At 75.1% G+C, this 113,909-nt stretch carries 103 protein-coding genes, 6 tRNA genes and 1 other RNA gene (1 of these 110 running past the window's edge); 55 read left to right on the top strand and 55 right to left on the bottom strand.

All coding sequences use genetic code 11. The features are described 5' to 3' along the window. Both cobA and DQ238_RS12745 read left to right on the top strand, forming a co-directional pair. Positions 1-874: the 3' portion of a uroporphyrinogen-III C-methyltransferase gene (cobA, locus tag DQ238_RS12750; protein WP_113781636.1), read on the top strand. The gene continues 386 nt to the left of window position 1, outside the view; 874 of the gene's 1,260 nt are visible here — the last part of the coding sequence; the start codon falls outside the window, past its left edge; the stop codon is at positions 872-874. Between the two features lie 217 nt (positions 875-1,091). After that, positions 1,092-1,436 (top strand): hypothetical protein, encoded by a 345-nt coding sequence (locus DQ238_RS12745; protein ID WP_199506322.1) that lies wholly within the window; start codon positions 1,092-1,094, stop codon positions 1,434-1,436. 45 nt (positions 1,437-1,481) lie between these two features. Here DQ238_RS12745 and DQ238_RS12740 read toward each other — a convergent pair whose 3' ends face one another. Together DQ238_RS12740 and DQ238_RS12735 are read right to left on the bottom strand one after the other, a co-directional pair. Next, complete coding sequence (locus DQ238_RS12740) at positions 1,482-3,053, bottom strand: HNH endonuclease signature motif containing protein (RefSeq protein WP_199506321.1); 1,572 nt, start codon at positions 3,051-3,053, stop codon at positions 1,482-1,484. A gap of 117 nt (positions 3,054-3,170) precedes the next feature. Next, positions 3,171-4,004, bottom strand: a complete 834-nt coding sequence (locus tag DQ238_RS12735) for a hypothetical protein (protein WP_147263065.1) — start codon at positions 4,002-4,004, stop codon at positions 3,171-3,173. Positions 4,005-4,119: 115 nt separating this feature from the next. Here DQ238_RS12735 and DQ238_RS23770 point away from each other — a divergent pair, with 115 nt between their 5' ends. Next, complete coding sequence (locus DQ238_RS23770; protein ID WP_233495926.1) at positions 4,120-5,607, top strand: ABC transporter ATP-binding protein/permease; 1,488 nt, start codon at positions 4,120-4,122, stop codon at positions 5,605-5,607. After that, positions 5,604-5,855 carry a helix-turn-helix transcriptional regulator gene (locus tag DQ238_RS12720; protein WP_113781685.1) on the top strand — a complete coding sequence of 84 codons (252 nt, stop codon included), beginning with the start codon at positions 5,604-5,606 and terminating at the stop codon, positions 5,853-5,855. Before DQ238_RS23770 ends, DQ238_RS12720 begins: the two co-directional genes overlap by 4 nt. A 2-nt stretch (positions 5,856-5,857) precedes the next feature. Here the strand turns inward: DQ238_RS12720 and ygiD are convergent, their stop codons facing one another. Together ygiD and soxR are read right to left on the bottom strand one after the other, a co-directional pair. Beyond that, positions 5,858-6,709 (bottom strand): 4,5-DOPA dioxygenase extradiol, encoded by an 852-nt coding sequence (ygiD, locus tag DQ238_RS12715; protein WP_199506320.1) that lies wholly within the window; start codon positions 6,707-6,709, stop codon positions 5,858-5,860. Between the two features lie 84 nt (positions 6,710-6,793). Next, entirely contained in the window at positions 6,794-7,264 is a 471-nt protein-coding gene (soxR, locus tag DQ238_RS12710; protein WP_113781634.1) for a redox-sensitive transcriptional activator SoxR, read from the bottom strand. Positions 7,265-7,333: 69 nt separating this feature from the next. Between soxR and DQ238_RS12705 the strand changes: the two genes are divergently transcribed. Then, on the top strand, positions 7,334-8,032 hold the full coding sequence (locus tag DQ238_RS12705) for an SDR family oxidoreductase (protein ID WP_113781633.1): 699 nt from the start codon (positions 7,334-7,336) through the stop codon (positions 8,030-8,032). Continuing rightward, positions 8,029-9,048 (top strand): S-adenosylmethionine:tRNA ribosyltransferase-isomerase, encoded by a 1,020-nt coding sequence (locus DQ238_RS12700; RefSeq protein WP_113781632.1) that lies wholly within the window; start codon positions 8,029-8,031, stop codon positions 9,046-9,048. Before DQ238_RS12705 ends, DQ238_RS12700 begins: the two co-directional genes overlap by 4 nt. A 58-nt stretch (positions 9,049-9,106) precedes the next feature. Here the strand turns inward: DQ238_RS12700 and DQ238_RS12695 are convergent, their stop codons facing one another. After that, positions 9,107-9,844 carry a (2Fe-2S)-binding protein gene (locus DQ238_RS12695; protein ID WP_233495925.1) on the bottom strand — a complete coding sequence of 246 codons (738 nt, stop codon included), beginning with the start codon at positions 9,842-9,844 and terminating at the stop codon, positions 9,107-9,109. Between the two features lie 176 nt (positions 9,845-10,020). Between DQ238_RS12695 and acs the strand changes: the two genes are divergently transcribed. From acs to DQ238_RS12680, 3 genes are all read left to right on the top strand, one after another. Beyond that, a complete protein-coding gene (gene acs / locus DQ238_RS12690) occupies positions 10,021-11,988 on the top strand; it encodes an acetate--CoA ligase (protein ID WP_113781630.1) in 1,968 nt (655 codons plus the stop codon). 232 nt (positions 11,989-12,220) lie between these two features. After that, positions 12,221-12,724: a phage holin family protein gene (locus DQ238_RS12685; RefSeq protein WP_113781629.1), complete on the top strand. Its 504-nt coding sequence runs from the start codon at positions 12,221-12,223 to the stop codon at positions 12,722-12,724. A 37-nt stretch (positions 12,725-12,761) separates the two neighbouring features. After that, the gene (locus DQ238_RS12680) at positions 12,762-13,691 is read left to right on the top strand and encodes an alpha/beta fold hydrolase (protein ID WP_113781628.1); all 930 of its coding nucleotides are present in this window, start codon (positions 12,762-12,764) and stop codon (positions 13,689-13,691) included. 79 nt (positions 13,692-13,770) lie between these two features. Here the strand turns inward: DQ238_RS12680 and DQ238_RS12675 are convergent, their stop codons facing one another. The 5 genes from DQ238_RS12675 to nth all read right to left on the bottom strand — a co-directional run bounded on the left by DQ238_RS12675 (position 13,771) and on the right by nth (position 17,742). Then, complete coding sequence (locus DQ238_RS12675) at positions 13,771-14,952, bottom strand: MarP family serine protease (RefSeq protein ID WP_113781627.1); 1,182 nt, start codon at positions 14,950-14,952, stop codon at positions 13,771-13,773. 6 nt (positions 14,953-14,958) lie between these two features. After that, positions 14,959-15,375, bottom strand: a complete 417-nt coding sequence (locus DQ238_RS23765) for a plastocyanin/azurin family copper-binding protein (protein ID WP_233495924.1) — start codon at positions 15,373-15,375, stop codon at positions 14,959-14,961. Between the two features lie 233 nt (positions 15,376-15,608). Next, complete coding sequence (locus tag DQ238_RS12665; protein ID WP_113781625.1) at positions 15,609-16,370, bottom strand: CoA pyrophosphatase; 762 nt, start codon at positions 16,368-16,370, stop codon at positions 15,609-15,611. After that, entirely contained in the window at positions 16,367-16,960 is a 594-nt protein-coding gene (locus tag DQ238_RS12660; protein ID WP_113781624.1) for a TlpA disulfide reductase family protein, read from the bottom strand. The genes DQ238_RS12665 and DQ238_RS12660 overlap by 4 nt, the downstream gene beginning before the upstream one ends. Next, a complete protein-coding gene (nth, locus tag DQ238_RS12655; protein WP_113781623.1) occupies positions 16,957-17,742 on the bottom strand; it encodes an endonuclease III in 786 nt (261 codons plus the stop codon). The genes DQ238_RS12660 and nth overlap by 4 nt, the downstream gene beginning before the upstream one ends. A gap of 164 nt (positions 17,743-17,906) precedes the next feature. Here nth and DQ238_RS12650 point away from each other — a divergent pair, with 164 nt between their 5' ends. After that, complete coding sequence (locus DQ238_RS12650; protein ID WP_113781622.1) at positions 17,907-18,149, top strand: hypothetical protein; 243 nt, start codon at positions 17,907-17,909, stop codon at positions 18,147-18,149. A 219-nt stretch (positions 18,150-18,368) separates the two neighbouring features. Then, positions 18,369-19,043: a Crp/Fnr family transcriptional regulator gene (locus DQ238_RS12645; RefSeq protein WP_113781621.1), complete on the top strand. Its 675-nt coding sequence runs from the start codon at positions 18,369-18,371 to the stop codon at positions 19,041-19,043. A 204-nt stretch (positions 19,044-19,247) separates the two neighbouring features. On the opposite strand, the gene DQ238_RS12640 is transcribed toward DQ238_RS12645, so the two are convergent. Genes DQ238_RS12640 through DQ238_RS23280 form a run of 3 tightly spaced genes read right to left on the bottom strand, consistent with a single transcriptional unit; the run spans position 19,248 to position 20,702 of the window. Beyond that, entirely contained in the window at positions 19,248-20,051 is an 804-nt protein-coding gene (locus DQ238_RS12640) for an NUDIX domain-containing protein (RefSeq protein WP_113781620.1), read from the bottom strand. Further along, positions 20,048-20,521, bottom strand: coding sequence for a RidA family protein (locus DQ238_RS12635; RefSeq protein ID WP_113781619.1), 474 nt, complete (start codon positions 20,519-20,521; stop codon positions 20,048-20,050). Before DQ238_RS12635 ends, DQ238_RS12640 begins: the two co-directional genes overlap by 4 nt. A 7-nt stretch (positions 20,522-20,528) precedes the next feature. Next, positions 20,529-20,702, bottom strand: coding sequence for a hypothetical protein (locus tag DQ238_RS23280; protein ID WP_199506319.1), 174 nt, complete (start codon positions 20,700-20,702; stop codon positions 20,529-20,531). Between the two features lie 217 nt (positions 20,703-20,919). Here DQ238_RS23280 and DQ238_RS12630 point away from each other — a divergent pair, with 217 nt between their 5' ends. From DQ238_RS12630 to DQ238_RS12620, 3 genes are read left to right on the top strand one after another with little or no spacing between them, the layout of a single operon-like run. Beyond that, positions 20,920-21,912, top strand: a complete 993-nt coding sequence (locus DQ238_RS12630; RefSeq protein WP_113781618.1) for an ArsA-related P-loop ATPase — start codon at positions 20,920-20,922, stop codon at positions 21,910-21,912. Then, a complete protein-coding gene (locus tag DQ238_RS12625) occupies positions 21,909-23,216 on the top strand; it encodes an ArsA family ATPase (RefSeq protein WP_233495923.1) in 1,308 nt (435 codons plus the stop codon). The genes DQ238_RS12630 and DQ238_RS12625 overlap by 4 nt, the downstream gene beginning before the upstream one ends. A gap of 43 nt (positions 23,217-23,259) precedes the next feature. Beyond that, positions 23,260-25,512: a transglycosylase domain-containing protein gene (locus tag DQ238_RS12620; protein ID WP_113781617.1), complete on the top strand. Its 2,253-nt coding sequence runs from the start codon at positions 23,260-23,262 to the stop codon at positions 25,510-25,512. Positions 25,513-25,518: 6 nt separating this feature from the next. On the opposite strand, the gene DQ238_RS12615 is transcribed toward DQ238_RS12620, so the two are convergent. After that, on the bottom strand, positions 25,519-25,971 hold the full coding sequence (locus DQ238_RS12615) for a GatB/YqeY domain-containing protein (RefSeq protein WP_113781616.1): 453 nt from the start codon (positions 25,969-25,971) through the stop codon (positions 25,519-25,521). A 54-nt stretch (positions 25,972-26,025) separates the two neighbouring features. Here DQ238_RS12615 and DQ238_RS12610 point away from each other — a divergent pair, with 54 nt between their 5' ends. The 3 genes from DQ238_RS12610 (at position 26,026) to DQ238_RS12600 (ending at position 29,134) form a co-directional block, all read left to right on the top strand. After that, on the top strand, positions 26,026-26,937 hold the full coding sequence (locus DQ238_RS12610; RefSeq protein WP_113781615.1) for a metallophosphoesterase: 912 nt from the start codon (positions 26,026-26,028) through the stop codon (positions 26,935-26,937). Between the two features lie 97 nt (positions 26,938-27,034). Next, positions 27,035-27,108: transfer RNA gene (locus tag DQ238_RS12605), tRNA-Pro, on the top strand. 166 nt (positions 27,109-27,274) lie between these two features. Then, on the top strand, positions 27,275-29,134 hold the full coding sequence (locus tag DQ238_RS12600; RefSeq protein ID WP_113781614.1) for a prolyl oligopeptidase family serine peptidase: 1,860 nt from the start codon (positions 27,275-27,277) through the stop codon (positions 29,132-29,134). 179 nt (positions 29,135-29,313) lie between these two features. On the opposite strand, the gene DQ238_RS12595 is transcribed toward DQ238_RS12600, so the two are convergent. The 3 genes from DQ238_RS12595 to DQ238_RS12585 form a co-directional block, all read right to left on the bottom strand. After that, positions 29,314-30,591 (bottom strand): glycosyltransferase 87 family protein, encoded by a 1,278-nt coding sequence (locus DQ238_RS12595; protein ID WP_113781613.1) that lies wholly within the window; start codon positions 30,589-30,591, stop codon positions 29,314-29,316. A 124-nt stretch (positions 30,592-30,715) separates the two neighbouring features. Further along, on the bottom strand, positions 30,716-31,768 hold the full coding sequence (locus tag DQ238_RS12590; protein WP_113781612.1) for an aspartate-semialdehyde dehydrogenase: 1,053 nt from the start codon (positions 31,766-31,768) through the stop codon (positions 30,716-30,718). Then, positions 31,765-33,033: an aspartate kinase gene (locus tag DQ238_RS12585; RefSeq protein ID WP_113781611.1), complete on the bottom strand. Its 1,269-nt coding sequence runs from the start codon at positions 33,031-33,033 to the stop codon at positions 31,765-31,767. Before DQ238_RS12585 ends, DQ238_RS12590 begins: the two co-directional genes overlap by 4 nt. 73 nt (positions 33,034-33,106) lie before the next feature. Here DQ238_RS12585 and DQ238_RS12580 point away from each other — a divergent pair, with 73 nt between their 5' ends. The 3 genes from DQ238_RS12580 to leuA all read left to right on the top strand — a co-directional run bounded on the left by DQ238_RS12580 (position 33,107) and on the right by leuA (position 37,519). Then, positions 33,107-34,699, top strand: coding sequence for a phospholipase D-like domain-containing protein (locus DQ238_RS12580; protein WP_113781610.1), 1,593 nt, complete (start codon positions 33,107-33,109; stop codon positions 34,697-34,699). Between the two features lie 263 nt (positions 34,700-34,962). After that, positions 34,963-35,595, top strand: a complete 633-nt coding sequence (locus tag DQ238_RS22815; RefSeq protein WP_158550775.1) for a helix-turn-helix domain-containing protein — start codon at positions 34,963-34,965, stop codon at positions 35,593-35,595. 178 nt (positions 35,596-35,773) lie between these two features. After that, positions 35,774-37,519, top strand: a complete 1,746-nt coding sequence (gene leuA / locus DQ238_RS12570) for a 2-isopropylmalate synthase (protein WP_233495922.1) — start codon at positions 35,774-35,776, stop codon at positions 37,517-37,519. 66 nt (positions 37,520-37,585) lie between these two features. Here the strand turns inward: leuA and mnhG are convergent, their stop codons facing one another. From mnhG to DQ238_RS12535, 7 genes are all read right to left on the bottom strand, one after another. Beyond that, a complete protein-coding gene (gene mnhG / locus DQ238_RS12565; RefSeq protein ID WP_113781608.1) occupies positions 37,586-38,008 on the bottom strand; it encodes a monovalent cation/H(+) antiporter subunit G in 423 nt (140 codons plus the stop codon). Beyond that, positions 38,005-38,331 carry a monovalent cation/H+ antiporter complex subunit F gene (locus DQ238_RS12560; RefSeq protein WP_113781607.1) on the bottom strand — a complete coding sequence of 109 codons (327 nt, stop codon included), beginning with the start codon at positions 38,329-38,331 and terminating at the stop codon, positions 38,005-38,007. Before DQ238_RS12560 ends, mnhG begins: the two co-directional genes overlap by 4 nt. Beyond that, a complete protein-coding gene (locus tag DQ238_RS12555; protein WP_113781606.1) occupies positions 38,328-38,894 on the bottom strand; it encodes a Na+/H+ antiporter subunit E in 567 nt (188 codons plus the stop codon). Before DQ238_RS12555 ends, DQ238_RS12560 begins: the two co-directional genes overlap by 4 nt. After that, positions 38,891-40,534 (bottom strand): Na+/H+ antiporter subunit D, encoded by a 1,644-nt coding sequence (locus tag DQ238_RS12550; RefSeq protein ID WP_199506318.1) that lies wholly within the window; start codon positions 40,532-40,534, stop codon positions 38,891-38,893. The genes DQ238_RS12555 and DQ238_RS12550 overlap by 4 nt, the downstream gene beginning before the upstream one ends. Beyond that, positions 40,531-41,049 carry a Na(+)/H(+) antiporter subunit C gene (locus tag DQ238_RS12545; protein WP_113781605.1) on the bottom strand — a complete coding sequence of 173 codons (519 nt, stop codon included), beginning with the start codon at positions 41,047-41,049 and terminating at the stop codon, positions 40,531-40,533. The genes DQ238_RS12550 and DQ238_RS12545 overlap by 4 nt, the downstream gene beginning before the upstream one ends. Further along, complete coding sequence (locus tag DQ238_RS12540) at positions 41,046-43,970, bottom strand: Na+/H+ antiporter subunit A (protein WP_113781604.1); 2,925 nt, start codon at positions 43,968-43,970, stop codon at positions 41,046-41,048. Before DQ238_RS12540 ends, DQ238_RS12545 begins: the two co-directional genes overlap by 4 nt. A 122-nt stretch (positions 43,971-44,092) precedes the next feature. After that, the gene (locus DQ238_RS12535) at positions 44,093-45,898 is read right to left on the bottom strand and encodes an ABC-F family ATP-binding cassette domain-containing protein (RefSeq protein ID WP_113781603.1); all 1,806 of its coding nucleotides are present in this window, start codon (positions 45,896-45,898) and stop codon (positions 44,093-44,095) included. 204 nt (positions 45,899-46,102) lie between these two features. On the opposite strand from DQ238_RS12535, the gene DQ238_RS12530 reads away from it, so the two are divergent. The 3 genes from DQ238_RS12530 (at position 46,103) to DQ238_RS12520 (ending at position 48,760) form a co-directional block, all read left to right on the top strand. Then, positions 46,103-47,617 (top strand): Mur ligase family protein, encoded by a 1,515-nt coding sequence (locus DQ238_RS12530; RefSeq protein WP_233495921.1) that lies wholly within the window; start codon positions 46,103-46,105, stop codon positions 47,615-47,617. Positions 47,618-47,750: 133 nt separating this feature from the next. Continuing rightward, positions 47,751-48,212, top strand: coding sequence for an SRPBCC family protein (locus DQ238_RS12525; RefSeq protein ID WP_113781601.1), 462 nt, complete (start codon positions 47,751-47,753; stop codon positions 48,210-48,212). Positions 48,213-48,325: 113 nt separating this feature from the next. Continuing rightward, positions 48,326-48,760: a PPOX class F420-dependent oxidoreductase gene (locus DQ238_RS12520; RefSeq protein WP_113781600.1), complete on the top strand. Its 435-nt coding sequence runs from the start codon at positions 48,326-48,328 to the stop codon at positions 48,758-48,760. Between the two features lie 43 nt (positions 48,761-48,803). Here DQ238_RS12520 and DQ238_RS12515 read toward each other — a convergent pair whose 3' ends face one another. Beyond that, positions 48,804-49,565 carry a VOC family protein gene (locus tag DQ238_RS12515; RefSeq protein ID WP_113781599.1) on the bottom strand — a complete coding sequence of 254 codons (762 nt, stop codon included), beginning with the start codon at positions 49,563-49,565 and terminating at the stop codon, positions 48,804-48,806. A gap of 67 nt (positions 49,566-49,632) precedes the next feature. After that, positions 49,633-51,708, bottom strand: coding sequence for a TPM domain-containing protein (locus DQ238_RS12510; RefSeq protein ID WP_158550774.1), 2,076 nt, complete (start codon positions 51,706-51,708; stop codon positions 49,633-49,635). A gap of 145 nt (positions 51,709-51,853) precedes the next feature. Here DQ238_RS12510 and DQ238_RS12505 point away from each other — a divergent pair, with 145 nt between their 5' ends. After that, the gene (locus DQ238_RS12505) at positions 51,854-52,210 is read left to right on the top strand and encodes a Rieske 2Fe-2S domain-containing protein (protein ID WP_113781597.1); all 357 of its coding nucleotides are present in this window, start codon (positions 51,854-51,856) and stop codon (positions 52,208-52,210) included. A gap of 80 nt (positions 52,211-52,290) precedes the next feature. On the opposite strand, the gene DQ238_RS12500 is transcribed toward DQ238_RS12505, so the two are convergent. From DQ238_RS12500 to DQ238_RS12475, 6 genes are all read right to left on the bottom strand, one after another. Then, on the bottom strand, positions 52,291-54,048 hold the full coding sequence (locus tag DQ238_RS12500; RefSeq protein WP_233495920.1) for an ABC transporter ATP-binding protein: 1,758 nt from the start codon (positions 54,046-54,048) through the stop codon (positions 52,291-52,293). Further along, positions 54,045-55,100, bottom strand: coding sequence for an ABC transporter permease (locus tag DQ238_RS12495; protein WP_113781596.1), 1,056 nt, complete (start codon positions 55,098-55,100; stop codon positions 54,045-54,047). The genes DQ238_RS12500 and DQ238_RS12495 overlap by 4 nt, the downstream gene beginning before the upstream one ends. Continuing rightward, complete coding sequence (locus DQ238_RS12490) at positions 55,100-56,197, bottom strand: ABC transporter permease (RefSeq protein ID WP_113781595.1); 1,098 nt, start codon at positions 56,195-56,197, stop codon at positions 55,100-55,102. The genes DQ238_RS12495 and DQ238_RS12490 overlap by 1 nt, the downstream gene beginning before the upstream one ends. Positions 56,198-56,306: 109 nt before the next feature. Beyond that, positions 56,307-57,944: an ABC transporter substrate-binding protein gene (locus DQ238_RS12485; protein ID WP_113781594.1), complete on the bottom strand. Its 1,638-nt coding sequence runs from the start codon at positions 57,942-57,944 to the stop codon at positions 56,307-56,309. A 201-nt stretch (positions 57,945-58,145) separates the two neighbouring features. After that, on the bottom strand, positions 58,146-58,745 hold the full coding sequence (gene recR, locus DQ238_RS12480) for a recombination mediator RecR (protein ID WP_113781593.1): 600 nt from the start codon (positions 58,743-58,745) through the stop codon (positions 58,146-58,148). Positions 58,746-58,776: 31 nt separating this feature from the next. Further along, entirely contained in the window at positions 58,777-59,112 is a 336-nt protein-coding gene (locus tag DQ238_RS12475; RefSeq protein WP_113781592.1) for a YbaB/EbfC family nucleoid-associated protein, read from the bottom strand. A 138-nt stretch (positions 59,113-59,250) separates the two neighbouring features. Between DQ238_RS12475 and DQ238_RS12470 the strand changes: the two genes are divergently transcribed. Together DQ238_RS12470 and DQ238_RS12465 are read left to right on the top strand one after the other, a co-directional pair. Continuing rightward, a complete protein-coding gene (locus tag DQ238_RS12470) occupies positions 59,251-59,640 on the top strand; it encodes a helix-turn-helix transcriptional regulator (protein ID WP_113781591.1) in 390 nt (129 codons plus the stop codon). Further along, positions 59,637-60,116, top strand: a complete 480-nt coding sequence (locus DQ238_RS12465) for an SRPBCC family protein (RefSeq protein WP_113781590.1) — start codon at positions 59,637-59,639, stop codon at positions 60,114-60,116. Before DQ238_RS12470 ends, DQ238_RS12465 begins: the two co-directional genes overlap by 4 nt. Before the next feature lie 35 nt (positions 60,117-60,151). Here DQ238_RS12465 and DQ238_RS12460 read toward each other — a convergent pair whose 3' ends face one another. Both DQ238_RS12460 and ffs read right to left on the bottom strand, forming a co-directional pair. Next, positions 60,152-62,350: a DNA polymerase III subunit gamma and tau gene (locus tag DQ238_RS12460; protein WP_113781589.1), complete on the bottom strand. Its 2,199-nt coding sequence runs from the start codon at positions 62,348-62,350 to the stop codon at positions 60,152-60,154. 330 nt (positions 62,351-62,680) lie between these two features. Then, positions 62,681-62,776: signal recognition particle sRNA small type (gene ffs / locus DQ238_RS12455), an RNA gene on the bottom strand. Positions 62,777-62,945: 169 nt separating this feature from the next. Here ffs and DQ238_RS12450 point away from each other — a divergent pair. Then, positions 62,946-63,323 (top strand): hypothetical protein, encoded by a 378-nt coding sequence (locus DQ238_RS12450; RefSeq protein ID WP_233495919.1) that lies wholly within the window; start codon positions 62,946-62,948, stop codon positions 63,321-63,323. Positions 63,324-63,386: 63 nt separating this feature from the next. On the opposite strand, the gene DQ238_RS12445 is transcribed toward DQ238_RS12450, so the two are convergent. Continuing rightward, positions 63,387-63,471 (bottom strand) — tRNA-Ser (locus DQ238_RS12445). A 167-nt stretch (positions 63,472-63,638) separates the two neighbouring features. Here DQ238_RS12445 and DQ238_RS12440 point away from each other — a divergent pair. Next, complete coding sequence (locus tag DQ238_RS12440; RefSeq protein ID WP_113781588.1) at positions 63,639-63,986, top strand: hypothetical protein; 348 nt, start codon at positions 63,639-63,641, stop codon at positions 63,984-63,986. A 38-nt stretch (positions 63,987-64,024) separates the two neighbouring features. Beyond that, positions 64,025-65,788, top strand: coding sequence for a serine/threonine-protein kinase (locus tag DQ238_RS23275; protein ID WP_199506317.1), 1,764 nt, complete (start codon positions 64,025-64,027; stop codon positions 65,786-65,788). 69 nt (positions 65,789-65,857) lie between these two features. On the opposite strand, the gene DQ238_RS12430 is transcribed toward DQ238_RS23275, so the two are convergent. The 5 genes from DQ238_RS12430 to DQ238_RS12410 all read right to left on the bottom strand — a co-directional run bounded on the left by DQ238_RS12430 (position 65,858) and on the right by DQ238_RS12410 (position 68,543). Continuing rightward, positions 65,858-65,945 (bottom strand) — tRNA-Ser (locus tag DQ238_RS12430). A gap of 10 nt (positions 65,946-65,955) precedes the next feature. Beyond that, positions 65,956-66,429, bottom strand: a complete 474-nt coding sequence (locus tag DQ238_RS12425; RefSeq protein ID WP_233495918.1) for a nucleoside deaminase — start codon at positions 66,427-66,429, stop codon at positions 65,956-65,958. A gap of 169 nt (positions 66,430-66,598) precedes the next feature. Further along, on the bottom strand, positions 66,599-67,255 hold the full coding sequence (locus DQ238_RS12420) for an HAD-IA family hydrolase (RefSeq protein WP_113781587.1): 657 nt from the start codon (positions 67,253-67,255) through the stop codon (positions 66,599-66,601). Next, positions 67,252-67,803, bottom strand: a complete 552-nt coding sequence (locus DQ238_RS12415; RefSeq protein WP_113781586.1) for a tRNA adenosine deaminase-associated protein — start codon at positions 67,801-67,803, stop codon at positions 67,252-67,254. Before DQ238_RS12415 ends, DQ238_RS12420 begins: the two co-directional genes overlap by 4 nt. After that, a complete protein-coding gene (locus tag DQ238_RS12410; protein WP_233495917.1) occupies positions 67,800-68,543 on the bottom strand; it encodes an O-methyltransferase in 744 nt (247 codons plus the stop codon). Before DQ238_RS12410 ends, DQ238_RS12415 begins: the two co-directional genes overlap by 4 nt. Here DQ238_RS12410 and DQ238_RS12405 point away from each other — a divergent pair. From DQ238_RS12405 to DQ238_RS12385, 5 genes are all read left to right on the top strand, one after another. Further along, the gene (locus DQ238_RS12405) at positions 68,542-68,982 is read left to right on the top strand and encodes a PaaI family thioesterase (protein ID WP_113781585.1); all 441 of its coding nucleotides are present in this window, start codon (positions 68,542-68,544) and stop codon (positions 68,980-68,982) included. The two genes, DQ238_RS12410 and DQ238_RS12405, sit on opposite strands and share 2 nt — an antisense overlap. Then, the gene (locus tag DQ238_RS12400; RefSeq protein ID WP_113781678.1) at positions 68,979-69,899 is read left to right on the top strand and encodes a prephenate dehydrogenase/arogenate dehydrogenase family protein; all 921 of its coding nucleotides are present in this window, start codon (positions 68,979-68,981) and stop codon (positions 69,897-69,899) included. Before DQ238_RS12405 ends, DQ238_RS12400 begins: the two co-directional genes overlap by 4 nt. Before the next feature lie 36 nt (positions 69,900-69,935). After that, complete coding sequence (locus tag DQ238_RS12395; protein ID WP_113781584.1) at positions 69,936-70,169, top strand: DUF2630 family protein; 234 nt, start codon at positions 69,936-69,938, stop codon at positions 70,167-70,169. A gap of 279 nt (positions 70,170-70,448) precedes the next feature. Next, positions 70,449-71,426, top strand: coding sequence for a UDP-glucuronic acid decarboxylase family protein (locus DQ238_RS12390; RefSeq protein WP_113781583.1), 978 nt, complete (start codon positions 70,449-70,451; stop codon positions 71,424-71,426). A 94-nt stretch (positions 71,427-71,520) separates the two neighbouring features. Further along, entirely contained in the window at positions 71,521-73,170 is a 1,650-nt protein-coding gene (locus tag DQ238_RS12385) for a VWA domain-containing protein (protein ID WP_113781582.1), read from the top strand. Here DQ238_RS12385 and DQ238_RS12380 read toward each other — a convergent pair. The 9 genes from DQ238_RS12380 to DQ238_RS12340 form a co-directional block, all read right to left on the bottom strand. Further along, entirely contained in the window at positions 73,104-74,126 is a 1,023-nt protein-coding gene (locus tag DQ238_RS12380) for a glycosyltransferase family 9 protein (protein WP_233495916.1), read from the bottom strand. The genes DQ238_RS12385 and DQ238_RS12380 overlap by 67 nt on opposite strands. Positions 74,127-74,169: 43 nt before the next feature. Then, positions 74,170-75,564 (bottom strand): D-glycero-beta-D-manno-heptose 1-phosphate adenylyltransferase, encoded by a 1,395-nt coding sequence (gene rfaE2 / locus DQ238_RS12375; RefSeq protein WP_113781581.1) that lies wholly within the window; start codon positions 75,562-75,564, stop codon positions 74,170-74,172. Beyond that, a complete protein-coding gene (locus DQ238_RS12370) occupies positions 75,561-76,241 on the bottom strand; it encodes an SIS domain-containing protein (protein WP_113781580.1) in 681 nt (226 codons plus the stop codon). Before DQ238_RS12370 ends, rfaE2 begins: the two co-directional genes overlap by 4 nt. Continuing rightward, a complete protein-coding gene (locus DQ238_RS12365) occupies positions 76,238-77,506 on the bottom strand; it encodes a glycosyltransferase (protein ID WP_113781579.1) in 1,269 nt (422 codons plus the stop codon). The genes DQ238_RS12370 and DQ238_RS12365 overlap by 4 nt, the downstream gene beginning before the upstream one ends. Continuing rightward, positions 77,503-78,468, bottom strand: a complete 966-nt coding sequence (locus DQ238_RS12360) for a glycosyltransferase (protein WP_113781578.1) — start codon at positions 78,466-78,468, stop codon at positions 77,503-77,505. Before DQ238_RS12360 ends, DQ238_RS12365 begins: the two co-directional genes overlap by 4 nt. Beyond that, a complete protein-coding gene (locus tag DQ238_RS12355) occupies positions 78,465-79,544 on the bottom strand; it encodes a glycosyltransferase family 9 protein (protein WP_113781677.1) in 1,080 nt (359 codons plus the stop codon). Before DQ238_RS12355 ends, DQ238_RS12360 begins: the two co-directional genes overlap by 4 nt. Then, positions 79,541-81,034 (bottom strand): HAD-IIIA family hydrolase, encoded by a 1,494-nt coding sequence (locus tag DQ238_RS12350; RefSeq protein WP_113781577.1) that lies wholly within the window; start codon positions 81,032-81,034, stop codon positions 79,541-79,543. The genes DQ238_RS12355 and DQ238_RS12350 overlap by 4 nt, the downstream gene beginning before the upstream one ends. Before the next feature lie 138 nt (positions 81,035-81,172). Continuing rightward, positions 81,173-81,688: a MarR family winged helix-turn-helix transcriptional regulator gene (locus DQ238_RS12345; protein ID WP_113781576.1), complete on the bottom strand. Its 516-nt coding sequence runs from the start codon at positions 81,686-81,688 to the stop codon at positions 81,173-81,175. 25 nt (positions 81,689-81,713) lie between these two features. Beyond that, on the bottom strand, positions 81,714-82,493 hold the full coding sequence (locus DQ238_RS12340) for a hypothetical protein (protein ID WP_113781575.1): 780 nt from the start codon (positions 82,491-82,493) through the stop codon (positions 81,714-81,716). A gap of 129 nt (positions 82,494-82,622) precedes the next feature. Between DQ238_RS12340 and DQ238_RS12335 the strand changes: the two genes are divergently transcribed. The 5 genes from DQ238_RS12335 (at position 82,623) to DQ238_RS12315 (ending at position 89,775) form a co-directional block, all read left to right on the top strand. Next, positions 82,623-83,930, top strand: a complete 1,308-nt coding sequence (locus DQ238_RS12335) for an alpha-hydroxy-acid oxidizing protein (protein ID WP_113781574.1) — start codon at positions 82,623-82,625, stop codon at positions 83,928-83,930. Positions 83,931-84,361: 431 nt separating this feature from the next. Continuing rightward, positions 84,362-84,550, top strand: a complete 189-nt coding sequence (locus DQ238_RS23270; RefSeq protein WP_199506315.1) for an NAD-dependent epimerase/dehydratase family protein — start codon at positions 84,362-84,364, stop codon at positions 84,548-84,550. A gap of 112 nt (positions 84,551-84,662) precedes the next feature. Then, the gene (locus DQ238_RS12325; protein WP_147263064.1) at positions 84,663-87,050 is read left to right on the top strand and encodes a glycosyltransferase; all 2,388 of its coding nucleotides are present in this window, start codon (positions 84,663-84,665) and stop codon (positions 87,048-87,050) included. Next, positions 87,050-88,819, top strand: a complete 1,770-nt coding sequence (locus DQ238_RS12320; protein WP_113781572.1) for an ABC transporter ATP-binding protein — start codon at positions 87,050-87,052, stop codon at positions 88,817-88,819. Before DQ238_RS12325 ends, DQ238_RS12320 begins: the two co-directional genes overlap by 1 nt. A gap of 32 nt (positions 88,820-88,851) precedes the next feature. Further along, positions 88,852-89,775: a GNAT family N-acetyltransferase gene (locus tag DQ238_RS12315; RefSeq protein ID WP_113781571.1), complete on the top strand. Its 924-nt coding sequence runs from the start codon at positions 88,852-88,854 to the stop codon at positions 89,773-89,775. 73 nt (positions 89,776-89,848) lie between these two features. Here the strand turns inward: DQ238_RS12315 and DQ238_RS12310 are convergent. After that, positions 89,849-89,921: transfer RNA gene (locus DQ238_RS12310), tRNA-Arg, on the bottom strand. A 1-nt stretch (position 89,922) separates the two neighbouring features. On the opposite strand from DQ238_RS12310, the gene DQ238_RS22810 reads away from it, so the two are divergent. Then, positions 89,923-90,059 (top strand) — tRNA-Gln (locus tag DQ238_RS22810). Continuing rightward, positions 89,943-90,031: transfer RNA gene (locus DQ238_RS12305), tRNA-Ser, on the bottom strand. The genes DQ238_RS22810 and DQ238_RS12305 overlap by 89 nt on opposite strands. A gap of 142 nt (positions 90,060-90,201) precedes the next feature. Beyond that, positions 90,202-91,407 (bottom strand): MFS transporter, encoded by a 1,206-nt coding sequence (locus tag DQ238_RS12300; protein WP_113781570.1) that lies wholly within the window; start codon positions 91,405-91,407, stop codon positions 90,202-90,204. A 146-nt stretch (positions 91,408-91,553) separates the two neighbouring features. Between DQ238_RS12300 and DQ238_RS12295 the strand changes: the two genes are divergently transcribed. After that, positions 91,554-92,087: a CGNR zinc finger domain-containing protein gene (locus DQ238_RS12295; RefSeq protein WP_113781569.1), complete on the top strand. Its 534-nt coding sequence runs from the start codon at positions 91,554-91,556 to the stop codon at positions 92,085-92,087. A 162-nt stretch (positions 92,088-92,249) separates the two neighbouring features. On the opposite strand, the gene DQ238_RS12290 is transcribed toward DQ238_RS12295, so the two are convergent. Then, positions 92,250-93,611: an IS110 family transposase gene (locus tag DQ238_RS12290; RefSeq protein WP_233495915.1), complete on the bottom strand. Its 1,362-nt coding sequence runs from the start codon at positions 93,609-93,611 to the stop codon at positions 92,250-92,252. Between the two features lie 293 nt (positions 93,612-93,904). On the opposite strand from DQ238_RS12290, the gene DQ238_RS12285 reads away from it, so the two are divergent. From DQ238_RS12285 to DQ238_RS12275, 3 genes are all read left to right on the top strand, one after another. Next, positions 93,905-95,341: a bifunctional phosphatase PAP2/diacylglycerol kinase family protein gene (locus DQ238_RS12285; RefSeq protein ID WP_113781568.1), complete on the top strand. Its 1,437-nt coding sequence runs from the start codon at positions 93,905-93,907 to the stop codon at positions 95,339-95,341. 104 nt (positions 95,342-95,445) lie between these two features. Continuing rightward, positions 95,446-95,994, top strand: a complete 549-nt coding sequence (locus DQ238_RS12280; protein ID WP_113781675.1) for a DoxX family protein — start codon at positions 95,446-95,448, stop codon at positions 95,992-95,994. Continuing rightward, the gene (locus DQ238_RS12275; RefSeq protein WP_113781674.1) at positions 95,991-97,043 is read left to right on the top strand and encodes a PHP domain-containing protein; all 1,053 of its coding nucleotides are present in this window, start codon (positions 95,991-95,993) and stop codon (positions 97,041-97,043) included. The genes DQ238_RS12280 and DQ238_RS12275 overlap by 4 nt, the downstream gene beginning before the upstream one ends. Before the next feature lie 1,423 nt (positions 97,044-98,466). On the opposite strand, the gene DQ238_RS12270 is transcribed toward DQ238_RS12275, so the two are convergent. Further along, positions 98,467-99,087 (bottom strand): hypothetical protein, encoded by a 621-nt coding sequence (locus tag DQ238_RS12270; protein WP_147263063.1) that lies wholly within the window; start codon positions 99,085-99,087, stop codon positions 98,467-98,469. A gap of 775 nt (positions 99,088-99,862) precedes the next feature. Here DQ238_RS12270 and DQ238_RS12265 point away from each other — a divergent pair. The 11 genes from DQ238_RS12265 (at position 99,863) to DQ238_RS12215 (ending at position 112,790) form a co-directional block, all read left to right on the top strand. Further along, positions 99,863-100,606: a glycosyltransferase gene (locus tag DQ238_RS12265; protein ID WP_113781673.1), complete on the top strand. Its 744-nt coding sequence runs from the start codon at positions 99,863-99,865 to the stop codon at positions 100,604-100,606. After that, complete coding sequence (locus tag DQ238_RS12260; protein ID WP_233495914.1) at positions 100,603-102,057, top strand: glycosyltransferase family 4 protein; 1,455 nt, start codon at positions 100,603-100,605, stop codon at positions 102,055-102,057. The genes DQ238_RS12265 and DQ238_RS12260 overlap by 4 nt, the downstream gene beginning before the upstream one ends. Next, positions 102,054-103,700 carry a glycosyltransferase family 39 protein gene (locus DQ238_RS12255; protein ID WP_113781565.1) on the top strand — a complete coding sequence of 549 codons (1,647 nt, stop codon included), beginning with the start codon at positions 102,054-102,056 and terminating at the stop codon, positions 103,698-103,700. Before DQ238_RS12260 ends, DQ238_RS12255 begins: the two co-directional genes overlap by 4 nt. Before the next feature lie 43 nt (positions 103,701-103,743). Then, the gene (locus DQ238_RS12250) at positions 103,744-105,144 is read left to right on the top strand and encodes a hypothetical protein (protein ID WP_113781564.1); all 1,401 of its coding nucleotides are present in this window, start codon (positions 103,744-103,746) and stop codon (positions 105,142-105,144) included. Continuing rightward, positions 105,141-106,355, top strand: coding sequence for a glycosyltransferase family 4 protein (locus DQ238_RS12245; protein ID WP_199506314.1), 1,215 nt, complete (start codon positions 105,141-105,143; stop codon positions 106,353-106,355). The genes DQ238_RS12250 and DQ238_RS12245 overlap by 4 nt, the downstream gene beginning before the upstream one ends. Further along, complete coding sequence (locus DQ238_RS12240; RefSeq protein ID WP_113781563.1) at positions 106,352-107,449, top strand: GNAT family N-acetyltransferase; 1,098 nt, start codon at positions 106,352-106,354, stop codon at positions 107,447-107,449. The genes DQ238_RS12245 and DQ238_RS12240 overlap by 4 nt, the downstream gene beginning before the upstream one ends. Then, positions 107,446-108,561: a GNAT family N-acetyltransferase gene (locus DQ238_RS12235; RefSeq protein ID WP_113781562.1), complete on the top strand. Its 1,116-nt coding sequence runs from the start codon at positions 107,446-107,448 to the stop codon at positions 108,559-108,561. Before DQ238_RS12240 ends, DQ238_RS12235 begins: the two co-directional genes overlap by 4 nt. Next, positions 108,558-110,006 carry a lipopolysaccharide biosynthesis protein gene (locus DQ238_RS12230; RefSeq protein WP_113781561.1) on the top strand — a complete coding sequence of 483 codons (1,449 nt, stop codon included), beginning with the start codon at positions 108,558-108,560 and terminating at the stop codon, positions 110,004-110,006. The genes DQ238_RS12235 and DQ238_RS12230 overlap by 4 nt, the downstream gene beginning before the upstream one ends. Then, entirely contained in the window at positions 110,003-110,794 is a 792-nt protein-coding gene (locus tag DQ238_RS12225; protein WP_113781560.1) for a PIG-L deacetylase family protein, read from the top strand. The genes DQ238_RS12230 and DQ238_RS12225 overlap by 4 nt, the downstream gene beginning before the upstream one ends. 152 nt (positions 110,795-110,946) lie before the next feature. After that, a complete protein-coding gene (locus tag DQ238_RS12220) occupies positions 110,947-112,023 on the top strand; it encodes an ATP-grasp domain-containing protein (RefSeq protein ID WP_147263062.1) in 1,077 nt (358 codons plus the stop codon). Continuing rightward, the gene (locus DQ238_RS12215; RefSeq protein WP_113781558.1) at positions 112,023-112,790 is read left to right on the top strand and encodes a metallophosphoesterase; all 768 of its coding nucleotides are present in this window, start codon (positions 112,023-112,025) and stop codon (positions 112,788-112,790) included. The genes DQ238_RS12220 and DQ238_RS12215 overlap by 1 nt, the downstream gene beginning before the upstream one ends. An 87-nt stretch (positions 112,791-112,877) precedes the next feature. Here DQ238_RS12215 and DQ238_RS12210 read toward each other — a convergent pair whose 3' ends face one another. Next, positions 112,878-113,726: an IS5 family transposase gene (locus tag DQ238_RS12210; protein WP_113781557.1), complete on the bottom strand. Its 849-nt coding sequence runs from the start codon at positions 113,724-113,726 to the stop codon at positions 112,878-112,880. Positions 113,727-113,909: the final 183 nt, after the last annotated feature.

The raw sequence follows: 113,909 nt of genomic DNA, 5'->3' as shown, positions 1-113,909 counted from the left end.
GGGCGACCTCGTCGTCGGCGTGCACGGCGGCGGGGACCCGCAGCGGGCGGTCGGCGTCCGGGACGCCGTCGTCGCCGGGCTCACCGACGGCACCATCCGCGACCGCGCGGCGCGGGAGGTCCCGGGTGGGCGGCCGGGCAGCGTCGTCCTGGTCGGCGGCGGGCCGGGCGACCCGGGGCTGATCACGGTGCGCGGGCAGCAGGCGGTGGCGCAGGCCGACGTCGTGGTCGCCGACCACCTCGCGCCGCAGTCGCTGCTGGCCTCGCTGCCGGCCGACGTCGAGGTCATCGACGCCGCCAAGCTGCCGCGCGGCCGGTACATGGCGCAGGAGCAGATCAACGCGCTGCTGGTCGAGCACGCCCAGGCCGGTCGGCGGGTGGTGCGGCTCAAGGGCGGCGACCCGTTCGTCTTCGGCCGCGGCATGGAGGAGCTGGAGGCGTGCGCGGCCGCCGGTGTCCCGGTCGAGGTGGTGCCCGGGGTGACCAGCGCGATCGGCGTCCCGGCGCTGGCCGGCATCCCGGTCACCCACCGGGGGCTGACCCACGAGTTCGTCGTCGTCTCCGGGCACGTGCCACCGGGGCACCCGCAGTCGCTGGTCGACTGGGCCGCGCTCGGGCGGCTGCGGGGCACCGTGGTCGTCCTCATGGGCGTGGACACCGCGCCGGCCATCGCCGCGGCGCTCGTCGAGCACGGCCGCGCGCCGGAGACGCCGGTGGCCGTCGTCGCCGACGGGTCGACGCCGACCCAGCGCACCGTGCGCACCACCCTGGCCGGGCTGGAGCAGACGCTGGCCGACGAGGGGATCCGCCCGCCGGCGGTCTGGGTGGTCGGCGAGGTCGTGCGGCTGGCCGCCGAGGTCGGCCTGCCGCGCTGACGGACCGGCGTCCGCGTTCCCGCAGGAACGTCAGCGGTCAGGCCACGGCAGCCGGCCTCAGCCTGGATCCACCGTCAGAATGGCGGCCGAGGACGGGTCGTAACGCACGGATGCCCCTCTGAGCAGGAAGGATGTGGCTTGTCGAAGGTCACAACGGTCCACACAGAAGGGCATCCGCTGGATGCGACTGTCTCACGGTTCGTCGACGTTGTCGGCGATGTTCGATGACCCGAATCTCGTGTCGGCAGGCGGCCTGGCCCCGGTGGTGGCGCTGGCGCAGTCCTGCGGGCTGGGCGATTTCGGCCACGTCCGCCAGCTCGACAGCGTCGCCGCCGCGTTCCTGACCGCGCTGGCCAACAGCACTCCGCTGCTGCCCGGCGCGGACCAGGTCACCTACCTGGATCTGGACGACACGATGCGGGAAGCCCATGGCTACGCCAAGCAGGGCGCTGGCTACGGCTACAACAAGATCAAGGGCCTCAACGCGCTGCTGGCCATGATCTCGTTGGAGCTGCGCTGGCGACGGATGAAGGTGGCGACGCCGGTCGGCCCGCTGCACTGATCAATCGTGCGTCGGCGTTCCCGCGGGAACGCCGACGGCTTCCAGTCATGCCACGGCGGTCAGCCGGACGGCGTTCTCGGCGGCGAGGCGGCGTTCCAGGTCGCGGTTGGCCAGCAGGACACCGACGACGTAGGCCAGGTCCATCGGTTCGCCGCCCGCGTGCATCGCGTCGGGCAGGTCGGGTGCCCGGTCGGGGAACAGCAGCCGGGTGAGCGACGACACGGGTGTCGACGCCTCCGCGCCTCCAGCTGCCGTCATGCCTGCGGTCGGCGATGCCATCGGCCTCGACGCTGCCTCCGGGCGGCGTGCGACGGTGGTGTCGAGCGGTTGGACACCGGTGCCCCGCCCGTTGTCGACTCCGGCGGCCAGCCCGGCCACCCCGTCGTGGAAGACCACGTCGGCCGCTCCCCACACCCGCCGGTCATCGGGGGTGGTGATGACCAGGACCCCGTCCCGGCGGGTCATGTTCAGGTCCAGGTCGTGGGCCAGGCCGTGGTCGACGTCGCACAGCAGCACCGTGTTCGCCACATCGGTGCCCCCGCCGGCCAGCCAGGGCCGCAAGTGGTGGGCGTGCAGCCGCTCGATGCGGGTCTCCGCACAGCCCGGACGGGCACAACCCCCGTCGCGGCGGTGCAGCGCCCGGCGCTGGGCGCGGGTGGCCAGGCGGCGGGCGCGACCGACGGCCAGTGGTTCGCGGCCGCGTTCGAGCATGGTCACCACGGTGGCCTCGCACAGCATGCGCCGCACGTCCGAGGGGTGCAGCGCCGGCCCGCCCGCCAGGTGGGCGCGGCCGGCGGCGGCGTCCTCGGCAACCACCGCGGCGTCGACGTGCACCACCACCTCCCGCCGCGGCGGGTCCCCGGCGCGGCGGTCGGCCTCGGCCGCGGCGGCGGCCAGCGCCGCGACCGCGGCGCAGCGGCGCTCGGTCGTCCGTTCCCGGGTCAGAGCCACCTCGTCGTCCTCGGCCAGCTCGGCGCCGTCCGGATCGGCACCATCCCGCGTGGTCGCGTCCCGCTCCCGCCGGGCGTCCTCCCGCTTGGCGGCGGCCCGCTCCCGGCGGGCGGTGCGCTCGGCCAGGGACTCCACCCCGGCCAGGAACGTCGTCCCCTGCTCGGCGTCCAGGCACAGCCGCACGTGCAGCATCCCGTCGTCGTCCCAGTAGTGCTCGAAGCGCCGCTTGACGGCGACGGTCGCGTCATCGACCCGGTCGGATCGGCGCCACTCGCGGACCACCCGCTCCAGCTGCGAGGCGGTCAGCTGGTGCGCCAGCTCCAGCAGGGTGGCCTCGGTGGCCGGCTCGGCCACCCGGGTCAGTGCCCGTACCTTGGCGTAGGACAGTCGCCCAGCGGCGAACGCCCCGGCGACCGCAGGCAGGACGGTCAGCGCCCGGGCGACGCGGACGTGCTCGCGGGCCGCGCCGGGGGACAGCCCGCACTGCCAGGCCAGCCAGTGCGCACACGAGCGAATCCCGACCGCGCCCCAGCCCTCGCGGCGGTCGAACTCCGCGACCAGCGCCAGCCAGGCCGCGGTGGCCGCGGCCAGCCGCACCGCCCCGCTGGTGATCCGGGCCGCAAGCTCACCCAGCGACAGCTGCCCGCTCTCGGGCTCCTCGGCCATCACACCCTCCTCGTCCTCGAACACATGTTCGAAGGCTGAGCCGAGAGAGTGACAGAACCGCAGGTCGACAACCTGCACATGGAGGTGGCTCAAGAGGCCGACGTTCCCGCGGGGACGTCAGTGGTCGACCGGGACGGTGCGGTCGTGGAGCAGCCGGGCGACGGCCTGCGGATCGTCGACCCAGAACGCGACACGGGCCACCGGCCCCTCCCGGCCGGCCACCCGCACCGGCGGATCGAGGCGCAGTTCGACGTTGGGGTCGCCCATGACCGACACGACCAGCCGTTCGCCGTCGTGGACGACGGTGCGCCGGTGGTCGCTCACGACACTGCGCCGGGCCGCGACCAGGCCGGACAGCGGGACGGCGAAGGCGTGCAGGTGCCCGGAGCGCAGCACCAACTCCCCGTCGCGCAGCAGGTGCGGGTGTTGCCGCGGCGAGGACGCGAAGCCGACGCTCCACACGAGCGCGTAGACCGACACCACGACGAGCCCCCAGCGCACGGTCTCCCACAGGACGAGCACGTGCAGCACGCCGGTCTCGAGCACGCCGAGGACGGTCAGGACGACGAGCACCACACCGAATCGGCCGGCGTAACCGAGCGCGGTGTCGCCCGGGCCGACGTCCTCCCGCCGGCGCACGGCCCACCACAGCAAGCGCAGGATCCCGACCTCCGCCCGCGCCAGGCGGACCACCACCGGCGGCCAGACCGCCTCGGCCCCGACGACGGCGGCCGCGAGCCGTCCGGCCCCGGTCCGGCGCGCGACGCGGTACGCCCGCCGGAACGGCACGGCCTCGACCAGCAGGAGGACGGCGAGAGCGGCCTCGAGCGCCAGGGCGACCAGCAGGCCGGCACGGAGGTCGAGGACGCCGGTGGTCACCAGCGCGGCGCTGGTCAGCGGCACCAGCGCTGTCAGCCAGCGGACCCCCGCCATCGCGCGGCCTCCCGTCACCCGCGGAACTCCCCGGTCACGCTAGTCGGGGCGGGATGCAGACAAGACTTCTGCTATCGATGTAGCAGAACTACTATCACGGGTTCCGAGGGCCCTCAGTGAGGAGCGGTGTCCGATGGCGCTCGAGCACCCGGTGGGACCACTCAGGCAGGAGCCCGTCGTCCGGGTCCGCGGCCTGCGGATGAGCTACGGCCCGAAGGAGGTGCTCACCGGCGTCGACCTCGACGTCCACCCCGGTGAGGTCGTCTGCCTGCTCGGCCCCAACGGCGCGGGAAAGACGACGACCATCGAGGTCCTCGAGGGCTTCCGGCTGCCGTCGGCCGGCGAGGTGCGGGTGCTCGGCACCGACCCGGCCCGGGCCGCCGACGCCTGGCGGGCGCGGGTCGGCGTGGTCCTGCAGTCGTGGCGCGACCACGCCCGCTGGACGCCGCGCCGGCTGCTCACCCAGCTGGGCGGCTACTACCGGCCCTACTCGACGCCGGAGCGGCCCCGCCCCCACGACGTCGACCGGCTACTGGAGACCGTCGGCCTCACCGACGACGCCGACCGCAAGATCGCCACCCTCTCCGGCGGACGGCGCCGGCGGCTGGACGTCGCGGTCGGGATCGTCGGCCGCCCCGACCTGCTCTTCCTCGACGAGCCCACCGCCGGGTTCGACCCGCGCCAGCCTGGAGGACACCTACATCGCGATGGTCGCCCGGCAGGAGTCCGGCGTCCGGCCCGAGCTGGAGGAGGTGGCCCGGTGAGCGGTCCCGGTGCGTCGTACGCGGTCCGGCTCGGCCTGCAGCGGGGCTGGACGGAGTTCACGCAGAGCCAGCGCAGCCCGCAGGACCAGGCCTTCTACCTGGTCGTGGGGCTGGGCACGCTGACCTACCTGTGGTTCAACCGCGACGACCCGGTCGAGGGGACGTCGCTGCTCTACCCGACGGTCGCCCTGCCCGGCATCCTCGCCGCCCTGGTCGCGTTCAACGTGGTGATCGGCCCGGCCTTCGCGCTGGCCATGGAGCGCGAGGACGGCACGCTGCTGCGGCACAAGGCCCTCCCGCACGGGATGCAGGGCTACGTCACCGGGCAGCTGGTGTACCACTCGCTCGGCACGGTCCCGCTGCTGCTGATCGTCCTGGTGCCCAGCGCCCTGCTCTTCGACGACGTCGTGCCGGCTGGCGGCGGCGGGTGGCTCACCGTCGTCTGGGTGCTGGTCCTGGGGCTGCTGGCCACCCTGCCGCTGGGGATGATCCTGGGTGCGGTGATACCGGACACGCAGAAGGTCGGCACCTGGGGGATGCTGCCGGTCGTCGTGGTGACGGCGATCTCGGGCATCTTCTTCCCCGTCCAGGCGCTGTGGGGCTGGGTGCAGGCGGTGGCGCAGGTGTTCCCCACGTACTGGATCGGGCTGGGCATGCGCTCGGCGTTCCTGCCCGACGCCGCGGCCTCCCTCGAGCTCGGCGGGTCGTGGCGGTCCGGCCAGGTCGCCCTCGTGCTCGCCGCCTGGGCGGTCGCCGACCTGCTCGTGGCCCCGGTGGTGCTGCGGCGGATGGCACGACGGCAGTCCGGCTCCCAGGTCGCGGCCGCCCGGGACGCCGCGCTGCAGTGGGTGCGGTGACCGGCGACCGGACCGGGGACGCCGTCTACAACCGGATCGCGCTGCTGCGTGCCGAGCAGGGCGTCACCCGGCGCCAGCTCGCCGACGCCCTGGGGGTGCACTACCAGACGGTCGGCTACCTCGAGCGCGGCGAGTACAACCCCAGCCTGCACCTGGCGCTGCGCATCGCGGAGTTCTTCGGCCTGCCGGTCGAGGTGGTCTTCTCCACGCGGCCGTTCCCGCGGATCAGCGACGCCGCCACCGGCTGACTTCAGATGTTGGCGCCGTCGGCGGGCGGTTCCTCGGGCAGCGGCGCGGCCGACCCGCTGCCCTCGGCGCGCGGGGGCGTCATGCCGACGGTGTAGGCGGTCATCGACAGCGACCCGTAGGCGTAGCCGTCGACCAGCACGTCGGCGGTCGTGCTGGTCGCGCCGGCCACCCCGGCCACGTAGAGCAGCGGCAGGAAGTGGTCGGGGGTGGGGACGGCGAGGTCGTAGTCGCGGTGCCCGTCGAGGCGGGCCACCTCGGTCGGCTCGTCGAGCATCAGCTCCCGCGCCTGCTCGTCGAACCGGCGCGCCCAGTCGAACCCGGCGTCCGGCATCTCCCGACTGACCCCGCCGAGGTTGTGGACGACGTTGCCGCTGCCGACGACCAGCACGCCGTCCTCCCGCAGCGGGGCGAGCGCGGCGCCGAGCTGCAGGTGGTAGTCGGCCGGCTTGAGCGCGTTGATCGACAGCTGCACGACCGGCACGTCGGCGTCCGGGAAGGCGTGCCGCAGCACCGACCAGGTGCCGTGGTCGATGCCCCAGCTGTCGACGTCGGCGCCCACCCACGTCGGGTGCACGACGTCGGCGACCTCCTCGTACAGCTCGGGCAGGCCCGGCGCGTCGTAGCGGACGTCGAACAGCTCGCGGGGGAAGCCGAAGAAGTCGTGGATGGTGCGCGGCCGCGGCATCGCCGTCACCGCGGTCGCGTGCACGTACCAGTGCGCCGAGACCACGAGGATCGCCCGGGGCTGCGGCACCGCCTCGCCGAACGCGCGCCAGGCCCCGGTGTAGCGGTTCTCCTCGAGGGCGTTCATCGGGTTGCCGTGGCCGAAGAACGCGGCGGGCATGACCGTCATGGCGACCCTCCCTGTCGACGCCGACCGGCCGATCATCACCCGGCGACGGCCGGAGGACACCTCGGCCCGCGTCGGTCGCAGGGGTCATCCGGCGTTCGAGACCGGCGGCACCCGGCGCAGCGCCGGGGACAGCCAGCGCGCCCCCGGCCCGTCGGAGCCGGCGACGTCGCCGGGGTTGGACAGCGCGCACCGGTCCAGCGACAGGCAACCGCAGCCGATGCAGGACGACAGCCCGTTCCGCAGCTGGACCAACGCCGCGATCTGCTGGTCCAGCCGGTCCCGCCACCCCGCCGACAGCCGCGCCCAGTCGCGCGCCGACGGCGTCCGCCCCTCCGGCAGCGTGGCCAGCGCGGCGCGGACCTCCGGCAGCGACAGGCCCACGTTCTGCGCCGCCCGGACGAACGCCAGCCGCCGCAGCACGCTGCGCGGGAAGCGGCGGGCGCCCCCGGCCGTGCGGGACGCCGCGATGAGCCCCTGGGCCTCGTAGTAGCGCAGCGCCGACGCGGCCACGCCGGACCGCTCGGCCACCTGCCCGATCGTCAGCAGCTCGGCCACGGCACCCTCCCATCTCGAGTTCACTCCAACTCTTGACCTCAAGTGCACGTGAAGCAAGACCGTGGCGGCATGACACCTCCGACCGCACTCGTCACCGGCGCGTCCCGCGGCCTGGGCGCCGCGCTCGCCGAGGCTCTCGGCCGCCGCGGCTGGCGGCTCGTCCTCGACGGCCGCGACCCCGACCGCCTCGCCGCCACCGTCGCCGCCCTCCCCCGCCCCGACCTGGTCACCGCGATCCCCGGCGACGTCACCGACCCCGCCCACCGGGCCGCCCTCGCCGCCGCCGTGGGCGAGCGCCTCGACCTGCTGGTGAACAACGCCAGCGACCTCGGCCCGACGCCGCTGCCCCGCCTCGCCGACCTGCCGGTGGCGGCCTTCGAGCGGGTGCTCGCGGTCAACACCGTCGCCCCGCTGGCCCTGCTGCAGGCGGTGCTGCCCGCGCTGGAGCGGGCCGGCGGGCGCGTCGTCGACGTCAGCAGCGACGCCGCGGTCGAGGCGTACCCCGGCTGGGGCGGGTACGGCGCGAGCAAGGCCGCGCTCGACCAGCTGACCGCCGTCCTCGCCGTCGAACACCCGGCGCTGCGGGTCTACGCCGTCGACCCCGGCGACATGGACACCGAGATGCACCGTGCGGCCGACCCCGACGCGACCGGCCTGCCCGACCCGCGGACCGTCGTCCCCGCGCTGCTGCGGCTGGTCGACGGCGGGCTGCCCAGCGGCCGCCACCGGGCAACCGACCTGGCCGCGACCGCGGAGGCCGGCCGGTGAGCGCGCCCGTCATGGGCGCCGAGGCTCCCGCCCCGCCCGAGCGCCGCGGCCTGGCCCGCGACGGCGTCCGGCTGATGGTCGTGCGGCCCGGGGACGTCCGCGACGCCGTCTTCCGCGACCTCCCCGACGTCCTCGACCCCGGCGACCTGGTCGTGGTCAACACCTCCGCGACGCTGCCCGCCCGCCTCGACGTCCGGCGCGCCGACGGAGTGCTCACCCCGCTGCACGTCTCCACCACGCTCGACGACAGCGACTGGGTGGTGGAGGTGCGCCGTCCCGGCAACGACGGCCCCGACCGCGGAGTGGAGCCCGGCACCGCGCTCGAGCTGCCCGGCGGCGTCCGACTGCGGCTGGTCGAGGGCTTCCCCGACCCGGCGCGGCCGTCGCGGCTGTGGCGGGCCCGGACCGAGCCGGACGTGTCCGCGGTCGAGCACCTGGCGCGGCACGGGCAGCCGATCCGCTACGGGTACCTCGACGGCGCCGTCCCGCTGGCCGACGCGCAGAACGTCTACGCCACCGAGCCGGGCAGCGCGGAGAACCCCAGCGCCGGCCGGCCGTTCACCGACCGCCTGCTGGTGCGGCTGATGGCCCGCGGCGTCCCCGTCGTCCCGCTGGTGCTGCACGCCGGCGTCTCCAGCCCCGAGCTGCACGAGCCGCCGGCGCCGGAGCGGTTCCGGGTGCCCGAGGTCACCGCCCGGCTCGTGAACGGCACGCGGGCGGCCGGGCGCCGGGTCGTCGCCGTGGGCACCACGGTCACCCGGGCGCTGGAGACGGCGACCGGCGAGGACGGCGTCACCCGGCCGGCCGAGGGCTGGACCGACCTGGTGCTGGACCCCGACCGCCCCGTATGGGCCGTCACCGGCCTGCTCACCGGGCTGCACGCCCCCGACGCCAGCCACCTGCTGCTCCTGCAGGCCGTGGCGGGGCGGGCGCTGGTGGCCGACGCCTACGCGCGGGCCGTCGCCGGCGGCTACCTGTGGCACGAGTACGGCGACACGATGCTGTTCCTGCCCTGACCGGAGCGCCCCGACGCAGGTCTCCTGCGTCCGCACTCCACCGGGCACCCGGTCGGCGTCAGCGCATCCGCTCCGCGGTGTCCTCGAGCAGCACCCGCCGTTCGGCCGGGGGACGGCGCGGGCAGGAGGTGCACAGCGGCTCGGGCGGCAGCCGGTACAGCAGGCAGCACGACACCCGCCGGGTGAACCGGACGCCGGCGACGTCGACGTAGCGGGGCACCGGCAGCGGCGCACCGACGGCGACGGCCAGCGGCCCGGCCAGCGCGGTCACCCGCGGCACCTCCCCCAGGGCGCGGCCGATCGCCAGCAGCCGGTTGGCCAGCGAGTCGGCCGCGATCGCCCACAGCGGCCGCGGGCGCACCTCGCCGGCCGCGGCCACCGCGCCCACCACGGTGGAGAGGGTCTCCCGCAGCTGACCGGCGAGGTCCCCGCCGGAAGCCGACGACACGGCGGCCACCGGCGTCCCGCCGGCCAGCACGGCCAGTGACGTGTCGGCCAGCCGCGCGGACAGCGGCAGTCCCGTCGCCAGCCCGGCCAGCGCGGGGGTGAGCAGCACCGACGACGCCGAGTACCACCACACGGTCGCCAGCACCCGCCGGTCGCCGACGGCCCGGTCGTCGACGGCCCGGTCGTCGACGGCGTAGCGCACCCCGAGTCCGGCCAGCCGCTCGGCGGTCCAGTCCGGGTCGGTGAGCACGGTGGCCGGCAGCAGCCGCGCCGACGGGGGCGGCAGCAGACCGAGCGCCGCCGCGCCGGGCACCCGGGCGGCCACCTGCGCCTGCGCTCCCGCCGTCACGGGGCCAGTCTCGCCGCCCCGCTCCGCCGGGCCCAGCCGGCCCGCGCGGCGTGACGCCGCCCGAGGCGGACGCGGGACGGCCGGGGCCATACGGTGTGGCGGAGAGCACGTCGCGCCGCCCGCGGCGCCGGGTCGGGCCGGCGTGGCCGTCGACGCGGAGAACGGGAGGAAGTCGGATGAGCGAGTCGACCGAGCTGGAGAGCCGCCGGTTCCCGGTGCCGGAGCAGCTGGCCGCCCGGGCCAACGTGGGTCCGGAGGTCTACGAGGAGGCCTCGCGCGACCGGCTGGCCTTCTGGGCACGGCAGGCCGAGCGGCTGACCTGGGAGCAGACCTGGGACCAGGTCCTCGACTGGACCAACCCGCCGTTCGCCAAGTGGTTCGTCGGGGGCAGGCTCAACGTCGCCTACAACTGCGTCGACCGGCACGTCGAGGCCGGCCACGGCGAGCAGGTCGCCTACCACTGGGAGGGTGAGCCCGGCGACCGGCGCACCATCACCTACGCCCAGCTGAAGGACGAGGTGTGCAAGGCCGCCAACGCCCTGCTCGAGCTGGGCGTGCAGGCCGGCGACCGGGTCGCCGTCTACATGCCGATGATCCCGGAGACGGTGATCGCGATGCTGGCCTGCGCCCGCATCGGCGCCGTCCACATGGTCGTCTTCGGCGGCTTCTCCGCCGACGCCCTGGCCAGCCGGCTCGACGACTCCGGCGCGGTCCTCGTCATCACCGCCGACGGCGGCTACCGCCGCGGCGCGGCGAGCGCGCTCAAGCCCGCGGTCGACGACGCGGTGAGCCGCAGCGGCGCCGTCCGCAACGTCGTCGTCGTGAAGCGGACCGAGCAGGACGTCGACTGGACCGAGGGCCGCGACCTGTGGTGGCACGACGTCGTCGATCGGCAGTCGACCGAGCACACGCCCGAGGCGTTCGACGCCGAGCACCCGCTCTACATCATGTACACGTCCGGGACGACGGCGAAGCCCAAGGGCATCATGCACACCAGCGGCGGCTACCTGACCCAGGTCGCGTGGACCCACTGGGCGGTCTTCGACCTCCAGCCCGACACCGACGTCTTCTGGACCGCCGCCGACGTCGGCTGGGTCACCGGTCACAGCTACATCGTCTACGGGCCGCTGGCCAACCGGGCCACCAGCGTCATGTACGAGGGGACGCCGGAGACCCCGCACCGGGGCCGCTGGTTCGAGATCATCGACCGCTACGAGGTGTCGATCCTCTACACCGCGCCCACGGTGATCCGCACGTTCATGAAGTGGGGCGAGGACATCCCCGCCGAGTTCGACCTCTCCAGCCTGCGCGTCCTCGGCTCGGTCGGTGAGCCGATCAACCCCGAGGCCTGGCTGTGGTACCACGAGCACATCGGTGGCGGCCGCTGCCCGGTCATGGACACCTGGTGGCAGACCGAGACCGGGGCGCACATGATCACCCCGCTGCCCGGCGTCACGACCCTCAAGCCCGGTTCGGCGCAGACGCCGCTCCCCGGCATCAGCGCCAAGGTCGTCGACGACGAGGGCAACGAGCTCGGCGACGACACCACCGGCCTGCTGGTGCTCACCGAGCCGTGGCCGGCGATGCTGCGCACCATCTGGGGCGACGACGACCGCTACGTCGACACCTACTGGTCGCGCTTCGGCAGGGAGGTCTACTTCGCCGGGGACGGCGCGAAGAAGGACGCCGACGGCGACATCTGGCTGCTCGGCCGGGTGGACGACGTCATGAACGTCTCCGGACACCGGATCTCCACGACCGAGGTGGAGTCCTCGCTGGTCGCCCACCCGACGGTGGCCGAGGCGGCGGTCGTCGGCGCCAGCGACCCGACGACCGGGCAGGGCATCGTCGCCTTCGTCATCCTGCGCGGGGACGCCGAGCAGCTGGGGCGGGAGGACTCCGGCGACGACCTGGTCCAGCAGCTGCGCCAGCACGTGGCCAAGGACATCGGCCCCATCGCCAAGCCCCGCCAGATCATGGTCGTGCAGGAGCTGCCGAAGACCCGCTCGGGCAAGATCATGCGGCGGCTGCTGCGCGACGTCGCGGAGGACCGGGAGCTGGGCGACGTCACCACGCTCACCGACTCCTCGGTCATGAGCCTGATCAAGGACAAGCTGCCGGCCACCTCGTCGTCCGACGACTGAGAGGACCCCCGCCTCCACCCCTCGGAGAAGGACCCCGTCCTCCCCACCCCTCGCACGCTCGGGGCGGTGCCCTGGAGGGGGCCGACCGAGGCATGGGAGGCAATACACGCGTGTGGCGGCCGAAACCGCCGGTATCGCTTCCCATGCCTCGGGTCAGAGGATGCCGGGACGCGGAGTCAGTGATCATGGGGCACCATTCCCCTGACCAGCCGAAGACCCCAGGAGGTGCCCCGTGGCCCACAGCGTTCCGTCGAGCCCGTCCCAGCATCGGGCCACCGGTGCGGAGGAACCCTCCATCGGCGCGCTGGTGCAGAGCGCGATGGCCGACGTCTCGACGTTGATCCGCAGCGAGATCGAGCTGGCCAAGGCCGAGGTCGGCAAGTCGGCGAAGAGGGCCGGCATCGGGGCCGCCTCGTTCGCCGCCGCCGGGGTTCTGCTGGCCTTCGCCGGCATCTTCCTGTTCGTCACCATCGCCGAGTTCCTCACCTGGCTCGGGCTGGCGCGCTGGATCTCCTACCTCATCGTCTTCGTCCTGCTCGCGGTCGTCGCCGGCATCGCCGCCCTGATCGGCCGCCAGCAGCTGAAGAAGATCGAGAAGCCCGAGCGGACGATCGAGACGCTGCGCGACCTGCCGGAGGTCGTCCACCGGGAGACTCCCGGCGAGCGCCGCCGCGACGTGCCGACCGTGAGCAACGGGCGGGTGCAGCTGCGCGGCAGCGAGAACTACACCGTCTGAACGGGGCCGTGCCGCCCCGGCGCCCCTCGCCGTCCCGGTGACCCTCGCCGACGAGGAGCCGCCGGACGCCACCAGCGTCCTGCTGCCCGGCCCCTGGACCCACCGGGATCTCTCCGCCAACGGGGTCCGGCTGCACGTCGCCGAGGCCGGCGAGGGCCCGCTGGTGCTGCTGCTGCACGGCTTCCCGCAGTTCTGGTGGACCTGGCGGGCGCAGCTGCCCGCGCTGGCCGCGGCCGGTTTCCGCGCCGTCGCCCCGGACCTGCGCGGGTACGGCGGCAGCGACAAGCCGCCGCGCGGCTACGACCTGCCGACGGCGGCCTCCGACGTCGCCGCCCTGGTGCGCGCCCTCGGTGAGCAGGACGCCGTCGTCGTGGGGCACGACTGGGGCGGGCTGGTGGCCTGGACGATGGCCGCCCTGCACCCCCGCAGCGTGCGCAGGCTGGTGGTCCTGTCGATGGCCCACCCGCGGCAGCTGCGCGCGGCGCTCCGGGACGGCGCCCAGCGGCGGGCGCTGCGGCACGTCCTGGGCTTCCAGCTGCCCCGGCTGCCCGAGCGGCGGCTGACCCGCGCCGACGACGACCCGGTGGCCGAGTTCATGCGCCGCTGGGCCGGCCCGGCCTGGACCTCCACCGCCGACTTCGCGCAGGCCGTGGCCCGCTACCGCTCGGCCGCCCGGATCCCGCAGGCCGCCTACGGCTCGATGGAGTACTTCCGCTGGGCCGGGCGCTCCCAGCTGCGCCCCGACGGGCTGCGCTACGCCCGCCGGATGGCCGCCCCGGTGACGGCCCCGACGCTGCAGCTGCACGGCGCCCTGGACCCCTGCGTGCTGCCGTCGTCGGCCCGCGGGTCGGGCCGCTACGTCGCCGGCGCCTACGAGTGGCGCGAGCTGCCCGGCGTCGGCCACTTCCCGCACGAGGAGGACCCGGACGAGGTGAGCCGGGCCCTGGTCCGGTGGGCCGCCGCGTGACGTCGGCCCCCTCCAGGTGTGGCCCCGTCCCGGGCCCCGCCCTGAGCCCGCGAAGGGTGGGGAGGACGGGGTCCTCCTACTACTCGCAGGCGCCGGTGGCGACCTCGGCGGTCGCGGCCTGACCGGCCTGGGCGGCGCCGGCGACCTCGGCGTTGGTGAGGGCGTAACCGGTCAGCGGGTCGTCGATCGCCGAGGCGAAGACCACGCCGAGCACGTGGCCGGTGCGATCGAACAGCGGGCCGCCGGAGTTGCCGGCCCGCACCTCGCCGTAGAGGGCGTAGACGTCGCGCACCACGGTCTGCGTGTCGCGGAAGTCCGGCCCGCTGATCTCGCCGCGGTCGCGCACCCGCGCCGGCCCGACGAACAGGTCACCGCCGCCGGGGTAGCCCATGATGATCGCGTCGGCGCCGGAGCCCACCGGCGCGGCGGCGAAGGTGAGCGGCACCTGCGGCAGACCCGGGACGGCGAGCACCGCGATGTCGGTCTCCTCGTCGAGGTACACCGGGGTGGCGTCGAACTCCTCGCCCTCCGCGCTGACCACCGGGTCGGTGACGCCGGCGAGCACGTGCGCGTTGGTCATCACCCGCTGGGGCGCGTAGACGAAGCCGGAGCCGTCGATCTGCCGGGAGCAGGACGGGGCCACGCCGCTGATCTGCACCACCGAGCCCTGCACCGAGTCCACGACCGGGTCGGCCAGCAGCGCCTGGTCCGGCGCCGGGACGTCGGGGACCTGCGTGGGGGTCAGCGGGTCGAGGACGTCGGGCAGCCCCCGCCGGTCGATGGCCTCGCGCAGCGAGTCGTACACCGCCCGGACCCCGTCGGGGACGGTGCGGTCGACCGCCTGCACCAGCGTCGACTGCCGGACCTGGCCGGCCACCTGTGGGAACGGCGCGGTGGCCAGCGGGGTGGCCACCATCCAGGCGACGAGCAGGACCGCGGCCGCCGAGAGCACCGCGCCGGCCACCGAGTCGACCACCGTGGCCGGCTGCCAGGTGACCCGCCGGCGCACCGCGCGGCCGACCGCCCCGGCCAGCACCTGGCCCAGCAGCGCCCCGGCCAGAACGACGACCAACGCGGCGAACACCCGGGTGACCGGCGAGCCGTCGAGCCGGTCGGCCACCGGTCCGGACAACTGGGCTCCGAGCACCGCGCCGCCGAAGAAGCCGAAGAACGACGCGGCCGAGACGATCAGCCCCTGCCGGAAACCGGAGAACGCGAAGGCCAGGGCGAGGAGGATGAGGACGACGTCGACGACCGACACCGGTGCTCAGCCGCTCACGGTCATCGTGCCGACCTGGCCCAGTTGGATGTGGAAGCTGCACTCGAAGCCGTACTCGCCGGGCGCGGTCACGGTGAACTCGATGGTGCGGCTGTCCCCCGGCGCCAGCAGCGGGATCTCCGGCTGGATCGGCTCGGGTCCCCCGCCGGGCGAGAAGCGGAAGTTGTGGGTCAGCTGCTCCGCGACGTTGGTCACGGTCAACCGGACCCGCCCCGGCGCCACGGTGAACCGGTCGGGGGAGAACACGTAGTCGTCCTGCGTGTGCAGGGTGACCTCCTGGACGCCGTCCGGCGCCGTCGTCACCGTGCCGACGGCCGGCCCGGACGACGGCGCCGAAGCCTCGCCGGACCCACCGCCGCAGCCGGCCAGCACGCCGACCACCAGGACCACCCCGGCGACGACCACGGCGGCCTTCGTGCAGGGGCCCGCCGCGAGCCTCGACCGGCCCCCCTGCAGCCGAAGGACCCCATCCTCCCCTTGAAGGACCCCCTTGCCCCCCGCCACTCGCGGGCTCGTGGCGGGACCCTGCAAGGGGGCCGTCGGAGGCTCAGGGCGGGACCCGGGACGGGGCCACCGAGCCTGCGAGTGGTGGGGGGGAGGGGGGTCCTTCACGGGGGGCAAGGAGGTCCTTCTGCCGTTCATCGGGGGGGAACCGTACGCGTCGGCAGCCCGTCGGGTGCGGGGTCGGCCACCGTCGGCGCGGCGGCGTGCTCGTCCTCGGTGGGGTCGAGCGTGCCGGGCAGCTGCGGCCGGCGCGCACCGAGGGTGAGCAGTGGTCGCACGTCGGAGGTGTCCCACGGTCGGGCCAGCCCGGCCGCCTCGAGGATCGCGTCGAGCAGCCCCGCGGTGAACCCCCAGACGACCATGCCGGCCACCCCGAACGCCGGGCCGACGTAGCCGGAGGCGGGATGGCGGACCCGGAACCGGTTGGCCGGGTCGGCGAGGTCGGCCAGCGGCACCCGGGCGACCCGGGCCACCTCGCGGGGGTCGCCGACGCCGACCTCGCGCGGGTCGTCCCACCATGCCACCACCGGGACGACCAGGTTGTCCGAGGGGCCGAGGAACAGCTCCGGCAGCGTGGCCAGCACCTGCACGCCGTCCGGGTCGATGCCGGCCTCCTCCTCGGCCTCGCGCAGCGCGGTGCCCACCGGGTAGTCGTCGCCGGGGTCGGCGCCGCCGCCGGGGAAGGCCGGCTGGCCGGCGTGGGTGCGCAGGTGCGCGGACTTCTCGATGAGCAGGACGTCGGCACCGCGCGGGCCCTCGCCGAACAGGATCAGCACCGCCGAGCGGCGGGCGGTCGCGGTGGGCCGGGGCATGCGGTGCCGCAGCGGCAGGTCGTCGCCCGCGGCGAGCAGCCGGCGCAGGTAGTCCGGCAGGTCGTCGTGCCGGCCGGGTGTCACAGCGTCACCCCCAGGTGCTCGGCGACGAGGCCCTCCAGCTCCGCCAGCGAGGTGACCGGGCGCAGCTGCAGGTGCGCGACCGACCCGTCGGCCCGGAGCAGGTAGGTGTAGGGCAGCCCCCGCAGGCCCTGCACGTCGGCCAGGTCGCCCTCGGCGTCGACCCCGGTCGGCATGGTGATCCCGGCGTCCGCGGCGAAGGCTGCGCCGTTGGCCGCCGTGTCCTTGGTGACCAGGCCGACGACGCGCAGCCGGCCGCCGGCGGCGTCGGCAAGCTGCTGCACGATCGGCAGCTCCTCCCGGCAGGGCCCGCACCAGCTGGCCCACAGGTTGACCACCGTCGGCACGCCCTGCGCCCGGCCGAGGGCCAACCGTCCCCCGCCGAGGCAGTCCACGGTCACGTCGGCGAGCACCTCGCCGCCCGAGGCCGGCGTGTCGGGCTGCTGGGGGCAGGGGGCCGTGGTGCTCGTCGCCGCCGCCGTCGAGGGCGCGGTGACGGCGCCCCGGCCGTCCGCCGCGTCCCGGGATCCGCACCCGGCCAGCAGCGCCACGACCGCGCAGGCGACCGCGGCCCGACACGGGCGGGCGCTCATTCGGTGTCGGAGGCGGCCGGGGTCTTGACCAGCGTGGTGGCGACCGCCGGGTCGGTCGGGCCGATGCCGTAGGAGGGACACCACCGGGCCAGGCCGCACGCACCGCAGGCGGCCTTCTTCGCGTGGCAGACCCGGCGGCCGTGGAAGATCACCCGGTGGCTGAACATGGTCCAGTCCCGCTTGGGGACCAGCTCGGCCACGTCGGCCTCGACCCGGACCGGGTCCTCCTCCGCCGTCCAGCCGAACCGCCGCACCAGGCGGCCGAAGTGGGTGTCCACGGTGAGCCCCGGAACGCCGAAGGCGTTGCCGAGGACGACGTTGGCGGTCTTGCGGCCGACGCCGGGCAGGGTGACCAGGTCCGCCATCCGGCCGGGCACCTCGCCGTCGAAGCGCTCCACCAGCGCCCGGGCCAGGCCGAGCAGCGAGTTGGCCTTGGCCCGGAAGAAGCCGGTGGGCTTGAGGACCTCCTCCAGCTCGGTGCGGTCGGCCCCGGCCAGCGCGTACGCGTCCGGGTACTCCGCGAACAGCGTCGGCGTGACCTTGTTGACCGTCTTGTCGGTGGTCTGCGCCGACAGCACGGTGGCCACCAGCAGCTGAAAGGCGTTCTCGAAGTCCAGCTCGCAGTGCGCGTCGGGGTGCAGCGCCGCCAGCTCGCGGGCCATCCGCCGGGCCCGGCGGGTGCGCGCCAGCGGCGTCTCCTCCGGGTCGTACGGCGAGCCACCGCGGGCGGCGGCGCGCCGGGCGTGCGGCGGGACGGGGCGGGCGTAGGCCGGCGAGGACACGCGGTCGAGGGTAGGCGGACCGGCTGACCGTGCCGGCCCCGTGCCATCATCGCAACCGTCGGCGCCCAGGCGTCCCGCGCGGCGGTTCGGGGTACCCACCGAGTGCGTGCGCGAGCCGGCCGGCCCGCTCCGCGTCCTGCGTCGAGGACAGAGAGGAGGACACGGTGGTCGCCCTCATCGTCATCCTGTTCCCCCCGCTGGTCATCGCCTTCCTGCTGGTCATGGAGCGGGTGGAGGAGCCGCTGCGCCGACCCACGGGCCCGCGCGAGGTGGCCGAGTTCCTGTCCACCGCCAGCCCCGGGGACGTCGACACACTGGCCACCTCGGGGATCCGCCGGGCCATGGCCCGCTGGCGCCGGCGGCGCGCCGCGCGCGTGCGCCGGGAGCCCGAGTCGCCTCTCCTCTGAAGAAGGATCCCTCTCTCCCCACCACTCGCGAGCTCGCGGCGGGACCCTGCAGGGGGCCGCCGTCCGACGACGGCCCCTCACCCGTCGGGGTCGCACCGATCGGGTGACGGTGGGCACAGCCCCGTAGACTCACCGTGGACGGCGCTGCCCAGAGGATGTGCGCCGGCCGGGACGCGCCGGGGGTCGGCGCTCCCCTGTGGTCGTGCGAGAGGACGCGTAGTGGACGAGGTGCTGGCCCAGTCCGGGCTCTTCCAGGGGCTGCCCGAGGAGGCGGTGGGCCCGGTCGCCAGCCGGCTGGAGACGGTGACGCTCCCTCGGGGCCGGGTTGTCTTCAACGAGGGCGAGCCGGGCGACAGCCTCTACATCGTGATCTCCGGCAAGATCAAGCTCTCTCGCCGCTCCCCCGACGGGCGCGAGAACGTGCTGGCCGTCATGGGCCCGTCGGACCAGTTCGGCGAGCTGTCGGTGTTCGACCCCGGGCCGCGCACCGCGACCGCGACCGCCGTCACCGACGTCAAGCTGGCGCGGATGCCGCAGACGGTGCTGCGGCCGTGGATCGAGGCCCACCCCGAGGTCGGCGAGCGGCTGCTGCACGTGCTCGCCCGCCGGCTGCGCCGTACCAACGACTCCGTGGCGGACCTCATCTTCACCGACGTCCCCGGCCGGGTCGCCAAGGCGCTGCTGCAGATGGCCGACCGGTTCGGCAGCCGGGAGGGTGACGGCCTGCGGGTCAGGCACGACCTCACCCAGGAGGAGCTGGCCCAGCTGGTCGGCGCCTCCCGCGAGACGGTCAACAAGGCGCTGGCCGACTTCGTGCACCGCGGCTGGATCCAGCTGCAGGGCAAGTCGGTCGTCATCCTCGACGAGGACCGCCTGCGCCGCCGCGCCCGCTGAACGCCTGGCCGCGGTGTGTCGTGGCCGGTGGCGGGCCCGCAGGGTCCCCGCCGGACGCGACGGTCGGGCTCCCAGCAGGTCGGGGACGGCACCGGGCCGCGGTGTGTCGTGGCCGGTGGCGGGCCCGCAGGGTCCCCGCCGGACGCGACGGTCGGGCTCCCAGCAGGTCGGGGACGGCACCGGGCCGCGGTGTGACCCGGAGGGTCACGAGGGAAGCGGCACCACCATCCGGATGCGGGTGCCGTCGGGCAGCACCGCCCAGCGACCGTCGGGCTCGTCGGCGAAGGTGGGGCTGATCGGGTGCAGCGGCTCCGGCGGGGAGCCGGCTAGCGCTGCGGCCACGTCGGCGAACGGCTCGAGCTGGCCGAGGGTGTGGATGGTCGGCGGCAGCATGGGCCGGGTGCCGGCGGACATCTGCCCCAGCGCGTCGGCGGGGGTCAGCCAGCTCGCCTCGTCGGCCTCGCCGGTGACGTACCGCGCCTCCTGCCCGACGGGGAGCGCCGCGGCGAAGAACTTGGTGTCGTAGCGCCGGGGTTCCACCGGCGGGGTGATCCAGTGCGCGAAGGGACGCAGCAGGTCCGACCGCAGCGCCAGGCCGCGGTCGGCGAGCAGCTCGGTGAGGGAGAGCTCGCGGGTCAGCAGCGCCTGCCGTTGGGCCTCCCAGTCGTCCCCCGAGACGTCCGGCACCACCCCGCCCACCCCGTCGGTGCCGTCGGCGGACCCGGCCAGCAGGACGCCGGCCTCCTCGAAGGTCTCCCGGACGGCGGCGCAGACCAGCTCCCGCGCCGTCCGCTCGTCGCAGCCGAACGCCTGGGCCCAGTGTGCCGGCGGCGGGCCGGCCCAGGCGATCTGGAGGTCGCCGTCGCGGGGGTCGACGCCGCCGCCGGGGTAGGCGGTCATCCCGCCGGCGAACGGCATCCCGCGGGTGCGCCGCTGCAGGTAGACCTCGAGCCCGGCCGTGCCGTCCCGCAGCAGCAGGACCGTCGCGGCCTGGCGGGGAGCGGTCACCTCAGCTCGACGGTCAGCTCGACCTCGACCGGGGCGCCCAGCGGGAGCTCGGCCACCCCGACGGCGCTGCGGGCGTGCCGGCCGGCGTCGCCGAAGACGCGGCCCAGCAGCTCGCTGGCCCCGTTCACCACCCGCGGCTGGCCGGTGAAGCCCTCCGCGCTGGCCACGTAGCCGACCACCCGCACGATCCGGGCCACCGAGTCCAGCCCGACCAGGTCGTCGACCGCGGCGAGGGCGTTGAGCGCGCAGACCTTGGCGTCGTGCGCGGCGTCCTCGGGGTCCACCGAGCCACCGACCTTGCCGGTGCGGCGCAGCCCGCCGTCGATGAACGGGAGCTGCCCGGAGGTGTAGACGAGCTGGCCGCTGCGCACGGCCGGGACGTAGGCGGCGACCGGTGCGGCCACCGCCGGCAGCCGGATGCCCAGTGCGGCCAACCGGGCGTGCCAGCTCTGCGTCTGCGGGCCGGTCATCGCGGGGTCAGCCCACCGGGCGCTTGAGGTAGGCGACGGGCTGGTCGGCGCCGGCCGGGCCGGGGAGCACGGTGACCAGCTCCCACCCGTCGACGCCCCAGGAGTCGAGGATGGCCTTGGTGTTGTGGATCAGCAGCGGGATGGTCGCGTACTCCCACCTGACGCGGGCCGGTTCGCTCATGGGCGCGACGCTAGCGCAGGCGGAGGACCCTCCTGCCCCCACGGCCCCGTCCCGAGGCTCGCCCCGAGCTGGCGAGGGGTGAGGAGGACGGGGTCCTTCGAGGGGTCCTTCGAGGGGTCCTTCGAGGGGTCCTTCGGCCTGCAGGAGGGCCGGGGTGTGGCGGGACGCACGGGGCTGCGGGAGGCCCGGGTGCCGAACGGCTCATAGGCTGCTGTACGTGAGTCCTGATCCCGTTCCCGTGCGCTGCCACGTCGTGACCGGGAAGGGCGGGACGGGCAAGACGACGGTCGCGGCCGCCCTCGCGCTGGCCCTGGCCGCCGACGGCGGCCAGGTGCTGCTCGTCGAGACCGAGGGACGCCAGGGCATCGCCCAGCTGTTCGACACCCCGCCGCTGCCCTACGAGGAGCGGCGGGTGGCCGTCGCCCGCGGCGGGGGCGAGGTGAAGGCCCTGGCGATCGACGTCGAGGAGGCCCTCCTCGAGTACCTGGAGATGTTCTACAACCTCCGGCGGGCCGGCCGGGCGCTGCGCCGGATGGGAGCGGTCGACTTCGCCACCACCATCGCCCCTGGCCTGCGCGACGTGCTGCTCACCGGCAAGATCAAGGAGGCGGTGACCCGCCGCTCCGACGGCCGGCCGGTCTACGACGCCGTCGTCGTCGACGCCCCGCCGACCGGCCGGATCACCCGGTTCCTCAACGTCACCGGCGAGGTGGCCGGGCTGGCCGGCTCCGGCCCGATCAAGACGCAGAGCGACAGCGTGATGGCGGTGTTCCGGTCGCCGCAGACGGCGGTCCACGTGGTCACCCTGCTCGAGGACATGCCGGTGCAGGAGACCGCCGACGCGATCGCCGAGCTCAGCGCCGTCGGCCTGCCGCTCGGCTCGGTCATCGTGAACATGGCGACCGAGCCGGTGCTGCCCGAGGAGGCCCTGACCCGCGCCGTCGAGGGCCGGCTGACCGGCGCCGAGCTCGCCCCGGCCCTGGCCGCCGCGCACGTGCACGACGGGACGGCGCTGGCCGACGCGCTGGCCGCCGAGGCGGTCGAGCACGCCCGGCGGTGGGCCGCCCAGGACGAGTTGCGCGACGAGGTCGAAGCGCTCGGCCGGCCGACCGTCGAGCTGCCCCTGCTCCCCGGCCCCATCGACCTCGGCGCGATCTTCGAGCTCGCCGGCCGGCTGGAGGACCACGTGCGGGCTCGGGTGGCGGCGTGAACCAGGCGGCTCCGCTGGACACCGCGGCCGGGGAGACGGTGGCCGAGGGGACGGTGGCCGGGGAGACGACGACCGGGCGGCACCGCCGGCTCTCCCGTCGGGTGGCGCACCCGGCGCCCGAGGCACTCCCGTTCGACCTGGCCGAGCTGATCACCGACCCCAGCACCCGGATCGTCGTGTGCTGCGGCGCGGGCGGGGTGGGCAAGACCACGACGTCGGCCGCCCTCGCGCTGGCCGCCGCCGCGGCCGGCCGCACCGTCGTCGTCCTCACCATCGACCCCGCGCGCCGGCTGGCCCAGTCCCTCGGCCTGGGAGAGCTGGACAACGAGCCGCGGCGGGTCGACGTCCCGGGGGCCGAGGGCGAGCTGCACGCGATGATGCTGGACATGAAGCGCACGTTCGACGACGTCGTCGTGGCGCACTCGACCCCCGAGCGGGCGGAGCAGGTCTTCGCCAACCCCTTCTACCAGGCGCTGTCCTCTTCCTTCGCCGGCACGCAGGAGTACATGGCGATGGAGAAGCTGGGCCAGCTGCGGGCCGGGGGGCAGTGGGACCTCATCGTCGTCGACACCCCGCCGTCGCGGTCGGCGCTGGACTTCCTCGACGCCCCCAACCGGATGAGCCGGTTCCTCGACGGCACGATGATCCGGCTGCTGACCGCCCCCGCCCGCGCGGGCGGCCGGGCCGGCTTCAAGGTCGCCAGCGCCGGGTTCTTGTTCTTCAGCCGGATCATCTCGAAGATCCTCGGCGGGCAGTTGCTGCGCGACATCTCCGCGTTCGTGGCCGCGCTGGACACCATGTTCGGCGGGTTCCGCGAGCGGGCGACCGCCACCTACGAGCTGCTGCGCCGGCCGGGCACCTGGTTCGTCGTCGTCGCCACCCCCGAGCCCGACGCGCTGCGGGAGGCCTCCTACTTCGTCGACCGGCTCTCCGCCGAGCAGATGCCGTTGGCCGGGCTGGTGCTCAACCGCACGCACCCGCCGGCGACCACCGCGCTGACCGCCACCCGCGCCGACGGCGCCGCCGAGGAGGTGCTCGAGGCCGGCGGCGAGGGCGCCGAGCTGGCCGCCGGCGCGCTGCGGGTGCACGCCGAGCGGATGACCGTCGCCGCCCGCGAGCAGCGGCTGGCCGACCGGTTCACCAGCGCCCACCCGCAGGTCGCCGTCCGCACCGTGCCAGCGGCCGCCGGGGACGTGCACGACCTCGACGGGCTGCGCGGGATGGCCGACGCGCTGACCGGTCCGGACGACGACACGCCGACCGGCGTGCCGCGCCGGCGCATCCTCCCCGCGCGCCGTCGCTGAGTGCTCCGGGCTGGGAGCGCACCGCCACATACAGTGGCTGGCGATGTCTGCCGCCGCCCCCTCCCGCGCCCGGGTCCTCGCCAAGCTCGCCGGGATGATCGTCCTCGCCGGAGCGCTGCTCGCCGGCCTGCTGCTGCCCTTCGTCGGGGGCGCCGGCCTGGTCGCGCGCAACTCCGCGTCCCTGCTCGACGCGCTGCCGGTGGAGCTCACCGACGCCGCGCCGGCCGGCAACACGCGGGTGCTCGCCGCCGACGGGTCGCTGATCACGATGTTCTACCGGGACAACCGCACGCCGGTGGCCGGCGACCGGATCAGCGACGTCGTGAAGCAGGCGCTGGTCGACATCGAGGACTCGCGCTTCTACGAGCACAACGGGCTGGACGTGCAGGGCACCCTGCGCGCGCTGGTGACCAACGTGGCGGCCGGCACGGTGCGCGAGGGCGGCTCGACGCTGACCCAGCAGCTGGTCAAGCAGACCCTGCTGCAGACGGCGGACACCCCCGAGGAGCGGCAGGCGGCCACCGAGCAGACCCCCGGCCGCAAGCTGCGCGAGGCCCGGCTGGCGCTGGCCCTGGAGGAGACCTACTCCAAGGACGAGATCCTCACCCGCTACCTCAACGCCGTGTACTTCGGCCAGGGCGCCTACGGCATCCAGGCCGCCGCCCGGCGGTACTTCAGCGTCGAGGCCGCCGACCTCACCCTGCCGCAGGCGGCGGTGCTGGCCGGCCTGGTGCAGAGCCCGGCCAACGACGACCCGATCGGCAACCCGGAGAACGCGCAGGCCCGGCGCAACCAGGTGCTGCAGCGGATGTTCGACCTGGGCCACATCAGCCAGCAGGAGCTCGAGGAGGTCTCCGCCTCGCCGGTCGCCGTCCAGCCCGGGCAGGCCCCGCCCAACGGGTGCGTCAACGCCGCCATCGGCGGGTTCTTCTGCGCCTACGTGCAGCAGTACCTGATCCAGACCCTCGGCATCCCCCAGTCCACTCTGGACGACGGCGGGCTGACCATCCAGACCACGCTGCGCCCCGACGTGCAGGCCGCCGGCGACCAGGCCGTGCTGAACACCCTGACCATGGGCGACGAGCTGGTCGGTGTCTACACCGCGGTGGAGCCGGGCACCGGCCACGTGCTGGCGATGTCCAACAACCGCCGCTTCGGGTGCGACGGGCCGGAGTGCGAGTCGGTCAACTTCAACGTCGTCCCGAGCAAGGGCTCCGGGTCGACCTACAAGGTGTTCACCGCCGCCGCCGCGCTGGAGAAGGGCTTCTCCCCGCACCACGTGATCACCACGAGCGAGCCGTACGCGTCGCGGGTCTACAAGAACGGCCGCGCTCCCTACACCGTGGAGAACGTCGGCGACAACTACCCCCGCACGCTCGACATGGAGCGGGCGCTGTACATGTCCTCGAACACCTACTTCCTGGCGCTCGAGGACCAGCTGGGCTCGATCGAGGGGCCGGTGCGCATGGCCGAGCGGATGGGCATGCACTTCGACGCCGCCAACCAGTACCCGGCGGACACGATCATCGCGGAGAACCGGGGCTCGTTCACCTTCGGCACCGACGCGACCAGCCCGCTGGACCTGGTCAGCGCGTACTCCACGCTGGCGGCCGGCGGCACCCGGTGCGACCCGACCCCGGTCACCGCCGTCCTCGACCACGACGGCCGGCCGCTCACCGACGACGGCGGGCAGCCGGTCGTCACCGGCGACAGCTGCACCCCGGAGGCGATCCCGCCGGGCGTGGCCACCACGCTCAACCAGATGCTGCGCAAGGACGTCGAACCCGGGAACCCGGGGCAGACGGCGGCGCGCGCCTACGTCCCGGGGCAGCAGATCGCCGGCAAGACCGGGACGATCAACAACAACGCCTCCGTCGCCTTCGTCGGTTACACGCCGCAGTACGCCGCGAGCGTGATGGTGTTCAACTCGGTGGCCGACCGGAGCGTCGGCGGCTTCGGCGGCGGCAAGGGCGCCACGATCTGGCACGACGCGATGGCGCCCATCCTCACCGGGCAGCCGATGGTGCCCTTCCCGCCGGCCGGCCCGGCGCTCGCGGTCGCCGAGCAGCCCACCGATCCGGGCAGCCCCCAGCAGGCAGCGGACGCGGCCGGCGCCGGGACGCCGGCCGGCCAGGCCCCCGCGGCCCAGGCCCCGACCGACCAGGCCCCGACCGACCGGGCCCCCACCGATCAGGTTCCGGCTCCGGACCCGGCGACCGGCCAGGTCCTGGGCGACCCCGCCGTCCCGTCGGCCACCGATCCCGCCGCCGCAGCCGTCGGCACGCCCGCCGGCTGACCCGGCTCAGCCCAGCTGGCGGCGGACCTCGGCGGCGACCCGGGCGCCCTCGGCGCGGCCGGCGACCTCGGCCTGCGCCACGCCCATGACCCGCCCCATGTCCCGCACGCTGCCGGCCCCGGTGCGGGTGATGACGTCGGCGACGAGGGCGGCCAGGTCGGCGTCGGCCAGCTGGGCGGGCAGGTAGCCGGCGAGCACGTCGCCCTCGGCCCGCTCCCGGTCGGCCTGCTCGGCGCGGCCGGCGGCGGCGAACGCGTCGGCGGCCTCGCGGCGCTTCCTCGCCTCCCGGCGCAGCACGGCCTGCACCTCGTCGTCGGACAGCTCGCGGGCCTGCGTGCCGGCGACCTCCTCGGCGCTGACCGCGGCCAGCACCATCCGCAGGGTGGCGGTGCGCAGCTCGTCGCGGGACTTCATCGCGGTGGTCAGGTCGGCGCGCAGCCGGTCCTTGAGGTCGGGCACGGCTCCAGCCTGGCACGGCGGGCCGGGCCAGCGCGCTGCGTACCCTGGGCGACCGTGCGCGCGACCACAGCCCTCCCCACCGCCGTCCTCGCGTCGGCGGGCGCGGGGATCGCCTACGCCTCCCTCTACGAGCGCAACCGCTGGACGCTGCGCCGCTTCGACGTCCCGGTGCTCGCGCCGGGCTCCGCGCCGCTCACCGTGCTGCACCTGTCCGACCTGCACATGACCGCCGGGCAGCGGTCCAAGCAGGAGTGGGTGGCCTCGCTCGCCGAGCTCGAGCCGGACCTGGTCGTCGACACCGGCGACAACCTGGCCGGGCACGACGCCGTCCCCGGGACGCTGCGGGCCCTCGATCCGCTGCTGGACCTGCCCGGGGTGTTCGTCATGGCCAGCAACGACTACTTCGCACCCCGGCCGAAGAACCCGCTGAAGTACTTCAAGCGCGAGCACGCGCGGGTGCACGGCGACCCGCTGCCCTGGCGCGACCTGCGCGACGCGATGACCCGGCGCGGCTGGCTGGACCTCACCAACGCCCAGGGCGAGCTCACCGTCGGCGGGCGGCGGATCGCCTTCGCCGGGGTCGACGACTCGCACCTGCGGCGGGACCGCTACGACCTCGTCGCCGGCCCCGCCGACCGCGCCGCCGACCTGCGGATCGGGCTGGCCCACTCCCCCGAGCCCCGGGTGCTCGACCGGTTCGCCGCCGACGGCCACGACCTGCTCCTGTGCGGTCACACCCACGGCGGCCAGCTGCGGGTGCCGTTCTACGGGGCGCTGGTGACCAACTGCGGCATCGACCGCGACCGGGCCCGTTGGCTGCACCGCTGGGCCGAGCCCTCGGCGCGGAACCCCGGCGGTACCTGGCTGCACGTCTCCGCCGGGCTGGGCACGAGCCCCTACGCGCCGGCCCGGTTCGCCTGCCCGCCGGAGGCGACGCTCATCTCCCTCACCGCCCGTCAGGGCTGAAGAAGGACCCCTCTGCCCCCCACCGCTCGCAAGCTCGCAGCGGGACCCTGCAGAGGGGCCGCGGAGAGCGGGACGGTACAGTGGTCGCCGCACACCTCGGGGTGTGGCGCAGCTTGGTAGCGCGCGTCGTTCGGGACGACGAGGTCGCAGGTTCAAATCCTGTCACCCCGACTCTCCTCTCGGGGGCCGCCACGAGGCGGCCCCCGAGTCGTTCTCGGGACCTCCGCCGGCGGCGCCGAGGCGGCCGAGATCGACGCGGGCTGATCCCGGGCGCGGGGGCCCGATCGGGCGCCGAGCCCCCGCCGGAGCCGTTCCCCGGGTCGGGGAAGATGAGCCGGTGAACGAGCCCGCGACCTCCGCTCCCGTCGAGGCCGGTGTGATCACCCCGGAGACGCCGACGCCGTACACGCCGGCCCTGCCGCCGGAGGTCACCGCCCGCTGGCAGGCCCGCTTCCGCGCGCCCCGGGTGAGCCTGCCGGACTGGGCGCTGGAGGCCCCGCACCGCTGCCTGTACTCCTCCGACGTCAGCGGCGTGGTGGAGCAGTACGCCTGGGACCGCACGACCGACGTCCACCGCCAGGTCACCGACCGGGCCAACGGCACGCTGATCGGCACCCTGTCCCCGGACGGCGAGACCGTCTGGTGGTTCGCCGACACCGACGGCGACGAGTTCGGCGTGTGGATGGTGCAGCCCTTCGCCGGCGGCGACGACCGCGTCGCCGTCCCCGAGGTCGGACCGGCCTACCCCGCCGGGCTGGAGATCGGCACCTCCGTGGTGGCCGTCGGTCGCTCCACCGACGACGGCTCGGAGCTGTGGCTGACCCCGGTCGGCGGGACGCCGCGGGTGGTCTACCGGCACGAGGACCCGGCGTCGGTCGACGCGCTGACCCACGACGAGGACCTGCTGGTCGTCTCGCACTCCGAGCACGGCGACCCGCGCTACCCGGCGCTGCGGGTGCTGTGCACCGACACCACCACCGAGGACGCACCCGCGGTCGTCGCCGAGAGGTGGGACGGCGAGGGCCGCGGCCTGCACGCGCTGGAGTTCGCCCCGCTGCCCGGGGACCGGCGGTTGCTGGTCGGCCACGAGCGGCGCGGCCGCGAGGAGCTGCTGATCTGGGACGTCGGCGCCGACACCGAGACCGAGATCGTGCTGGACCTGCCCGGCGACGTGACGGCCGGCTGGTACCCCGATGGGTCGGCGTTGCTGGTCGGCCACGACTCCGCCGCCCGCAGCGAGCTCTACCGCTACGACCTGGCCAGCGGGGCGCTGGAGCGGCTGGACACCCCGCGCGGCGTCGTGCGCGGGGCCACCGCCCGCCCCGACGGCACCGTGGAGCTGGCCTGGTCGAGTTCGGAGCGGCCGCCGGTGGTCCGCCGGGCCGACGGACCGGTGGTGCTGGCCGCACCGGGCGAGGAGCCGCCGGCCGGCTACCCGGTGGAGGACCGCTGGGTGCCCGGCCCGGGCGGGGACGTCCACGCGCTGGTGGTGCGCCCGGCCGGTGCGGCGCCGTACGCGACGGCGTTCCTGGTGCACGGCGGCCCAGAGGCGGCCGACGACGACTCCTACCGCGCCCGCCGGGCGGCCTACGTGGACGCCGGGTACGCGGTCGTGCACGTCAACTACCGCGGGTCGACCGGCTACGGCAGCGCCTGGCGGGACGCCCTCACCGGCCGGCCCGGGCTCACCGAGCTCGAGGACGTCGCCGCCGTGTACGACGCGCTGGTCGCCGAGGGGTTCGTCGACCCGTCCCGGGCGCTGATCTCCGGCGGGTCGTGGGGCGGCTTCCTCACCCTGCTCGGGCTGGGCACCCAGCCGCAGCGCTGGGCGGCGGGCATCGCCGAGGTGCCGGTGGCCGACTACCTGGCCGCCTACGAGGACGAGATGGAGGGCCTGCGGGCCTACGACCGCGCGCTGTTCGGCGGGTCGCCGGACGAGGTGCGCGACGTCTACGTGCGCTCCTCACCGATCACCTACGTCGACCAGGTGCGCGCGCCGGTGCTGGTGGTGGCCGGCGCCAACGACCCGCGCTGCCCGATCCGGCAGATCGACAACTACCTGGGGCGCCTGGAGGAGCTGGGCAAGCCGCACGAGGTGTACCGGTTCGACGCCGGCCACGGCTCGCTGGTCGTCGAGGAGACCATCCGTCAGGTCGAGGTGGCGCTGTCCTTTGCGCTGCGCCACGTCAAGCCGTAGGCGACCACCACCGGGTACGGACCGGCGTAGCCGGGTCCGGCCGAGTGGGGGCCCGGAGGGTCCCCCGAGCAGGGACGGGAGCCTGGGGCTCAACGACGGTCGGGGACGGCACCTGGCCGCGGGTGGTCCCTGTGAGTGGGGGCCGGAGGCTCCCCCGAGCAGGGACGGGAGCCTGGAGCTCAACGACGGTCGGGGACGGCACCTGGCCGCGGTGTCGGCCGGCAGGCCGACGATGTCATCGCCCGCACCGGCAGCAGGGCGACGAGCGCGACGAGGACGACCGCGTACAGGTCGCTGTGCAGCACCCCGCTGGTGTCCCGTCCCGGGGTGTTGGGCGGGGGCACGCCGATCCACATCAGCGACAACCCGAAGACCAGCAGCACGGCGAGCGCGAGCAGCCCGGCCGTGGCCCGCGCGGCCCGCGGCCGCCGGAGCAGCTGGGGCGTCGCGGTGGACGGCGGCGTCCCCGCGGCGACGTCCACGAGGACGGCGAGGGCCGGGACGAGCCAGGTCAGGTGGTGCGTCCACGTGATCGGGCTGGCCAGGCAGGCGGCCAGGCCGACGAGCGTGAACCCGACGAGGTCGTCACCGGCCTGCCAGGCGCGCAGCGCCCGCCACAGGGCGGCGGTGAGGACGACCGCGACCAGGACCAGCCAGAGCCCGGCGCTCGGCCGCTCCCCGGGGGTCGCCCGGGCCAGCACACCCATGAGGGAGGTGTTGGACACGCTCGCCAGCGCCCCCACCCGGCCGGTCTCCCACAGCGCATGGGTCCAGTAGGTCCAGGAGCCCCGGGTGTCGACGGCGAAGCCCACCGCGGTCGCGGCGAGGAAGGTCGCGCCGGCGACCGCGGCGGCCCGCAGCCTCCGGGTCAGCAGCAGGTACACCACGAACAGCCCGGGGGTGAGCTTGACCGCCGTGGCCAGCCCGATGCCGGCACCCGCCCACCGCGCTCCGCGGCGCAGCCCGACCAGGTCGGCCAGCACGAGCGCGAGCAGCACGACGTTCAGCTGCCCGTAGCCGAGCGTCTCCCGGACCGGCTCGAGCGCGAGGACGACCGGCACGGCCAGCGCGGCGGCGAACCAGCGCGGCCAGCCGTGCCGGCGGGCGAGCGGGGCGACGAGCCACGCGGTGAGCGCGACGACCAGCAGCCCCGACACAGCCAGCATGGCCACCTCCGCCACCTGCTGCGCCACCAGAGCCAGGGGCAGCAGCGCGACGGCGGCGAAGGGCGGGTAGGTGAACCCGTAGGGAGTGGACCCGAGGAGGAACTGGTAGAGCGGGCGGCCGTCGAGCCACCACCGGACCGCTCCGCGGTAGACGTGCAGGTCGAAGAAGTCGTGCCAGGGCCACCGCGGTGACACGCCGAAGACCGCGACGGCCGCGAGAGCGGCGACCGCGCAGACCGCGGCGAGCCGCCGGGCGATGCGGGCGCGCTCCCGCTGCCGGACGCCGGTCACGGTCCGGGGGTGGGGCGGAGACGGGCTCATGGTCCCCCGTTCGCTGCTCGCTGCTGGGCAGGGACCGGGGAAGGGTAGGCCGAGATGCTGCGCGTGGCCTGGGAACCCGCACAGGTCGGTCCGGTCAGCGGGCGGCGGCGACGAGTTCGGCGATCTGGACGGTGTTGAGCGCGGCGCCCTTGCGCAGGTTGTCGTTGCTCACGAACAGCGCCAGCCCGCGGCCGTCGTCCACCCCCGGGTCCTGCCGGATGCGGCCCACGTAGCTCGGGTCCCGCCCGGCCGCCTGCAGCGGCGTGGGGACGTCGGAGAGCTCCACGCCAGGCGCCGTCGACAGCAGCTCGGTGGCCCGCTCGACGGAGAGCTCACGCTCGAATTCCAGGTTGAGCGACAGCGAGTGCCCGGTGAAGACCGGCACGCGCACGCAGGTGCCCGACACCCGCAGGTCCGGGATCTCGAGGATCTTGCGGCTCTCGTTGCGGAGCTTCTGCTCCTCGTCGGTCTCGAACGTGCCGTCGTCGACCAGCGAGCCGGCCATGGGCAGCACGTCGAACGCGATGGGCCGCACGTACTTGACCGGCTCGGGGAAGGTGACCGCGGCGCCGTCGTGGGTCAGCTCGGCGGCTTTGTCGACGACCGCCTTGACCTGGGTGTCCAGTTCCTCGACGCCGGCCAGCCCGCTGCCGGAGACCGCCTGGTAGGTGCTGGCGACGATGCGCACCAGCTGCGCCTCGTCGTGCAGCGGCTTGAGCACCGGCATCGCGGCCATGGTGGTGCAGTTGGGGTTGGCGATGATGCCCTTGCGCACCTCGGCCAGCGCGTGCGGGTTGACCTCGGCGACGATCAGCGGGACGTCGGGGTCCCGGCGCCAGGCGGAGCTGTTGTCGATGACGGTGACGCCGGCCTCGGCGAACCGCGGCGCCTGCACCCGCGAGGTGGCCGCGCCGGCGGAGAACAGCGCGACGTCCAGGCCGGTGGGGTCGGCGGTGGCGGCGTCCTCGACGGGGATCTCCCCGTCGCCCCACGGCAGGGTGGAGCCGGCGGAGCGGGCGGAGGCGAAGAAGCGCAGCTCGCCGATCGGGAAGCCCCGCTCGGCGAGGATCTGGCGCAGAACGCCGCCGACCTGGCCGGTGGCGCCGACGACGCCGACGCGCAGGCCGTCGTCCGTGGACGTGCTCATCGCCCGGTCCCTCCGTAGACGACCGCCTGCGCCTCGTCGGTGCCCAGGTCGAAGGCGTCGTGCACCGCGCGGACGGCGAGGTCCACGTCGGTGTCGCGGCACACCACGGAGATGCGGATCTCCGAGGTGCTGATCAGCTCGAGGTTGACGCCGGCGTCGGCCAGCGCGCCGAAGAACCGTGCCGAGACGCCCGGGTGGGAGCGCATGCCGGCCCCGACCAGGCTCACCTTGCCGATGTGCTGGTCGAAGCGGACGTCGGTGTAGCCGACGGTGTGCCTGACCTTCTCCAGCGCGGCCAGCGCGGCCGGGCCGTCGCTCTTGGGCAGCGTGAAGGAGATGTCGGCGAGCTTGCTGGCCTCGGCCGACACGTTCTGCACGATCATGTCGATGTTGACCTCGGCGTCGGCCAGGACGCGGAAGATCTGCGCGGCCTCGCCCGGCCGGTCGGGCACCCCGTAGACGGTGATCTTGCCCTCGGAGCGGTCGTGCGCGACGCCCGTGATGATCGCCTGTTCCACCGGGAGGTCCTCCATCGAGCCGGTCACCGTCGTGCCGGGGAGCTGTGAGTAGGAGCTGCGGACGTGCACCGGGATGCCGTAGCGGCGGGCGTACTCGACGCACCGGAGCACGAGCACCTTGGCGCCGGAGGCGGCGAGTTCGAGCATCTCCTCGTAGGTGGTGGTCTCCAGGCGCCGGGCGTTGGGGACGATCCGCGGGTCGGCGGTGAACACGCCGTCGACGTCGGTGTAGATCTCGCAGACGTCGGCGTGCAGGGCGGCGGCGACGGCGACGGCGGTGGTGTCCGAGCCGCCGCGGCCCAGGGTGGTCACGTCCTTGGTGTCCTGGCTGACGCCCTGGAAGCCGGCGACGATGACGATCGCGCCCTCGTCGAGGGCGTCGCGCAGCCGGCCGGGCGTGACGTCGATGATCCGCGCCTTGCCGTGGCTGGAGGTGGTGATCACCCCGGCCTGCGACCCGGTGAACGAGCGCGCTTCGTAGCCGTGCGTGTTGATCGCGATGGCCAGCAGGGCCATGGAGATGCGCTCGCCGGCGGTGAGCAGCATGTCCAGCTCGCGGCCGGGCGGGTCGTCGGTGATCTGAGCGGCCTGGTCGAGCAGCTCGTCGGTGGTGTCGCCCATCGCGGAGACGACGACGACGACGTCGTCGCCGTCCTTCTTCGCCGCGACGATCCGCTCGGCGACGCGCTTGACGTGCGCGGCGGAGGCGACGGACGAACCGCCGTACTTCTGGACGACGAGGGCCACGGGTCCACAGGCTACCGACGTCCCGGGAGCCGCCGTGGTTGCGTCCCCGGAGGCGGGACGATGTGATCACGCCGTGGACGACCCGGAGCGCTGGCTGCTGACGGCCGAGGAACGCGGGAACCCGGCCACCAGCCTGCCCGCGTACACCGAGGGCAACCTCGCCGCACCGCTCGTGCACGGCGCCACGTACTTCGACCGGCTGGTCGAGTGCGTGCAGGCCCTGGACGAGGGTGACCACCTGTTCTTCACCGACTGGCGGGGCGACCCCGACGAGCAGCTGCGCCCCGGCGGGCCGACGGTCGCGCAGCTATTCACCGAGGCGGTGCGCCGCGGGGTCTGCGTCCGCGGGCTGGTGTGGCGCTCGCACATGGACCGGCTGTCGTTCAGCAAGGAGGAGAACCGCGCCCTCGACACCGAGATCGAGCACGGCGGCGGCGAGGTGGTCCTCGACCAGCGGGTGCGCCGGGGCGGCAGCCACCACCAGAAGTTCGTCGTCCTCCGGCACGACCAGGACCCGACCCGTGACGTGGCCTTCGTCGGCGGCATCGACCTGTGCCACTCGCGCCGAGACGACGCCACCCACGCCGGCGACCCGCAGCGGCAGCCGATGGCGGCGGCCTACGGCCCGCGACCGCCGTGGCACGACGTCCAGCTGATGATCCGCGGGCCGGCGGTCGGCGTCCTCGACACGGTGTTCCGGGAGCGCTGGGAGGACCCCACCAGTCCCGACGTCGACCACCCGATCGCCTGGGTGCACGACAAGCTGCGCCATGCGCGGCTGGAGGCCGATCCACTGCCTCCGCAGCTGCCACCGCCCCCGCCGTGCGGGCCGCACCTGGTGCAGAACCTGCGGACCTACCCGGCGATCCGGCCGCCCTACGACTTCGCGCCGGGCGGCGAGCGGTCGATCGCCCGCGGCTACTCCAAGGCGATCGAGCGGGCCCGCCGGCTGGTGTACCTGGAGGACCAGTACATGTGGTCGGCCGACGTCGCCCGCCTGTTCGCCCGGGCGCTGACCGACAACCCGCGACTGCACCTGGTCGTGGTGGTGCCGCGGGTACCCGACCAGGACGGCGCGGTCGCCAAGCGGTCGCAGTACGTGGGCCGGTGGGAGGCGCTGGAGGCGTGCCGGCGCGCGGGTCGGGACCGGGTGCACGTGTTCGACGTCGAGAACCACCAGGGGACGCCGGTCTACGTGCACGCCAAGGTCTGCGTGGTCGACGACGTGTGGGCCAGCGTGGGCAGCGACAACTTCAACCGGCGCTCCTGGACCCACGACAGCGAGCTGTCCTCGGCCGTGCTGGACACCGCTCGGGACCCGCGCGGACCCCGCGACCCGGCCGGCACCGGCGACGGCGCCCGGGTCTTCGCCCGCGACCTGCGGCTGGAGCTGGCCCGGGAGCACCTCGACCGGGCGCCCGACGGCAGCGAGGACGCCGACCTGATCGACCCCGACGCGTTCGTGGCGGCGCTGGAGGCCTCTGCGGCGGCGCTGGACGCCTGGCACGCCGGGGGCCGCCGGGGGCCCCGGCCGCCCGGGCGACTGCGCCCGCACCGGACCGAGCGGCTGTCGCTGCCTGCCCGGCTGTGGGCCACGCCGTTCTACCGGCTGGTCGACGACCCCGACGGCCGCCCCTGGCGGATGCGGGTGCAGCACCGCTTCTGACCGCACCGCCGGCTCCAGCGGCCCGCCGCTCCGGCAGCCAGACACCTGCTCCCCGCACGCTCGTGCGCTGCGTACCCACCGCACGCACAGCACCAGGAGCGACACCTCCCGGCCCCCGGCACGCTCGTGCACTGCGTACCCACCGCAGGCAGAGCACGAGCTCGCCGGAGGACACCCCGGCCTTGCGCGTCCACAGGGCACGATCCCTCCACAGCCCGTCCCCGAGGAGCACCGGTGGGTCCTGGCCATCCGACGCTGTCCTGGTGGACGAGTTCGACCTCCCCGGGCTGCTGCGGCGCATCCGCCGGCAGGCGGACCTGTCGCAACGCGAGCTGGCGGCGGCCTGCGGCATCTCGGCCTCGACCGTGTCGCACGCCGAGGGCGGACGCCGCGGTCTGCCGACGCACGTGCTGGCCCGGGCGGCCGAGCTGGCCGGGCTGCGGCTAGCGCTGGTCGACGCCGAGGGCCGACAGGTGCCGGGCATGGACCCCGGCGCGGTCCGTGACGAGGGCGGTCGGCGGTTCCCCGCCCACCTGGACACCCGCTACGGGGACGAGGACTGGTGGCACGGCGACAGCCGGTACAGCAGGCAGCAGCCCTGGTACACCTACGACCGGCTCCGGTACACCCGCGACCACTGGCGCGGCCGGCTGGGCGTGCCCGACGACCACCAGCTCCCGCAGCCGGGCGACTCGCCGGCGGCTCGCAGGGCGCGTCGGCAACAGGCGGCCTGGCAACGGCGGCAGGAGGAGGTCCGGCGGCGACGGGAGGCCGGCGAGCTGCCGGAACGGCAGGAGTGGACGTGCACCTGCCCACCGCTGTGCGACGAGCTCGACGACGGCTCGAGAAGGCCGGTGCACGCCCCCGACTGCCCGTGTGGCTGCGACCTGGCCTGACCCGCTGCTACGGTGAGGGCGTGCGCGGCAGCCTCCTGCTTACCCGCCGCGGCGAGGCCCTCTCCTAGGTCGGCCCCCTCGCCGCGGAGACCTCGCCGTGGACAGAGCGCGTTCCCGGCGCCCGCGCTGACCGCCCCACCCGGAGCTGAGTCCAGCCCGCGCCAGAGGAGCGAGACCCGTGAGCAGGAACCTGAGCGAGAACCACCCGCACGCCCGCCATCCCCAGCGGCCGTCGAGTCTGCCGATCCACCGCTACGCGCCGTTCACCCCGATCCAGCTGCCCGACCGCACCTGGCCGGAGACGGTCACCACCACCGCGCCCCGGTGGTGCGCGGTCGACCTGCGCGACGGCAACCAGGCGCTGATCGACCCGATGACGCCCGACCGCAAGCGGCGGATGTTCGAGCTGCTGGTCGGCATGGGCTACAAGGAGATCGAGGTGGGCTTCCCGGCGGCCAGCCAGACCGACTTCGACTTCGTGCGCCAGCTCGTCGAGGACGACCTGGTCCCCGACGACGTCACCATCCAGGTGCTCACCCAGGCCCGCGACGAGCTGATCGAGCGCACCTACGAGTCGCTGCGGGGTGCCCGGCAGGCGATCGTCCACCTGTACAACTCGACGTCCACCCTGCAGCGGCGGGTGGTGTTCGACTCCGACCGGGCGGGCATCGTCGACATCGCCGTCCACGGCGCGCAGCTGGTGCGCAAGCTGGCCGAGCAGGCCGGCGACACCGAGATCCGGTTCGAGTACTCGCCGGAGTCCTTCACCGGCACCGAGCTGGACTTCGCCGTCGAGGTCTGCAACGCCGTGAACGACGTGTGGGAGCCCACGCCCGACCGGCCGACGATCGTCAACCTGCCCGCGACCGTGGAGATGGCCGAGCCGACGGTCTACGCCGACCAGATCGAGTGGATGCACCGCAACCTGGGCCGCCGCGACGCCGTCGTCCTCTCCCTGCACCCGCACAACGACCGCGGCACCGCCGTCGCCGCCGCCGAGCTGGGCCACCGCGCCGGCGCCGACCGCATCGAGGGCTGCCTGTTCGGCAACGGCGAGCGCACCGGCAACGTCGACCTGGTCACCCTGGGGCTGAACCTGTTCAGCCAGGGCACCGACCCGCAGATCGACTTCTCCGACATCGACGAGATCCGCCGCACCGTCGAGTACTGCAACCAGATCGGCGTGCACGAGCGGCACCCCTACGGCGGCGACCTGGTCTACACCGCCTTCTCCGGCTCCCACCAGGACGCGATCAACAAGGGCTTCACGGCGCTGGCGGCCGACGCCGCGGCCGCCGGCCGGCCGGCCGAGCAGATGCCGTGGGCGGTGCCCTACCTGCCGATCGACCCCAAGGACGTCGGCCGCACCTACGAGGCGGTCATCCGGGTGAACAGCCAGTCCGGCAAGGGCGGCGTCGCCTACATCATGAAGACCGAGCACTCCCTCGACCTGCCGCGCCGGCTGCAGATCGAGTTCAGCGGCGTCATCCAGCGGCACACCGACGACGAGGGCGGGGAGGTCACCGCCGGGCAGATGTGGGCGGCGTTCTCCAGCGAGTACCTGCCCGACCCCGACGCCCCCTGGGGCCGGCTCTCCCTCGCCGGTCACCGGCACCGGGCGCACGGCGAGCAGCTCGACGAGATGGTCGTCGAGCTGGTCGACGGCGGCGTACCGGTCACCGTCGGGGGCCGCGGCAACGGGCCGATCGCGGCCTTCGTCGACGCCCTGCGGACCGTCGACGTCGACGTCCGCGTGCTCGACTACGCCGAGCACGCCATGTCCGCCGGCGGGGACGCCCGGGCCGCCGCCTACGTCGAGTGCGCCGTGGGCGACCGGGTGCTCTGGGGTGTGGGCATCGACCCGAACATCGTCACCGCGTCCCTGCGGGCGGTGGTCTCGGCGGTGAACCGGGCCGACCGGTGACGTGATGGAACGGCCCCGTCCAGGGCCCCGCCCTGAGCCTGCCAAGGGTGGGGAGGACGGGGTCCTTCAACGGCCCTCGCGCCACTCCGCGGCGGCGACGTCGGGCTCCTCGGGCGGGGCGTCGGCGGGCTCGTCGCCGCGGTAGAACCGGTCCTCGTGGCTGCCGTCGCGCAGCTCGTCGACCAGCAGCAGGTCGCGGCGGACGTGCCGGCGCCGGTACGCCACCCGGCTGACCAGGTGCGCGCTCACCGGCGCCGTCATGAGCTGGAAGGCGGCCACCAGCGACAGCATCCAGGTGGTGGAGGTGCTCTCCAGCCGGATGGCGGCCCCGACCATGACCAGCAACACCCCCAGCACCTGGGGCTTGGTGCCGGCGTGCATCCGCGCCAGCACGTCGGGGAAGCGGAGCAGGCCGACGCCGGCGGTCAGGCAGAGGAGCGCGCCGGCCACCAGACAGGTCAGCGCCACGACGTCGGCGAGCGTGCTCACCGCCGCGCCTCGCGCACCTCGGTCGCCTCCGGCAGGCCGGCGTCCTGCCCGTCACCGGAGGAGCGCAGCAGCATGCCGCCGACGTAGCGCGCCACCGACACCGAGCCCACGAACGCCAGCAGTGACACCACCACCAGCACCCGGACGTCGGTGGGGTCGCGGGTGAGCCCGGCGTGCACCGCCAGACCCGCGGAGATGATGACGAGCAGCGTGTCGGTGGCCACCACCCGGTCGAGCAGGGACGGGCCGAGGGCCAGCCGGGCCAGGGTGCACACCGCACCGGTGCCGATCAGGGCGAAGATCAGCCAGTAGGCCACCGTCATCGACGCCCTCCTGTCTGCACGGGTACGCGGTCGAGGGCCGCGACGTCGTCCGAGCTCCCGAACGCCCGCACCACCCGCTCCTCCTGGGCCAGCACCCGCGCCTCCTGCTCGCGGACCTCGTCCATGTCGCGGACGGAGAGCACGTGCAGCGCGATCTGCAGGTGCTCGCGGTCCAGGTCGATGACGATGGACCCGGGGACCAGGCACAGCATCTCGGCCACGATGGTCAGCAGCAGGTCGGAGTCGGTGCGCAGCTGGACCGAGATGACCGCGCCCCGCGGCGGTGGTCCGGGCCGGAACGCCACCCAGGCCACCTCGACGCTGGAGACGACCAGGTCGCGGACGAACCGGCCGAGCAGCACCACGAACGGCCCCGCCCGGAACCGCAGACCCCCCGGTGCCGGGGGCAGCGGCAGCAGCCAGGTGACGGCCAGCGCCACGAGCACCCCCCCGATCAGGTTGGCCCAGGACCAGTCCCCCCACAGCAGAATCCACACCACCACCAGCCAGACCAGCAGGGGCAGGTCGTGACGGATCCAGTCGCGGCGCGCCTCGGTGCTCATCCCGACCCCTCCGTCCCGAACACCGCCGTGATGTAGGGCGTGCGCTCGAGCAGGTCCGCGGACGCGCGGTCGGCCAGCCCGTACAGGGGGCCGGCCAGCACCGTCAGGGCGACGGTGACGCCGACCATGCCCGCCGTGGCCGCCACCATCAGCGGGGGCATCGGCCGGTCGCTCGGCTCCCGGGTGCCCTGCTCGGCGAGGTCGGCCGGGTGCGCCGCGGTGGCCACGGCCTGGTGGCGCTCCCAGGCGGTCTGCTCGACGGGGGCCTGCCCGCCGCCCAGCCCGGAGGCGACCGCACCGCTGTCCGGCACGACCTCGCCGGGTGTCGCGCGCCAGAACGCTCGGGTCCACACCCGGGCGACCGGGATCAGCGTGAGCAGGCTGACCACGGCGGCGGCCGCGACCAGGGTGAGCGCCAGCGCGCGGCCGTCGGCGACGCCGGCTTGCAGCAGGCCGGCCTTGCCGATGAAGCCGGACAGCGGCGGGATGCCGGCCAGGTTGAGAGCGGGGACCAGGTAGAGGACGCCGAGCAGCGGGGAGAGCCGGGCCAGCCCGCCGAGCCGGTCGATGGACGTCGACCCGCCCTGGCGCTCGACGAGGCCCGCGACGAGGAACAGCGTGGTCTGGATGGCGATGTGGTGGGCGACGTAGAAGATGGCACCGGCCAGCCCGGCCGCCGTCGCCAGGCCGATGCCGAAGACCATGTAACCGATGTGGCTGACCAGGGTGAACGACAGCATCCGCCGGATGTCGGTCTGCGCCACCGCGCCGAGGATCCCGACGAGCATCGTGGCCAGCGCCGCCCACAGCAGCAGGTCGTCCAGCGCGCCGCCGGGGAACAGCAGGGTCTGGGTGCGGATGATGGCGTAGACGCCGACCTTGGTGAGCAGGCCGGCGAACACCGCGGTCACCGGGGCCGGGGCGGTGGGGTAGCTGTCGGGCAGCCAGGCGTAGAGCGGGAACACCGCGGCCTTGATCCCGAAGGCGATGAGCAGCATCGACTGGATGAGCAGCTGGGTCCCCGACGGCAGCTCGGGGAGCCGGAGGGCCAGCTGCGCCATGTTCACCGTGCCCGCGGCGGCGTAGGTCAGGGCGAGGGCGGCGAGGAACAGCAGCGAGCTGGTCAGGCTGACCACGACGTAGGTGATGCCACCGCGGATGCGCGGCGCCGTCCCGCCGAGGGTGAGCAGCACGTAGCTGGCGACCAGCAGGATCTCGAACCCGACGTAGAGGTTGAACAGGTCGCCGGCCAGGAAGGCGTTGCTCACGCCGGCGACCAGCACCAGGAAGGTCGGGTGGAAGATCGAGATGGGTGTGTCCTCGTCCCCGTCGGCCGAGCCCTGACCGACGGCGAACAGGAGCACCCCGAGCGCGACGGTCGAGGCGACGACCAGCATGAGCGCCGAGAGCCGGTCGACGACCAGCACGATGCCCAGCGGCACCGGCCAGCCGCCGACGGCCACCGAGGTCGCGCCCTCCGCGTCGGCCAGCAGCAGCAGGGTCAGCGACACCCCGACCACCGCGGTGAGGACGGCGACGCTGACCGTCCGCTGGATCGCCGGGTGGTGGCCGGCCAGCAGCGCCGCCGCGGCACCCAGCAGCGGCAGCAGCACCGGCAGGGGGGTCAGCGCGCTGATCACCGGGCGCCTCCCCGCGGACGCGCCAGGTCCACGTCGTCGGAGGGCACGGCGAGGTGCCCGTCCGGCTCCTCGACGTGCGGCCCGTGCAGGCTGTCGGCGTGGCCGGCGGGACGGTCCTCCGGCGCCAGTTGGTCGGGGTCGATCTCGTCGGCGTCCTGACCGGAGCGCGCCGCGACCCGCCGGTCCTCCTCGTCGATCCCGACGGACTCCTCGCGGACCAGTCGCCACGACCGGTAGATGAGCGCCAGCAGGAACGCCGAGGCGGCGAAGGTGATCACGATGGCGGTGAGGATCAGCGCCTGGGGCAGCGGGTCGCTCATCTGTTCGGGCTCGGCGTAGCCGAGCAGCGGCGCCAGCCCGGCGGGCCCGCCGGCCGAGAGCAGCAGCAGGTTGGTGGCGTTGCCCAGCAGGAGGAAGCCGAGCAGCACGCGGGTGAGGCTGCGGTCGAGCATCAGGTACAGCCCGGCGGCGTACAGCCCCCCGATGAGCACCGGGAGCACCACGGTCGGCGTCATCGAACGGTCACCTCCTCGGCCATCGGCAGTTCGGTGCGGCCGCCCTCGTCACCGCTGGCTGCCGCGTCGTCGAGCTCGCGCTCCTCCTCGCGGTCGAGCGCCGCGCCGAAGCTGCGGAGGATGTCGAGCACCAGGCCGACCACGATCAGGTAGACGCCGACGTCGAAGACCAGCGACGTGACCAGGTGGATGTCGCCGAGCACCGGCAGCGTGAGGTCGACGATCACCGACTGCAGCACCTCGCCGCCCAGCAGCAGGCCGGCCACGGCGCTGACGCCGGCGATGAGCAACCCGAGGCCGAGGACCCTGCCGGGGTCGACCGGCGCCGCCTCGCCCAGCTCGTAGCGACCACCGGCCAGGTAGCGCAGGACCACGGCCAGCCCGGCCACCAGCCCGCCGGCGAAACCGCCACCGGGCTGGTTGTGCCCGGAGAACAGCAGGAACAGCGAGAACACCAGGATGGTGTGGAACAGGAACCGGGTGATCACCTCGAGGATGACCGAGCGCCGCCGCGGGTCGAGCAGGGCGCTGCCGGCCAGCCACGGCCGGCGGGGTGCACGGCGGCTGGGCACCGCGGCCCGGCGGGTCCGCATCGCCCGCGCGGCGCCGACGAGGACGCCGGTGCGCTGGCGCAGGAAGACCAGGCTGGCCACCCCGGTGGCCGCCGCGACCAGCACCGAGATCTCGCCGAGGGTGTCCCAGGCGCGGATGTCGACCAGGGTGACGTTGACGATGTTCTGCCCGCCGCCGAACTCGTAGGCCGGTCCCGGGTAGTCCACCGACACCGGCGTCGCCGTCCGCGAGCTGAGGGCCACCGCGCCGACGACGCCCATGAGCAGGCCCACGCCGACCGCGAGCACCGCCCGGGCGGAGCGCTCGCGGGCGCTGTGCCGCTCGACGACGTCCTTGGGCAGCTTGCGCAGCACCAGCACGCAGGTGACCAGGGTGAGCGTCTCGACGAGGAACTGGGTCAGCGCCAGGTCGGGGGCACCCTGCAGGGCGAACAGCAGCGCGGTGCCGTAGCCGGTCACCCCCACGACGAGCACCGCGGGCAACCGCTGCCGCATCCGGATCGCCAGCGCTGCGGCCGCCAGGACCACCGCGGTGACCAGCGCCTGGACCGGGGTGTCCCAGGCCCGCCACTCCTGCGGCCAGGGCGCGCGGGTGAGCAGCACCACCCCGGGCAGGGCGAGGACGACGACCATGATCGTGCCCAGGTAGGCCGGTAGGGACCCGCGCTGGGTGGTCCCGGTGACCAGCACCGCGAGCCGGTCCAGCGCCTGGATGCTGTTCCAGTAACCCTCGTCGGCCGAGGCGCCGACGGCCAGCCGCCGCTGCAGGCGGGCGATGGGGGTGCGGGCGAGGAAGAACGCGGCGCCGCCCAGCACGGTGACCGCCGAGAGCAGCAGGGCCGGCTGCCAGCCGTGCCAGAGGGCCAGCGGCACCGTCTCGGGGGTCAGCAGCGGCAGCGTGTCGGCGTAGGGGGCGACCACGGGCTCCAGCAGCGGGCTCGCCGGCCCGAGGACGAGCCCGGTCGCCGAGAGCACGGTCGGGGCCGCCAGGAACAGCGGACCGGGCGGGTGGACCAGGTCCGCCGGCGCGCTCGCCGGCAGGCCCGGCTTGCGGGCGAAGGCGCCCCAGACGAAGCGGGCGGTGTAGGCGGCGGTGAGCACCGAGCCCACGACGATGCCGACGAGGACACCGAGCGCGGCAGTGCGGTCGGGCAGGCCGCCGTCCAGGAGCGCGGCGAAGGCGGCCTCCTTGCCCACGAACCCCAGCAGCGGGGGCAGCCCGGCCATCGAGGCGGCGGCCAGCGAGCCGACGACGGCCAGCACCGGCAGCCGCCGGCCCAGGCCGGACAGATGCCGCAGGTCGCGGGTGCCGGTGGCGTGGTCGATGACGCCGACGGTGAGGAAGAGCGTGGACTTGAACAGCGCGTGCGCCAACGTCATCGCCAGCCCGGCGGCGGCCAGCTCCCGGGTGCCCCCGCCGACGAGGACCATCAGGAAACCCAGCTGGCTGACCGTGCCGAAGGCCAGCAGCAGCTTGAGGTCGTTCTGCCGCAGGGCGCGGTAGCCGCCGACCAGCATCGTCGCCAGGCCCAGGCCCAGCACGAGCGGCCGCCAGCCGGGGACGTCGGCGAAGCCCGGGGCCATCCGGGCGACCAGGTAGACGCCCGCCTTGACCATCGCCGCGGCGTGCAGGTAGGCGCTGACCGGGGTCGGCGCCTCCATCGCGGCCGGCAGCCAGAAGTGGAAGGGCACCTGGGCGGACTTGGTGACCGCGCCGGCGAGGACCAGTACCGTGCCGGCGACCACGGCCCCGCCGCTGCCGGGGGCGGCCACGACCTCGGAGAGCCGGTAGCTGCCGCTGGCCTGCCCGATGAGGATGAGCCCGACCAGCATCGCCAGACCGCCGGCCGTGGTCAGGATCAGCGCCTGGCTGGCCGCCCGCCGAGCGGCCCGGCGGGTACCGGCCCCCCCGATGAGGAGGAAGGAGAAGACGGTGGTCAGCTCCCAGAAGACGTAGAGCAGGAGCAGGTCGTCGGCCAGCACCAGGCCGAGCATCGAGCCGGCGAAGGCGGTGAGGTTGCCGGCGAAGCGGCCGGCGCCCTCGTCGTCGGGTTCGAAGTACCGCGCGCAGTAGAGCAGCACCAGGGCGCCGACCCCGGTGACCAGTGCGGCGAAGGCCAGCGACAGCGCGTCCAGCCGCAGGGTGATGGACAGGTCGAGGGCGGGGACCCAGGGCACGGTCTCGCGGACCTCGCCGCCCGCGGTCACCGTCGACAGCTGCGCCAGCACCCACCCGAAGGCGGCGGCCGGGACCAGGGCCAGGACGAGGAAGGCCTGCCGCCCCCACCAGCGGACCAGCACGGGTGCGAGCACCGCGGCCAGCAGGTGGGCGAGCAGCAGAGCGGTCACGGGTCTCCGGGGTCGTGGGCGGCCCGGGTGCCACGGGCACGGCACCCCCACCGACGAGATACCAGCCCGCCCCCGGCAGCAAACGCGGACCGCCGGCTCCGGTCCCGGGCGGCGGCCTCCGGTCAGCCCTCGGCGACCTCCGCCGCCTCGAGCCAGTCCGTCTCCACCCGCTCCTTCTCCGCGAGCAGGGTCCGCAGCCGCTCGTCGAGCTCCATCACCCGGGTGTGGTCGGTCGCCGCGGCGGCGAGCTCGCCGTGCAGCCGCTCCTCCTCGGCGGCGAGCCGCTCCAGCCGCCGCTCCAGCCGGGCGGCCTCCTTGCGGGCGGCCCGGACGTCGCCGGCCGAGCGCTGCGGTGCCCGGGCCGGCGCGGCGGGGGCCGGGGGCGTCGGACCGGGCAGCTGCGCCTCCCCCGCCGCGCGCCGGGCCAGGTACTCCTCCACGCCGCCGGGCAGCGCCGCCAGCGAGCCGTCGCCCATGAGCGCGACGACCGAATCGCACACCCGGTCGACGAAGTACCGGTCGTGGCTGACCACGAGCACGGTGCCGGGGAAGCCGTCGAGCAGGTCCTCGAGCGCGGTGAGCGTGTCGATGTCGAGGTCGTTGGTCGGCTCGTCGAGCAGCAGCACGTTGGGCTCGTCCATCAGCAGCCGCAGCAGCTGCAAGCGGCGCCGCTCGCCGCCGGAGAGGTCGCCGACCGGCGTCCACTGGCGGGACGCGGCGAAACCGAACCGTTCGGCCAGCGACGACGCGGAGATCTCCTGGTCGCCCAGCCGGGCCACCCGCCTGACCTCCTGCACCGCCTCGAGCACCCGCAGCCGCCCCGGCAGCTCGGTCACGTGCTGCGACAGGTACGCCGGTGCCACGGTCTGCCCGCGCACCACCCGGCCGCGGTCGGGCTCGACCTCGCCGACCAGCAGCCGCAGCAGCGTGGTCTTGCCCGCCCCGTTGACGCCGACGACGCCGATCCGGTCGCCCGGGCCGACGTGCCAGGTCAGGTCGCGGAACAGCGGGCGCGGGCCGTGCTCGGCGGGCACCGAGAGGTCGACGTCCTCGACGTCGTAGACCGTCCTGCCCAGCCGGCGGGCGGCGAACCCCTCCAGCGCCACCGACTCGCGCGGCGGCGGCTCGTCGGCGATCAGCGCCTCGGCCGCCTCGATCCGGAACCGCGGCTTGCTGGTGCGGGCGGGCGCGCCGCGGCGCAGCCAGGCCAGCTCCTTGCGCACCAGGTCCAGCCGTCGCAGTTCCTGCGCCGCCGCGATCCGCGCCCGTTCGGCGCGGGCCAGCGTGTAGGCGGCGTACCCGCCGTCGTAGGCGTGCACCCGGCCGTCGGCGACCTCCCAGGTCCGGGTGCACACCTCGTCGAGGAACCAGCGGTCGTGCGTGACGACGACCAGCGCGCCGACCCGCCGCGTGACGAAGTCGGCCAGCCAGGCCACGCCCTCGACGTCGAGGTGGTTGGTCGGCTCGTCGAGCACCAAGAGGTCCAGCGGCCGGACCAGCTGTGCGGCCAGCGCCACCCGCCGGCGCTCGCCGCCGGACATCGGCGCCACCGGGGCGTCGAGGCCGAGGCGGTCGAGCTCCAACCCGGCCAGCACGCTGCGCACCGCCGGGTCCGCCGCCCACTCGTGCTCGGCGGTGAACAGGCTACCGGGCAGGACGACGTCGCGCACCGTCGCGCCCGGCGGCAGGGTGCCGGACTGGTCGAGGACGCCGACGGCCAGGTCGCCGCGGCGGGTCACCCTCCCCGCGTCCGGCTCCTCCCGCCCGCTGAGGACGCGGAGCAGGGTGGACTTGCCGCTGCCGTTGCGGCCCACCACGCCGATCCGCTCACCGACGGCGATCCCGAGGGAGACGTCGTCGAGCAGCACGGTGGTGCCGTGCGCCTTGTGCACCCGCTCGAGGTTGACGAGGTTGACGGGCACGCTCATCGGCGCGGAGGAGGGGTCATGGCCTCCCAGCATCCCACCGACCGCCCACCTCCCTGTCGGCCGGTCACCACCCGCCCGCGCGCCGCTGCCCGACGCCACGACAGGCGGAGCCGGCGCCGGACGGCGGGTCGGCGGCCCCCGTCCGGGCCGCGCAGCCGGCCCGCCGACCTGCCGGTCCGCGCCCGACCTCCTACCGTCGTGCCGGTGGGGCCCGTGGTCGCGTGGTCGGAGGTCGAGCGGCGGGCGCGCACGGTCCCCCCGGGACCGGTGGTGCGCCTCGGCGGCGCCGACGACCTGGGCGTGCGAGGGCTGGTCACCGACTCCCGGACCGTGACGCCCGGGTGCCTGTTCGCCTGCGTGCGTGGGGCGAGCAGCGACGGCCACCGCTTCGCCCGCGCCGCGCTCGCCGCCGGCGCGGCGGCGCTCCTGGTCGACCGGCCGGTCCCGACGGACGCGCCGGTGATGCGGGTGCCGTCGGTCCGGGCGGCGCTGGGCCCGCTGGCCGCGCTCCTGGCCGGCGACCCGGCGCGATCCCTGCGCCTGCTCGGGATCACCGGCAGCAACGGCAAGACGACGACCAGTGCGCTGGTGCAGGGAGTGCTGCAGGCCGCGGGCAGCCGCGCCGGCGTGGTGGACACCCTCGGTGCGCGGGTCGCCGGCCGACACCGGCACACCGGCCTGACCACCCCGGAGGCCCCGGAGCTGCACCGGCTGCTGCGCTGGATGCTCGACGCGGGCGCCGAGAGCGCGGTGGTCGAGGCGTCGTCGATCGCGCTGGACGTCGGCCGGCTCGACGGGCTGGGCTTCGACGTCGCCGTGTTCACCGGGTTCGAGGAGGACCACCTCGACCACCACGGCACCGCCGAGCAGTACTGGGCGAGCAAGGCCCGTCTGTTCGAACCCGGCCGGGCGGCCGCCGGGGTCGTGGTCGTCGACGAGCCGTGGGGACGGCGGCTGGCCGGACAGGCGCTCGTGCCGGTGACCCGGGTCGGCTCGGGGGAGGACGCCGACGTGCGGGTCCTGCACTGGCGGACCGGGGCCGACGGCACCGACGTCGTGCTGGCCGACGACGTCGGGCGGCACCGGGTGCACTCCCCGCTGGTCGGGCGGGTGCACGTGAGCAACCTGGCCGCGGCCTGGGCCGTCGGGCGCCGGCTGGGCCTGGCGCCGGCGACCGTGGCCACCGGGTTGGCCGGGGTCGCCCCACCACCCGGGCGCCACACCGTGCTGGACGCGCCGGGGAGCCCGACCGTGGTCGTCGACTACGCCCACACCCCACGAGCGCTGGAGGCCGCGGTCCGCACCGCCCGGGAGCTGTCCGCGGCCGGCGGACGGGTGCACCTGGTCCTCGGCGCCCGCGGCCGCCGGGACCGGTACAAGCGCCAGGACCTGGGCCGGGCCGCCCGGGCGGCCGACCGGGTGTGGCTGACCAACGAGGGCAGCCACGGGGAGGACCCGGCAGAGATCGTGGCCCAGGTGCGGGTCGGCCTGCTCGGGGCCGCGGCCGTGGTCTCCACCGAGCTCGACCGTCGGACGGCGATCACGTCCGCCGTGCAGGAGGCGGCCCCGGGCGACGTCGTCCTCGTCGTCGGCCGAGGGCACGAGACCCACCTGCAGGACGCGCCCGGCGCCGCGCAGGGGCCCGGCTCCGTGCACCTCGACGACGCCGAGGTGGCCCGCGAGGCGCTCGACGCGGCGGGCACCGACCTCGCCAGCTGACCCGGCCGTCCGACCCGAGGCGATCGGCCCGAGCCGGTCGACCCGAGGCGATCGGCCCGAGCCGGTCGAGCCGTGTCGCCGCACGGGAGCGCGGGGCTCCCCACGCGCACCCGCGGACGGCGATGCTGGACGCATGGGCTCGACCCGGGTCGCCCGTCACCTCGCCGCGCCACGGGCCCGCGTCTACCGCGCGCTGGTCGACGGCGACGCGGTGGCCCGGTGGCGGTTCCCGGCCGGGATGACCTGCCGGGTGCACGCCTTCGAGGGGCGGCAAGGCGGCACGCTGCGGATCTCGCTCACCTACGACGCGCCCGGCCCGGTCGGCAAGACGACGGCGCACACCGACACCTACACCGGCCGGTTCGTGCGGCTCGTCCCGGACGAGCTGGTCGTGGAGGTCGACGAGTTCGAGACGGCGGAGCCCGGGCTGCGCGGCGCGATGACCACGACGATCACCCTCACCGACGCCGACGGCGGCACCGACCTCGTCGCCGTCCACGAGGGGCTGCCCCCCGGCGTCTCCCCCGCGGACAACGAGGTCGGCTGGCGCGAGGCGCTGACGCGGCTCGCGGCACTGGTCGAGACCCCGGCCTGACGTCCGCGGTCGCCTCGGCCGGCCACCTCGCCGGTGCGGCCGGCACGGAGCTGCTGCCCGCGGCCGGGAGCGCTGACGGGCACAACCGGCCGTGAGACGGCGTTGCTGCCGGCATGGCTGCTGCTCTCGACCCCGGCATGCTCGACTTCGTCGCCGAGAACCGGTGGGGCGTGCTCGCGACGATCAAACGCGACGGCCGGCCCCAGCTGTCCAACGTCGGCTACGCCTACGACCGCGAGGCGCAGCTGGTCCGCGTCTCGGTGACCGCCGACCGCGCCAAGACCCGCAACCTGCAGGCCGACCCGCGGGTCACCCTGCACGTCGCGTCCCGGGACTTCTGGACCTGGGTCGCCGTCGAGGGCACCGCCGAGTTCACGCCGGTCGCGGCCGACCCGCACGACGCCACGGTGGAGGAGCTGGTCACCTACTACCGCGGCATCTCCGGCGAGCACGAGAACTGGGACGACTACCGCGCGGCCATGGTGGCCGACCGGCGGCTCGTCGTCCGCTTCCGGCCCGAGCACGCCTACGGTCAGCTCGGCCGCTGACCCCGTCCGCCGGTGCGGCGCGCCGCACCGGCGATCCGGAGCCTCAGCTCCCCGAGGGTGCCTGCATCACCGAGAGCGGGGCGCCCCACGGGTCCTCGACCACGGCGAAGCGGCCGAACTCGGTGTCCATCGGTGCCGTCGTCACCTTGCCGCCACCGGCCTCCACCGTGGCGACGGCGTCGTCGGTGGACGCCACCGAGAAGCACGTCGCCCAGCCCTTCGGCGAGCCGGGCTGGTGTCCGCCCAGGCCGCCCAGCGGGTCGCCGCCGGTGGCGAAGGTGGTGTAGCCCCCGGCGCCGGGCACCTCGTCGAAGGTGAACCCGAAGACGGCGGAGTAGAACTCCCGCGCCGCCGCCGGGTCGTCGACCGCGGCCTCGTTCCACACCAGGGCGCCGGGCTCGTTGTAGACGCGGACGCCGGTGTGCTGCCCGGACTGCCACAGCCCGAAGGGGTTGCCCTGCGGGTCGACCGCGATGGTCATGGTGCCCATCGGCCCGACCTCCATCGGCTCGACGACGACCGTGCCGCCGGCCTCCCGGATCCGGGCGACGGTCGCCTGCGAGTCGTCGACGGAGAAGTACGTCGTCCAGCCCGGGGAGTCGCCGGGGTCCATCAGCGGGCCGAGACCCGCCGCGGGCTCTCCGTTCCGCGTGGCGTTCAGGTAGCCGCCGTACTCCGGGTCCCCGCCGGTGAACTCCCAGCCGAGCAGCCGGCCGTAGAAGTCCTTCGCGGCGTCGACGTCCGATGCGCCGTAGTCGACCCAGCACGGTGTGCCGTTCGGCCAGGGGCTGTTGCGAGTGGGCATCGCTCCTCCTCGGTGTGTGGGGAGCACACCGTCGCACCAGGGGCCGACAGTTCCGGCGCCCGACGGGTCAGAAGTCCCCGCCGAAGTCGCCACCGCCGCCGCCGAAGTCGCCACCGAAGTCCCCGCCGCCGACGCCGCCGCTCCAGTCCCCGCCGCCGCTCCAGTCGCCGGAGCTCCAGTCGCCGTGGTGGTGGTCGCCGCCGAAGATCAGCCCACCCAGCAGCAGACCGCCGAGGCCGGCGCCGAGGGGGCTGATGCCCCCGCGGTAGCCCGGGTTGCCGTAGCCCCGGGTCCCGCCGCCGTATCCCCCGTAGCCGCCGTACCCTCCGTAGCCGGTCTGCTGCGACCACCGCCCCACGTCGCGCTGGGCGAGGTCGAGCGCGTACTGCCCCAGCCGGTCGGCCTCGCGGGCCTCGCCGAGCGCGGTGGACGCGTCCGAGCGGGCCAGGCCCTCGGCGGTGTCCAGGTGTCGCTGCGCCTCGGCCAGCCGGGTCCGCGCCTCCGGCCCGACCGCGCCGCGGCGGGTGCTGATGAAGTCCGCGGCCGCGGCGGTGGTCGACCGCGCGGTCAGCAGCGCCTGGTCGAGCAGCTCCGCGGCCCGCCGCGCCTGGCTCTGCGCGTCGCGGGCCACCGACAGCGCCTGCTGCAGCGCCAGGTCGGCCTCCTCCAGTTGGCGCAGCGCGGTCAGCGGGTCGCCGGGCGACCCGTCGGCCGGCCGGAGCGCGGCGTCGGCGGCCCCGAGGGCGGCCTGCGCGCGGGCGACCTGCGGCTGCAGCCCACTGCGGTCACCGGACTGCACCAGCGACCGCGCCTCGGCGAGGTCGGCCTCGATCTGCCCGCGGACGGCGACGACGCGCTGCTCGGCCCGGGTGACGTCGTCGGCCAGCCGGTCGATCGCGTCGAGCAGGGTGGCGCTCTGGCCGACGGCGTCCTCGACCCCGCGCAGCCGGCCGACCGCACGCCCGGTCTGGTTCGAGGTCTGGTCCTGGCGCGCCAGCTCCAGGCCCTGCTCCGCGGCCGCGAGCCGCACTCCGGCCTCGCGGACGTTCTCCGCGACCGAGGTCACCGCCGAGGAGGCGTACCGGCGGCGCAGCTCGTCGAGCCGCCGCTCCTGCACGGGCAGTCGCTGCCGCAGGTCGGCGACGCGCCGCTGGAGGTCGACCACCGCCTGCGGCACGGTCCTCTCCCGCTCACGCAGCTCGTTCAGGGCAGTGGCCTGCGCCTGCAGCCGAGCCGACGCCGCGTCGGTCAACCCGAGCAGCTCGGCGAGCATGCGCCGCTGCGTCGGCTCGTCCTCGGGGATCTCGTCGTCGAGCTCCTGCCGGATGGCGAACGCGCGGGACAGCTCGTCCCGGGCCGTCGCCAGCTGCTCGGCGGAGCCGGGCACGGCCTCCTCCCCGAAGTACGAGCGGGCGTAGTCGAGGTCGACCTGCGCGGTGCGCACCCGCTCGTCCAGGTCGAGCAGGGCCGAGCTGGCCCGGTAGTTGAGCTGCTCGGTGGACGTGCCGGCGTAGGGGTCGGGCTGCTGCCGGCGCTCGGTTGCGGGCAGCGCCTGGCGGTCCGCACGGGGACGGCGCCGCCGCGAGCGCAGGACGAGGTAGCTGCCCCCCGCGACGGCGATCAGCCCCACGACGACGAGCGCGGTGAGCGCGCCGGAGGAGCTCCCCGATCCGCTGCCGGAGCTGCTGGCCGAGCCCGCCCCCAGGCCGTCGGCGAGCGCGATCGCGGCACCGGCCCAGTCGCCGTCCGACAGCCTCGGCTCCACGTCGTCGCCGACCACCCGTTGCAGGTCGGACGCCGGGACCGAGGTGCCGTGGTGGACGCCGTAGTGCCGCTCGTCCACGGCGACCGCGAGCAGCACGTCGTTCGCGCCGAGGCCCGACTGCTGCGCGGTCTGCCGCGCCCACTGCTCCCCGTTCACCCCGTCGAACCCGGAGACGAAGACGACGTACTCGCTGATGCCCTCGTTGGTCTGCAGGTCGTCGATGGCCTGCTGGACCTGCTGCTCCTCGTCGCTGCTGAGGGCGTCCACCCGGTCGGTGACCCGGCTGGTGACGCCGAACGGCGGGTCGGCGAGGGCCGGCGCGCCGGCGACCAGCAGCAGGGCGGCCAGCAGGCCGAGAACGACAGTCAGCCGTCGCACGGGAGGACCTCCGGTCAGCGTGGGCACCCCGCGGGGGGACGTCCGGACTGTACGCACGCGCGGGCGCCGCCCTGAGTTCCCGGCTGCGCCGGTCGGGGTAGGGGGCGGTGCCGCCGTCCCGCGTCCGCCGAAGCAGGGAGCCCCCATGAGCCGACCCGACCGGATCCGCGCCGCCGACCTGCCGCCGGGGGCGGTCCGCCGCGTCGGCGACTGGGCCGTGGGCAACCGGGACGGCCGGTACTTCGCCGTCTCCCGGCGCTGCCGGCACCAGCTCGCCGACCTGTCCGAGGGCAGCGTCGACGCCGACGGCTGCCTGGTCTGCCCCTGGCACCAGAGCCGCTACGACGTCCGGACCGGCGAGATGGTCGAGGGCCCGCACGGCTTCCTCGGCTACCACGGCCCGACCCCCGGCTACACGCAGCTGATCGCGCTCCTCGGCCGGATCGCGCGGCTGCGCGTGCGCCGGGCGGTGCGCCGCGGCGACGACGTCGTCCTCGAATGACGTCGTCCTGGAGGGAGGCATGGGAAGCGACACTTGCGTCCTGGGCGCCAAAACGCAGGTATCGCTTCCCATGCCCGAGGTCAGGCGTCGCGGAGCTGCTCCCAGGCCGCGCGGCGGCGGGCCTGCTCGCCGGGGTCGGGCACCGGCAGCGAGGCCAGCAGCCGCTGGGTGTAGGGGTGCTGCGGCGCGCCCAGCACCTGGGCACCGGTGCCCTCCTCGACCAGCCGACCGCGGTACAGGACGGCGATGCGGTCGGCGAGCGAGTCGACGACGGCGAGGTCGTGGCTGATGAACAGGCAGGCGAACCCCAGCCGGCGCTGCAGCCCGGCGAACAGCTCGAGCACCCGGGCCTGCACCGAGACGTCGAGGGCCGAGGTGGGCTCGTCGGCGATCAGCAGCTCCGGGTCCAGCGCCAGCGCCCGGGCCAGGCTGGACCGCTGCCGCTGGCCGCCGGAGAGCTCGTGGGGGAAGCGGTCGCCGACCGACCGCGGCAGCTGCACCGCCTCGAGCAGCTCGTCGACCCGGCCGCGGGCGGCGCGCGGGTCGTCGGCGCGGCCGTTGACCACCAGCGGCTCGGCGACCGCCTCGGCGATGGTCAGCAGCGGGTTGAAGCTGGACGCCGGGTCCTGGAACACGAACCCGATCCGGCTGCGCACCGGGCGGAAGGCGCGCTCGCGCACGCCCCTCATCTCGGTGCCCAGCACCTGCAGCGAGCCGTCGGTGACCCTGGTCAGCCCGGCGATGGCCCGCCCGATGGTGGTCTTGCCGCTGCCGCTCTCGCCGACCAGCCCGAGCACCTCACCGGGGCGGATGGCGAAGTCCACGCCGTCCACGGCGACGAAGTCCGGACGGCGCAGCCGCCCGGGGTAGACGATCCGCAGGTCGCGGGCCTCGACGACCGGGGCGGCCTGGGCCCAGCCGGCCGGACGGGACGCCGCCCGCTCCTCGGCCCGCGCCCGCCCCTCCCCCAGCCGGGGCACCGAGCCCAGGAGCTGCCGGGTGTAGGGGTCCCGCGGTGCGGAGAACAGCGTGTGCACGTCGGCGGACTCGACGATCCGCCCCTGGTACATGACCGCGACCCGGTCGGCGAGGTCGGCCACGACGCCCATGTTGTGGGTGATGAGCACGATCGCGGCACCGAACTCGTCGCGGCAGCGGCGCAGCAGGTCGAGGATCTCGGCCTGCACCGTGACGTCGAGGGCGGTCGTCGGCTCGTCAGCGATGATCACGCCCGGGTCGAGCACCAGGGCCTGGGCGATGACGATGCGCTGCTTCTGCCCGCCGGAGAACTGGTGCGGGTAGTGGTCGACCCGCTCCTCGGGCTCGGGGATCCCGACCCGGCGCAGGACGTCGACCGCCCGCGCCCGCGCCTCGGCCCGGCTGTACCGACCGTGCGCGCGCAGCCCCTCGGCGATCTGCCAGCCCACCGGGTAGACCGGGTTGAGCGCGGTCGACGGCTCCTGGAAGACCATCGCGGCGTCCCGGCCGCGCACGTCGCCCAGCTGGCGCGGCGAGAGGGCGACGACGTCGTGCTGCGCACCGCCGTCCCGGCTGCGCAGCACCACGGCGCCGCGGGTGGCGGCGGTCTCGGGCAGCAGCCCGAGGATGCTGCGGGCGGTCACGGTCTTCCCGCTGCCGCTCTCCCCCACCACGGCCAGCACCTCGCCGGCGGCGACCGACAGGCTCACCCCGCGGACGGCGGCGATCGGGCCGGCGTCGGTGGCGAAGGAGACCGACAGGTCGTCGATGTCGACGACGTCCTCGCGTGTGGCGTCCTCGCGTGTGGTGTCCTCGCGTGTGGTGTCCTCGCGTGTGACGTCGTCGCGTGCGGTGGTCACCGGTGCGTCTCCTCGATCCCGTCCAGGCCGCCCGGCCCGGCGTCCAGCGCTCCACCGGGCACCACCGGGGTCTCGGCGGCCTCCCCGGAGGCGACCGCGCGGCGGCTGCGCAGCCGCGGGTCGGCCAGGTCGTTGAGGCTCTCCCCCACCAGGGTCAGGCCGAGGACGACGAGCACGATGGCCAGGCCGGGGAAGATCGACGTCCACCAGATGCCGCTGGTGACGTCGGGCAGCGACTTGTTGAGGTCGAACCCCCACTCCGCCGCGGCGGTGGGCTCGATGCCGAAGCCGAGGAAGCCCAGGCCGGCGAGGGTGAGGATCGCCTCGGAGGCGTTGAGGGTGAGGATCAGCGGCAGCGTGCGGGTGGCGTTGCGCAGCACGTGCCGGGTCATGATCCGCCAGTGGCCGGCGCCGACGACCCGCGCCGACTCGACGTAGGCCTCGGCCTTGATCCGCACCGTCTCGGCGCGGACCACCCGGAAGTACTGCGGGATGAACACCACGGTGATCGAGATGGCCGCGGCGAGGACGCCGCCCCACAGGCTGGACTGCCCGCCGCTGATCACGATGGCCATGACGATGGCCAGCAGCAGCGAGGGGAAGGCGTACACGGCGTCGCAGACGACCACGAGCACGCGGTCCAGCCAGCCGCCGAAGTAGCCCGACACCAGGCCGAGCAGCACGCCGGCGAACAACGACAGCACGATCGCGACCACGATGACCATGAGCGCCGTCCGCGAGCCGTAGACGACGCGGGACAGGACGTCGTAGCCGCCGACGATCGTACCCAGCCAGTGCTCGGCCGAGGGTGGTTCCTGTGCTCCGAAGGCGCCGTCGGCGTCGCGCAGCTGGTTGTAGCCGTAGGGCGCCAGCAGCGGCGCGAAGGCCGCGGTGAGCAGGAAGACGCCGGTGAGCACCAGGCCGGTGACGAGCATGCCCCGCTGCAGCCCCACGCTCTGGCGCAGCTGGTGGACGACGGGCAGCCGGCGCCAGCCCCGTCGAGCGGGGTCGGCCCGGGGAGGCTGTCCGACGGGAGCCGTGGCGGTGGCCATCAGTACCTCACCCGGGGGTCGATGAGCGCGGCGATCACGTCGACGATGAAGTTGGTCACCGCGACGATGACCGCGAGCAGGGCGACGATGCCCTGCACCGCCACGAAGTCGCGGGCCTGCAGGTACTGGGCCAGCTGGAAGCCAAGGCCCTTCCACTCGAAGGTGGTCTCGGTGAGCACCGCGCCGCCCATGAGCAGGGCGACCTGCAGGCCGATGACGGTGATGATCGGGATGAGCGCCGGCCGGTAGGCGTGCTTGCGCAGCAGCCGCCGCTCGGCGACGCCGCGGGAGCGGGCCGCCTCGACGTACCCCGAGCCGAGGGTCCCGATGACGTTGGTGCGCACCAGCCGCAGGAACACCCCCGCGGTGAGCAGGCCGAGCGCGATCGCGGGCAGCACGGCGTGCTCCAGCACGTCGAGGACGACCGCGCCGTCGCCGGTGCGGATCGCGTCGATCAGGTAGATGCCGGTCGGGTCGTCCAGGAACTGCAGCTGGATCTCCGCGCCGGTCGAGGCCCGACCCGCCACCGGCAGCCAGCCCAGGCCGGTGGCGAAGACCAGCTTGAGCACCAGGCCGGCGAAGAAGACCGGGGTCGCGTAGCAGAGGATCGCGAAGACCCGCAGCACCGCGTCGGGCCACCTGTCGCGGGAGTAGGCGGCCAGCCGGCCGAGGGGGATGCCGACGACGAAGGCCACGAGCAGCGCGTAGCACGCCAGCTCGAGGGTCGCCGTCCCGAAGGTGGTGAGCACCTCGGTGACCGGCCGGCGGTCGGACAGCGTCGTCCCGAAGTCGCCGGTGACGACGTCGCCGAGGTAGTCGGCGTACTGCACCAGCAGCGGCCGGTCGTACCCGGCCTCGTGGACCCGCTGGGCCAGCTCCTCGCCGGTGAGCCGGCCGCCGAGCGCCGCGGTGATCGGGTCACCCGTCGAGCGCATGAGGAAGAAGACCGTCGTCACCAGGATGAAGACGGTAGGGAAGATCAACAGGAAGCGGATGAGGAGGTAGCTGCCCAGGCCGCCGCCGCCGCGCCGGCGCCGCGCGGGCGTCTCCTCCTGGGCCGGGTCGCCTGCTGCGAGCTCGGTCGCTGCTGTGGTCATGGCTGTCCTCTCGGTGCAGCACCCGGCGCACAAGGGGAGGCCCCGGGTGGGCCCGCCGCGCGGCGGGCTCACCCGGGGCCGGTGTCGCCAGTCTCCCAGGCCGAGCCGGTCAGCCCTGGCTCAGGGCGCCGTAGCGGAACTTGAAGGACGGGTCGAGCGTGTCCGCCGCACCCTGCACGCCGGTGCGGACGACGGCGACCTGGGCACCCTGCAGGTAGGGCACCGTCGAGAGGTCCTGCGCCTCGAGCTGCTGGATCTGCTCGATGAGGGCGGTGCGCTGGGCCGGGTCCGCCGTGGTCGCCTGCTGCAGGATCAGGTCGTTGACCTGCTGGTTGCTGTAGTGGTTGGCCAGGAAGTTGTCCGTGAGGAAGAACGGCGTCAGGTAGGTGTCGGCGTCGGAGTAGTCCGGGAACCAGCCGAGCTGGTAGGCCGGGTAGACGTCCGCCGTGCGGTCCTCCTGGTACTGGACCCACTCGGTGCTCTGCAGGTTGACCTGGAACAGGCCGGTGGCCTCCAGCTGGTCCTTGATCAGCGCGTACTCGTCGCCCGAGGACGGGCCGTAGTGGTCGGGGTTGTACTGCAGGCTCAGCTGGACCGGGGTCTGCACGCCGGCTGTCTGCAGGACCTGCGCGGCCTTGTCCGGGTCCGGCCCACCGTTGCCGTCGCCGTACAGGTCGCGCAGCGGTGTCACCGCGCCGGTGAGTCCCTCCGGCACGAAGGAGTAGAGCGGCGTGTAGGTGCCCTTGTAGACCTGGTCGGCGATCTCCTGCCGGTCGAGCAGGTGCGCGACCGCCTGGCGCACGGCCAGGGCCTTGGCCGGATCGGCGTCGGGCTGCGTGGCGCCGTAGGGCTGGGTGTTGAAGTTGAAGACGATGTAGCGGATCTCCCCGCCCGGGCCGTCCACCACCTCGACCCCGTCGTTGCCGCGCAGGTCGTCGATGTCGGTCGCGGTCAGGCTGCGGAAGGCGACGTCGATGTTGCCCTCCTGGACGTCCAGCTTGAGGTTCGACGCGTCGGCGTAGTACTTGGCGTTGACGTTCTGGGTCTTGGGTGCGCCCAGCAGGCCCTGGTAGTCCGGGTTCGCCTCGTAGGACACCAGGTTGTTCTGGTCGTAGTTGGTGATCTTGTAGGGACCGGCGAAGGCGTCGGCCTCGACGATGTCCTGGTCCGGCGTCAGCGCGGCGGGGTCGAACACCTCCTCGTCGACGATCGGCCCGACGTTGCTCGACAGGATCCGCGGGAAGATCTGGTCGTCGGGGTTCTTGAGGTGGAAGACCACCGTGGTGTCGTCGGGCGCGTCCACGCCGGCCAGGTCGTACAGCAGCGACGCGGGCCCGTTCGGGTCGTTGATGGCCACCATGCGGTCGAAGCTGAACTTCACGTCCGAGGACGTCAGCGCGTGACCGTTGGCGAAGGTCAGCCCCGGCTTGAGCATCACCGTGTAGTCGGTGGGTGCGGTGAACTCGGCGGACTGGGCGATGTCGGGCTGCACGTCCGGGCTGCCCAGCGGGGTGTTCATCAGGAACGGGTAGACCTGGGTCATCACCGTGAAGGACCCGTTGTCGTAGGAACCCGCGGGGTCCAGCGTGACGATCTTGTCGGTGGTGCCGATCGTCAGCGTGCCGCCACCGCCCCCGCCGGAGCCGCCGCCGTCACCGCCACCGCACGCGGTCAGGGTCAACGCGGTCACCGCGAGGCCCGCGGTGGCGGCGCGGACGCGCCGTCCGCCGGTCGAAACGGAACTCATCCGCCTACCTCGGTTCTTCTTGGGGACCCTGGCGGACACCGGAGGTGTTCCAGGTCACGGCCGGGGGTGGGTGTGGGGTGCCCATGCGTAGCACAGGCCCCCGGGCCTCTCCGCGGTCCGGGGGGACACCGTTACCGGCCCGTGGCTGGGTGGCGGGAGCGGAGTCCCAGAGCGCGGGTTCCCTCCGCTCTGGCACTCCGCTCAGGCGTCGATGCGGCGGCGGCCCTCGAAGGCCCGACCCAGGGTCACCTCGTCGGCGTACTCCAGGTCGCCACCCACCGGCAGACCGCTGGCCAGCCGGGAGACCGCCAGCCCCAGGGGGCCGACCAGCCGCGCCAGGTAGGCCGCGGTGGCCTCGCCCTCGAGGTTCGGGTCGGTGGCGATGATCAGCTCGGTGACCGCGCCGCTCGTCAGCCGGGTCATCAGCTCCTTGACCCGCAGGTCGTCCGGGCCGACGCCCTCGATCGGGCTGATCGCGCCGCCGAGGACGTGGTAGCGGCCGCGGAACTCGCGGGTGCGCTCGATCGCCACGACGTCCTTGGGTTCCTCGACGACGCAGATGACGTCGTCGGCGCGCCGCGGGTCGCGGCAGATCCGGCACTGCTCGCCCTCGGCGACGTTGTAGCAGGTCGCGCAGAAGCGGACCTCGGCCTGGACCCGCTGCAGCGCCGCGACCAGCCGGCCGACGTCGGCGGACTCCGCCGCCAGCAGGTGGAAGGCGATGCGCTGCGCGCTCTTCGGCCCGACGCCGGGCAGCCGGCCGAGCTCGTCGATGAGGTCCTGGACGGCCCCCTCGTACACGGTGTTCCTCTCGTCGGGGAGGGTGCGCGGCTCAGAGGCCGGGCAGCCCCAGGCCGCCGCCGAGACCGCCGGCGAGCGGCCCCATGCGGCTGGCGGTGAGTTCGTTGGCCTGGCGGGAGGCGTCGCGGAAGGCCGCGACGAGCAGATCCTGCAGGGTCTCGACGTCGTCGGCGTCGACGGTGGACGGGTCGATGCTCACCGCGGTGACCTCGCCCTGCCCGGTCATCGTGACGGTCACCAGGCCGCCGCCGGCCGAGCCGGTGACCTCCTCCTGCGCCAGCTGTTCCTGCGCGGCAGCCAGCTGCTGCTGCATCTGCTGGGCCTGCTCGAGCAGGCGTGCCATGTCGGGCTGGCCTCCGGGGAACATGCTCCGAGCGTAGGCCGCGGGTGTGACACCCGTCGGGACGCCGGGCCGCGCCGCATCCTCAACCGAGTGGTTGACAAGGCCGGTGAACGGGTCCACCCTCTTCCTCAACCAACTGGTTCACGAGGGGGGAGGCATCCGATGGCCGCCGATCCGCTCTCCCGGGTCTTCGCGGCCCTGGCCGATCCCACGCGGCGCGACATGGTGGCCCGGCTCGCCGTGGCCGACGCGACCGTCGGCGAGCTCGCCCGCCCCTACGACGTCAGCGTCCAGGCGGTCTCCAAGCACCTGCGGGTGCTCGAGGACGCCGGCCTGGTCAGCCGCGGCCGCGACGCCCAGCGCCGTCCGGTGCACCTGGAGGCCGAGGTCCTCGACCTCATGACCGCGTGGATCGAGCGCTACCGGCGGCGGGCCGAGGAGCGCTACCGCCGCCTGGACGACGTCCTCCGGTCCATGCCGGACGGGCTGTCACCCACCCGCCCCACCGACGAGAGCACCGACACCCCCACCCTCGAGGGAGGACCGTCATGACCTCCGCGCACGAGACCCGGATCGTCTCCGACCCCGACGTCCCGCTGGTCCGCATCACCCGGGAGTTCGACGCCCCGAGGGAGAAGGTGTTCCGCGCGCACACCGACCCCGACCTGGTCGTCCGGTGGCTCGGCCCGCGCGACCTGGAGACGTCGATCGACCACTACGACTGCCGCACCGGCGGCTCCTACCGCTACGTGCAGCGGCGCGGCGACGAGGAGTACGGCTTCCACGGCTGCTTCCACGAGGTCCGGCCCGACGAGCTGATCGTGCAGACCTTCACCTTCGAGGGCACGCCCGACGGCGTGGCGCTGGAGAAGCTGGTCCTCGAGGACTCAGGTGACGGCCGCACCCGGCTGACCTCGACCTCGCTGGTCGACTCCTTCGCCGACCGGGACGCGTTCGTCGCCAGCGGCATGGAGACCGGCGTCCGCGAGGGCTACGAGCGCCTCGACGAGGTCCTGGCGCAGGACTGACCCCTCGGCCCCTCCGCAGAGGGCCAGCGGGGTCCTCAATCGACCGGGCGGGCGCCGAGCTGGGCGCGCAGCAGCGCCAACGCGGCCTGCTCGGGGTCGACGGCCGGCGCGTCGTCGACCGGCACCCCGTCGGCCTCCGCGGCGTGCTGGGCCACCAGCTCGCGCTCCTCGCGCTCCTGGGCGGCGCGCGCCGCCTCGCGGGCGGCCTCCGGGGAGACCCGCGCACCGGCCGGAGCGCCGGCGCCCTCCACGACGACCTGCACCTTCCAGCGCACGCCGAGCAGCTCCTGCAGCGACTGGCGGACGACGTCCTTGTTGAGGTCGTCGCCGAGCATCTTGGCCAGGGCCGGTGAGGTGGCCGCCAGGGTCAGCACGCCGCCGGCGAGCTCGTGCACCTGGGCGCTCTTGAGCAGCGCCTCGGTGGTGCGCTTGTGGCCGCGCACCACCTTGAGCAGCTCCGGCCACACCCGCCGGACGTCGGTGGTGCTCAGCTCGCCGTCGTCGGCCGGGGTCGCGGGGTCGGCCGACACCACCGGCACCGGCTCACCACCGCGGGGCGCGGGCGAGGACTCGGCCGCGGCTCGCGGCGCCTCGGGAGCCGGGCACGGCTGCTCCAGGCGCGCCGCCGCCGCGGCCGCCGCGGCGGGCTGGGCCGGGTGCGGCCAGTCCTCGTCGTCGGTGGGCTCCGGCGGCAGCGGGACGTCGGGCTCGCCCACGGCCACCCGAGGACGGCGCGGCTCCTCGGCCGCCGGGCGGGTCGGGAGGGCGCCCGACCCGGGGGGCGTCGTCTCGGGCCAGTCGTCGGCGGCCGGCGTCCGGACCGGCTCGCTGTCCTGCGGCTCCGGAGCCGGGGCCGGTGCGGACGGCGGTGCGGTCGGGGCGGGGGCCGCCTGCGTGGCGGCCTGCTGGGACCTGCGCACGAACTCCCGCCGCGGCGCGGCCGGTTGCTCGGTCGCGGCCGGTGCGGCGTCCGCGACCTCCCGGCGGACCTCCCGCACCGGCGGCGCCTCGGCGGGCGGGCGGCCGGCGGTGACCGGCGCCTCGGCGGGCGGGCGGCCGGCGTGCTCGCCGGCGATCGACATCCGCCGCTCGAGCCGCTCCAGGCGCTGCAGGGTGGCGGCGGACGAGTCGTCGGTGGCGGGCAGCAGCATCCGGGCGCACACCAGCTCGAGCAGCAGCCGGGGCGCCGTCGTCCCACGCATCTCGGTCAGGCCGGCGTGCACCGTGTCGGCCATCCGGGACAGCGTCGCCGACCCCAGGGCCCGGGCCTGCGAGCTCATCAGGTCCAGCCGGTCGGGTGGGCAGTCGAGCAGGCCGTTGCCGCCGGCGTCGGGGACGGCGTCGAGCACGATCAGGTCGCGCAGCCGGTCGAGCAGGTCGGTGGCGAACCGGCGGGGGTCGTGGCCGGCCTCGACCACCCGGTCGACGGCGCGGAAGACGGCGGGCGAGTCGTGCGCCGCCAGCGCGTCGATGGTCTCGTCGAGCAGCGCGTCGTCGGTCACCCCGAGCAGGCTGACCGCGCTCTTGTACGTGACGCCCTCCGACCCGGCGCCGGCCAGCAGCTGGTCGAGGATGGACAGCGAGTCGCGCACCGAGCCGCCGCCAGCGCGGACGACCAGCGGGAACACCGTCGGCTCGACCTGCACCCCCTCGGCGGCGCAGGTCCGCTCCAGCAGGCCGCGCAGCGTCGTCGGCGGCACCAGGCGGAACGGGTAGTGGTGCGTGCGCGAGCGGATGGTGGGCAGCACCTTGTCCGGCTCGGTGGTGGCGAAGACGAAGACGAGGAACTCCGGCGGCTCCTCGACCACCTTGAGCAGGGCGTTGAAGCCCTGCGTGGTCACCATGTGCGCCTCGTCGACGATGTAGACCTTGAAGCGGCTGTTCACCGGCGCGAAGAAGGCGCGCTCCCGCAGGTCGCGGGCGTCGTCGACGCCGCCGTGGCTGGCCGCGTCGATCTCGATGACGTCGATCGAGCCGGGGCCGTCGGGCGCCAGCGAGACGCAGGAGGTGCACACCCCGCACGGGGTGGACGTCGGCCCCTGCTCGCAGTTGAGCGACCGGGCGAGGATGCGCGCCGAGGAGGTCTTGCCGCAGCCGCGCGGACCGCTGAAGAGGTAGGCGTGGTTGATCCGGCCGCCGTCGACGGCGTTGACCAGCGGGGTGGTCACGTGCTCCTGGCCGACCACCTCGGCGAAGGTCGCCGGGCGGTACTTCCGGTAGAGCGCCAGAGCCACGGAGGCAGGTTACGTGGACGGGACGACGTTGCTCACCGCAGGAGAGCCGTCGTGGGCCACGCCGCGCTGGGCTCGCACGCCGTGTACCCGGCGGCCACAGCTCGACGTCAGACGACCGTGCTCGCGGGTCGAACGACGCCTGGCTGACCTGGTACGACGCGACCCGCTCGCAGAGCAACGAGCCGTGACACTGTTCGTGGCCGCTGTCGCCGCACCACCCCGCACGCCGCTCGAGGGCCCCCACGGTGACCGCCGCGATCTCGGCCTTCGAGGGGTCCCCGCAGCCTGCGACATCTCCCCGAGGCTCGTGTGCGACGACCTGGTCCTCGACTGAGGGACCCCCCGCACACCCGCCAGAGCCCGCTTATCCTTGCTGCCTTCCGGCCCTGGGGAGGTTCACAGGATGACGCCGCACGGGGGGTCGGTGTCCACTGTAGTGGAACGGTGCACAACCGCGGGTGCGGCCCTACCGTCCCGGCCACGACGCCCCGGCGCGCGCTCGTCCTGCCCCGCTCCGCTCCTGACCCGGAGCACCGCGGGCGCGGACCGCGCCACGCTGACGGCGCTCGACCTGGCGCTCGCCGGCCTCGGGCTGTTGGTCGGCCTCACCGCCGGGGCCTCGGCCGGGACGGCGGTGCTGCTGGGGGCCCTGCTCGCGGCCGGCTCGGCCCTCGGCTACGCGTTCGTCACCCTCGCCGGCGGGGACGTGCCGGCCGGCGTCCCGGTGACCCTGGCCGGGTTCGCCGGCGGGGCGCTGCTCCTGACACCGGTCGCGCTCGCCGCGGGCCTGCACCTCACCACCGAACCGGTGGCCCTCGCGACGCTGCTCCACCTCGGAACGGTGCCGAGCGCCGCGGCGTGCGCGCTGTTCTCCCGCGGGCTGCGGACGGTGCCGGGCGCGGTCGCCGGGCTGTACCTGCGGCGCCTGGGCGCGGACGAGCGGCGGGACGTCGCCGCGCAGCCGTGCGGCTGAGGGGACCGGTCGGGACGGCGCGGAGGCCGGGCCCCGCTGACGAGCGGGGCCCGGCCTCGGCTGCGGAGGATGGGAGATTCGAACTCCCGAGGGGTTGCCCCCAACCCGCTTTCCAAGCGAGCGCCATAGGCCACTAGGCGAATCCTCCAGGTGCGTCCGCCAGGATACCGGGCCTCGCCCGCCGGGTCAGCCGCGGCACCCGGTTCCAGCTGGGCGCCGACGGCGGCCGCCGTGTGGTTACGTGTGCGTCACCTGGGAAGAGCTGATCGGGAAACGGGACCGCCCCGTCCTGCGGCACGACAGGAGAGGCAAGCCATGAGCGAGACCGGCCAGCTCCGCCCCGAGGTCGTCGAGGCCATCGTCGCGGTGCTCAAGGGCGCCGACCCCGCCGCGCTGCCGCCCACGGCCACCAGGGAGGAGAAGGACGCGGCGAAGGACCGTTACCTCTCCGAGTTCGCCGCCGAGCGCAGCAAGCGCGACCGGCAGACCCGCGCGTGGGAGCTGCTGCTCACCCGCGGCTACGACGAGCCACCGACCTGGCGACGGCTCTTCGACGACCTCTCCCCCGACGTCGTCCGCGAGCTCGGCGAGCTCTACGACGCCCTCCCCGCGGGCGCGCAGGAGGAGTACGCCCGCCGCTACGGCGTCCCCTCCGGCCTCTGACCAGCGCCCGCGGCGCCGACGACGGGGAGGACCGCACGGTGACGAGCCCACCCGACACGCTCGTCGGTGCCCGCTACCGGCTGCTGTCCCGCATCGGCGGCGGCGGCATGGGCACGGTGTGGCTGGCCCGCGACGAGCTGCTGGGTCGGCAGGTCGCCATGAAGCAGATGCTGCCGCCGCCGGGGGCCGACTCCTCCGCGCTCGACCAGCAGCGCCAGCGTGCGCTCCGCGAGGGGCGGATCGCGGCGCGGCTGTCCCACCCGCACGCGATCTCCGTCTACGACGTGGTCGTCGAGGCCGGGTCCCCGTGGCTGGTGATGGAGTACCTGCCCTCGCGCAGCCTGGCCGAGGTGCTCCAGGACGAGGGGGTGCTGCGCGTCGACCAGGTGGCGCAGATCGGCGCCCAGGTGAGCGATGCCCTCGCCGCCACCCACGACGCGGGCATCGTGCACCGCGACGTCAAACCGGCCAACATCCTCATCGGGCGCGGGCCGCGGGTGGAGGGCCTGGTCAAGATCACCGACTTCGGCATCTCGCACGCCAGCGGCGACGTCACCCTCACCCAGACCGGCCAGCTGACCGGCACGCCGGCCTACCTCGCACCCGAGGTGGCCCAGGGCGGGGAGATGACGCAGGCCAGCGACGTCTTCTCGCTGGGCGCCACCCTCTACGCCTGCCTGGAGGGGCAGCCGCCCTTCGGGATGGACGACAACCCGCTGCGACTGCTGCACCGTGTGGCCGCCGGCCGGCCGGAGCCGCCCCGCCGGGCCGGCCCGCTGACCGAGCCGCTCACCCGGATGATCGATCCCGATCCGGCGCGCCGCCCCACCACGCGGGAGGTCCGGGACGAACTGGTCCGCCTCGCCGCGGGCCGGGACGGTGACACGACCACGGTGCTGCTGGCCCCCACCGACCTGCGGCCCGCGCCGCCCCCCGGCCGGGCGCCGGACCGGACCGGCGCCACGGGGGGTGCGGCCGTCACCTTCGCCGACAACGTGGTGGCTCCGCCCGAGGACGTCCCCGCCGCTCCCGACGGGTCCGGACCCCGCGCCGCACCCGGGGCGGGCGATCCGGCATCCCTCCGCAGCCGACCGGCACCCGAGCCGGGCGGGCCCACACCGGCGCCTCCTGCATCGGCGTCGGTGGTCACCGCCCGCCCGCGCAGCCGCCGACCGTGGGCGGTCGCGGCGCTCGTCGCGGCGCTGCTGCTGGCGCTGGGGGCGTCGTGGCTGGCCGTCCGGAGCGGCGGCGACGGTGGGACGGCGGGTGCACCGACCACCGCCGCGGCACCGAGCACCCAGGCCCCGGCGCCGAGCACCCAGGGCGCGGCGCCGAGCACCACGGCGACGGCACCGACCACTGCGGCGACGGCACCGAGCACCGAGCCGTCGCCCAGCCCCTCGCAGCCCACGACGCAGCCCACGACCGCGGCGTCCACGAGCCCGCCCGTCGAGCAGTCGCCGACCTCCGCGCCTCCCGCACCGGAGCCGCTGTCGGCGCAGAACGTGCGCGCGTTCCTCGGCAGCTACCACGAGCTGGTCACGAGCGATCCGCGGGCGGCCTACGCGCTGACCGGTCCGACGTTGCGCAACGCCATCAGCGAGGAGGGCTACGTCGCCTTCTGGCGCCGGTTCGCCGACGTCCGGATCAGCGACATCGCAGCCACCGACGGCGCGGACACGGCCACCGCGACCCTGCAGTTCGTCTACCCCGACGGCAGCAGCCAGACCGAGCGGCACCGGTTCCAGTTCCTGGTCCGCAACGGCCGGCTCGTCCTGGACAGCGACCGGCAGATCGGCTGACCCGCCCGCAGATCGGCTGACCCGCTCCACGACGCCGCCCGCGGGGACGACCCCGGGGCGGCTTCGCGCTGGCGGTGGCGGTGGGATTTGAACCCACGGAGGCTTGCACCTCACACGCTTTCGAGGCGTGCTCCTTCGGCCGCTCGGACACGCCACCGTCGACCAGACTACAGGGCCCGCTTCCGGCGGAAGAACGCGCGTAGGAGCGCGGCGGACTCCTCGGCCCGCATCCCCGCCGTGACCTGCGGACGGTGGTTGAGCCGGCGGTCGCGGACGACGTCCCACAGCGACCCGACCGCCCCGGCCTTCGGGTCGTCGGCGCCGTAGACGACCCGGTCGACGCGGGCGAGCACGCTGGCGCCGGCGCACATGGTGCAGGGCTCGAGGGTGACCACCAGCGTCGTCCCGGTGAGCCGCCAGCCGTCCCCGTGCGTCCGCGCGGCCGCGCGCAGGGCGAGCACTTCGGCGTGCGCGGTGGGGTCGCCGCGCTTTTCCCGCTCGTTGGCCGCCTCGGCGAGCACCGCGCCGTCCGGCCCGAGGACGACGGCGCCGATCGGCGCGTCCCCCCACTCGGCCGCGGCCGCGGCCAGCGCCAGCGCGCGATCCATCGCGGCGTCGACGACGTCGACCGGGAGGGTCACCGGGTCTCCCCCGGCACGCTCGTGCTCTGCCCACCACCGTGGGCAGAGCACGGAGAGGCGGTGAACGGAGGGGGTTCAGGACGCTCGTGCTCTGCCCACCAGGGTGGGCAGAGCACGACTCTCCGGGGAGAGAGGGGTGCCGGGGGCGGGGTCACCGTGCCAGGAGGGATCACGGTGCCGCGGCCAGGAGGTCGATGCCGACCAGCGCCGAGAGCTCGGCCAGCGCCGCCGACGGGTCGGCGACCTTGATCGTCTGCATGCCCATCGCCCGCGCCGGCTTGAGGTTGACGCCGAGGTCGTCGAGGTAGGCGCACTCCGCCGCCTCGACCGGCCGGCCGGCGGCCTCCGACAGCCGGGCCAGCGTGCGGCGGTAGATCTCCGGCTCCGGCTTGCGCACGCCCTCCAGCGAGGACTCCACCACCGCGTCGAACAGCTCCAGCAGCTCCCCCAGCTGCCCGGTGCGCTCCATCGGTGCGACGTTGTTCGACAGCAGCGCCAGGGGCAACCCGGCCGAGCGCAGCCGCCGCACGGCCGCGACCACCGCCGGCCGCACCTCCCCGGCCAGCGCGGCCAGCACCCGCCGGGCGTCGAGGCGGTGCCCGGCCGCCAGCGCCTCGGCCTCGAAGGTGTCGACGAACCCGGCGGCGTCGAGCTCGTTGCGCTCGTAGCGGGCCCAGGCGTTGGTGTCGGGGTCGGTGCTGTTCAGCCGCCGGATCAGCCCCTCCGGGAGACCGGCCTCGGCCTCGTAGGCGGCGAACGCCGGCATGGGGCTCTCGGTGATCACGCCGCCGAGGTCGAAGACGACGGCCGTCGCGACGCCGCTCACAGATGCACCGCCGCGGCCAGCTCCGCGGCGAACCCGAGCCGGGCGGCGATCGCGGCCACCATCTCGTCGGCCCACAGGTCGTCGGCGGTCACGATCGGCCGCAGCTGCTCGGCGGGCAGCCCGTCGTCGGCGAACACGTCCAGGTCACCTCCGGGCCAGCCGGCCTCGTCGTCGGCGAACACCCCGCGGGCGTCGACCCCGATGCCTTCCACACCGCTGCCCTCCGCACCGATGCCCTCCGCACCGATGCCCTCCGCACCGATGCCGTAGCGCTCCACCACCTCGGCGGCGAGCACCCACTCCTGCATGGTCGCGTCGGAGATCAGCGCCCGCACCAGGCCGCCGGGCCCGTGCCGCAGGACGACGAAGTACAGCCGCGAGTCGACGACCACCACGAACGGCGCCGGCCAGTCCTCGGCCGCCGGGTCACCCAGCGCCCGCTCCAGCACCGGCAGCTCCTCGCCGGCGTCCGCGGCGAGCAGCTCCACCCGCCAGCTCCCGTCCGACCGGCTCACCCGCACCGCCCAGCTGGCCCGGGCGTCCTTCATCGGCGGCGCAGCACGGTCAGGCCGTCGGAGACGGGGAGCAGCACCGTCTCCCAGCGCGGGTCGGCGGCCAGCGCCCGGTTCAGCTCGGCGATCGCGCGGTCGTCATCGGTCTCCGGCGCCAGCACCCGCCCCTCGCGCAGCGTGTTGTCCAGGAGCACGAGGCCGTTGTCGGCCATCCGCGGGTGCAGCTGGTCGACGTAGTCGGCGTAGCCGGTCTTGTCGGCGTCGACGAAGGCGAGGTCGAACGTCGGCTCGGCCGGCAGCGCACGCAGCGACTCGTGGGCATCGCCCAGCCGCACCTCGATGCGGTCGGCCACACCGGCCCGTGCCCAGTACCGGCGGGCGATCGCCGTCCACTTCTCGCTGTCGTCCAGGCAGAGCAGCGAGCCGTCGGCGGGCAGCCCTCGGGCGACGCAGAGCGCCGAGAGACCGGTGAAGGTGCCGATCTCGACCGCGTGGCGGACGCCGAGGGCACGGGTCAGCAACTGCATGAAGACGCCCTGCTCCGGGGCGATCTGGTAGGTGGGCGAGACCTCGCCGCGGTCGGCCATGGCGGCGGTCTCGGCCACCAGGTCGGCGGCCACGTCGTCCAGCGGTTCGGAACGGGACCGCACGTAGTCGCCCAGTTCCGGGGTGAGGAGGAACGACCGCGGCGTCATGGCGTGCCGGGACGGCGGGGGGCGGGGGTCGACGCGGAGGTCGATGCGGAGGTCGACGCGGAGGTCATAGCCTCCGATCATGGCCGATCCCGCCCCGGACGACGGAGCCGACGTCGACCCCGCGCTGTTCGCCCGACTGGCGGCCGACCCGCTGGCCGGGCACCTGGGGATCGTCCTGGAGCAGGTGCGGCCCGGGTACGCGCGGGCCGCGATGACGGTGACCCCGCACCTGCTCAACGCGGTCGGCAGCGCGCACGGCGGGGCGACGATGGCCCTGCTGGACGTCGTCCACGCGGCGGTGAGCAACAGCCACGGGACGGTGGCCGTGGCCCAGGACGTGCACACCGAGTTCCTCGCTCCCGGCCGGCCCGGGGACCGGCTGGTCGCCGAGGGCCGGGAGGTGCACCGCAGCAGCCGCACCGCCGTCTACCGGATCGACGCCCGAGCCCAGGACGGCCGGCTGGTCGCGACCGCGCTGGCCCGCGTGTTCCGCACCGACCGCCCGTGGGAGACCGCGTGACGACCGCCTCCCCCGTGCCGACGGCGCCCGCTCCCCCGGTCGGCGTCGTCGGCCTCGGCCAGCTCGGCGGGTCGCTGGCCGCGGCGCTGGTCGCGGCGGGCCGCGCCGTCGCCGGCTGGGACGTCGACCCCGCGGCCCGGGAGGCCGCCGCCGCGCGCGGGGTGCGGATCACCCGGGAGCTGGCCGGCGTCGTCGTCCTCGCCGTCCCGCTGCCGGCTATGGCCGGCGCGCTCGACGGGTTGGACGTCGCCCCCGACGCCACCGTCACCGACGTCGGCTCGGTGAAGGCGCCGGTGCTGGCCGAGCTGGCCCCGGTGCTCGGCGGCCGCTACGTCGGCGGGCACCCGATGTGCGGCACCGAGCGTTCGGGGCACGCGGCGACCGACCCGGGGCTGTTCACCGGGGCCCGCTGGGCGGTGTGCCTGGAGCCGGACACCGCGCTGCCGCGTTGGCTGCGGGTGGCGGAGGTCGCGCTGGACGCCGGCGCGGAGGTGGTGCCGGCGACCGCCGCCGAGCACGACGAGGCCGTCGCGGCGGTCAGCCACGTGCCGCACCTGCTGGCCGCCGCGCTGGCCGCCGCCGCCGGGGAGGCCGGTCCGCTGGCCCTCGCTCTGGCCGCCGGCAGCTTCCGCGACGGCACCCGGGTGATCGGCAGCGACCCCGCTTTCGTCACCGCGATGGTGCAGGGCAACGCCGGTCCCACGGCCGCGGCGCTGGAGCGGGTGCAGGCGCAGCTGGCCCGGCCGTGGCCGGAGCTGGTCGCCGCCGGCCACGCCGTCCGCGCCGCCGCGCCGGCCGGCCGGCGGACCGTGCACGTGCCGCTGGACCGGGCGGCACTGCTCGCGCTCGGCCGGGCCGGTGGAGCGGTCACCCGGCGGCTGGCCGCGTTCCTGGAGGGCTGGGTCCCGGAGGGCTGACCGTTTCGCCCGCGCCGCGGCGGGCAGGGAGCGGCCATGGACGACACGGAGATCCGCAGCCGCATCGAGGCCCTGGTCGAGGAGGAGCACCGACTGCGGGACGGCGGCGAGCACACCGACGAGACGCGTGCCCGGCTCCGGCAGATCGAGGAGGACCGCGACCAGCTCTGGGACCTGCTGCGCCAGCGGGACGCCAAGCGGCAGTACGGCCAGGATCCGGACGAGGCCCGGCCCCGCCCGGAGCAGCAGGTCGAGGACTACCTGCAGTAGTGGAAGGACCCTCCTGCCCCCCACCCCTCGCAAGCTCGCGGCGGGGCCCTGCAGGAGGGCCGCCCTGCACCCCACCCCTCGCAGGCTCAGCAGCCAGGCCCCGTCCGGAGGCTCGCCCCGAGCTTGCGAGGGGTGAGGAGGACGGGGTCCTGCTACCTGGAGGAGGCCGCAGGTCACCCGACGCGGGACACTTAAAGCGCGAAGTGCGTGGGTGCGGCAGCACCGGGTAGGAGCCGCCCGGCGCGCAGGCGGCGCGATGGGGTGGCGATGGGAGCAGCGATGGGGCGCGCGGCACGGACGATCCGGCGGGCGGTGGTCACCGGCGGGGCCGGGTTCCTCGGCTCGCACCTGTGCGAGCACCTGCTCGCCCACGACGTCGAGGTCGTCTGCCTGGACAACTTCCTCACCGGCTCCCCGCAGAACGTCGTCCACCTGGTGGAGCACCCCGGCTTCCGGCTGGTGCGCTGCGACGTCACCGACTTCGTGCACGTGCCCGGCCCGGTCGACCTGGTGCTGCACTTCGCCTCGCCGGCCAGCCCGCTGGACTACCTGCGGATGCCGATCGAGACGCTCAAGGTGGGCAGCCTCGGCACGCTGCACACCCTGGGGCTGGCCCAGGAGAAGGGCGCCCGCTACGTGCTCGCCTCCACCTCGGAGGTCTACGGCGACCCGCTGGTGCACCCGCAGCACGAGGAGTACTGGGGCAACGTCAACCCGGTCGGCCCGCGCGGGGTCTACGACGAGGCCAAGCGGTTCAGCGAGGCCATGACCACCGCCTACCGGACGGCGAAGGGCACCGACACCGGCATCGTGCGGATCTTCAACACCTACGGTCCGCGGATGCGCCCCGACGACGGCCGCGCGATCCCGGCGTTCGTCGGCCAGGCGCTGTCCGGGCGCCCGCTCACCGTGGCCGGCGACGGCTCGCAGACCCGCTCGATCTGCTACGTCGACGACACCGTGCGCGGCATCCTGGCGATGGCGTTCTCCGCCGAGGCGGGCCCGGTCAACATCGGCAACCCCGACGAGCTGTCGATGCTGCGGCTGGCCGAGTGGGTCGTCGAGCTGACCGGCTCCGACTCCGGCATCGAGTTCATCGACCTCCCCGTCGACGACCCGAAGGTGCGCCGTCCCGACACCACCCGCGCCGAGCAGCTGCTGGGCTGGCGGCCCGAGGTGCCCTCCGCGGAGGGGCTGCGGCGCACCGTGGCGTGGTTCGCCGAGCAGCGGGAGGCGGCCGCCGTCCGGGCCGGGTGATCCACCCGCGGTCAGCGATCGCATCTACTGTGTGAGGGGCGGTCGCGGAGGTCGCCGAGGAGACCTCGACCACATCGACGGGGGAGCTGGACGCATGGGTCGCCACGCCGCCACCGCTGCCGGGCGACGGTCGCTGCACCTGACGCCGCAGCTGCTCATCGCCGCGGCCGTGGCCGCGGTGGTGCTCGTCGCGGGCGGCATCACCTGGTGGGCCGTCGGCTCCGGAGCCGGGGACTGCGAGCGCACCGACGTGGTGCGGGTGGCCGTCGCCCCCGAGCTGGCCTCGGTCGCCGAGCGGGTGCTGGCCGACGCCGACGGTCTGCGTCCCGAGGACTGCGCCCGCGCCGAGGTGGTGGCGCAGGAGCCGGTGCAGACCGTCGGCGACCTGGCCGCCCTGCAGCCGCAGGACCTGCCGCAGCTGTGGGTGCCCGACTCCTCCCTGTGGCCCGCCCGGGTCGGCGACGCCCCCCTGGAGACCGTCGGCTCGGTGGCCTCCTCCCCGGTCGTGCTGGCCACCAGCCGCACCGCGGTCGACGCGCTGGGCTGGGCCGGCTCACCTCCCGGATGGGGGCAGGCGCTGTCCAGCAGGCAGGGCCTCGCCGTCCCCGACCTGGCCACCAGCGCCGAGGCCCTGGCCGCGCTGAGCGCCGTCCGGACCTCGCTGGGCGGCGGGCCGGAGGCCGACAACGCCGTCGTCCAGGCGGTGCTGGCCGCCGAGCGGGGGCCGTCGGTCTCCCCCGCCGACGCGCTGGCCGCCGGCAGCGCGAACGCGCCCGACGCGCCGCTGGTCCCGGTCAGCGAGGAGGAGGTGTACGCCACCAACCAGGGGGCCGAGGAGTCGAACCTGGTCGCGGTCTACCCCCGCGAGGGCTCGCCGTCGCTGGACTACCCGCTGGTGCGGGTCGGCTCGGCCTCCGGCGCCGATGCCGCGACGGTGAACGCGGCGGTACGGGCGCTCACCTCGGACGCAGCGCGCGCCGCCGTCCTCGACGCGGGCTTCCGGGACGCCGACGGCGCCGCGCCGACGGACGCCGGAGACACCACCGGGATCCAGCAGGCCGCTCCCCCGGCGGTGCCGCTCGACCCCGCCCAGGTGCAGTCGCTGCTGGCCCAGCTGGCGGAGCTGGCCGCACCGTCGCGGATCCTCACGGTCTTCGACGTCTCCACCTCGATGGAGGCGCCCGCCGGGAACGGCACCCGCGCCACGCTCGCCCGGGACGCCGCCAAGAGCACGCTGTCCCTCGTGCCCGGGAACTTCGCACTCGGCCTGTGGGTCTTCGCCGACCGGCTCCAGGGCGACCAGGACTGGACCGAGCTGGTGCCCACCCGCACCCTCGACACCCAGGTCGACGGCACCGCCCAGCGCGACCTGCTCGACGAGCAGCTCGACACGCTCCCCGACCGGCTCACCCCCGGCGGCACCGGGCTGTACGACACGACGCTGGCCGCGGTGCGGACGGCGCGGGCCGACTACGACCCGACCGCGGTGAACAGCGTCCTGGTGGTGACCGACGGGACCAACGAGGACGAGGACGGCATCGACCTGCCGGCGCTGCTCGGCACGCTGCGCGGCGAGGCCGACCCGGAGCGGCCGGTCAAGGTCATCGGCGTGGCCCTGGGCCCGGACGCCGACCTGCAGGTCCTCCAACAGGTCGCCGACGTCACCGGGGGCGAGGCCTACTCCGCGGTCGACCCCGCCGACCTGCAGACCGTCCTCTTCGACGCCCTCCGCCAGCGCGGCTGAAGCAGGTCGTCCAGCGCCGCGGTGACCTCCGCGACCGTGATCCGCGCCAGCGCCGGGTCGAGCTGGGTGCCCCACGGGTCCCCGGTGCCGTCGCCGTGCCAGAGGACGACGTGCTGCGGCCGCGGCGGAGGCCCCCACAGCGCCGGCGACACCGGCCCGAACAGCACCACCGACGGACGGCGGTAGGCGCTCGCCAGGTGCGCCGTCCCGGTGTCGCCGCTGACCACGACCCGGGCGCCGGCGACCACGGCGGCCAGCTCGAGCGTCGTCGTCCGCCCGGCGAGCACCGCCTCCTCCCCCAGCCCGGCGGCCTGCGCCACCGACCGGGCGAGCACGACCTCGGCGGGTCCGCCGGTGACCCGCACGTCCAGGCCGGCGGCGGCCAGGTGCCGGGCGACCGCGGCGAACCGGTCCGGTGGCCAGCGCCGGGCGGGGAAGGCCGCGCCCGGGTGGACGAGCGCGACCCCCGCCGGCGCCGGGGCGGGCACGTCCGGGACGGCGAGGTCGAGCGCGTCGGGGTCGGCGTCCACGCCCAACCCCTCGGCGACCAGCCGGCACCAGCGCCGCACCTCGTGCTCGTCGGGGTACCAGGTCGGCCCGGGGTAGCCGGGGCTGGCGAAGGTCAGCAGCCGCGCCGGGTGCAGGTCGGCGACCACCACGTGCGACGCCGGGCCCTTGCCGTGCAGGTCGACGGCGAGCTCCGGCGGCGGGCCGGCCCAGTCCAGCGGCTCCAGCTCGCGGGCGGGCAGCACCTCGTCGACGGCGTCGACCAGCCCCGCCAGCGGCGCCAGCGCGGTCGTCGTCGCCAGCACCAGGCGGTGGCCGGGCACCGCGGCGCGCACCGCCCGGATCGCCGGGACGCCGGTGAGCAGGTCCCCCAGCCCCAGCGGCCGCAGCACCACCGCCACCGGCCGGTCGTCATCGAAGCGGCCGTTGTGGCCACGAAGGCCGCTCACGCAGGGGCCTTCGTAGCCAGTTTAGCCCCCGGGGGTGGGGGGTTCACACGCGGGAGCGCTCGACCAGGGCGGTCGTGGAGTGCCCGTCGAGGTAGGGCAGGACGACGGCCTGGCCGCCCCAGCGACGCAGCACCGCGGCCTCGGGCAGGTCCGCACCCGCGTAGTCGCCGCCCTTGGCCCACACGTCCGGGCGCAGCCGGTCGAGCACCTCGGCGGGGGTGTCCTCGTCGAAGACGACGACCGCGTCGACGAACTCCAGCGCCTCCAGGACCCGCGCGCGGTCGGCGGCGGTCACCAGCGGGCGCGACGGGCCCTTGAGCCGGCGCACCGACTCGTCGGAGTTGACGCACACGACCAGGCAGTCGCCCAGCCCTCGGGCCGCCCGCAGCGTGGCGACGTGCCCGGGGTGCAGCAGGTCGAAGCAGCCTCCGGTAGCCACCACCGTGCCGCCGCCGGCGCGGACCCGGGCGATCACCGCGTCGGCCCCCGGCGCGACGGCGACCTCCGGCTCCGGCTGCGGCTGGGCGTCCCAGGCCCGGTCCCACGCGCTGGCGCCGCCGCGGGCGACGAAGGCGCCGGCGAACGCCACCGCGACCGCCACCGCCTCGCCGGTCACCGCGCCGTCGGCCAGCGCCAGCGCCGCGGCGGCGGCGAACGAGTCGCCGGCGCCGCACGGGTCGCCCCCGCTCACCGGCACCGCGGGAACCACCATGGGGGCGCCCTCCCCGTAGGAGAGCAGCGCGCCCCGGGCGCCGAGGGTCACCGCGACCGCGCCGACGCCCCAGTGCCGGATCAGCGCCTCGGCCCGGGCGCCGACCGCGGCCAGCCCGGCCCCCTCGGCGGCCACCCCGACGGCCGCCGCCACCCGGGTGGCCTCGGCGCCGTTGGGCGTCACCAGCCGCGCCGTGGGCAGCGGGTCGGCGCCGCGGGGGTGCGGGTCCCACACGACCGGGCCGCGGGCCTCGGCCAGCGCCGCCCGGACGTCGGCGGCCGCCGACGTCCCCCGGCCGTAGTCGGCCACCAGGACGGCGGCGGCGTCGCGGACCACCGCGGCGGCCTCCGCGGGCAGCGGACCCACCCCCGCCACCGGCGCGCCGCTGTCGATGCGCACCACCGAGTGGTCCCCCACCCGCACGCGGCGCTTCACCGCCGTGCCCCCGGCGGCCGGGACCTCCACCAGCCGCACCCGGCCGGCCAGCAGCGCCCGCAGCCGGTCGGCGTCCTCGTCGTCGGCCACCGGGGTCACCAGCACGACCTCGCGGGAGGTGGCGGCCGCCGCGACCACCGCGGCCAGCGCCGCCCCGCCGGGGCGCTCCCGGGTCTCGACGTCCTCCACCACCGGCACCGGGGCGTCGGGGGTGAGCCGGGACGCCGTGCCGACCAGGTCGACGTCGAGCAGCGCGTCGCCGACGACGACCAGCGGCCCCGGCGCGCTCACCGGGCGACCCCGAGGCGGGTGTCCGGCACGCGGGCGGGCTCGGCGAGCACCGCGGCGTCGAAGGCGGCGCACACCAGGTGCAGGGCGACCAGGTGGCACTCCTGCACGGTGGCCGTCCACGGGGAGTCGATGCAGACGGCGTCGTCGCACGTCCCGGCCAGCGGGTTGGGTGTGGGCCCGGTCATCGCCAGCACCGTGATGCCGCACTCGCGGGCCCGGCGGGCGGCGGCGACGGCGTTGGGGCTGCGGCCGGACGTCGACAGCAGCACCAGCACGTCACCGACCCGGCCGTGCGCCTCCACCTGGCGGGCGAACAGCTCGTCGGAGGGGTAGTCGTTGGCGATCGCGGTCAGCGACGAGGTCTCCGCGGTCAGGCAGATCGCGGAGAACGGCGGGCGGTCGGCCCGGTAGCGGCCGACCAACTCGGCGGTCAGGTGCTGGGCCTGCGCGGCGCTGCCGCCGTTGCCGGCCGCCAGCAGCCGCCCCCGCCCCGACCCGCACAGCACGTCGACGAGCATCCGGCCCCAGCGGTCCAGGGTGTCCAGCTGCCCGGAGAGGCAGCCCAGTGCCGCGGTCAGCGAGGCCACGTGGTCGGCGCCGGTGAGGTGGGTGCACGCGTCCGGCGACACCACCTCACCGGTGGAGTGCGGAGCCGCGGAGAGCGGAGCTGGGTTCATCGGGCGACCTCCACGGGACGGCGGCTGGCGAGGACCTGTCGGTACACGGACTCGGTGTCGGCGACCACGCGGGCCCACCGGTAGCGGTCGTGGGCCCGGCGCACCCCGGCCGCGCCGTAGGCAGCCCGGCGGGCGTCGTCGGCGAGCAGCGCGGCGAGCACCCCGCCGAGCCGGGCGGGGTCGCGCGGCGGGACGAGGTCGCCGGTGACGCCGTCGGCGACGGAGTCCTGCAACCCGCCGACGGCGGTGGCGACCACCGGCCGACCGCAGGCCATGGCCTCCAGCGGGGTGATCCCGAACGGCTCGTACCAGGGCACGGCGAGGACGACGTCGGCCGAGCGGATCCACGCCGGGACGTCAGCCCGCGCCACCGCTCCGGTGAACACCAGCCGGTCGGCGACGCCGAGGGACGCGGCGACCGCGCGCAGCCGGCGCACCTCCGGGTCGTCGTCCACCTGCCCGGCCGGGGGCCCGCCGACGACGACCAGCTCGGCGCCGGGGACAGCGGCCAGCGCCCGGACGGCGTCCTCCTGGCCCTTGCGCTCGACCAGCCGCCCGAGCACGAGCAGCCGCGGGCGGCCGCCGTGCGGGGCGACCGGGCCGTGGGGAGAGGAGGGCGTGCGCGGAGCCACCGGGCCGCGGGGTGTGAACAGCACGGTGTCCACGCCGCACGGGACGACCGAGACCCGGTCGCTGGTCAGGCCGAGGCGGCGCAGCTCGAACACCTCGTCGGAACAGGTGGCGACCACGTGGGTGACGGTGCGGCACAGCGCCCGCTCGAGCTCGATGCGCTGCGCCGGGGAGGTGTCCGCGACGCCCTGGTGGCGGCGCTTGACCGAGCCGAGGGCGTGGAAGGTCTGCACGATCGGGATCGTCCCCGCCCGCCCCGCCCCCGCCCGCCCCGCGCCGCCCGCGGCGACCGCGGCCAGCCCGCTCATCCAGAAGTGCGCGTGCACGAGGTCCGGCGGAGCCGCGGCCCAGGTCCGGCGCAGCACCGCGGCGAACTCGGGCATGTGCCGCAGCAGCGCGTCCTTCTGCAGCACCCGCGCAGGCCCCGCGGTCACGTGGGCGACGTCGTAGCCGTCGGCGGTGGTCACCCGGTCGGGCTGGTCGGGGTCCTCGCGGCGGGTGTGCACGGTGACCTCGTGCCCGCGGCGGGCCAGCCCCGCGGCCAGCGCGGCGACGTGCACGTTCTGCCCGCCGGCGTCGACCCCACCGATCGCGGCCAGGGGGCTGGCGTGCTCGCTGACCAGGTCGATCCTCACCGTGTCACCTCGCTCAGCAGGCGATCCCAGTCCGCCAGGAAGCGCGGCAGGCCGTAGCGCTCCAGGGCGGCCGCGCGGGCGGCCTTCCCGGCCAGCCGGGCGGCGTCCTCGTCGTGCAGGTAGGTGCGGACGGCGGCCCAGAGCCGCTCCGGGTCCGTGGAGAGCACGCCCGCCTCGCGCGGCACCGCCTCGACCACCTCGGTGGTGGCCAGCCCGACCACCGGCATGCCCAGGTGCATCGCCTCCAGCAGGGACAGCCCGAGCGAGGTCCAGCGCACCGGGTGCACGTACACCCGACGGCGGGCCAGCTCGGCGTGCATCGCGGCCTGCGGCGGGTCGTCGTGCAGCGCGACCCGGTCGGGGTCGAGGCCGTAGCGCTCGTGCAGACCGGCCAGGCCCATGCCGAAGACGTCGACCGGCGCGACCGCGGCCAGGCCCGCCAGCAGGTCGGCGCCGACGGTGCGGCCGCGGCGGACTGGCTCGTTGGTGACGACGGCGGCGCGGGCCAGCTCGCCGGTCCAGCGCTCGCCGGGGTCGACGATGCCGTGCTCGATCACCGTCGTCGGCGCCCGGCCGTTGTCGTAGCAGAGCTGGTTGAAGTAGGTGACGTGGGCGATCGGGATGTCCGACCGGTCGGCCAGCGGGTGCCGGGTGTGGGTGGCGGACCCGTCCGGCGCGTTGTGCTCGAGGAAGACGGCGGGCAGGTCGCGGCCGGGCTCGCGGCCCAGCCACTCCCGCACCAGCTCCAGGTCGCGCACGCGCTGCAGGACGACGACGTCGACGTCCTCGTCGCGCAGCTGCTCGGGGGTCACCTCGCGGGCCGAGGCCGGCCAGTCCCAGGTGCGGGCCCGGCCCAGCCCGTCGGGACCCCGGTCGGGCGTGACCGGCAGCAGGTACTCGTGGCGGCCCAGGACGAACGCCGTCGTCCACGAGCCGTGCACGTGCCAGAGCAGGACCTTCATCGGCTTCCCAACTTCTCCACGGCAGCGACCACGTCGGCTGCGCTCACCGACGAGAGACAGGGGTGGCCGGGCACCGGGCACTCGCGGGCCCGGGTGAGCCGGCAGGGGGCGTGCTGGTCGCCGAGCAGCACGGTGGGCACACCGTAGGGGGCCCACCGCGCGGCCGGCACGACCGGGGAGAACAGCGAGACCACCGGGGTCCCGACGGCGGCGGCCAGGTGGGCGGGGCCGGTGTTGCCGACGACGACCGCCGCGGCGCCGTCGAGCAGCGCCGCCAGCTCGGCCAGGCTCAGCGCGCCGCCGAGGTCGACGCCGCGGCGGCCCGCGACGACGGCGGTCAGCTCGCGCTCCCCCGGACCGCCGGTGACCAGCACCCGGTGGCCGGCATCGGTGAGCGCCTCGACCGCCTCGGTGCAGCGGTGCGCCGGCCAGGCGCGGGCGGGCACCGACGCGCCGGGGTGCAGCACGACGTATTCGGGTGACGAGTCCTCCCCCGTGCCGGGTGCCCGCGCGCCACGAGCCTGGACGTCACCGAACCGGGAGAGCACGTCAGCTGGTGCGGGCAGGGGTCGGCGCACGGCGAGCCGGCCGTCGTCGCCGGCCGGCAGGTCGAAGCCCGCGGCGCGGGCCAGCGACAGCGCCCGCTCGGGTTCGGGCAGGTCCGTGTCGTCGTCGAGGCCCACCCGGTGGCGGACGTCGAGCAGCGAGCCGGGGTGGTCGACGCTGATCGCCGAGATCCGCGGCACCCCGGCGGCGCGCAGCAGCAGCGCCAGCGGCAGCGGCGACTGGTGGAACGACGTGGAGACGACGGCCTCGTCGGGTGCGAGCGCGCGGACCCGCCCGGTGAGCGCGGCGAGGTCACCGGCGTCGACCGGCGGGGGGTCGCCGAGGATCCACGGGCAGGCCCAGGTCCAGACCTCGTCGACGCCGGGCAGCAGGCGGGCCGCCTCGGCTCCGGCGGGGCCGGCGAGGAACACGACCCGGTCGGCGCCGGCGGCCACGGCGCGCACCATCGGCCCCTGGACGAGCACGTCGCCGACCGAGTCCAGCCGGGCGACGAGGACGGTGCGACTCACCACTCCCCTGCCAGCACCGCGTCGACCGCCTCGGTCAGGGTGGCCGCGCGGCGGGGTGCCGCATCGACCTCGGACCGTCGGGTGACCGGCGTCGGCACGAGGATCCCCGCGGCCCCGGCGGCGGCCGCGGCCTCGACGTCGGCGCCGATGTCGCCGATGACCACGCACCGGGCGGGGTCGACGCCCGCCTCGGCGCAGGCGGCCTCGACCAGGCCGGGCGCGGGCTTGCGGCAGGTGCAGCCGTCGTCCGGACCGTGCGGGCAGACCTGGACGGTGTGGAACGGGCCGAGCAGCTCCGCCAGGCGGCTCGTGCAGGCGTCGACCTGCTCGCGGGTGATCAATCCGCGGGCGACGCCGGACTGGTTGCTGACCACGCCGACCCGCACGCCGCGGGCCCGGAGCGCGTCGACGGCCTCCCTCGCCCCGGGGACCGGTTTCACCAGCTCCGGGTCGCCGTTGTACGGGTAGTCGCGCACCAGGGTGCCGTCGCGGTCGAACAGGACCAGGTCGGGCAGCCCGCGCCAGGGCCGCACCCGCCGGTGCCGCACCACCCCGCGCAGCACGTGCCAGGTCGCCAGCGGCGGGATGAGCGCGCTGGTGGCGAGCATGGTGGCGACCTCGGCGCGGTCGCGGGGGCCGGGCGCGATGCGGGCCCGGGCGAACTCGGCGGTGGCGGCCGCCCAGGCGAGCGCGGCCGCGGCCGCGGCCCGGGGGCGCCGGGCGGCGGCCAGGCCGACGGCGGCCAGCCCGGCGGCGGTGACGGCCAGGTGCTGCGGACGGCGGCCCAGCGGGGCCGCGGCGCGCTCCCGCCAGCCGCGGCCGTGCAGCCGGCGCATGAGGACGTCGTCGGCGTTGCCCGCCTGCACGCGCACGCTGACCCAGCGGTCGACCGGACGGACCGGGTGGGTGGTCCGGCGCTGCCCGCGGACCAGCCGGGCGCCGGTGTCCACCACCCGCAGGGCGAGGTCGGAGTCCTCGCGGAAGGCGTGCGGGAAGCGCTCGTCGAAGCCGCCGACCGCGGCCAGGGCGGCGCGGCGGTAGGCGAGGTCGGCGGTGATCCAGGCGCTGGTGGCCAGGCCCGCGGTGCCGCGCTCCCAGTCGGTGGGCCGGCGGTGCTCCGGCAGCGGCACCCGGATCCGGCCCTGGCTGCCGGCGACGTCGACCGGCAGGTCGGCGAGGTCGGCGGCCAGCCGGGAGTACCAGTCCGGGCCGGGGACGACGTCGTCGTCGAGGAAGGCGATCCACTCGGTGCGCGCGGTGCGCCAGCCCAGGTTGCGGGCGCGGGCCGGCCCGCCGCCCCCGGTGCGGACGACGCGGACCGGGGGCAGGCCCGGCCGCTCCGGCCGCAGCGGCTCTCCGGAGGGCCGGTCGTCGACCAGCACGATCTCCGCCGGACGCGGACCGGACGCCGCCGCCAGGGCGTCGAGCAGCACGTCGAGGGACGGCCGGCCGACGGTCGGCACGACCACGGAGCACTGCTCGATCCCCATCCGCACGATCGCCTCCTGCCCGGCGCTGGCTCCCGGGAAACACTACGGGCTTGAAGTGTCCCCGGGTGGGGGCGGGGGCGGCCCCGTCCAGGGCACCGCCCCGAGCCTGCGAGGGGTGGGGAGGACGGGGTCCTTGCGTCAGCGGCGGGTGCGGGCGGCCGCGGAGACGCGGGCGAGGGCGTCGGTGACGACCGCGGCGTCGTCGCCGAGCAGGGCGAGCAGGTGGGCCACGAGGCCGTCGTGGGTGGACCGGGCCTCCTCGACCCTGGCCCGGCCGGCCGGGGTGAGCCGGGCGTGCAGCAGCCGCCGGTCCCCCGCCGTCCGCTCGCGGACCACCAGACCCTCGGCCACCAGCCGGGTCATCGTGCTGGTCACCCCGGCCCGCGAGAGGCCGAGCGCCTCGGCGACCTCGCCCATGCTGGCGCGCTCGCCGGGCGTCTCCGCGAGCCGCCGCAGCGCCTCGTACCCGGTGAGGGAGAGGCCGTGCTCGCGGTGCAGGGCCGAGTCGACGCGGCGGGTGATGCGGTCGTGCACCTGGACGATGCGCAGCCAGGTCTCCGCCGGGCCGGGTGCCGCCCCGGGGACCGCGGCGACGTCGCGGGGGACGCCGTCGCCCGGGAGGTCCTGGGTGAGGGCGTCCTCGGGCCGGGGCACGCCCCCATCGTCGCCGAGGCCGCGCTCAGCCGCTCCCGGGAGGGGCGGGCGGTCGCGGACGCCGGCGTCCGGCGGCCGCGGCCAGGCCGACCGCGACGGCGACCAGCGCCGACCCCCCGGCCAGCAGCGGCCAGGAGGTGTCCCCGTCCGGGGTGGCCTCCTCGGCAGCGGCGGGGACCACCGGAGTCCGGTCGAGCGCGGCCGCGGCCCCGGCGCCACCCGCCGCGGGCAGGTCGGGGACCGGCACGTCCGCGGCGGGACCCGCGGCGACCGGCGGCGCAGCGGCCGAGGGGACGCCGGTGGCGGCGGTCGGCGGGGCGATGGCGGCGCAGTCCTCCCACCTCGGCCGGGTGGAGCTGTAGCCGTCCAGCTCGTCGACGAACGCGGTGCCCGAGCCGTCGAGCGCCGTGTACGCCAGGCTGGGGTCGATCGTCTCGCCCCAGTCGACGTCGCCGGTGCCGAGGACGACGACGGCGCCGGGCGCCACCTCGGCGGCGTCCTCCCCCGCAGGCCGACGGGTGGTGGCGAGGGTGACGGCGTAGGGGGTGCTGCCGCCGGTGACCTCGACGACGATCCCACCGGGGCGGCAGCTGGGGCCGTGCGTGACCCGGGAGTCGGGCCGGGCGGGGTCGTCGACGGCGGCCGCGGGTGCCGCGCCGACGATGCCGGCACAGGCCAGGACCGCCCACAGCCCTGCGGTGGTCACGAGGCTCGGGACGAGCCGTCGGCGAGGCCTGGTGGCGACCGGCACGTGCGCTTCCCCCTGGTCACCGCGGCGCACCCGCAGCGCCCCGGTGCCCTCCATGATGGCGTGCGTGACGCGCCGGGACCCCCGGTCACCGACCGGTCCCGCGTGTCGCCGCGGCGTGTCGCCAGGATCCCGGTCCGGGACCGTCCGGCGAGGGTGCGAGGAAGGGCGCACTACGGTGGCGAGGTGGACTCCGCAGCGGGTACCGGTCGCCGTCGGCAGGACGAGGTCTACCGCGCCGGGGTCTACGGCCACCGGCCGCGGGTGCCGACGGCGGCGCGGGCCCTGCAGCGCCGCGCGCGGGAGCGGCTGGCCGCCCGCGCCTACGCCTACGTGGCGGGCGGGGCCGGGGAGGAGACCACGCAGCGGGCCAACCGCGCCGCGTTCGACCGGTGGGCCGTCGTCCCCCGGGTGCTGCGGGACGTGAGCGTCCGCGACACCTCGGTGGAGCTGTTCGGCCGGCGGCTGCCCGCGCCGCTGCTGCTCGGGCCGGTGGGGGCGCTGGAGCTGGTGCACCCGGAGGCCGACCTGGCGGTGGCGCGCGCCGCGGCCGGGCTCGGCGTGCCGATGGTCTTCTCCAACCAGGCGTCGGTGCCCATGGAGCGGTGCGCCGCGGTGATGGGGGCGGCCCCGCGGTGGTTCCAGCTGTACTGGTCGACCTCCGACGAGCTGGTGGAGAGCCTGGTCGGCCGGGCCGAGGCCTGCGGCTGCGACGCGCTGGTGGTCACCCTCGACACCACGATGCTGGGCTGGCGACCGCGCGACCTCGACCTCGGCCACCTGCCGTTCGCGCTCGGCAAGGGCATCGCGCAGTACACCTCCGACCCGGTGTTCCGCCGGCTGGCGGAGCAGCGGGCGGCCGCGCCCACCCCGGCCGAGCCGGCCGCCTCGGCCCGGCGCGACCGCCAGCCGCGACCCACGCTGTCCGCCGTCCGGGCGCTGGTCGGGATGGCGCGGGCCTGGCCGGGGCCGCTGCGGGACAACCTGCGCTCGCCGCTGCCGCGGGCCGCCGTCGAGACGTTCCTGGCCATCTACTCCCGGCCGTCGATCACCTGGGCCGACCTGGCCTGGCTGCGGTCGCGCACCCGGCTGCCGGTCCTGCTCAAGGGCGTGCTGCACCCCGACGACGCCCGCCGGGCGCTCGACGAGGGGGTGGACGGCGTGGTGGTGAGCACGCACGGAGGGCGGCAGGTGGACCGCTCGATCGCCGCGCTGGACGCGCTGCCCGACGTCGTCGCCGCGGTCGGCGACCGCGCCCCCGTGCTGCTCGACAGCGGGGTGCGCAGCGGCGCGGACGTGTTCACCGCCGTCGCGCTGGGAGCCCGGGCCGTGCTGCTGGGCCGGCCGTTCGCCTGGGGGCTGGGGCTGGCCGGCGAGGACGGCGTGCGCCAGGTGGTGTCCGACGTGCTCGGCGAGTTCGACCTGACGCTGGGGCTGACCGGGTACACCGCGGTGGAGCAGCTGTCGCCGGAGGCTCTCCGCCGGGTCGGGTGAGGGGTCACCGGACCCGCACACCGACACGCCGGGGCGGCCTTGACCCCGTCGAGTGACACAGGTCACAGTTGGGGCAGGCGGGGGCAGCCGGCAATGAGTGGCCACCCACTGCTGGGTGGACCGACCAACGCGGCCAGACCGCCAGGACCGGCCCCCCGCCCCCACCTCACCGACGGCACGTCGGCGAACACCGCACGTCGACGCCATCCCGAGGGCCCGCTCGCCGGAACGACCCGGCAACGCCAAAGCGCCCCCGTGCCCACGCCGACCCCCTTGACCGGCCAGGAGCGATCTCGCAAGCTCTCCGCGGCCAGAGAGGTGCGCGAGGCTCGGGACTCGCCTCACCGCGGGCGGTCACTCCTCCGGACCTGCCGCTCCTCCCTGCGCGGGCAGCTCCACCCCGCCCGCCGCAGCTTCCCGGGAGGATGCCCATGCGAGTCGTCGTCACCGGCGGAGCCGGCTTCCCGGGCTTCCACCTCCGCGGGGCTCTCCTCCGGCGCGGCGACACGGTGGTGTGCGTCGACGACCTCTCCACCGGCCGGCAGGCCGACGTCGACGGTGACCCGACTCCGCCGGACGGCCTCGGGACCCGGTGTCCGGCCGTGACCGCCGACGGTTGACGAGGTGCACCAGACCAGCCGGCGCAGCGGGGGGGCCGCCGACGCCGTGCGGACCACCCCGCCACCGGCCCCGCGAGGCCCCACCCCTCCGGCCGCACGGGACCGCGTCCGCGTGGCCGGCAAGAAGTTCCTCGCCGGGGGACGCACCTTCCCGGTCCGCGGGGTGACCTACGGGTCCTTCCTCCCCCGGTCCGACGGCTCTCCCTTCCCCGAGCTCCCGGGAATCCGCCGAGACCTCTCGGCCATGAGCGCGCTCGGGCTCACCACGGTCCGCACCTACGCCGTCCCCCCGCCGGACCTCGTCGAGACCGCCGCGGAGGAGGGCCTCCGGCTGCTCGTCGGGCTGGACTACGCCGACTGGCGGATGTCCCCGGGGCCCGCCGAGCACCGCCGGGTCCTGGACGCCGGCCGGCGAGCGGTGGACGACGCCGTCGCCGTCTGCGCCGGCCGGGAGAGCGCCGTCCTCGGCCTCGTCATCGGCAACGAGGTCCCGGGCGACCTCGTGCGGGTGGAGAGCATCGGGCGGGTGCGCGACACCCTCTCCCAGCTCGTGGCGCACGCCCACCAGACCGCCCCCGACCTGCTGGTCACCTACGCGAACTACCCCACCACGGAGTACCTCGACGTCGAGGGGGCCGACTTCCTGGCGTTCAACGTGTTCCTCGAGCACCCCGGAACGCTGCGCAGGTACGCGTCGCACCTGCACGTCCTGGCCGACGACCGGCCGGTCGTCATCTCCGAGCTGGGCCTGGCCGAGCAGGTGCACGGCGCCGAACGGCAGGCGCAGTCGCTCGCCGCCCAGCTCGCCGAGGTCGACGCCTGCGGAGCGGCCGGCGCGTGCGTCTTCTCGTGGACCGACGAGTGGAGCGTCGGCGGCGAGCCCGTGGGCGGGTGGGGCTTCGGGATCACCACCGAGGACCGTCGGCCCAAGGCCGCCCTGGCCGCGGTCGAGGAGTGGGCCCGGCGGGACGTCCGGGACCTGCGCCCCGTCTGGCCCAGCGTCTCGGTGGTCGTGTGCGCCTACGACGAGGAGCGCTACCTCGCCGACTGCCTGGACTCCCTCCGGGCGGTCGACTACCCGGGCCTCGAGGTCATCGTGTGCGACGACGGCTCCACCGACGGCACGGCGGAGATCGCCGCCCGGTACCCGTTCCGGCTGCTTCCCCTGGACCACGGCGGGCTCAGCGCCGCCCGCAACGCCGGCCTCGCCGCCGCGAGCGGCGAGATCGTCGCCTACCTCGACGCCGACGCCAGGTGCGACCCCGACTGGCCCTACCACCTGGCGCTGTCGATGGAGGACGGCGTGGCGGCCACCGGGGGCCCCAACTTCCCCGTGCCGGGTGCGGGCTTCCAGGAGCGCGTGGTGAGCGCCTCCCCCGGCGGACCCGTGCAGGTCCTGGTGGCCGACGACCGCGCCGAGCACGTCGCCGGCTGCAACATGGCCTTCCGCCGCGAGATCCTCGCCGGCCTCGGTGGTTTCGACCCCGCGTACACCAGCGCCGGGGACGACGTCGACGTGTGCTGGCGGCTGCTGGACGCCGGTCACGAGATCGGCTTCGCGCACGCCGCGCAGGTGTGGCACCACCGCCGGGACACGGTGGCGCGCTACCTGCGCCAGCAGCGCAACTACGGTCGATCCGAGCGCATGGTCTCCGGTCGGCACGCCGAGCGGTTCAACCGTCTCGGGCAGGCCCGGTGGAACGGCTTCCTGTACTCGTCCCCGCGCATGCGCTGGCCCGTCCTGCGGCCCGTGCTCTACCACGGCTGCTTCGGCACGGCGCCCTACCAGCGCGTCCTCCGCCATCGAGCGGACGCGGCCGTGCAGCTGGGCAGCGCGCTGCTCCCCCTGTCGGCACCCGTGGCCCTCGCCGGGGCGCTCGCCGCGGGGTGGTGGCCCTGGGCGCTCGCCCTCCCGGTGAGCGCCGTGCTGCTGGTCCTGGCCTACGCCGCCCTCGCCGCCGTCGCCATCCGCCCCGGCCGCGGCGAGCCCGCCCCGGTCCGGCTGCGCTGCCTCGCCGGTGTGCTGCACGCCGTGCAGCCGTTCGTGCGCACCTGGGGACGCCTGCGCGGGCGAGCATTGGCCCCGACGGACGACGTCGCGCCGCCCTGGACGGGCGACCGGACCGCGTGGCTGACCGCGCTGCAGGGGGAGCTGGCCCGGGGCTGGCGGACCGTCACGCCCGGGAGTCCCACCGACCCGTGGGACCTCTCGGTGAGCGTGGGCCCGTGCGTGCGCTGTCGCCTCACCACCGCGGTGGTCTGGCGCTGGCAGCCGCGGTGGCGCACCCGCCTCACCCTGCGGAGGGGATACCTGGCGGCGCTGGCCGCGGCCCTGGCCCTCCCCGTCGTCGCCCCGGGGCTCGTCGTCGTCCCCGCGGTCCTGCTCGGCGCCGCGGCGATCGAGGCCGCGGGAGTCCGCCGAGCCGTGCGCCGCGCCCTCGATGCGACGGTCGCCGGGAGCACGCCGGCCGTCCCGGAGCCGGGAGGTCGGCCGGGCTGATGTCGATGCCACGGCGGCTGCTGCGCCATCTGCGGCCACACGCGGGCGCGCTCCTGCTCGCGCTGGTGCTGGCCCTGCTGGCCGGCCTGGTGGACCTGCTCCGGCCGTGGACGGTGAAGGTCGTCGTCGACTACGTGCTCGGCGGCCGACCACTCCCGCCCGCCGTGGCGGGGCTCCTGGAGGTCCTCCCCGGCCCGGACTCCCGGCGTGCGCTGCTCGGCTGGACCGTGGCGGTCGCCGTCCTGCTGGCCGTGCTCGGCCTGTGGCTGAGCCTCGTGGTGGCGCGCCGGGTGCTGCGGGCGGCCCAGGACATGGTCCTCGAGCTGGCCCGGGAGGTCTTCGACAAGCTGCAGCGGCTGTCCCTGGGCTTCCACGGCCGGCACGAGGTGGGCGACCTCCTGCAGCGGAGCACCCAGGACGTGTTCGTCGGCGCGATCGTCGCGCAGACCCTCCTGCCGGGCCTGGTCGCGCTGATCACGTTGGTCGGGATGTTCCTGGTGCTGGCCGGCGTCGACCTGCCGCTGGCCGGAGTGGCGATGACGGTCGTGCCGCTGCTCCTGGCCGCGCTGTACTGGTTCGCCCCTCGGCTGGACCGGACGACCAGCGAGCAGTTCGACCGGTGGGGCAAGCTCATGACCTTCGTCGAGAACGCGCTCTCGGCGATCAAGGTCGTACACGCCTTCTCCGGCGAGCGCTACGTGCGCAACCGGGTGGACGCCGACGCCCAGCGGGTGGCCCGCGCGTACGCCGGCTCGACCTTCCTGACCACGGCCTGGGAGCAGTCGACGATCGCCGTCACCGGGATCGGGTCGGCGGCCGTCCTCGGGGTCGGTGCCGTGCGCGTGCTGTCCGGCAGCCTGACCCTGGGGGACCTGCTGGTCTTCACGGCCTACCTCTCGTCCCTCTACGCGCCGCTGCAGTCGCTCGCGAAGGCCGTCGGCGGCGTCGTCGAGATCCGTTCCCGGGGCCGGAGGGTGGTGGAGATCCTCGACTCCGACGACGACGTCCCCGAGCCGCTGCGGCCGGTCGTGCCGGCGGCGCTGCGGGGGGAGGTCGTGTGGGAGGGGGTGGTCTTCGGCTACGACGAGAGCCGCCCCGTGCTGCGCGGGGTGGACCTGCGGGCGGCTCCGGGCGAGGTGACCGCGATCGTGGGGCCGAGCGGAGTGGGCAAGTCCTCCCTCGCCTCCCTCGTCCCGCGCTTCTACGACCCCTGGCAGGGGCGGGTGCTGCTCGACGGCATCGACGTGCGCGACCTCCCGCTGCGCCTCCTCCGGCACCAGGTCGCCCTCGTCCTGCAGGAGCCCTACCTCTTCCCCGTCTCGGTGGCCGACAACATCCGCTTCGGGTCCCCGGGAGCGAGCCGCTCGGACGTCGAAGCGGCGGCGCGCCGGGCCCGCGCAGACGAGTTCGTCGAGCAGCTGCCCGACGGCTACGACACGGTCCTGGGCGAGCACGGCACCACCCTCTCCGGAGGACAGGCCCAGCGCATCGCGCTGGCCCGTGCCCTGGTGAGGAACGCACCGGTCCTCGTCCTGGACGAGCCGACGTCGGCCCTCGACGCGGAGACCGAGGCCGACGTCCTCGAGGCCATCACGGCGGCGGCGAGCGGGCGGACCGTCGTGCTGATCAGCCATCGCCAGTCGACGCTCGCCATCGCCGACCGGACGTTCGAGATGCGCGACGGCCGCCTCACCGAGCGGCCCGGGGCGCCGGCACCACACCGTCGGGCGGCCCGGTCCCCCTCCCTCGACCCGATCGGCACCCCGTGACGGGAGACGTCCTCCCGCCGCGGATCCGCCCGATGCAGGACGCGGACCTCCCCCAGCTGCTGAGGCTGTGGGAGGAGGCCGGCTGGGGCGTGCTCACCACCGAGCAGTGGCGAGCCCGGCACCGGCACGCCCCGCACGGTCCGAGCCGGGTGGCGGTGGCCGTCGCCGCGGACGGGACCGTCGTCGGCCAGGTCACCGCGCTGCGCACCCTGCTCAACGTCCACGGCACCGAGGTGGCGGCGGCACGGGTGCACGGCGCGATCGTCTCCCCGGACGTCCGCAGGCAGAACTCGGCCCCGCTCTCCTCCCACCCGGTCCTCGGGATGCTGCTGTCCCTGGCCGACCCGCTGAGCCGGGACGGGGTGGCCGCCGTCTACGTCGTCCCCAACGCGCGCATGCTGGCCCTGCTCCCCCACCTCCCCCAGGCAGCCCGTGCCGGGTTCCCCCTGTGGAGCAGGCCGCTCGGCCGGCTCCCGGCGGTCCCGGCCGGCTACGACGTCGACCCCGCGGTCGAGCCGGGGGACGTCGACGCGCTCTGGGAGCGGTGCCGCGGCGAGCTCGTGTGCACCGTGCGCGACGCCCGCACCCTGTCCTGGAAGGCCCTCTTCGCTCCCGTGCGGTGGGAGGGGGTCCGCCGCGGCGGCGAGCTCGTGGCGATCGTCACCTCGCGCCGGCACGGCGACCGCCAGTGGCTGCTGGAGGACCTCCTCGCCGTGGACCACGAGGCCAGGGTCGCCGCGATCGCCGCGGTCGTGCGGACCGCGCACCGGGAGTCGGCGGCCCGCGAGATCCGCAAGGTCGGCGCCCTGGCCGTGCCCGCTCTGCAGCCGGCCCTCGCGGAGGCCGGGTTCGCGGTGGACGACTTCGCCTTCCACCTGCTGGTGCACCGGCTGGACGACGCCGGCCCACCGGGCGACCTCGACCCCGCCCGGTGGTACCTCACGCCGAACGACTGACCCGCGCCGGCCGCCTCCCGGACAGACCGCGGCCCCGCCCTCCGGGAGGAGGACGGGGCCGCGACGTCACACGTGCACCCGAAGGGATTCGAACCCCTAACCTTCTGATCCGTAGTCAGATGCTCTATCCGTTGAGCTACGGGTGCGGGCTGTTCAGTTGTGTCGCGCGGAGGCTCCGGGATTTGAACCCGGGATGGGGGTTAACCCAAACCGCATTAGCAGTGCGGCGCCATAGACCGGACTAGGCGAAGCCTCCCGGGGTCCGAGTCCCCCCGGAACCACCACACGGAGAGTACCAGCGCCCGGGGCGGGGCCTGCAGCCCGGGTCCCCGAGCTGCCCACTCCACGCGTCCCCCCGTGGGCATGGGAAGCGATACCTGCGTCACGAGCCCGTGGACGCAGGTATCGCTTCCCATGCCCGTGGGGTCAGGCGGCGACGGGCTCGGCGGCCGGACGGCGGGCAGGGCGCCGGCCCGGCACCAGGGTCACCACGACGGCCAGCGCGGCACCGGCGACGGCCAGCACCAGGCTGCCGCTCACCCCCGCCCGGCTCTCGATCAGCGCACCGCCGAGCGCGGCGCCGACCGCCGAGGCGCCGGTGGCCATCGTGGACAGCCAGGTGAAGGCCTCGGTCGTGGCGTGCGCCGGGGCGATGCTGCCGACCAGGGAGTTCTGCACGGTGAGCGTCGGCGCGATCGCCGTCCCCCCGAGGAAGAGCAGGGCGCCGAGCACCCAGGGGTCCGACGCCGCGGTCAGCGGCGCCAGGCCGATCGTGACCCCGAGCAGCAGCCACCGGTACTGCCGCGGCAGGGAGACGCTGACCACCCGGGCGCCGAACCACAGCCCGCCGGCGACCGAGCCCAGCGACCACAGCGCCAGCAGGACGCCGGACATACCGGGCGCGCCGGCGGCGTCGGCGAACGCGGGGACGGCGACCTCGAGCGCGCCGAAGCCGAGCATCAGCGCCGCGCCGCTGGCCAGCACCCGCGGCATCCCGGGGGCGAGCACGGTGGCGAACACGCTGGCCCGCTCCACCTCGGGGGCCGGCGCCCAGCCGCGCATCGCCCCCGAGGTCGCGACGGCCAGCGCGCCGGCCGCGGCGAGCACCCCGGCGGCGCCCACCGCCCACGCCGGGTCGGCCAGCACCGCGAGCGCGGCGACCACGGTCGGGCCGGCCACGAAGACCAGCTCGGTGGCGGTGGCGTCCAGCGCGTAGGCGGTGGCGCGCACCCTCGGGTCGACCCGCGACCACAGCGCGCGCACCGCACCGGACACCAGCGGCGTACCGGCACCGGCGGCGGCCGAGGCGGCGACGATCGCCGGGGTCGGCGCGCCGCCGAGGACGACGGCGACGAGCAGGGTCAGCAGCAGCGGGTGGGCCGCGGCCTGGGCCAGCAGGACCGGGCGCGGCGTGCGGCGGTCGGCCAACCGGCCGAGGACCGGGGCCGCCCCGGCCATCGCGATGCCGTACGTGGCCGACGCGAGGCCGGCGACCGCGTAGGAACCGGTCTGCTGCTGCACCATGAGCAGCAGCGCGAGCGGGACCATGGCCGAGGGGAGACGGCCGGCGAAACCGGCGACGAGCAGCACCGGGGCCGACGGCAGGCGCCACACGGACAGGTACGAGCGCACGATGAACTCACTTCGGTTGCAGCAGAGAGGAACAGTAGGGGGTCAAAACCCGTTGACCACCTACAGGCTAGGGGGAGCGTCGTAGGGAGTCAAACCGACTACGACGCCTACTCGACGCCAACGGCCGCCCACCGGTGGGGGATTCCATGGACTACGACACCTACGGGTCCAGCGCCGTCGAGCTGGCCATCGACCTGGCCAACGCCGACCGGGACGCCGGGCCGCAGTGGGCCGGTGCGTTCCTCCGCGCGCACGCCGACTGGTTCTCACCCGGCACCGCCGTCGACCTCTCCCCCGACGAAGCCGCGCAGGCCGCTCGGACCGCCGACCTGGTCCGCGCCGTCGCGGTCGCCGGCTCGCAGGCCGAGGTGATCGACCGGCTCAATGCGCTGCTCGCCCTGGCCTCCCCCCAGCCCTACGCCACCGACCACGACGGCGAGCTGCACCTGCACCACGCCCGGCCGGACGCGCCGGCGCTCGAGCAGCTGACCACGACGGTCGCGATGGGTCTGTCGCAGGTCGTCGTCCAGCACGGGTGGCAGCGGATCGGCGTCTGCTCGGCCGAGGGCTGCGAGGACGTCTACGTCGACACCTCGCGCAACGCCAGCCGCCGCTACTGCTCCAACACCTGCGCCAGCCGGTCGACGGTCGCCGCCTACCGGGCCCGCCGGAAGGCCTGAGCGCCCCCGCGCGGACGATCAGGTGGGCTGGTCGTCCCGCGTCCAGGCTCACGGTGGACGGTGAGCCAGGACGCCGGACCGTGAGCTAACCGGAAAATGGTCAGGTGAGAGGGCATGACGAGGTGACCCCGGTCGGTGCCCGGGGCTGCGATTCCGTGTCTGTCAGGCCGCTGGGGTGAGGGCGACGGTGTAGCCCAGGGCCTGCAGCTGGCGGGTGAGGTGGCTGGTGCGGCGAGCCTTGTCGATGCGGCGGGTGTAGAAGTCGGCGCCGAGATCGGCGAACTCGGCGGCCGGGTCAGCCAGTAGGTGGAAGATGATCACCAGGATGGAGCGTTCCAGCGCGGCCAGGGCCTTGGCCTTGGGCATCCGTCTGATCAACCGCCGGTAGCGCTCGCCGAGGAAGGTGTCGGTCTTGGCCGCACCGGTGGCCATCTGGCCGAGCGCGGCCTTCAGGTACGGGTTGCCCTTGCCGGTGCGGGCTCTGCCCTTCTTGCGGCCAGACTCCACGGTGCGTGGGGAGGTCTTGGCCCAGGAGCACAGCCGCTGGGGAGTGCCGAACACCGTCATGTCCAGGCCGATCTCGCCGATGACGGCCCGGACCGAGTCCGGGCCACCGCCGGGAATCTGGCACAGCCGCTTGACTGCGGAGGCGTAGCCGGTCGGCCCGGTGTCGAGCGCAGCGGCGTTGACGGTGCCCGCGGTGGTGCTGTCGGCCGGTGCCGGGGCCGGGGCGGGGAGCGCGGCGATCGCCTCGTCGAGCAGCGCGGTGACCTCCTCGATGCGCGCACCGAGGTCGTCGATCTGACTGAGCAGCATCTTCGCCAGTCGGGCGTGGTGGTCGGTGAACCGGCCATCGCAAGCCGCTTCCAGCTCCGCGCGGCGGGCCCGGGCCCGTCCCTTGGCCAGTTCGGCGAGGACCTTGGGGTTGCGTTGCCCGGCGATCAGCGCCTCGATGATCACCCGCCCGGAGACGCCGTGGATGTCGGTGAGCACCGCCGAGATCTTGATCAGGGCGTCCTCGAGGAGCTTCTCGACCCGCTGCTTGACCCGGGTGCGGTCCTCGACCAGATCGAAGCGGGCCCGGGCCAGATCACGGACGTGCCGTATCGGTTCGGCCGGCACGAAGGAGGCCGAGACCATCGACTTCTCGGCCAGCTTGGCCAGCCACACCGCGTCGATCTTGTCGGTCTTGGGTCGGCCGGGGACGTTCTTCACCTGGGCGGCGTTGACCAGCCACACCGTCAGCCCGGCGGCCTCCAGCAGGTAGTAGAAGGGCCGCCAGTAGTCCGAGGTGGATTCCAAGACGATGCGCTGGATGCCCTGGGCTCGCAGGTGGTCGGCCAGTTCCAGCAGCGCCCGGGTGGTCGTCTTCACCTCCCAGACCTTGGTTACCCGCCGGCCGGTGCCGGTCTCGGCCGGCGTCCGGGTACACACCATGCCGCTGGCCTTGGCCACATCGATCCCGGCGACCCGCTCCAGGACCTGTTCGTGCTCGTCGACCTCGATCTCGATCGGCTGTTGCACCGCTCTCCCCCCTTCCTCCGGTTCGGCGTAGGTTGCCGCCAGGCGGGGCTGTCCGGGGGTCCGATGGGAATCAAAGAATCTAACCGGCGTGCTCGTGGCAACAGTGCGCAACCCCTCAGGCAGGGCCCCGGCGCCAGACTCAGCAACGGCCTCGAGTGCCAAGGAAGCGTCGGCGTCGACGGGCAGCCCCACCGCCCATTTTCACGCCATCGCGGCGTCCCCGGAGGGGCCCTGGGGACTCAGCTGATCATCCGGGGGACCCCGGGACGCGGGATGGGCTAGCGTCGGGCGGCATGCGCAGCGTCCGGCAGTGGGACGCCCGCCTGCACTCCTCCATCGGCGCCCTGCCCACCTCGGCCGCCGACCCCTGGCTGCGCCGGCTGTCCACCGCCGCCGACCACGGCCGGCTCTGGATCGCCGTCGCCCTCCTGCTCGGGCTGCGCCGCGGGACGCTGCGGCGGGGTGCGATCCGCGGGCTGGGCTCCATGGCGGCGTCGAGCGCGCTGGTCAACGCCGTCCTCAAGCCGGTGTTCGGCCGGCGGCGTCCCGACCTCGGCGCGCACCCGGTCGGCCGGCTGCTGCGCCGGTCCCCGACGACGCACTCCTTCCCCAGCGGGCACTCCTCCTCGGCCGGGGCGTTCGCCACCGGCGTCGCCCTGGAGAGCCCGGCGGTCGGGGCGTCGCTGGCACCGCTGGCACTCGGCGTCGGCTACTCGCGGGTGCACGTGGGCGTGCACTACCCGGGCGACGTGGTCGCCGGCCTGGCCATCGGGATGGCGGTCGCCGCGGGCAGCCGGCACTGGTGGCAGGTGCGGCCCACGACCCCGGCCCGGGTGCGGACCGCGCGCACCGCGCCGGCGCTGCCCGAGGGGGAGGGGCTGGTCGTCGCGGTCAACCCCCGCTCGGGCCCGGAGGACTACGACCCGGCCGAGGACGTCCGCCGGCTGCTCCCCCGCGCCGACGTCCGGGAGGGCACGCCGGAGCACTCGATCGCCGACCTGCTGGAGGACGCCGCGCGGTCGGGGCGGGCGCGGGCGCTCGGCGTGGCCGGCGGTGACGGCAGCGTCGCGGCGGCGGCCGCGGTGGCGCTCGAGCACGGCCTGCCGCTGGCGGTCCTGCCCGCCGGCACGCTCAACCACTTCGCCCGCGACCTGGGCGTGCACACCGTCGAGCACGCCGCCGAGGCGGTGGTCGCCGGCCAGGCGGTGGAGGTGGACGTCGCCTGCGTCAACGGGACGCCGTTCCTCAACACCGCCAGCATCGGCAGCTACCCGGAGATGGTGCGCCGCCGCGACGCGCTGGCCGGGCGCATGGGCAGGTGGGCGGCGATGACGGTGGCCGCGGCGCAGACCCTCCGCCGGGGGACGCCGGTGTCGCTGCTGCTCGACGGCCGGCCGGTGCTGGTCTGGATCCTCTTCGTCGGCAACTGCCGCTACACCCCGCGCGGGCTGACCCCCGCCTGGCGGCCGCGGCTGGAGGACGGGCTGCTCGACGTGCAGTACCTGCGCGCCGACGTCCGGTTCAGCCGCACCCGCGCCGTGCTCGGCTCGCTGCTCGGGATCAGCGACCGCAGCTCCGGTTACGCGGAGCTGCAGGTCGAGCGGGTGCGGGTGGTCTCCCGCTCGGGCCCCCAGCAGGTGGCCTACGACGGTGAGACCGGCGAGCCGGCGACCGAGTTCGTCTTCGGCAAGCGCACGCGGCTCGTCGTCTACTGCTGCCGCACCGACTGACCCAGCGGATCGGCGGCGACCTCACTACGGTCCGATCAGGGGTGTCCCGGCGCCTGCCGGGGCACTGGCACGACGACAGCTCCCCGACGGAAGTGAGGTCTCCCATGTTGGTCCGCCGGATCGCCCGGCCGCTGCTCGCCTCGTCGTTCGTCTACGGCGGGATCGACACCCTCCGCAACCCGCAGAGCCGGGTACCGGGTGCCGCCCCCGTCGTCGACCAGATCGCCCGCACGGCCGACGAGCAGCTGCCGGTCCAGGTGCCACGGGACGTCGAGCAGTGGGTGAGGATCGACGCCGGGGTGAAGGTCGCCGCCGGCTCGCTGCTGGCCCTGGGCAAGCTGCCCCGCCTCTCCGCGCTCGCCCTGTCGGCCAGCATCGTGCCGACGACGCTGGCCGGGCACCGCTTCTGGGAGCACGACGACCCCAAGGAGCGCTTCGGCCAGGTCGCGCACTTCCTCAAGAACCTGGGTCTGCTCGGCGGGCTGCTCATCGCCGCCGTCGACACCGAGGGCAAGCCGTCGGTCGGCTACCGGGCCCGCCGGGCGGCGCAGAAGGCGGCCGACGCCACCGAGAAGAACCTGGGGAGGGCCCAGAAGCGCGCCGCCAAGGCGCAGCGGAGGTCCGAGAAGCGGCTGAAGAAGGCCGCCCGCTGAGCGATCCGCTCCCGCCCGCGGCCGCGCTCCGGAGGATCGCCTTCCTCCTGGAGCGCGCCCGCGAGCCCACGCACCGGGTCGCGGCCTTCCGGACCGCCGCCGCCGTCGTCGACGCCCTCGGCCCGGAGGAGCTCGACCGGCGGATCCGCACCCGCACCCTCACCGACCTGCGCGGCATCGGCCCCAAGACCGGCGCGGCGATCGTGCAGGCGCACGCCGGCGAGGTGCCCGACTACCTCGCCCGGCTCGAGGAGGCCGCAGGCTCGCTGGTGCCGCTGGCCGACGACGTCGCCGCGTTCTGCAGCCACCTGCGCGGCGACCTGCACGTGCACTCGGACTGGTCGGACGGCGGCAGCCCCATCCGGGAGATGGCCGAGGCGGCGATCGGGCTGGGCCACGACTACGTGGCGCTCACCGACCACTCCCCCCGGCTGACGGTGGCCAACGGGCTCAGCGCGGCCAGGCTCGAGCGGCAGCTGGACGTCGTCGCGGAGCTGAACGAGGAGCTGGCGCCGTTCCGGATCCTCACCGGCATCGAGTGCGACATCGACACCGACGGCTCGCTGGACCAGACCGACGAGCTGCTGGGCCGGCTCGACGTCGTCGTCGCCAGCGTCCACTCCGACCTGCGGGCGGAGTCGGCGGCCATGACCGGGCGGATGCTCGCCGCGGTGGCAAACCCGCACACCGACGTCCTCGGCCACTGCACCGGGCGGCTGCTCGTCCCCCGCGAGCAGGGGGAGGGACGCCGGCAGCGGCCGCGGCCGGAGAGCACTTTCGACGCCGAGGCGGTGTTCTCCGCCTGCGTCGAGCACGGCACCGCCGTCGAGATCAACTGCCGGCCGGAGCGGCTCGACCCGCCGCTGCGGCTGCTGTCCCTCGCCGTTGACGCCGGCTGCGAGTTCGCCGTGGACACCGACGCGCACGCCCCCGGTCAGCTGGACTGGCAGGGCAACGGCTGCGAGCGCGCCGTCGAGTGCGGCGTCCCGGTGGAGCGGGTGGTCAACAGCTGGACCGCGGGCGAGCTGCTGGAGTGGACGGCCGGCTGAGAGACGGAGTCGTCGCGGCGCCTCGCCACCGCCCGGACGGTCCTCGACCCATCGTCGCGCCTCCCGCCCTGGTGCGAGCCTCCCTGGGCCGACACGACCCTCTACCTAGGTCGTGAGGGACCACTGACAGTGGGTCACCCATTCGGATGAACCTGTGCGCATCGTCAGGTACATGGTCACCCAATGTGATGAGTGTCTCGGCGCGTCGCCGGCCCGTGCGCCATGGGGTTGACCACCTCTCAGACCACGGTCGATGGTCCGCTCTCGTAGCTGGCGGTGGGGGGCGTCCCAGTGATCACGCTCGGCCACCCTGGGTCGACAGGAGAGGCAACGTGGTCCTCGGCGGGGGCATGGTGGCGGACGGCCGGGCGCCGTCCCGCACACCCAGCCCGCGCGCCGGTCGTCGGCTCGGGCTCCGTCGACTCCTCATGGGACTGCTCCTCCTCGGCGGCATCTGGGTCCTGTTCGGCGCGGCTGCCGACTCGGCGTTTGCGAACGAAACGGCGCCGAGCCGACCTGCGAGCCAGGAGCGGGCAGGATCAGAACCGTCCGACGCGGCTCCGGTGTCCGCAGGGGAGACGCGGAGCGAGGAGGAGGGCCCCACGCGAGCCCTCGAGCCCGATGTGGCGGGCACCGGGGCGGCCGGCATGTCGATGCCACCATCGCCTCCCGCTCCCCCGGACCCCGTCGCTGCGCCTCCAGACTCTCCACCCACCGCACGGCAGGCTCCCGCACCGGACGACCCGAGCGACCCGTCCCCTGCCGTGGAGACACCTCCCACGGTGAAGGCACCTCCCGCTGCGCAGGGGACTCCTCTCGTGGAAACCCCCAGCGCCGTGGAGCCATCGCAGGCGGCGCAGGCCCCTGTCGTGGTGGAGACACCTCCCGCCGCGGAGCCCTCCAGCGCCGTGGCAGCACCTCCGGTCGCGGAGACCTCTCCTCGCGCGGACACCCCCAGCGCCGTGCAGGAGCCTGCCGCTGCAGAGCCGACTCCTCCCGCGGCGACCCCCAGCGCTGTAGAGGCACCTCCCGCGGTACAGTCCCCTCCCGCCGCGCAGACCACTCCCGCGGTGGAGGAACCTCCGGCCGAGGAGACTCCTCCCGCGGTGGAGGAACCTCCCATCATTGAGACTCCTGCGGCCGAGCAGACCCCTCCCACCGCGGGAACCCCTCCCAGCCCTCCACCTCCTCCGGCTCCCGGCACAGGGGGCCTCGTCGGTGCAGATCCCCAGGACACCGACGGGCCGAATCGACCCGTCGGAGGCACCAGCAGGTCACACCCCCCGGCGATGGCCACTCCTCCGGCCAGACCGGCCACGGCTGCGCCCGGTCCGACCGAGCTCGCCTTGCCTGATCCGGCCCTGGCGACGTCGCCCACAGCCCCGAGGCCCCCGATGACCCGCTCGACCTGGGCTACGCCGGATCACAGCACGTCGACCCAGGGCGCCGTCACTCCGGCCGCGGACACGATCACCGCAACCGAGCCCCACGCGGTGACGCCGTCTCCCACGGCCACGCCGCTCCCGGGTCCGTCGACAGCGGACACCCCCGACAGCAGCACACCGGTGACGACGCCGACGGAAGGAACGGTCACCGAATCCGCCTCGGCCGAGGAACCGCTCGAGGATGTGGCCACGGACGGCGTCACGCCAGTACTCGACACCGCCAGCAGCGCACCCGCGAGCTCTCCTGGCACGACGTCCACGAACGCCGAGCCCGCGGACGTCGAACCCACGATCAGCCAACCCACAACCACCGAACCTTCGAGCAGCGAAGCCACGAGCATCAGCGCCACGGACGCCGTCGCTGCCGAGGGCACCGCCGCTGAGCCTGCCGAACCCGCCAAGGCCGCCACCGCCGAACCCACCAAGGCCGCCACCGCCAAGCCCACCAAGAGCGCCACCGCCGAACCCACGAGCAGGGAACCCACGAGCGCGACGGGGACGCCCGACAGCGCCACGGACGCCGCTACCACCAAGCCCACCAAGGCCGCTACCACCAAGCCCACCAAGGCCGCCACCGCCAAGCCCACCAAGAGCGTCACCGTGCACACCCCTGCGATGGACGACGGTGCGAGACCGGCGGTCTCGAGGAGTTCTGCGGGCGCAGTCGAGGTGGCGCAGAGGGCCTCCTCGGGGTCTCGGGCCGTCCCCTGTGTCGGACCCGCGGACGCCCTGCGTCCTGCGGGAGGTGTCACCGTGACCTCCGGACGGGCATCGCCCAGGGCTGCGGTACCGACTCAGGCCATCGCGAGGGATACCCCATCGGGCGACGAGGCAGGCACCGCGGCCCCTCCGACCCCGACGCCCCCACCGCTCCCGGTCAGCCCACCGATGCCCCCGCCGGCGCCGCCGGTCCCGGCCGGGCCTTGCACCGGCTCGCTGACCGCCGGTTCAGCCGTCAGCGGTGGGCAGGGCGACGACTTCGACTGGCCACCCGCCGTCCTGGACGCCGGCCGTCCCGCCGCTCACATGTGGGCAGCGGTCTGTCGGTCCTCCGGTCTGGCCGGTTCCGTCCTCGGTGGTCCCGGGGACCCGGGAGCGCGCCCGGACTGATCCCGGGTCGCTATCTGCGTCCCGTTCGACGCCCGATCCCTCAGTAGTGCGCAGGCACGGCTCCTGCCGGCCGCCTCCCCCGGGACCTCCTCCCACCCCCGCACCCACCACGTGTCCGCACTCGTGCCGGCACGCCGCCAAGGAACTGGTCAGATGAGGAACACCGTCCACGCCGGACCTGCCGTCCGGTCCGCCTCCGACCGCCCCGTGATCATCCACTCCCTCGGGGTCCGGCCCGTCCGGAGCCCGCACCACCCCCTGGGGATGCCTGCGTACTCGCGTCCCGTGGCCGACCTCGAGGTCGCGATCCCCGCGTACAACGAGGTGACCCGCCTCCCCCAGACCCTCTGGTGCACCGTCGAGTACCTGCGTCGACAGCCCTGGTCCTCCCGCGTGGTGGTCGTGGACAACGGCAGCTGCGACGGGACCGCCGACGTCGTGCGAGCCCACACCCGCAGGACCGACGGACGCGTGCCCGTCGACCTCGTGGGCTGCGCACGACCCGGCAAGGGCGCGGCCGTCCGTCGGGCCCTGCTGAGCAGCCGGTCCCGGTTCGTGGGGTTCTTCGACGCCGACCTCGCCACCCCCGTCGAGACCCTCGCCACCGTGATGGAGCACCTGGAGGACGGTGCGCAGGCGGTCATCGGGTCGCGGTACACCGCAGGCGCCCGGTTCGTCCACGCCCAGCCGGCCGCCCGACGGTTGGGCGGTGCCGCCTTCCGCCTCATGGCGCGCAGCCTGGTCAAGGGCGTGGACGACACCCAGTGCGGCTTCAAGTTCTTCGAGCGGCACACGGTCACGCACGCCCTCGTCACCTGCCGGACCACCGGCTTCGCCTTCGACGTCGAGCTCCTGTGCCAGCTGCAGCGGGCCGGCGTGGCCATCGTGGAGATCCCCGTGGCGTGGAGCCATGCCGACGAGTCCTCGTTCTCGCCGTGGCGGGACGGGCTGGCCAGTTTCAGCGCTGTCCGCCGGATGCAGCGCTCGACCACCGGGTGTGCGTCGTGACCGGCACGGCCGCGGACCTGCGGGGCTCGCGCATCCTGGTGCTCAACTGGCGCGACGTCCGCCACCCGCACGCCGGCGGGGCCGAGCAGTACATCCACGAGATCGGCGCCCGCTGGGTGCAGGCCGGGGTCCACGTGACCTGGCTGACCGCGCGAGCGCCCGGCCAGGCCGCCCGGGACCGGCTCGACGGCATGCACATCCTGCGTGCCGGTGGCCCGCTGTCGGTGTACGCCCGGACGGCGGCGCGCCTCCTGCGTGCTCGCGGACACTTCGACGCCGTCGTCGACTGCCAGAACGGGATCCCGTTCTTCGCGCCGCTCTTCGCGGGGGCGCAGGTGCCCGTGGTGCAGGTCGTCCACCACGTGCACCAGGACCAGTTCGCGACGCGGTTCCCCGCCCCGGTGGCCGCCATCGGCCGCTGGCTGGAGGGACCGGTGGCCCGGCGGGTGTACGGGGACCGCCCCGTCGCCGCCGTCTCGACGTCGACCCGCGCCGAGGTACGGCGTCGGCTGGGCTTGCGGGGCCCGGTCTTCGTGGTGCCCAACGGGACCGTCCCGGTGCGGAGGTCCCAGGGGCAGCGTGCTAACGAGCCCATGATCGTCGTGGTCAGCAGGCTGGTACCGCACAAGCGGGTCGAGCTGCTCCTGGGCCACCTGGCCACGACCGCAGAGCAGATCCCGGGACTGCGTGTCGAGATCGCCGGCGACGGTCCCGAGCGCACCCGTCTCCAGGCCCTGTCGTACGAGCTGGGACTGCAGTCGACCGTCCGCTTCCACGGGCGCGTGTCCGACGAGGCCCGTGACGACCTGCTCTCCCGGGCGTGGCTCACCACGTCGACCTCGGCCGCCGAGGGGTGGGGGTGCTCGGTGATGGAGGCCGCAGCCTGGGGCGTCCCGTGTCTGGCGCTGGAGGCACCCGGCATCCGGGACTCGGTCCTGGACGGCGAGACCGGCTGGCTGGTCGACGAGCCGCGACGGCTGGGGTCTGCCCTGGTCAGCGCCGTCGGGTACCTCGACGACCGCAAGCGCGCGGAGGAGATGGCCGCGACCTGCCGCGCCTGGGCCGGCTGCTTCTCCTGGGACCGCAGCGCCGATCTGCTCGCCGGGATCGTCCTCGAGGAGATGCGGCACATGGCGGCGAAGGAAGGCGGCCAGGCCGCCGAACGACGGTCGGCGCGGTCGGACATGGCCGTGCTGGCCGGCTTCCCCACCCCCGAGGCCGACGTGCGCAAGGAGCTGCGGTCCACCGACGAGGTCGTCTGCCGGGGGGACCGGACGGCGGTCGTGCTCAGCGGCTGCGACGAGTTCGACGCCGCACGGGTGCTCGACCGGATCGGCGTGCGGGACCGGCACCTGCGGCTGGTCGACCGGCGGCTCCTGCTCGCCGGCCCCGCGGCACCACCCGCACCCGACCGGGACGACAGGTGCCTCGACGTGGGGCGCAGCGCATGACGCTCGTCGACCAGCCGCGCGTCCCGGTCGAGGAGCCGGGCGCCCGTCCACTCCACGGGAGGCACCGGGCGAGGAGCAGCGGGGGCGCCTCGGCCCCGCTGCTCCTGGCGGCCGCCCTGGCAGCGCTGGCCTTCGCGGTGCGCTCGATCGGCCTCACCCGGAGCTTCGAGCTGTGGATTGACGAGATGCACTACGCCGACCTCGGCGCCTCGATCAGCCGGGGGGAGCTGCCCGCACTCGCCGACGGCCCGTTCTTCCTGCACCCGCCGGGGTTCTTCGTCGTCGAGGGCGCCGTGATCCGGCTCCTCGACCTGCAGACCGCCGACAGCATGAGCCTCGTCTACGACCTGCGGTGGCTGACCGCGGCCCTCGGGTCGCTGTCGGTGGCGCTGGCCTTCCTGCTCGTCCGTCGCGTGGCGGGCACCTGGCCCGCGGTGTGGGCGGCGCTGGTGCTGGTGTTCGAGCCCTTCGTCCTGCGCAACAACAGCCGCGTCTTCCTGGAGACACCTGCGGCCGCCGCGGTCCTGGCCGGTCTGCTCCTGCTCGTCGGGCACCTCGACCGGCGGCACCGGGGACGTGCGCAGGGCCGCCTGTTCCTCGCCGGCCTCCTGCTCGGGTACGCCGTCCTGACCAAGGACGTGTTCGCGGTCTACGCCGTGGTCCCGGTGCTGCTGGCCGTCGTCTGGCGGCGGACCCTGCGGCTCGGGGAGGCCGGGACGGTCCTGCTGGGGGTCGTGACCCCCTACGCGGTGTACCTGGTCCTCCTGTCGCTCGCCGGCGACCTCGGGCTGTGGGCCGCGGCCAAGGGGAACGGCCTCCTGCGGCTGGTGGGCGCGGAGCAGGCGACCGGCTTCAACGCCCCCGGAGCGCCCAGCCTGGTCGACCGGCTCCTCGACCAGGCGCAGGGGTACGGCACGAGTTACCTGTTGCTGTTGCTGTGCCCGTTGGCCGGGCTGCTCGCCGCCGCCAGCCACCGTCCGGACCGCCGGCTCGTCGGCCTGACCGCCGTGGTCATGGGCGTGATCGGGGCCTTTCTGGCGCTGTTCGGCACGCTCGAGGAGCACTTCGGCTACCCGATGGTCGTCGCCGGCGTGACCGCCCTGGCCGTCTGCGCCGCCGAGGTGGTCGAGCGCCGGCCGTCCCAGCGGACGGTGACCGTCGTCCTGGCGTCGGTCCTGCTCGCCGCCGTGGCCACCACGGGCCTGCGGCTGGAGACCACCGACGACGGGGGCTTCCTGCGCTTCCGCGCCTGGGCAGCCGCCGAGCTCCCGCCCGACGCCCGGGTCGGCGTCACGAACGACACGGCGATCCGCGCCTTCCGCGACGACGACCGGTTCGGCCCATGGTCCACCGCGCAGCAGCTGGAGGACAACGGGGCGCGGTACGTGCTCACCGTGAGCCTGCCGACCGAGCAGGGCTACGCGCGGGCCCGGCCGGAGCTCCTGGACTGGCTGGAGGCCAACGGCACGCCGCTGTTCCGGGCCGACGGTCCGACCAACGGGCAGACCGTGCTGTGGTCCGTGCCACCGGACGCCCTGGCCCGTGCCGCCGCGGACGGGGTCGGTGGGCCGCCCCCGCCCCCCGTCGACGCGGGCACCGCCGGCGAAGCGGTCCCCGAGGCAGGTGACCGTGGCACGCGGTGAGGGCACGGGCCGGCCACCGGGCCGTCGCCGTCGACGGGCTCCCGTGGTGCTGCTGGTCCTCGCCCTGACCGTCGCCGCCGCGGTCGGCGGCGTCCTGCTGGTGTCGCGACAACCGGAGGACCGGATGCAGGAGCAGGACGTGCCCGGCCTCGCCTTCGGCGTCCTGGGGTCGCGGTGCGACCCCGACCGGGTCGCCGAGCTGAGTGAGGCCGGCGTGCGCTACGCCGAGCTGGGGCTGTCCTGGGAGCACTTCGAGCCGGTCGCCGGCGAGGTCGACGAGGGATACGCCAGCCACGTGCGCCGCCAGATCGAGCAGTGCCGGCAGGCGGGCATCGGGGTGGTGCTCACCCTGGGGCTGCACTCGGCTCCGCGGTGGGTCGCCGAGCTGCCCGGTGGTTCGTACGTCGACCAGCACGGCGAGCGCGGTCCCGACGAGGTCCCGAACGTGGTCTTCAGCGCGGCCGTCAGGGACGCCGTCGCCGACTACCTCGCCGAGCTGGACCGCGCCGTGGGCCTCGGGCGGGCCGCGGCGATCCGCGTGGGCACCGGCGTCAACGGCGAGCTGGGCTACCCGGGCACCGAGGCCTCGGGTCACAACCCGTTCTGGGCCTTCGACGAGGCCGCTCAGAACGGCGTCGGCCTGGCCGACGGGGCGGCGGTCACCCCCCTGCCCGGGTGGACCCCCGGCTCCCCGGTCTGGCGCGGTACCGAGGTGGGCACCGAACAGGTCCGGCAGTGGTTCCGGTGGTACTCGCAGTCGGTCGCCGACGCCGTCGTCTGGGTGGTCCGGACGCTGCGCGACCAGGGCTACGAGGGCGACGTCCACTTCCCCCTGGCCGGCCGAGGTGCGCTGCCCGCCGACCTGGAGGCGGCCCTGGCCGCCCGTCTGGACGGCACCGCCGACCGCGACGGCAGCCTGGAGGGGGGCCTGTTCTACCCCGAGCAGCTGCCGCACATCGCGCAGAGCCTCGCGCGCACCGAGCGCGCCGGTTGGGGCGGGGTGTACGCCGACTCGAGCAGCGTGGACGACGCGACGGCGGTGACCGCCCGCGAGCTCGACCCGCCCCAGGACACCTGCCAGCCGGGGGACGCCGACCGCGACCTGCTCACCGAGCCCGGCGTGGAGCAGTGGTCCTCCGTCCGCTGGACGGTCGCCAACGCCCGCCGGGCCGGGCTGGACGTGATGGGTGAGAACCCCGGGTCCCCGGACACCCCGCGGACCGGCGGCAACGAGCTGACCGACAGCCCGGAGGAGCAGATGGTCCACGCGCCGCGGTACGCCCGGGAGTGCGGGTTCGCCCTGTTCATGTGGGCGTTCGAGGACGACCTGTTCGGCACCCGGCCCGGGGTCGGCCTCGACGACTACGCCCACCAGATCCGCACGGTCGGCACGGGGCGACGGCGTCCGGCGCGCCCGTCGACCGGGGAGGGCCGGCAGGGATGAGCGGCGTGGACACCGGCGCGCCCGCGTCGCACCGGACCCCCCGCGCCCACCCTGCGGCCCTGCGCGTGCTGCACCTGGGCTTCGAGGACCCGCTGATGCCGGGCTCGGGCGGCGGATCGGTGCGGACCCGGGAGATCGACCGGCGGCTGGCCGCCGAGGGCATGGCCGTCACCGTCCTCACCACCCGCTACCCGGGCTGCGTGGACGGCGTCTACGAGGGCGTGCGGTACGAACACGTGGGCATCGGCCGCGGCCGCAACCGGCTGACCCGGCTGCTCGGCTACCTGGCGGCGCTCCCGGTCGCCGTCCGGCGGCACGCCGAGGCTGACCTCGTCGTCGAGGACTTCCTGCCGCCGTTCTCCAGCGCGGCCGTCCCGCTGTGGACCCGGCGGCCGGTCGTCGGCATGGTCCAGTGGTTGCACGCCCGGGAGAAGGCACGCCAGTACAAGCTGCCGTTCCACCTCATCGAGCGCGCGGCCGTGCGCACCCACCGGCGGCTCGTCGCGGTGTCGCACGGGACCGCCGAGCGGTTGACGGCGATGAACCCGCGCGCCTCGGTCCAGGTGATCGGCAACGGCGTCGACCCCGGCCTGTTCGCCGAGCCGGCGCAGCTGGGCCGCGACGTGTTGTGCATCGGCCGCCTCGAGCTGGAGGGCAAGGGGCTGGACCTCCTGCTGCGGGCGTGGGCGCAGGTCCACCACAGGGTGGACGGCGACCTGGTCATCGCCGGCCGCGGCCCGGACGAGGCCCGCGTCCGGCAGCTCGCCGAACGGCTGGGCGTCGCCGCCCGGGTGCGCTTCGTCGGCTGGGTCAGCGGCCCGGACAAGGCCCGTCTGCTCGCCTCCAGCCGGCTGGTCGTGGTGCCCTCCCGCGCTGAGACCTTCGGCATCGTCGCCGTCGAGGCGCTGGCCGCCGCGACCCCGGTCGTGGCCTTCGACATCCCCTGCCTGCGCGAGGTGGTGCCGCCCGCCTGTGGCCGGCTGGTCCCGCCGTTCGACGTCGCCGCGCTCGCCACGCAGCTGGCGGCGCTCCACCCCGACCGGGACCTGATGCTGGCCATGGGGGCGGCCGGCCGGGCCTTCGCCGCCGGCTACGACTGGGACGTCCTCGCCCGTCGACAGGCGGAGGTCTACCGCTTGTCCGTGACCGCCTCGCGAGCCGGGACCTCACCGCGACGGGGACGTCCCCTCCTCTCGGATGCACGCCCGTGACCGCCCGTTGCTCCACGAGGTCGACACAGGACGTCCACGTCGTGTCCCCAGCACCACGCGACATCTGGCAACAATTCCTGGCCGCCGACCCCGATGCCCTGCCGACCCAGACGCCGGAGTGGACCGACTGGGTGTGCCGCACCCGCGGCTGGACCGACGCCAGCCGGCTCTACGAGTTCTCGGACGGGCGCCGCCTCCTGCTGCCGCTCATGGCCTGGCACCGTGCCGGTGTGCCGATCACCGCCGAGTCGATGCCCTACGGCTTGGGCTACGGAGGTCCGCTCGTGGCCGGGGGCGAGATCACGCATGCCTCAGCTCGCTCGATGCTGACCGATCTGAGGCGACGGCCCCTGCTGCGGGTGGGGATGGTCCCCGACCCACTGAAGGCGGACATCTGGGCCGCAGCCGCGCCACCAGGTGCGATCCGAGTCCCGTACCTGGCCCACGTCCTCGATCTCGAGGGCGGCTTCGACCGCGTCTGGCAGGAGCGGTATCGCAGTGACGTTCGGAAGAACATCCGCCGTGCGACCAGACAGCCCCTCGAGGTCCATCAGGGGAGCGGTGCAGACCTCGTCGACGTCTTCGCCGAGCTGAACCGCCGCTCCGTGGACCGCTGGGCACTCCAGCGGGGCCAGCCACTGTGGCTGGCCCGCTTGGTCGAGCGTCGACGCGACCGCGTCGGTCAGCTCTCCTCCGCCGTCACGGCGCTGACCTCCATTCTCACGTCCTGGACGGCGCACCTGCACGGTGAACCGGTGGCGGCCTACGTGCTGCTGCACTTCGGCACACGCGCCTACGCCTGGATGTCGGCAATGGACAAAGAGCTCGCCCGACGGACGGACGCCGGCGCGCTGCTGCAGTCCCTGGCCATCGAGCACGCCTGCGCCGCCGGGGCTCGCTGGTTCCTGATGGGTGAGGCGGCCGGCGGCTCGGGTGTGGAGGCGTTCAAGGAGCGCTTCGGGGCCAGAGCCGTCCCCTACGCAGCACTGCGACTGGAACGGCTCCCCATGACCGCCGCGGACCGTCGGCTCAGGTCGACCGTCGATGCCATGATCACCGCCCGGCGCGACCTCACCTCGGAGACCCGCTCATGACCACGACCACCCGCCACTCGAAGGGCTCGGGGCAGGACACCTCGGACGGTGTTCGCGTCATCTCCCCCGCGCCGCGCGACGTGTGGCGGGAGCTGCAGTCCGCCGATCCGGACACCTTGCCCACCCAGACGCCAGAGTGGACCGACTGGCTGTGCCACACGCGGGGGTACGGCGACGCCAGCCGGCTGTACGAGTTCCCGGACGGCTGCCGGCTGCTGCTACCGCTGGTGGCCCGTACCACGGCGGGGGTGCCGGTCAGTGAGGAGTCGATGCCGTACGGCTTCGGCTACGGGGGTCCGCTCGTGGCCGGCGGTCAGGTCACCGGGGCCGAGGCCGAGGTGGTGCTGGCCGACCTGGCCGCGCGCCCCGCCATGCGGGCCACGCTGGCCCCCGACCCCCTGGTCGCCAACACCTGGGACGCGGCCGCGCCGGCCGGCGCCGTGCGGGTCCCGTTCCTGTGCCACGTCCTCGACCTCGAAGGGGGCTTCGACCACGTGTGGGCGCAGCGGTACCGCCAGGACGCGCGGAGGAAGGTCCGTCGCGCGGAGAAGCAGCCGCTCGACGTCCGCCAGGTCCGCGACAGCAGCCTCGTCGAGACCTTCGCCGAGCTCAACCGCCGGTCCGTGGACCGCTGGGCGCGGCAGGGCGGCAGACCGCGGTGGCTCGCCCACCTTGTGGAGCGGCGACGGGACCGCGCCGGTCAGCTGGCTTCCGCGCTGCCCGTCCTCGGCGCCACCGTGACCGGCTGGACGGCGCACCTGCACGGCGAACCGGTCGCGGCGTACGTGGCCCTGCAGCACGGCCACCAGGCCTGGTTCTGGATGTCGGCGATGGACCAAGAGCTGGCCGGACGGACCTCCGCGGGTGCGCTGCTGCAGTCGCTGGCGATCGAGGCCGCCTGCCGGTCGGGAGCCCTCCGATTCCAGCTCGGCGAGTCCGACCCCGGCTCGGGGGTGGCGCGGTTCAAGGCCGGCTTCGGAGCGGCTCCGGTCCGGTACCACGCACTCCGCTTCGAGCGGCTCCCGCTGACCGCCACCGAACACCGCCTCCGGTCGGTCCTCGACCGGGCCGTCTCCCTCCGGCACCTCCGCACCGCGGGACGGCGCCGGTGAGCACCGTCCCGCCGACCGCCGGCGCCGTCGCGCCGGGCGGCCTGCCCGGCCAGGCGCCTGCCGACGGCCGCCTGGTCTCCTCGCGTGGCCCCCTGGTGTCGGCGTCCATGGCCCTGGTCGCCGCGATCAGCTACGCCGGCGCCCTCGTGCTGGCCCATCTGCTCGCCGCGCCGGCCTACAGCGAGTACGCCGCGGCCGCGACGCTGCTGGGCACCGTCGGCGTGTTCGCCGCCGCGCTGGTCCCGATGCCGCTCACGCACGTCATCCGCACCCACCCGCGGCGGTCGGAGGAACGATGCCGGGGGATGGCCTTCGCCTGGTCGGTGTCCGCCGCCGGCGGGCTGCTCGCCGCGCTGGTGACGGGGCTGGTCACGGCGACCTTCGCGCGGACGGCCGTGGTCGGGACGGTCGCCGTCTCGGCGCTGGTCCTGTTCCTGGCCAGCCCGCTCTGGGGCTGGCTGCACGGCGAGCTGCTGTTCGTCCGCAACGCGGTCCTGCTCGAGGTGGAGGTGATCACCCGGATCTCCGTGACCGTCGGCGTGGTGCTCGCCGGATGGGGAGCCGGTGGTGCGCTGACCGGGTTCGTCGCCGGCTCGCTCGTCGTGCTGCTCGGCGCGCCCCGCGCGCTGTGGCGGGACCTGCAGTGGCGCCCGGAGGTGCTGCGCGAGCGTGCACGCTGGGCCGAGACGGGGGACATGGCCCTCACCCAGCTGATCGTCTACGCGCTGATCGGCGCCGACGTGGTGCTGGTGGCGGCCCTCGCGACCCACGACGCGGAGAGCGCCGGCTACCAGGCGCTGTCGACCCTGGCGAAAGCGCCCGTCTACGTGGCTGCCGGCTCGGTCGCCGTGGCGTTCCCCCTGCTGCGCAGCCGACAGGCCCGCACCGACCACATCCTCACCACGACGATGCGTTCGTTCACCGTGCTCGCGCTCTCGGCCGCGGCCGTGGTCGCCACCGTGCCCCGCGACCTGGTGCTCCTCGTCTTCCCCGAGCGCTACGCCGACTCCCTCCGCCTGCTGCCGGTGCTCGCCGCGGCAGGGGTCGGCTACGCCGCCCTCACCCTGTTCACCTCCGTGCTGCTGGGCCTGCGCGCGTACCGGCGGTGCCAGGTGGGACTGCTGGCCGCGGTCGTCCTCATGCCCGTCGGCCTGCTGCTGGGCTGGCGGGTCGGCGACGTCCCGGGTCTAGCCGTGGGCGTGGCGCTGGCGGCGTTGCTCGCCGCGGGGGCGCTGTGGGCGGCCGCCGCGCCGCTGCTGCCCGCGCGCACGCCGGCCCGGGCGCTGCGCGCGCTGGTCCTCACCGGCGTGCTGGTGGCACTCCTGGAGCTGGCCCGCTTCGTGCCGCCCCTGTGGGTGGCCGCGATCTTGCTGCTCGGCGCAGCGGTGCTCCGACTGCTGCGGCGCACCGATGACGTCCCGACCGACGAACAGGAGACCCGATGAGCGATCCGCTGTCCGCGCGCCTGGAGGAGGCGGTGGCCGGGGGCCGGGGGATCCTGGTGCTGTCCGCGCACCTCGACGACGCCGTCCTCTCCTGCGGTGCGTTGCTGAGCAGCCTGGCCGGGCGGACCCCGGTCTGCGTGGCGACCCTCTTCACCGAGGCCGGACCCCCGCCGCACACCAGGGCAGCCCGCGCCTTCCTCGCCCAGTGCACGGTCGGGGACGCCGCCGAACTGTACGCGGCCCGGCGGCACGAGGATGCCGACGTGCTGGCGGGGCTGGGCGTCGAGCACGTCCACCTGGGACACGTCGACGCCCTCTTCCGGCGCCGGAAGACGCCACCGGCCGTGGCCCGGCTGGGCCGCGTCGTCCCCGAGGTGGTGCACTGCTACCCGACCTTCCGCTTCGACATCGCCAGGGGCCGGGTCTCCTGGGGGGACCGCACACTCGTCCACCGGCTCGACGCCGAGCTGCGCGGGCTGACCGACCACATCGACGCGGCGCTGGTCCTCGGCCCGGTCGCAGTTGGCCGGCACGTCGACCACCTGATCGCCCGTACCCTCGTCGAGCGGCAGCCCCGCCCCACCGTGCTCTACTCCGACTTCCCCTACGACCGGCGGGACCACCCGGACGCCGGCTACCTCGCAGCACGCCGGCTCAGGCCCGTGTCCTGGGATCAGGACCTCGACACCAAGCAGGTCCTGATCAAGGGCTACCGCACCCAGGTCGAGGCGCTGTTCCCGACGGGCGAGATCCCCACAACTCCCGAGACCTACTTCCTGCCCTCGTGAGAGCGAGTTCCCGGATGCCCATCGTGCCTCAGCCTGTGACGGAGGCTGCACCGCAGGTGCCGACGGCGACGGGCCGACGTGTCGGGCGGGCGTTCGTCATGGGGGACCGCGACCTTGCGTTACCGCTGCGCGCGGCGGACGTCCCCGTCACCTTGATCAGCCCGCCCACGACCGCCGACCGGTTCTCCCGGCACGTCTCTGCATGGCTGTCCGACCCCCGGCCCGACGAGGACGCGTTGGTCGCGGCGCTACTGGCCGGTTCACGCGGCGACGAGGCCCCGGCAGCCCTGTTCTACCAGGGTGACGACGACCTGCTGCTCGTCTCCCGTCGACGCGAGGAGTTGTCAGCGGGGCTTCGCTTCGTCGTACCCGACGCCGACCTGGTCGAGAAGGTGGTCGACAAGGCGGCCTTCCAGGAACTCGCGGCCGACATGGACCTGCCGGTGCCCCGAGGACAGGTCCTCGACCTCGACCGGTCGACGCTCGACGAGCGTCTGGGCTTCCCCCTGCTGGTCAAGCCGCTGCGCCGGGAGCGCTCCTGGGACGCGGCCACCCCCGCCAAGGCCGCCCTCGTCCACGACCGCCGGGAGCTCGCCGCCCTTGTGGAGCGGCTGACCGCGGCCCACTCGCGGGTGATCGTGCAGGAGCCCGTCCCGGGCCCGGAGACGTGCATCGAGAGCTACCACGTCTACGTCGACGCCTCCGGCGGCACGGCCGCAGAGTTCACCGGGCGGAAGCTGCGCACGTACCCGCAGGCGCTGGGCCACTCGACCGCCGTCATGACGACCCGGGCGCCGGACGTCACCGAGCTCGGTCGCGCGGTCGTGGCACGGCTGGACCTGCACGGCGTAGCCAAGCTGGACTTCAAACGCGATCCCGACGGGCGGCTGTGGCTGCTGGAGGTGAACCCGCGGTTCAACCTGTGGCACCACGTGGGCGCCGCCGCGGGGGTCAACATCCCGGCCGTCGTCTGGGCGGACCTCCTCGAACTGCCCCGACCGGCCAGGGCGACGGCCCGCCCTGGTGTGGCGTGGTGCCGGGTCGAACGCGACCGTCTCGCCGCCCGTGAGGAGGGGATGAGCCTGTGGAGCTGGCTGCGCTGGGTCGCCAGGTGCGAGACCACGTCGCCGCTCGACCTGTCCGACCCGATGCCCTTGATCGCCGGCAAGGTGCTCGCACCGACCCACCGCGCACTCCGCCGGTTCCTGCGGACCCATCCTGATCGCTGATGCGTCTCGGCCTCCTCTCCGACGTCCATGCCAACCTCCAGGCTCTCCAGGCGGTACTCGGCACGCTGGAGCGTCGGGGCGTGGAGGAGCTACTGGTCGCCGGGGACCTCGTCGGCTACGGCGGGCAGCCCAACGAGTGCGTGACCGTGCTGGCCGAGGCCGGCGCGCGGTGTGTTCTCGGCAACCACGACCTCCTCGTCCTCGACCGCCTGCCGCCGACCGGCTTCCACGCCCTCGCCCGACGCGCCGCCGACCTGCACCGGTCGCTGCTGTCCACCGACGTCCGGAGCTTCCTCGACACCCTGCCCACCACGCTGCACACCGGTCGCGTGCTCATGACCCACGGATCGCTCGACAGCCCCGAGGAGTACGTCACCGAGGAGCGCCGGGCTCGCGAGCTGCTCGGCCGCCTCCCCGCCGAGACACCGGGGACGGACACGCTGGTGCTCGGGCACACGCACCGGCAGTGGCTGTTCGACGCGGTGGCGAGCACGATCCCAACCATGGGCACGGTCGCTGCGTCCTGCGCTCCGCGCCTGCTCAACCCCGGGAGCGTGGGGCAGTCCCGGGAGCGCGAGCGCCGTCCCCGGGCCCGCTGCGCGGTCTACGACGACACGGCCGGCAACGTCGAGTTCCTGCAGTTGGACTACGACGTCGCGGCGAGTCGCCGGAGTCTGCGGCGCCACGGGCTGCCCGACCGGTGCGTGCACGCGCCGCCACGACTGCGGTGGACGGCGGTGGGATGGGCGAGGGGGGCCCTCCGATGACCCCGGCTCCCATCACCGTCCGAGTCGCCGCCGACCTCGAGGAGCTGGAGGAGCACGCCGACGCCTGACAAGGTGTTGAGAAACGGTTTAGGCTGCCTTCGTTCGTTGCCACGGACGGCGGCCGGGAGCAGGGGCGAGGCGACGGGCCATCAGCCCGATCATGGCCCACTTGATCATCGCCTCGGCGTGTTCGGGACGGCGCTCGTAGTCCCGGGCCAGCCGGCGGTGACCAGTAATCCAGGCATGGGTGCGCTCGACCATCCAGCGCCGCGGCAGCGGCACGAACCCGGACTGCCCGACCAGCTTGGCCACCACCTGCACGACGATGCCCAGCGCACCGGCGGCGAACTCCTGCACGCGGCGGCTGTAGGCGGCATCGGCCCAGGTCAGTGCCAGCGAGGGCATGACCGTCTTGGCCCGGTCCAACACCTGGATGCCGCCGTCGCGGTCTTGCACGCTGGCCGCGGTCACCAGTACCACGATGAGCAGGCCCAGGGTGTCGACCACCAGGTGCCGCTTGCGACCGTTGATCTTCTTGCCGGCGTCGTAGCCCCGGGTGGCCGTGCCCACGGTCGCCGCGCCGGGCACCGACTGGGAGTCGATCGCGCCGGCCGAGGCCATCGGATCCCGGCCGGCGGCATCCCGGGCCGCATCCCGCAGCGTGTCGTGGATGCGGTCGACGGTGCCATCGGCGGTCCAGGACTGGAAGTAGAAGTACACCGTCGTCCACGGCGGGAAGTCGTGCGGCAGCTGCCGCCACGAGCAGCTGGTTCGCACCACGTACAAGATCGCCTCGACGATGCGCCGCCGCGGGTACTTGGGCGGGCGTCCGCCGCGGGTACCGCGGCCACGGGTGCTGAGTACTGGCACCAGTGGCTCGATCAGCGCCCACTGGGCATCGGTCAGGTCCGAGGGGTAGGCCGGGGAAGAGCCCATGCCTCAGCCTCGCCGACCCGGCCGCCGGTGTCAGCAGCCTTACTCAACACGTTCTGAGCTTGTCGTTTAACCCTTGATTTTCGGGTCGGTGGTGTCTCGTTTGGCGGTCTTGCCGACGTCGTAGCGGGGAGCCCGGCTGCGGTTGGCGACCCCGGCTGGCCGTCCTGGCCCGGGATGGGCGGG

It is taken from the genome of Geodermatophilus sp. TF02-6 (assembly GCF_003319115.1).
Taxonomy (GTDB): Bacteria; Actinomycetota; Actinomycetes; order Mycobacteriales; family Geodermatophilaceae; genus Geodermatophilus.
This window is presented reverse-complemented; position numbering and strand designations above follow the sequence as displayed.

What these genes read in the sequence shown, in the direction of transcription:
- DQ238_RS12255 (WP_113781565.1), top strand. Translation starts at nt 102,054, where the DNA reads ATGACGCTCGTCGACCAGCCGCGCGTCCCGGTCGAGGAGCCGGGCGCC.
- DQ238_RS12485 (WP_113781594.1), bottom strand. Translation starts at nt 57,944, where the DNA reads ATGAGTTCCGTTTCGACCGGCGGACGGCGCGTCCGCGCCGCCACCGCG.
- DQ238_RS12210 (WP_113781557.1), bottom strand. Translation starts at nt 113,726, where the DNA reads ATGGGCTCTTCCCCGGCCTACCCCTCGGACCTGACCGATGCCCAGTGG.
- DQ238_RS23770 (WP_233495926.1), top strand. Translation starts at nt 4,120, where the DNA reads ATGGCGCTCGAGCACCCGGTGGGACCACTCAGGCAGGAGCCCGTCGTC.
- DQ238_RS12415 (WP_113781586.1), bottom strand. Translation starts at nt 67,803, where the DNA reads ATGAAGGACGCCCGGGCCAGCTGGGCGGTGCGGGTGAGCCGGTCGGAC.
- DQ238_RS12295 (WP_113781569.1), top strand. Translation starts at nt 91,554, where the DNA reads ATGGACTACGACACCTACGGGTCCAGCGCCGTCGAGCTGGCCATCGAC.
- DQ238_RS12440 (WP_113781588.1), top strand. Translation starts at nt 63,639, where the DNA reads ATGAGCGAGACCGGCCAGCTCCGCCCCGAGGTCGTCGAGGCCATCGTC.
- DQ238_RS12340 (WP_113781575.1), bottom strand. Translation starts at nt 82,493, where the DNA reads ATGGAGGGCACCGGGGCGCTGCGGGTGCGCCGCGGTGACCAGGGGGAA.
- DQ238_RS12235 (WP_113781562.1), top strand. Translation starts at nt 107,446, where the DNA reads ATGACCACGACCACCCGCCACTCGAAGGGCTCGGGGCAGGACACCTCG.
- DQ238_RS12745 (WP_199506322.1), top strand. Translation starts at nt 1,092, where the DNA reads ATGTTCGATGACCCGAATCTCGTGTCGGCAGGCGGCCTGGCCCCGGTG.
- DQ238_RS12470 (WP_113781591.1), top strand. Translation starts at nt 59,251, where the DNA reads ATGGCCGCCGATCCGCTCTCCCGGGTCTTCGCGGCCCTGGCCGATCCC.
- DQ238_RS12520 (WP_113781600.1), top strand. Translation starts at nt 48,326, where the DNA reads ATGGCTGCTGCTCTCGACCCCGGCATGCTCGACTTCGTCGCCGAGAAC.
- DQ238_RS12245 (WP_199506314.1), top strand. Translation starts at nt 105,141, where the DNA reads ATGAGCGGCGTGGACACCGGCGCGCCCGCGTCGCACCGGACCCCCCGC.
- DQ238_RS12320 (WP_113781572.1), top strand. Translation starts at nt 87,050, where the DNA reads ATGTCGATGCCACGGCGGCTGCTGCGCCATCTGCGGCCACACGCGGGC.
- DQ238_RS23270 (WP_199506315.1), top strand. Translation starts at nt 84,362, where the DNA reads ATGCGAGTCGTCGTCACCGGCGGAGCCGGCTTCCCGGGCTTCCACCTC.
- DQ238_RS12590 (WP_113781612.1), bottom strand. Translation starts at nt 31,768, where the DNA reads ATGAGCACGTCCACGGACGACGGCCTGCGCGTCGGCGTCGTCGGCGCC.
- DQ238_RS12515 (WP_113781599.1), bottom strand. Translation starts at nt 49,565, where the DNA reads ATGCCCACTCGCAACAGCCCCTGGCCGAACGGCACACCGTGCTGGGTC.
- DQ238_RS12350 (WP_113781577.1), bottom strand. Translation starts at nt 81,034, where the DNA reads ATGGGGATCGAGCAGTGCTCCGTGGTCGTGCCGACCGTCGGCCGGCCG.
- DQ238_RS12410 (WP_233495917.1), bottom strand. Translation starts at nt 68,543, where the DNA reads ATGATCGGAGGCTATGACCTCCGCGTCGACCTCCGCATCGACCTCCGC.
- DQ238_RS12315 (WP_113781571.1), top strand. Translation starts at nt 88,852, where the DNA reads ATGCAGGACGCGGACCTCCCCCAGCTGCTGAGGCTGTGGGAGGAGGCC.
- DQ238_RS12705 (WP_113781633.1), top strand. Translation starts at nt 7,334, where the DNA reads ATGACACCTCCGACCGCACTCGTCACCGGCGCGTCCCGCGGCCTGGGC.
- DQ238_RS12360 (WP_113781578.1), bottom strand. Translation starts at nt 78,468, where the DNA reads ATGAAGGTCCTGCTCTGGCACGTGCACGGCTCGTGGACGACGGCGTTC.
- DQ238_RS12505 (WP_113781597.1), top strand. Translation starts at nt 51,854, where the DNA reads ATGAGCCGACCCGACCGGATCCGCGCCGCCGACCTGCCGCCGGGGGCG.
- DQ238_RS12525 (WP_113781601.1), top strand. Translation starts at nt 47,751, where the DNA reads ATGGGCTCGACCCGGGTCGCCCGTCACCTCGCCGCGCCACGGGCCCGC.
- DQ238_RS12545 (WP_113781605.1), bottom strand. Translation starts at nt 41,049, where the DNA reads ATGACGCCGACCGTGGTGCTCCCGGTGCTCATCGGGGGGCTGTACGCC.
- DQ238_RS12495 (WP_113781596.1), bottom strand. Translation starts at nt 55,100, where the DNA reads ATGGCCACCGCCACGGCTCCCGTCGGACAGCCTCCCCGGGCCGACCCC.
- ygiD (WP_199506320.1), bottom strand. Translation starts at nt 6,709, where the DNA reads ATGACGGTCATGCCCGCCGCGTTCTTCGGCCACGGCAACCCGATGAAC.
- DQ238_RS12405 (WP_113781585.1), top strand. Translation starts at nt 68,542, where the DNA reads ATGGCCGATCCCGCCCCGGACGACGGAGCCGACGTCGACCCCGCGCTG.
- DQ238_RS12560 (WP_113781607.1), bottom strand. Translation starts at nt 38,331, where the DNA reads ATGACGGTGGCCTACTGGCTGATCTTCGCCCTGATCGGCACCGGTGCG.
- DQ238_RS12475 (WP_113781592.1), bottom strand. Translation starts at nt 59,112, where the DNA reads ATGTTCCCCGGAGGCCAGCCCGACATGGCACGCCTGCTCGAGCAGGCC.
- acs (WP_113781630.1), top strand. Translation starts at nt 10,021, where the DNA reads ATGAGCGAGTCGACCGAGCTGGAGAGCCGCCGGTTCCCGGTGCCGGAG.
- DQ238_RS12225 (WP_113781560.1), top strand. Translation starts at nt 110,003, where the DNA reads ATGAGCGATCCGCTGTCCGCGCGCCTGGAGGAGGCGGTGGCCGGGGGC.
- DQ238_RS12370 (WP_113781580.1), bottom strand. Translation starts at nt 76,241, where the DNA reads ATGAACCCAGCTCCGCTCTCCGCGGCTCCGCACTCCACCGGTGAGGTG.
- DQ238_RS12215 (WP_113781558.1), top strand. Translation starts at nt 112,023, where the DNA reads ATGCGTCTCGGCCTCCTCTCCGACGTCCATGCCAACCTCCAGGCTCTC.
- DQ238_RS12535 (WP_113781603.1), bottom strand. Translation starts at nt 45,898, where the DNA reads ATGAGCGTGCCCGTCAACCTCGTCAACCTCGAGCGGGTGCACAAGGCG.
- DQ238_RS23280 (WP_199506319.1), bottom strand. Translation starts at nt 20,702, where the DNA reads ATGAGCGAACCGGCCCGCGTCAGGTGGGAGTACGCGACCATCCCGCTG.
- DQ238_RS12285 (WP_113781568.1), top strand. Translation starts at nt 93,905, where the DNA reads ATGCGCAGCGTCCGGCAGTGGGACGCCCGCCTGCACTCCTCCATCGGC.
- DQ238_RS12740 (WP_199506321.1), bottom strand. Translation starts at nt 3,053, where the DNA reads ATGGCCGAGGAGCCCGAGAGCGGGCAGCTGTCGCTGGGTGAGCTTGCG.
- DQ238_RS12660 (WP_113781624.1), bottom strand. Translation starts at nt 16,960, where the DNA reads ATGAGCGCCCGCCCGTGTCGGGCCGCGGTCGCCTGCGCGGTCGTGGCG.
- DQ238_RS12280 (WP_113781675.1), top strand. Translation starts at nt 95,446, where the DNA reads ATGTTGGTCCGCCGGATCGCCCGGCCGCTGCTCGCCTCGTCGTTCGTC.
- DQ238_RS12555 (WP_113781606.1), bottom strand. Translation starts at nt 38,894, where the DNA reads ATGAGCACCGAGGCGCGCCGCGACTGGATCCGTCACGACCTGCCCCTG.
- DQ238_RS12265 (WP_113781673.1), top strand. Translation starts at nt 99,863, where the DNA reads ATGCCTGCGTACTCGCGTCCCGTGGCCGACCTCGAGGTCGCGATCCCC.
- DQ238_RS12620 (WP_113781617.1), top strand. Translation starts at nt 23,260, where the DNA reads ATGTCTGCCGCCGCCCCCTCCCGCGCCCGGGTCCTCGCCAAGCTCGCC.
- DQ238_RS12490 (WP_113781595.1), bottom strand. Translation starts at nt 56,197, where the DNA reads ATGACCACAGCAGCGACCGAGCTCGCAGCAGGCGACCCGGCCCAGGAG.
- DQ238_RS12385 (WP_113781582.1), top strand. Translation starts at nt 71,521, where the DNA reads ATGGGTCGCCACGCCGCCACCGCTGCCGGGCGACGGTCGCTGCACCTG.
- DQ238_RS12395 (WP_113781584.1), top strand. Translation starts at nt 69,936, where the DNA reads ATGGACGACACGGAGATCCGCAGCCGCATCGAGGCCCTGGTCGAGGAG.
- DQ238_RS12465 (WP_113781590.1), top strand. Translation starts at nt 59,637, where the DNA reads ATGACCTCCGCGCACGAGACCCGGATCGTCTCCGACCCCGACGTCCCG.
- DQ238_RS12635 (WP_113781619.1), bottom strand. Translation starts at nt 20,521, where the DNA reads ATGACCGGCCCGCAGACGCAGAGCTGGCACGCCCGGTTGGCCGCACTG.
- DQ238_RS12390 (WP_113781583.1), top strand. Translation starts at nt 70,449, where the DNA reads ATGGGGCGCGCGGCACGGACGATCCGGCGGGCGGTGGTCACCGGCGGG.